The 114,804-nt window shown below is 46.6% G+C and carries 137 protein-coding genes and 7 pseudogenes (2 of these 144 cut by a window edge); 88 read left to right on the top strand and 56 right to left on the bottom strand.

Going from position 1 to position 114,804, the window contains the following annotated elements:
* The 8 genes from RS881_RS48130 to RS881_RS48095 all read right to left on the bottom strand — a co-directional run.
* Window positions 1-243, bottom strand: partial view of a methyltransferase domain-containing protein gene (locus tag RS881_RS48130; RefSeq protein WP_315817338.1) — the 5' portion only. It extends 126 nt beyond the left edge of the window; only the first 243 of its 369 coding nucleotides appear in the window; it begins with the start codon at window positions 241-243; its stop codon lies off the left edge, out of view.
* Window positions 244-361: 118 nt separating this feature from the next.
* Window positions 362-586 (bottom strand): hypothetical protein, encoded by a 225-nt coding sequence (locus tag RS881_RS48125; RefSeq protein WP_315817337.1) that lies wholly within the window; start codon window positions 584-586, stop codon window positions 362-364.
* A 20-nt stretch (window positions 587-606) separates the two neighbouring features.
* Entirely contained in the window at window positions 607-1,692 is a 1,086-nt protein-coding gene (locus RS881_RS48120; protein ID WP_315817336.1) for a B12-binding domain-containing radical SAM protein, read from the bottom strand.
* A 101-nt stretch (window positions 1,693-1,793) separates the two neighbouring features.
* A complete protein-coding gene (locus RS881_RS48115; protein WP_315817335.1) occupies window positions 1,794-2,588 on the bottom strand; it encodes a hypothetical protein in 795 nt (264 codons plus the stop codon).
* Window positions 2,589-3,154: 566 nt separating this feature from the next.
* A complete protein-coding gene (locus RS881_RS48110; RefSeq protein ID WP_315817334.1) occupies window positions 3,155-3,439 on the bottom strand; it encodes a hypothetical protein in 285 nt (94 codons plus the stop codon).
* A 156-nt stretch (window positions 3,440-3,595) separates the two neighbouring features.
* Complete coding sequence (locus RS881_RS48105; RefSeq protein WP_315817333.1) at window positions 3,596-4,546, bottom strand: hypothetical protein; 951 nt, start codon at window positions 4,544-4,546, stop codon at window positions 3,596-3,598.
* Entirely contained in the window at window positions 4,543-4,695 is a 153-nt protein-coding gene (locus tag RS881_RS48100) for a hypothetical protein (protein WP_315817332.1), read from the bottom strand. The genes RS881_RS48105 and RS881_RS48100 overlap by 4 nt, the downstream gene beginning before the upstream one ends.
* Window positions 4,692-5,264: a class I SAM-dependent methyltransferase gene (locus tag RS881_RS48095; RefSeq protein WP_315817331.1), complete on the bottom strand. Its 573-nt coding sequence runs from the start codon at window positions 5,262-5,264 to the stop codon at window positions 4,692-4,694. Before RS881_RS48095 ends, RS881_RS48100 begins: the two co-directional genes overlap by 4 nt.
* 245 nt (window positions 5,265-5,509) lie before the next feature.
* On the opposite strand from RS881_RS48095, the gene RS881_RS48090 reads away from it, so the two are divergent.
* The 4 genes from RS881_RS48090 to RS881_RS48075 are packed head-to-tail and all read left to right on the top strand — an operon-like array spanning window position 5,510 to window position 7,560.
* Window positions 5,510-6,520: a glycosyltransferase family 2 protein gene (locus RS881_RS48090; RefSeq protein WP_315817330.1), complete on the top strand. Its 1,011-nt coding sequence runs from the start codon at window positions 5,510-5,512 to the stop codon at window positions 6,518-6,520.
* Between the two features lie 13 nt (window positions 6,521-6,533).
* Window positions 6,534-6,782, top strand: a complete 249-nt coding sequence (locus RS881_RS48085; RefSeq protein WP_315817329.1) for a hypothetical protein — start codon at window positions 6,534-6,536, stop codon at window positions 6,780-6,782.
* On the top strand, window positions 6,779-7,270 hold the full coding sequence (locus RS881_RS48080; RefSeq protein ID WP_315817328.1) for a hypothetical protein: 492 nt from the start codon (window positions 6,779-6,781) through the stop codon (window positions 7,268-7,270). Before RS881_RS48085 ends, RS881_RS48080 begins: the two co-directional genes overlap by 4 nt.
* Window positions 7,267-7,560, top strand: coding sequence for a hypothetical protein (locus RS881_RS48075; RefSeq protein ID WP_315817327.1), 294 nt, complete (start codon window positions 7,267-7,269; stop codon window positions 7,558-7,560). The genes RS881_RS48080 and RS881_RS48075 overlap by 4 nt, the downstream gene beginning before the upstream one ends.
* Here the strand turns inward: RS881_RS48075 and RS881_RS48070 are convergent.
* The 6 genes from RS881_RS48070 to RS881_RS48045 form a co-directional block, all read right to left on the bottom strand.
* Entirely contained in the window at window positions 7,557-7,925 is a 369-nt protein-coding gene (locus RS881_RS48070) for a hypothetical protein (RefSeq protein ID WP_315817326.1), read from the bottom strand. The two genes, RS881_RS48075 and RS881_RS48070, sit on opposite strands and share 4 nt — an antisense overlap.
* A 150-nt stretch (window positions 7,926-8,075) precedes the next feature.
* The gene (locus tag RS881_RS48065; RefSeq protein ID WP_315817325.1) at window positions 8,076-8,837 is read right to left on the bottom strand and encodes a glycosyltransferase; all 762 of its coding nucleotides are present in this window, start codon (window positions 8,835-8,837) and stop codon (window positions 8,076-8,078) included.
* 170 nt (window positions 8,838-9,007) lie between these two features.
* Entirely contained in the window at window positions 9,008-9,259 is a 252-nt protein-coding gene (locus RS881_RS48060; RefSeq protein WP_315817324.1) for a hypothetical protein, read from the bottom strand.
* Entirely contained in the window at window positions 9,256-10,335 is a 1,080-nt protein-coding gene (locus RS881_RS48055; protein ID WP_315817323.1) for a glycosyltransferase, read from the bottom strand. The genes RS881_RS48060 and RS881_RS48055 overlap by 4 nt, the downstream gene beginning before the upstream one ends.
* A gap of 78 nt (window positions 10,336-10,413) precedes the next feature.
* On the bottom strand, window positions 10,414-11,283 hold the full coding sequence (locus tag RS881_RS48050; RefSeq protein WP_315817322.1) for an ATP-binding cassette domain-containing protein: 870 nt from the start codon (window positions 11,281-11,283) through the stop codon (window positions 10,414-10,416).
* 43 nt (window positions 11,284-11,326) lie between these two features.
* Entirely contained in the window at window positions 11,327-11,989 is a 663-nt protein-coding gene (locus tag RS881_RS48045) for a hypothetical protein (RefSeq protein WP_315817321.1), read from the bottom strand.
* A 294-nt stretch (window positions 11,990-12,283) separates the two neighbouring features.
* Here RS881_RS48045 and RS881_RS48040 point away from each other — a divergent pair, with 294 nt between their 5' ends.
* From RS881_RS48040 to RS881_RS47960, 19 genes and pseudogenes are all read left to right on the top strand, one after another.
* Complete coding sequence (locus RS881_RS48040) at window positions 12,284-12,889, top strand: ROK family protein (RefSeq protein ID WP_315817320.1); 606 nt, start codon at window positions 12,284-12,286, stop codon at window positions 12,887-12,889.
* A gap of 50 nt (window positions 12,890-12,939) precedes the next feature.
* Complete coding sequence (locus tag RS881_RS48035) at window positions 12,940-13,155, top strand: hypothetical protein (RefSeq protein WP_315817319.1); 216 nt, start codon at window positions 12,940-12,942, stop codon at window positions 13,153-13,155.
* 67 nt (window positions 13,156-13,222) lie between these two features.
* Window positions 13,223-13,360, top strand: a pseudogene (locus RS881_RS60960) (hypothetical protein); the annotation flags it as partial.
* Between the two features lie 544 nt (window positions 13,361-13,904).
* A pseudogene (locus RS881_RS60955) lies at window positions 13,905-14,051 on the top strand (hypothetical protein); the annotation flags it as partial.
* 14 nt (window positions 14,052-14,065) lie between these two features.
* Complete coding sequence (locus RS881_RS48025; RefSeq protein WP_350340031.1) at window positions 14,066-14,320, top strand: two-component regulator propeller domain-containing protein; 255 nt, start codon at window positions 14,066-14,068, stop codon at window positions 14,318-14,320.
* 8 nt (window positions 14,321-14,328) lie between these two features.
* Entirely contained in the window at window positions 14,329-14,436 is a 108-nt protein-coding gene (locus RS881_RS60950) for a hypothetical protein (protein ID WP_350340030.1), read from the top strand.
* Window positions 14,420-14,614, top strand: a pseudogene (locus RS881_RS48020) (two-component regulator propeller domain-containing protein); the annotation flags it as partial. The gene RS881_RS60950 and the pseudogene RS881_RS48020, both read left to right, overlap by 17 nt.
* Before the next feature lie 15 nt (window positions 14,615-14,629).
* Entirely contained in the window at window positions 14,630-16,831 is a 2,202-nt protein-coding gene (locus RS881_RS48015; protein WP_315817317.1) for a sensor histidine kinase, read from the top strand.
* On the top strand, window positions 16,786-17,247 hold the full coding sequence (locus tag RS881_RS48010) for a response regulator transcription factor (RefSeq protein ID WP_315824845.1): 462 nt from the start codon (window positions 16,786-16,788) through the stop codon (window positions 17,245-17,247). Before RS881_RS48015 ends, RS881_RS48010 begins: the two co-directional genes overlap by 46 nt.
* The gene (locus tag RS881_RS48005) at window positions 17,178-17,345 is read left to right on the top strand and encodes a helix-turn-helix domain-containing protein (protein WP_315824844.1); all 168 of its coding nucleotides are present in this window, start codon (window positions 17,178-17,180) and stop codon (window positions 17,343-17,345) included. Before RS881_RS48010 ends, RS881_RS48005 begins: the two co-directional genes overlap by 70 nt.
* A gap of 452 nt (window positions 17,346-17,797) precedes the next feature.
* Window positions 17,798-18,184 (top strand): alpha-glucosidase domain-containing protein, encoded by a 387-nt coding sequence (locus RS881_RS48000; RefSeq protein WP_315817316.1) that lies wholly within the window; start codon window positions 17,798-17,800, stop codon window positions 18,182-18,184.
* On the top strand, window positions 18,178-20,664 hold the full coding sequence (locus tag RS881_RS47995) for a TIM-barrel domain-containing protein (RefSeq protein WP_350340332.1): 2,487 nt from the start codon (window positions 18,178-18,180) through the stop codon (window positions 20,662-20,664). The genes RS881_RS48000 and RS881_RS47995 overlap by 7 nt, the downstream gene beginning before the upstream one ends.
* Before the next feature lie 80 nt (window positions 20,665-20,744).
* Entirely contained in the window at window positions 20,745-22,118 is a 1,374-nt protein-coding gene (locus RS881_RS47990) for a TonB-dependent receptor plug domain-containing protein (protein WP_315817314.1), read from the top strand.
* Window positions 22,115-23,914: a SusC/RagA family TonB-linked outer membrane protein gene (locus tag RS881_RS47985; protein WP_315817313.1), complete on the top strand. Its 1,800-nt coding sequence runs from the start codon at window positions 22,115-22,117 to the stop codon at window positions 23,912-23,914. Before RS881_RS47990 ends, RS881_RS47985 begins: the two co-directional genes overlap by 4 nt.
* Window positions 23,915-23,934: 20 nt before the next feature.
* Entirely contained in the window at window positions 23,935-25,554 is a 1,620-nt protein-coding gene (locus RS881_RS47980) for a RagB/SusD family nutrient uptake outer membrane protein (RefSeq protein WP_315817312.1), read from the top strand.
* A 29-nt stretch (window positions 25,555-25,583) separates the two neighbouring features.
* On the top strand, window positions 25,584-26,789 hold the full coding sequence (locus RS881_RS47975) for a glycan-binding surface protein (protein ID WP_315817311.1): 1,206 nt from the start codon (window positions 25,584-25,586) through the stop codon (window positions 26,787-26,789).
* Between the two features lie 20 nt (window positions 26,790-26,809).
* Window positions 26,810-28,465, top strand: coding sequence for an alpha-L-arabinofuranosidase (locus tag RS881_RS47970; RefSeq protein ID WP_315817310.1), 1,656 nt, complete (start codon window positions 26,810-26,812; stop codon window positions 28,463-28,465).
* Between the two features lie 145 nt (window positions 28,466-28,610).
* Entirely contained in the window at window positions 28,611-28,736 is a 126-nt protein-coding gene (locus tag RS881_RS47965; RefSeq protein WP_315817309.1) for a hypothetical protein, read from the top strand.
* 35 nt (window positions 28,737-28,771) lie between these two features.
* Window positions 28,772-30,505, top strand: coding sequence for a glycoside hydrolase family 9 protein (locus RS881_RS47960; RefSeq protein WP_315817308.1), 1,734 nt, complete (start codon window positions 28,772-28,774; stop codon window positions 30,503-30,505).
* 43 nt (window positions 30,506-30,548) lie between these two features.
* Here the strand turns inward: RS881_RS47960 and RS881_RS47955 are convergent, their stop codons facing one another.
* Complete coding sequence (locus tag RS881_RS47955) at window positions 30,549-31,583, bottom strand: LacI family DNA-binding transcriptional regulator (protein ID WP_315817307.1); 1,035 nt, start codon at window positions 31,581-31,583, stop codon at window positions 30,549-30,551.
* Window positions 31,584-31,896: 313 nt separating this feature from the next.
* Here RS881_RS47955 and RS881_RS47950 point away from each other — a divergent pair, with 313 nt between their 5' ends.
* The 15 genes from RS881_RS47950 (at window position 31,897) to RS881_RS47880 (ending at window position 47,637) form a co-directional block, all read left to right on the top strand.
* Complete coding sequence (locus RS881_RS47950) at window positions 31,897-32,784, top strand: carboxypeptidase-like regulatory domain-containing protein (RefSeq protein WP_315817306.1); 888 nt, start codon at window positions 31,897-31,899, stop codon at window positions 32,782-32,784.
* Complete coding sequence (locus RS881_RS47945; protein WP_315817305.1) at window positions 32,733-33,716, top strand: SusC/RagA family TonB-linked outer membrane protein; 984 nt, start codon at window positions 32,733-32,735, stop codon at window positions 33,714-33,716. Before RS881_RS47950 ends, RS881_RS47945 begins: the two co-directional genes overlap by 52 nt.
* A complete protein-coding gene (locus RS881_RS47940; RefSeq protein ID WP_315817304.1) occupies window positions 33,713-35,218 on the top strand; it encodes a SusC/RagA family TonB-linked outer membrane protein in 1,506 nt (501 codons plus the stop codon). Before RS881_RS47945 ends, RS881_RS47940 begins: the two co-directional genes overlap by 4 nt.
* A 16-nt stretch (window positions 35,219-35,234) precedes the next feature.
* Window positions 35,235-36,086, top strand: coding sequence for a RagB/SusD family nutrient uptake outer membrane protein (locus RS881_RS47935; RefSeq protein WP_315817303.1), 852 nt, complete (start codon window positions 35,235-35,237; stop codon window positions 36,084-36,086).
* On the top strand, window positions 36,083-36,598 hold the full coding sequence (locus RS881_RS47930) for a RagB/SusD family nutrient uptake outer membrane protein (protein WP_315817302.1): 516 nt from the start codon (window positions 36,083-36,085) through the stop codon (window positions 36,596-36,598). The genes RS881_RS47935 and RS881_RS47930 overlap by 4 nt, the downstream gene beginning before the upstream one ends.
* Window positions 36,599-36,630: 32 nt before the next feature.
* Window positions 36,631-37,065 (top strand): hypothetical protein, encoded by a 435-nt coding sequence (locus tag RS881_RS47925; protein ID WP_315817301.1) that lies wholly within the window; start codon window positions 36,631-36,633, stop codon window positions 37,063-37,065.
* A gap of 45 nt (window positions 37,066-37,110) precedes the next feature.
* A complete protein-coding gene (locus RS881_RS47920; RefSeq protein WP_315817300.1) occupies window positions 37,111-38,652 on the top strand; it encodes a DUF5123 domain-containing protein in 1,542 nt (513 codons plus the stop codon).
* Between the two features lie 35 nt (window positions 38,653-38,687).
* Window positions 38,688-40,055, top strand: coding sequence for a pectate lyase family protein (locus RS881_RS47915; RefSeq protein ID WP_315817299.1), 1,368 nt, complete (start codon window positions 38,688-38,690; stop codon window positions 40,053-40,055).
* 155 nt (window positions 40,056-40,210) lie between these two features.
* Window positions 40,211-40,825 (top strand): rhamnogalacturonan acetylesterase, encoded by a 615-nt coding sequence (locus RS881_RS47910; RefSeq protein WP_315817298.1) that lies wholly within the window; start codon window positions 40,211-40,213, stop codon window positions 40,823-40,825.
* A 199-nt stretch (window positions 40,826-41,024) separates the two neighbouring features.
* Window positions 41,025-43,835 carry a pectinesterase family protein gene (locus tag RS881_RS47905; protein ID WP_315817297.1) on the top strand — a complete coding sequence of 937 codons (2,811 nt, stop codon included), beginning with the start codon at window positions 41,025-41,027 and terminating at the stop codon, window positions 43,833-43,835.
* Window positions 43,836-43,855: 20 nt separating this feature from the next.
* Window positions 43,856-45,271, top strand: a complete 1,416-nt coding sequence (locus tag RS881_RS47900) for a flagellar hook protein FlgE (protein WP_315817296.1) — start codon at window positions 43,856-43,858, stop codon at window positions 45,269-45,271.
* Window positions 45,262-45,960 (top strand): T9SS type A sorting domain-containing protein, encoded by a 699-nt coding sequence (locus tag RS881_RS47895; protein WP_315817295.1) that lies wholly within the window; start codon window positions 45,262-45,264, stop codon window positions 45,958-45,960. The genes RS881_RS47900 and RS881_RS47895 overlap by 10 nt, the downstream gene beginning before the upstream one ends.
* 32 nt (window positions 45,961-45,992) lie before the next feature.
* Window positions 45,993-47,105, top strand: coding sequence for a glycoside hydrolase 43 family protein (locus RS881_RS47890; RefSeq protein WP_315817294.1), 1,113 nt, complete (start codon window positions 45,993-45,995; stop codon window positions 47,103-47,105).
* On the top strand, window positions 47,009-47,278 hold the full coding sequence (locus RS881_RS47885; protein WP_315824843.1) for a beta-xylosidase family glycoside hydrolase: 270 nt from the start codon (window positions 47,009-47,011) through the stop codon (window positions 47,276-47,278). Before RS881_RS47890 ends, RS881_RS47885 begins: the two co-directional genes overlap by 97 nt.
* A gap of 5 nt (window positions 47,279-47,283) precedes the next feature.
* Window positions 47,284-47,637, top strand: a complete 354-nt coding sequence (locus RS881_RS47880; protein WP_350340029.1) for a beta-xylosidase family glycoside hydrolase — start codon at window positions 47,284-47,286, stop codon at window positions 47,635-47,637.
* Window positions 47,638-47,722: 85 nt separating this feature from the next.
* Here the strand turns inward: RS881_RS47880 and RS881_RS47875 are convergent, their stop codons facing one another.
* The 3 genes from RS881_RS47875 to RS881_RS47865 are packed head-to-tail and all read right to left on the bottom strand — an operon-like array spanning window position 47,723 to window position 50,717.
* Complete coding sequence (locus RS881_RS47875) at window positions 47,723-48,208, bottom strand: LBP/BPI/CETP family protein (protein ID WP_315817292.1); 486 nt, start codon at window positions 48,206-48,208, stop codon at window positions 47,723-47,725.
* Window positions 48,145-49,719 (bottom strand): glycoside hydrolase family 28 protein, encoded by a 1,575-nt coding sequence (locus RS881_RS47870; protein ID WP_315817291.1) that lies wholly within the window; start codon window positions 49,717-49,719, stop codon window positions 48,145-48,147. Before RS881_RS47870 ends, RS881_RS47875 begins: the two co-directional genes overlap by 64 nt.
* Window positions 49,719-50,717: a hypothetical protein gene (locus tag RS881_RS47865; protein WP_315817290.1), complete on the bottom strand. Its 999-nt coding sequence runs from the start codon at window positions 50,715-50,717 to the stop codon at window positions 49,719-49,721. The genes RS881_RS47870 and RS881_RS47865 overlap by 1 nt, the downstream gene beginning before the upstream one ends.
* Before the next feature lie 382 nt (window positions 50,718-51,099).
* Here RS881_RS47865 and RS881_RS47860 point away from each other — a divergent pair, with 382 nt between their 5' ends.
* The 12 genes from RS881_RS47860 (at window position 51,100) to RS881_RS47810 (ending at window position 59,422) form a co-directional block, all read left to right on the top strand.
* Complete coding sequence (locus RS881_RS47860; RefSeq protein WP_315817289.1) at window positions 51,100-51,423, top strand: hypothetical protein; 324 nt, start codon at window positions 51,100-51,102, stop codon at window positions 51,421-51,423.
* Window positions 51,405-51,737, top strand: coding sequence for a hypothetical protein (locus RS881_RS47855; RefSeq protein WP_315817288.1), 333 nt, complete (start codon window positions 51,405-51,407; stop codon window positions 51,735-51,737). Before RS881_RS47860 ends, RS881_RS47855 begins: the two co-directional genes overlap by 19 nt.
* A gap of 26 nt (window positions 51,738-51,763) precedes the next feature.
* Window positions 51,764-52,108 (top strand): SEL1-like repeat protein, encoded by a 345-nt coding sequence (locus RS881_RS47850; protein ID WP_315817287.1) that lies wholly within the window; start codon window positions 51,764-51,766, stop codon window positions 52,106-52,108.
* Between the two features lie 245 nt (window positions 52,109-52,353).
* Window positions 52,354-52,710: a hypothetical protein gene (locus tag RS881_RS47845; protein WP_315817286.1), complete on the top strand. Its 357-nt coding sequence runs from the start codon at window positions 52,354-52,356 to the stop codon at window positions 52,708-52,710.
* A gap of 136 nt (window positions 52,711-52,846) precedes the next feature.
* Window positions 52,847-53,341: a helix-turn-helix domain-containing protein gene (locus RS881_RS47840; protein ID WP_315824842.1), complete on the top strand. Its 495-nt coding sequence runs from the start codon at window positions 52,847-52,849 to the stop codon at window positions 53,339-53,341.
* A 308-nt stretch (window positions 53,342-53,649) separates the two neighbouring features.
* The gene (locus RS881_RS47835) at window positions 53,650-54,519 is read left to right on the top strand and encodes a hypothetical protein (protein WP_315817285.1); all 870 of its coding nucleotides are present in this window, start codon (window positions 53,650-53,652) and stop codon (window positions 54,517-54,519) included.
* 14 nt (window positions 54,520-54,533) lie between these two features.
* Window positions 54,534-55,229: a PepSY-associated TM helix domain-containing protein gene (locus tag RS881_RS47830; protein WP_315817284.1), complete on the top strand. Its 696-nt coding sequence runs from the start codon at window positions 54,534-54,536 to the stop codon at window positions 55,227-55,229.
* Between the two features lie 33 nt (window positions 55,230-55,262).
* Window positions 55,263-55,685 (top strand): PepSY domain-containing protein, encoded by a 423-nt coding sequence (locus RS881_RS47825; protein ID WP_315817283.1) that lies wholly within the window; start codon window positions 55,263-55,265, stop codon window positions 55,683-55,685.
* Between the two features lie 101 nt (window positions 55,686-55,786).
* Window positions 55,787-56,398 carry a carboxypeptidase-like regulatory domain-containing protein gene (locus RS881_RS47820; protein ID WP_315817282.1) on the top strand — a complete coding sequence of 204 codons (612 nt, stop codon included), beginning with the start codon at window positions 55,787-55,789 and terminating at the stop codon, window positions 56,396-56,398.
* Complete coding sequence (locus tag RS881_RS60945) at window positions 56,335-56,538, top strand: hypothetical protein (RefSeq protein ID WP_350340028.1); 204 nt, start codon at window positions 56,335-56,337, stop codon at window positions 56,536-56,538. The genes RS881_RS47820 and RS881_RS60945 overlap by 64 nt, the downstream gene beginning before the upstream one ends.
* The gene (locus RS881_RS47815) at window positions 56,496-58,154 is read left to right on the top strand and encodes a TonB-dependent receptor (RefSeq protein ID WP_315817281.1); all 1,659 of its coding nucleotides are present in this window, start codon (window positions 56,496-56,498) and stop codon (window positions 58,152-58,154) included. The genes RS881_RS60945 and RS881_RS47815 overlap by 43 nt, the downstream gene beginning before the upstream one ends.
* A gap of 35 nt (window positions 58,155-58,189) precedes the next feature.
* Window positions 58,190-59,422 carry a DUF4374 domain-containing protein gene (locus tag RS881_RS47810; protein WP_315817280.1) on the top strand — a complete coding sequence of 411 codons (1,233 nt, stop codon included), beginning with the start codon at window positions 58,190-58,192 and terminating at the stop codon, window positions 59,420-59,422.
* A 202-nt stretch (window positions 59,423-59,624) separates the two neighbouring features.
* On the opposite strand, the gene RS881_RS47805 is transcribed toward RS881_RS47810, so the two are convergent.
* On the bottom strand, window positions 59,625-60,050 hold the full coding sequence (locus tag RS881_RS47805) for an SRPBCC family protein (protein WP_315817279.1): 426 nt from the start codon (window positions 60,048-60,050) through the stop codon (window positions 59,625-59,627).
* Window positions 60,051-60,699: 649 nt separating this feature from the next.
* On the opposite strand from RS881_RS47805, the gene RS881_RS47800 reads away from it, so the two are divergent.
* From RS881_RS47800 to RS881_RS47700, 18 genes and pseudogenes are all read left to right on the top strand, one after another.
* Complete coding sequence (locus tag RS881_RS47800) at window positions 60,700-60,993, top strand: hypothetical protein (RefSeq protein ID WP_315817278.1); 294 nt, start codon at window positions 60,700-60,702, stop codon at window positions 60,991-60,993.
* Window positions 60,945-61,295, top strand: coding sequence for a glycoside hydrolase family protein (locus tag RS881_RS47795; RefSeq protein ID WP_315817277.1), 351 nt, complete (start codon window positions 60,945-60,947; stop codon window positions 61,293-61,295). The genes RS881_RS47800 and RS881_RS47795 overlap by 49 nt, the downstream gene beginning before the upstream one ends.
* Window positions 61,296-61,467: 172 nt before the next feature.
* Window positions 61,468-61,950, top strand: a complete 483-nt coding sequence (locus tag RS881_RS47790) for a glycoside hydrolase family 28 protein (protein ID WP_315817276.1) — start codon at window positions 61,468-61,470, stop codon at window positions 61,948-61,950.
* 11 nt (window positions 61,951-61,961) lie between these two features.
* A complete protein-coding gene (locus RS881_RS47785; protein ID WP_315817275.1) occupies window positions 61,962-62,372 on the top strand; it encodes a hypothetical protein in 411 nt (136 codons plus the stop codon).
* 47 nt (window positions 62,373-62,419) lie between these two features.
* A pseudogene (locus tag RS881_RS60940) lies at window positions 62,420-64,365 on the top strand (glycoside hydrolase family 88/105 protein).
* A gap of 66 nt (window positions 64,366-64,431) precedes the next feature.
* A complete protein-coding gene (locus tag RS881_RS47770) occupies window positions 64,432-65,508 on the top strand; it encodes a pectinesterase family protein (RefSeq protein WP_315817273.1) in 1,077 nt (358 codons plus the stop codon).
* A 33-nt stretch (window positions 65,509-65,541) separates the two neighbouring features.
* Window positions 65,542-65,826, top strand: coding sequence for a hypothetical protein (locus RS881_RS47765; protein ID WP_315817272.1), 285 nt, complete (start codon window positions 65,542-65,544; stop codon window positions 65,824-65,826).
* Complete coding sequence (locus RS881_RS47760) at window positions 65,810-66,286, top strand: hypothetical protein (protein ID WP_315817271.1); 477 nt, start codon at window positions 65,810-65,812, stop codon at window positions 66,284-66,286. Before RS881_RS47765 ends, RS881_RS47760 begins: the two co-directional genes overlap by 17 nt.
* Window positions 66,202-66,984, top strand: a complete 783-nt coding sequence (locus tag RS881_RS47755; protein ID WP_315817270.1) for a mannitol dehydrogenase family protein — start codon at window positions 66,202-66,204, stop codon at window positions 66,982-66,984. Before RS881_RS47760 ends, RS881_RS47755 begins: the two co-directional genes overlap by 85 nt.
* A gap of 236 nt (window positions 66,985-67,220) precedes the next feature.
* The gene (locus RS881_RS47750) at window positions 67,221-67,574 is read left to right on the top strand and encodes a UxaA family hydrolase (protein WP_315817269.1); all 354 of its coding nucleotides are present in this window, start codon (window positions 67,221-67,223) and stop codon (window positions 67,572-67,574) included.
* Window positions 67,555-68,486, top strand: a pseudogene (locus tag RS881_RS47745) (UxaA family hydrolase). Before RS881_RS47750 ends, RS881_RS47745 begins: the two are co-directional and overlap by 20 nt.
* Window positions 68,437-68,868 (top strand): UxaA family hydrolase, encoded by a 432-nt coding sequence (locus tag RS881_RS47735; RefSeq protein ID WP_315817266.1) that lies wholly within the window; start codon window positions 68,437-68,439, stop codon window positions 68,866-68,868. The pseudogene RS881_RS47745 and the gene RS881_RS47735 overlap by 50 nt, the downstream one beginning before the upstream one ends.
* A gap of 59 nt (window positions 68,869-68,927) precedes the next feature.
* A pseudogene (gene uxaC, locus RS881_RS60935) lies at window positions 68,928-70,369 on the top strand (glucuronate isomerase).
* Window positions 70,370-70,464: 95 nt separating this feature from the next.
* Entirely contained in the window at window positions 70,465-71,157 is a 693-nt protein-coding gene (locus tag RS881_RS47720) for an SDR family oxidoreductase (RefSeq protein ID WP_315817265.1), read from the top strand.
* Window positions 71,158-71,230: 73 nt separating this feature from the next.
* Window positions 71,231-72,061: a 5-dehydro-4-deoxy-D-glucuronate isomerase gene (gene kduI / locus RS881_RS47715; RefSeq protein ID WP_315817264.1), complete on the top strand. Its 831-nt coding sequence runs from the start codon at window positions 71,231-71,233 to the stop codon at window positions 72,059-72,061.
* Window positions 72,062-72,136: 75 nt separating this feature from the next.
* Window positions 72,137-73,159, top strand: coding sequence for a PfkB family carbohydrate kinase (locus RS881_RS47710; protein ID WP_315817263.1), 1,023 nt, complete (start codon window positions 72,137-72,139; stop codon window positions 73,157-73,159).
* Window positions 73,160-73,228: 69 nt separating this feature from the next.
* Window positions 73,229-73,813: a bifunctional 4-hydroxy-2-oxoglutarate aldolase/2-dehydro-3-deoxy-phosphogluconate aldolase gene (locus tag RS881_RS47705; RefSeq protein WP_315817262.1), complete on the top strand. Its 585-nt coding sequence runs from the start codon at window positions 73,229-73,231 to the stop codon at window positions 73,811-73,813.
* 96 nt (window positions 73,814-73,909) lie between these two features.
* Entirely contained in the window at window positions 73,910-75,481 is a 1,572-nt protein-coding gene (locus tag RS881_RS47700) for an MFS transporter (protein WP_315817261.1), read from the top strand.
* Between the two features lie 127 nt (window positions 75,482-75,608).
* Here RS881_RS47700 and RS881_RS47695 read toward each other — a convergent pair whose 3' ends face one another.
* The 6 genes from RS881_RS47695 to RS881_RS62040 all read right to left on the bottom strand — a co-directional run bounded on the left by RS881_RS47695 (window position 75,609) and on the right by RS881_RS62040 (window position 78,756).
* Window positions 75,609-75,926, bottom strand: coding sequence for a DMT family transporter (locus RS881_RS47695; RefSeq protein ID WP_315817260.1), 318 nt, complete (start codon window positions 75,924-75,926; stop codon window positions 75,609-75,611).
* Between the two features lie 67 nt (window positions 75,927-75,993).
* A complete protein-coding gene (locus tag RS881_RS47690; protein ID WP_315817259.1) occupies window positions 75,994-76,560 on the bottom strand; it encodes a Crp/Fnr family transcriptional regulator in 567 nt (188 codons plus the stop codon).
* Between the two features lie 90 nt (window positions 76,561-76,650).
* Window positions 76,651-77,130, bottom strand: coding sequence for a hypothetical protein (locus tag RS881_RS47685; protein ID WP_425476326.1), 480 nt, complete (start codon window positions 77,128-77,130; stop codon window positions 76,651-76,653).
* 155 nt (window positions 77,131-77,285) lie between these two features.
* Window positions 77,286-77,951 (bottom strand): Gfo/Idh/MocA family protein, encoded by a 666-nt coding sequence (locus RS881_RS47680; protein ID WP_315817257.1) that lies wholly within the window; start codon window positions 77,949-77,951, stop codon window positions 77,286-77,288.
* 113 nt (window positions 77,952-78,064) lie between these two features.
* Window positions 78,065-78,364: a ThuA domain-containing protein gene (locus tag RS881_RS62045; protein ID WP_425476325.1), complete on the bottom strand. Its 300-nt coding sequence runs from the start codon at window positions 78,362-78,364 to the stop codon at window positions 78,065-78,067.
* On the bottom strand, window positions 78,352-78,756 hold the full coding sequence (locus RS881_RS62040) for a ThuA domain-containing protein (RefSeq protein ID WP_425476407.1): 405 nt from the start codon (window positions 78,754-78,756) through the stop codon (window positions 78,352-78,354). The genes RS881_RS62045 and RS881_RS62040 overlap by 13 nt, the downstream gene beginning before the upstream one ends.
* A 406-nt stretch (window positions 78,757-79,162) precedes the next feature.
* Here RS881_RS62040 and RS881_RS47670 point away from each other — a divergent pair, with 406 nt between their 5' ends.
* The 10 genes from RS881_RS47670 to RS881_RS47625 all read left to right on the top strand — a co-directional run bounded on the left by RS881_RS47670 (window position 79,163) and on the right by RS881_RS47625 (window position 86,653).
* Entirely contained in the window at window positions 79,163-79,942 is a 780-nt protein-coding gene (locus tag RS881_RS47670; protein ID WP_315817256.1) for a hypothetical protein, read from the top strand.
* A gap of 42 nt (window positions 79,943-79,984) precedes the next feature.
* Window positions 79,985-80,626: a hypothetical protein gene (locus RS881_RS47665; RefSeq protein ID WP_315817255.1), complete on the top strand. Its 642-nt coding sequence runs from the start codon at window positions 79,985-79,987 to the stop codon at window positions 80,624-80,626.
* Entirely contained in the window at window positions 80,511-81,077 is a 567-nt protein-coding gene (locus RS881_RS47660) for a hypothetical protein (RefSeq protein ID WP_315817254.1), read from the top strand. The genes RS881_RS47665 and RS881_RS47660 overlap by 116 nt, the downstream gene beginning before the upstream one ends.
* The gene (locus tag RS881_RS47655; protein WP_315817253.1) at window positions 81,071-81,691 is read left to right on the top strand and encodes a hypothetical protein; all 621 of its coding nucleotides are present in this window, start codon (window positions 81,071-81,073) and stop codon (window positions 81,689-81,691) included. Before RS881_RS47660 ends, RS881_RS47655 begins: the two co-directional genes overlap by 7 nt.
* 131 nt (window positions 81,692-81,822) lie before the next feature.
* Complete coding sequence (locus tag RS881_RS47650; RefSeq protein ID WP_315817252.1) at window positions 81,823-83,742, top strand: hypothetical protein; 1,920 nt, start codon at window positions 81,823-81,825, stop codon at window positions 83,740-83,742.
* A 4-nt stretch (window positions 83,743-83,746) separates the two neighbouring features.
* On the top strand, window positions 83,747-84,667 hold the full coding sequence (locus RS881_RS47645; RefSeq protein ID WP_315817251.1) for an aminotransferase class I/II-fold pyridoxal phosphate-dependent enzyme: 921 nt from the start codon (window positions 83,747-83,749) through the stop codon (window positions 84,665-84,667).
* A gap of 153 nt (window positions 84,668-84,820) precedes the next feature.
* Complete coding sequence (locus RS881_RS47640) at window positions 84,821-85,138, top strand: hypothetical protein (protein WP_315817250.1); 318 nt, start codon at window positions 84,821-84,823, stop codon at window positions 85,136-85,138.
* 243 nt (window positions 85,139-85,381) lie between these two features.
* The gene (locus tag RS881_RS47635; RefSeq protein ID WP_315817249.1) at window positions 85,382-85,717 is read left to right on the top strand and encodes a hypothetical protein; all 336 of its coding nucleotides are present in this window, start codon (window positions 85,382-85,384) and stop codon (window positions 85,715-85,717) included.
* A gap of 103 nt (window positions 85,718-85,820) precedes the next feature.
* Window positions 85,821-86,474, top strand: a complete 654-nt coding sequence (locus RS881_RS47630) for an amidohydrolase family protein (protein ID WP_315817248.1) — start codon at window positions 85,821-85,823, stop codon at window positions 86,472-86,474.
* A complete protein-coding gene (locus tag RS881_RS47625; RefSeq protein ID WP_315817247.1) occupies window positions 86,474-86,653 on the top strand; it encodes a hypothetical protein in 180 nt (59 codons plus the stop codon). Before RS881_RS47630 ends, RS881_RS47625 begins: the two co-directional genes overlap by 1 nt.
* A 2-nt stretch (window positions 86,654-86,655) precedes the next feature.
* Here RS881_RS47625 and RS881_RS60930 read toward each other — a convergent pair whose 3' ends face one another.
* The 11 genes and pseudogenes from RS881_RS60930 to RS881_RS47580 form a co-directional block, all read right to left on the bottom strand.
* Window positions 86,656-86,766, bottom strand: coding sequence for a helix-turn-helix domain-containing protein (locus RS881_RS60930; RefSeq protein ID WP_350340331.1), 111 nt, complete (start codon window positions 86,764-86,766; stop codon window positions 86,656-86,658).
* The gene (locus tag RS881_RS62440; protein WP_484557646.1) at window positions 86,730-87,116 is read right to left on the bottom strand and encodes an AAA-type ATPase lid domain-containing protein; all 387 of its coding nucleotides are present in this window, start codon (window positions 87,114-87,116) and stop codon (window positions 86,730-86,732) included. The genes RS881_RS60930 and RS881_RS62440 overlap by 37 nt, the downstream gene beginning before the upstream one ends.
* Window positions 87,117-87,173: 57 nt before the next feature.
* A pseudogene (locus RS881_RS62435) lies at window positions 87,174-87,634 on the bottom strand (sigma-54-dependent transcriptional regulator); the annotation flags it as partial.
* A gap of 969 nt (window positions 87,635-88,603) precedes the next feature.
* Window positions 88,604-89,116 (bottom strand): hypothetical protein, encoded by a 513-nt coding sequence (locus RS881_RS47615; protein WP_315817246.1) that lies wholly within the window; start codon window positions 89,114-89,116, stop codon window positions 88,604-88,606.
* A 2-nt stretch (window positions 89,117-89,118) separates the two neighbouring features.
* Complete coding sequence (locus tag RS881_RS47610; protein ID WP_315817245.1) at window positions 89,119-89,634, bottom strand: dioxygenase family protein; 516 nt, start codon at window positions 89,632-89,634, stop codon at window positions 89,119-89,121.
* 435 nt (window positions 89,635-90,069) lie between these two features.
* A complete protein-coding gene (locus tag RS881_RS47605; protein ID WP_315824839.1) occupies window positions 90,070-90,291 on the bottom strand; it encodes a LytR/AlgR family response regulator transcription factor in 222 nt (73 codons plus the stop codon).
* Entirely contained in the window at window positions 90,255-90,767 is a 513-nt protein-coding gene (locus tag RS881_RS47600; protein WP_315817244.1) for a LytR/AlgR family response regulator transcription factor, read from the bottom strand. The genes RS881_RS47605 and RS881_RS47600 overlap by 37 nt, the downstream gene beginning before the upstream one ends.
* A gap of 12 nt (window positions 90,768-90,779) precedes the next feature.
* The gene (locus RS881_RS47595) at window positions 90,780-91,118 is read right to left on the bottom strand and encodes a LytS family sensor histidine kinase (protein ID WP_315817243.1); all 339 of its coding nucleotides are present in this window, start codon (window positions 91,116-91,118) and stop codon (window positions 90,780-90,782) included.
* Window positions 91,087-91,290, bottom strand: coding sequence for a histidine kinase (locus RS881_RS47590; protein WP_315824838.1), 204 nt, complete (start codon window positions 91,288-91,290; stop codon window positions 91,087-91,089). Before RS881_RS47590 ends, RS881_RS47595 begins: the two co-directional genes overlap by 32 nt.
* Window positions 91,291-91,432: 142 nt before the next feature.
* Window positions 91,433-91,648, bottom strand: a complete 216-nt coding sequence (locus RS881_RS47585) for a hypothetical protein (protein WP_315817242.1) — start codon at window positions 91,646-91,648, stop codon at window positions 91,433-91,435.
* A 41-nt stretch (window positions 91,649-91,689) separates the two neighbouring features.
* Window positions 91,690-91,896 (bottom strand): hypothetical protein, encoded by a 207-nt coding sequence (locus tag RS881_RS47580; protein WP_315817241.1) that lies wholly within the window; start codon window positions 91,894-91,896, stop codon window positions 91,690-91,692.
* 120 nt (window positions 91,897-92,016) lie between these two features.
* Here RS881_RS47580 and RS881_RS47575 point away from each other — a divergent pair, with 120 nt between their 5' ends.
* Window positions 92,017-92,460: a small multi-drug export protein gene (locus tag RS881_RS47575; RefSeq protein ID WP_315817240.1), complete on the top strand. Its 444-nt coding sequence runs from the start codon at window positions 92,017-92,019 to the stop codon at window positions 92,458-92,460.
* Window positions 92,461-92,549: 89 nt separating this feature from the next.
* On the opposite strand, the gene RS881_RS47570 is transcribed toward RS881_RS47575, so the two are convergent.
* The 5 genes from RS881_RS47570 to RS881_RS47550 form a co-directional block, all read right to left on the bottom strand.
* The gene (locus tag RS881_RS47570; protein WP_315817239.1) at window positions 92,550-93,656 is read right to left on the bottom strand and encodes a T9SS type A sorting domain-containing protein; all 1,107 of its coding nucleotides are present in this window, start codon (window positions 93,654-93,656) and stop codon (window positions 92,550-92,552) included.
* Between the two features lie 70 nt (window positions 93,657-93,726).
* Entirely contained in the window at window positions 93,727-94,134 is a 408-nt protein-coding gene (locus RS881_RS47565) for a matrixin family metalloprotease (protein WP_315817238.1), read from the bottom strand.
* A complete protein-coding gene (locus tag RS881_RS47560; RefSeq protein ID WP_315817237.1) occupies window positions 94,104-94,610 on the bottom strand; it encodes an IPT/TIG domain-containing protein in 507 nt (168 codons plus the stop codon). Before RS881_RS47560 ends, RS881_RS47565 begins: the two co-directional genes overlap by 31 nt.
* Before the next feature lie 95 nt (window positions 94,611-94,705).
* Window positions 94,706-95,191, bottom strand: coding sequence for a hypothetical protein (locus tag RS881_RS47555; RefSeq protein ID WP_315817236.1), 486 nt, complete (start codon window positions 95,189-95,191; stop codon window positions 94,706-94,708).
* 230 nt (window positions 95,192-95,421) lie between these two features.
* Window positions 95,422-95,805 carry a DinB family protein gene (locus RS881_RS47550; RefSeq protein WP_315817235.1) on the bottom strand — a complete coding sequence of 128 codons (384 nt, stop codon included), beginning with the start codon at window positions 95,803-95,805 and terminating at the stop codon, window positions 95,422-95,424.
* A gap of 239 nt (window positions 95,806-96,044) precedes the next feature.
* Here RS881_RS47550 and RS881_RS47545 point away from each other — a divergent pair, with 239 nt between their 5' ends.
* The 7 genes from RS881_RS47545 to RS881_RS47515 all read left to right on the top strand — a co-directional run bounded on the left by RS881_RS47545 (window position 96,045) and on the right by RS881_RS47515 (window position 102,330).
* The gene (locus tag RS881_RS47545; RefSeq protein ID WP_315817234.1) at window positions 96,045-96,449 is read left to right on the top strand and encodes a BlaI/MecI/CopY family transcriptional regulator; all 405 of its coding nucleotides are present in this window, start codon (window positions 96,045-96,047) and stop codon (window positions 96,447-96,449) included.
* An 18-nt stretch (window positions 96,450-96,467) separates the two neighbouring features.
* Window positions 96,468-97,895 (top strand): M56 family metallopeptidase, encoded by a 1,428-nt coding sequence (locus RS881_RS47540; RefSeq protein WP_315817233.1) that lies wholly within the window; start codon window positions 96,468-96,470, stop codon window positions 97,893-97,895.
* Window positions 97,892-98,236: a hypothetical protein gene (locus tag RS881_RS47535; RefSeq protein WP_315817232.1), complete on the top strand. Its 345-nt coding sequence runs from the start codon at window positions 97,892-97,894 to the stop codon at window positions 98,234-98,236. The genes RS881_RS47540 and RS881_RS47535 overlap by 4 nt, the downstream gene beginning before the upstream one ends.
* A gap of 47 nt (window positions 98,237-98,283) precedes the next feature.
* On the top strand, window positions 98,284-98,517 hold the full coding sequence (locus RS881_RS47530) for a hypothetical protein (RefSeq protein ID WP_315817231.1): 234 nt from the start codon (window positions 98,284-98,286) through the stop codon (window positions 98,515-98,517).
* A gap of 214 nt (window positions 98,518-98,731) precedes the next feature.
* Window positions 98,732-101,179: an outer membrane beta-barrel protein gene (locus RS881_RS47525; RefSeq protein WP_315817230.1), complete on the top strand. Its 2,448-nt coding sequence runs from the start codon at window positions 98,732-98,734 to the stop codon at window positions 101,177-101,179.
* 112 nt (window positions 101,180-101,291) lie between these two features.
* Window positions 101,292-101,597, top strand: coding sequence for a hypothetical protein (locus RS881_RS47520; protein WP_315817229.1), 306 nt, complete (start codon window positions 101,292-101,294; stop codon window positions 101,595-101,597).
* Window positions 101,527-102,330 carry an NAD(P)-dependent oxidoreductase gene (locus RS881_RS47515; RefSeq protein ID WP_315824837.1) on the top strand — a complete coding sequence of 268 codons (804 nt, stop codon included), beginning with the start codon at window positions 101,527-101,529 and terminating at the stop codon, window positions 102,328-102,330. The genes RS881_RS47520 and RS881_RS47515 overlap by 71 nt, the downstream gene beginning before the upstream one ends.
* On the opposite strand, the gene RS881_RS47510 is transcribed toward RS881_RS47515, so the two are convergent.
* The 11 genes from RS881_RS47510 to RS881_RS47460 form a co-directional block, all read right to left on the bottom strand.
* Window positions 102,270-102,971 (bottom strand): S41 family peptidase, encoded by a 702-nt coding sequence (locus tag RS881_RS47510; RefSeq protein ID WP_315817228.1) that lies wholly within the window; start codon window positions 102,969-102,971, stop codon window positions 102,270-102,272. The two genes, RS881_RS47515 and RS881_RS47510, sit on opposite strands and share 61 nt — an antisense overlap.
* Window positions 102,972-102,976: 5 nt before the next feature.
* Complete coding sequence (locus RS881_RS47505; RefSeq protein ID WP_315817227.1) at window positions 102,977-103,420, bottom strand: PDZ domain-containing protein; 444 nt, start codon at window positions 103,418-103,420, stop codon at window positions 102,977-102,979.
* On the bottom strand, window positions 103,420-103,890 hold the full coding sequence (locus RS881_RS47500) for a hypothetical protein (protein WP_315817226.1): 471 nt from the start codon (window positions 103,888-103,890) through the stop codon (window positions 103,420-103,422). The genes RS881_RS47505 and RS881_RS47500 overlap by 1 nt, the downstream gene beginning before the upstream one ends.
* Before the next feature lie 118 nt (window positions 103,891-104,008).
* Window positions 104,009-104,566, bottom strand: coding sequence for a hypothetical protein (locus tag RS881_RS47495; RefSeq protein WP_315817225.1), 558 nt, complete (start codon window positions 104,564-104,566; stop codon window positions 104,009-104,011).
* A 75-nt stretch (window positions 104,567-104,641) separates the two neighbouring features.
* Window positions 104,642-105,163 carry a gamma-glutamyltransferase gene (locus RS881_RS47490; protein ID WP_315817224.1) on the bottom strand — a complete coding sequence of 174 codons (522 nt, stop codon included), beginning with the start codon at window positions 105,161-105,163 and terminating at the stop codon, window positions 104,642-104,644.
* A gap of 268 nt (window positions 105,164-105,431) precedes the next feature.
* A complete protein-coding gene (locus RS881_RS47485) occupies window positions 105,432-105,911 on the bottom strand; it encodes a gamma-glutamyltransferase (RefSeq protein WP_315817223.1) in 480 nt (159 codons plus the stop codon).
* A complete protein-coding gene (locus tag RS881_RS47480) occupies window positions 105,833-106,612 on the bottom strand; it encodes a gamma-glutamyltransferase (RefSeq protein WP_315817222.1) in 780 nt (259 codons plus the stop codon). Before RS881_RS47480 ends, RS881_RS47485 begins: the two co-directional genes overlap by 79 nt.
* Window positions 106,613-106,812: 200 nt before the next feature.
* Window positions 106,813-107,307 carry a YdcF family protein gene (locus RS881_RS47475; protein ID WP_315817221.1) on the bottom strand — a complete coding sequence of 165 codons (495 nt, stop codon included), beginning with the start codon at window positions 107,305-107,307 and terminating at the stop codon, window positions 106,813-106,815.
* Entirely contained in the window at window positions 107,265-107,456 is a 192-nt protein-coding gene (locus tag RS881_RS47470) for a YdcF family protein (RefSeq protein WP_315817220.1), read from the bottom strand. The genes RS881_RS47475 and RS881_RS47470 overlap by 43 nt, the downstream gene beginning before the upstream one ends.
* 38 nt (window positions 107,457-107,494) lie before the next feature.
* Complete coding sequence (locus tag RS881_RS47465; protein WP_315817219.1) at window positions 107,495-107,716, bottom strand: hypothetical protein; 222 nt, start codon at window positions 107,714-107,716, stop codon at window positions 107,495-107,497.
* Between the two features lie 187 nt (window positions 107,717-107,903).
* Window positions 107,904-108,068, bottom strand: a complete 165-nt coding sequence (locus RS881_RS47460) for a hypothetical protein (protein ID WP_315817218.1) — start codon at window positions 108,066-108,068, stop codon at window positions 107,904-107,906.
* Between the two features lie 1,095 nt (window positions 108,069-109,163).
* Here RS881_RS47460 and RS881_RS47455 point away from each other — a divergent pair.
* Entirely contained in the window at window positions 109,164-109,577 is a 414-nt protein-coding gene (locus RS881_RS47455) for a MauE/DoxX family redox-associated membrane protein (RefSeq protein ID WP_315817217.1), read from the top strand.
* 110 nt (window positions 109,578-109,687) lie between these two features.
* Window positions 109,688-109,972 (top strand): DUF6520 family protein, encoded by a 285-nt coding sequence (locus tag RS881_RS47450; RefSeq protein WP_315817216.1) that lies wholly within the window; start codon window positions 109,688-109,690, stop codon window positions 109,970-109,972.
* A 322-nt stretch (window positions 109,973-110,294) separates the two neighbouring features.
* Here RS881_RS47450 and RS881_RS47445 read toward each other — a convergent pair whose 3' ends face one another.
* The 4 genes from RS881_RS47445 to RS881_RS47430 form a co-directional block, all read right to left on the bottom strand.
* Entirely contained in the window at window positions 110,295-111,557 is a 1,263-nt protein-coding gene (locus RS881_RS47445; protein WP_315824836.1) for a RagB/SusD family nutrient uptake outer membrane protein, read from the bottom strand.
* A 127-nt stretch (window positions 111,558-111,684) separates the two neighbouring features.
* The gene (locus RS881_RS47440; RefSeq protein WP_315817215.1) at window positions 111,685-113,502 is read right to left on the bottom strand and encodes a SusC/RagA family TonB-linked outer membrane protein; all 1,818 of its coding nucleotides are present in this window, start codon (window positions 113,500-113,502) and stop codon (window positions 111,685-111,687) included.
* A 116-nt stretch (window positions 113,503-113,618) separates the two neighbouring features.
* Window positions 113,619-114,128 (bottom strand): hypothetical protein, encoded by a 510-nt coding sequence (locus tag RS881_RS47435; protein ID WP_315817214.1) that lies wholly within the window; start codon window positions 114,126-114,128, stop codon window positions 113,619-113,621.
* A 68-nt stretch (window positions 114,129-114,196) separates the two neighbouring features.
* Window positions 114,197-114,804, bottom strand: partial view of an STN domain-containing protein gene (locus RS881_RS47430; protein ID WP_315817213.1) — the 3' portion only. Its footprint extends 307 nt past the window's final position; 608 of the gene's 915 nt are visible here — the last part of the coding sequence; its start codon lies off the right edge, out of view; the stop codon is at window positions 114,197-114,199.

The following is a 114,804-nucleotide window of genomic DNA, read 5'->3' as shown; positions in this document are numbered from 1 at the left end:
GGCTTCACCGATCATGCGCTCACTTTGATCGGTAGCTATTACCGTATGCCCCAGCGAGGCCAGCCAAAGCGCATCTTCACCGGTGCCGCAATTGATTTCCAATATGCGCAGTGTTCCCTTGCCTGCCAGAAAAGATTGCAGCCATGCCCTGCTTACCATGCGTTGCGCATGGCCCGTAAGGCTATGGCTGAAGCTGGTATCATAATCAGCCGCCAGTACATCGAAGGCGGCTTGCTTACTCATACGATAATTGGTTCAGTTGCAGCCGGCCAATAAGGATTTGCGGAAGGAACAAACAAGCCGCTGCTATCTTTTAACATCAGCCAGTTTCAACGCCAGGGGATTCTTCACCGCTTTTTTACTACCATCCATCCTTGCCGCGTGCGGAACACCTGGTGAACATGCCGGTGCAATTTTTATAGTAGGCCGGCGAATAGGTATTCTTAAACATTAACTGCAGTTCATCCGAATCCGTCCAGTTGGCTTTTCCCAGCAGTTCATTTTTTACCCGTTCATAAAAAGGTGTGCCAGGCAATGGATACGATACCGATATACCCAATTCGGCGGGCATCAGTTCCTTGATCATGCGGATGGTTTTCCGGATATCTACTTTTGTTTCGCCAGGGTAACCAAACTGGATAAAAAAGCAGGGCGTATGCCATATTGTTTCAATAAGCGGGTTGCTGTATGGATCTGTTCAATTGTAGTGCCTTTATCCATAGCGTCCAGTATGGCCTGTGAACCACTTTCTGCCCCCATCCAGGTGTTTTCACAACCTGCCCTGGCCAGTGAGCGGATATAATTTTCCTGCACCAGCAGGTCGGCCCTGGATTGTATCTTAAACTTCAATTGCAGGTTGGCCTGTTCCGTCAGTGTGGCAAATTCCTGTACCCAGCCGTGCTTTAGTCCAAAAATGTCATCACAAAACCAGATATGATCAAAATGATATTGCTCTTTGAGCCATTTGAGTTCCTGTACAACATGCTGTGGTGATCTGGAATTGTAGCGATTGCCGTAGATCGGTTTGGCGCACCAGTTACATTTGAATGGGCAGCCCCGGGTGGTACCCATATTGATCGAAAAATAGCCGGCATGCTGTAGCCACATGGCCCGGTAAGGTTCCATATTTACCAGGTCCCAGGCAGGGAAAGGGAGACTGTCCAGGTCTTTGATCACAGCCCGTTTACCTGTTTTAACAACAGCATCCCCTGTACGGTAAGCTATACCTGGAAGCGTGTGCAGGTCGGTAGATGATTCACCGTGGGCTTTTATAAGCTCATACAGCGTTACTTCGCCCTCTCCCAGCACAATAAAATCGGCTCCTTCCTGCAGGTATTGTTCATAATGATCGGTTGAATCCGAACTGGCCACAATCACCGTGCATCCTCTTGCTTTGGCCAGTTTGGTCATGCGGAAGGCCGCTTCGCGCATATTGGTCAGGCACATCTTGGTGAGGTAGTTGAACCCATCATCATAGATCACAAAATACTGAGGTTCAAAACTGTCCAGGCTGGGAAGCACTTCTTCAGCTCCCTGGGCAAACATGCTGTCAAAAAGGGAAACCGTATAGCCGTTTTCGCGCAGGTAAGCTGCAGCATACAGGGTACCCAGGGGTGCATAGGGCTGGCCTGTATTCCATTGTTTGGGATCAAAACGCAGGAAATAAGAATGCGAAAAGAGGATCTTCTTCATAAACCATTCATTGCTAACCAAAAATCAGGTTGATCAAGCTATCATTTTAATTACGGCTGTATCCCGATTAGGTTGCCTGTGATTGGTAAGAAGCTTATTCTTTATGCCATCGCCAATACCCGGGCGGCCCCGGCATAAGGTGCCTGGTCGATCAGGGTGGCACTGCGCATCATGCCAAAGCGGATACCAATGGAAATTATTATACTGAATTGTTCATCGGGTGGAATGACCGGGTATTTTATTTCGAGGGTAGTAGCCGGTGATCCCTCCAGTGCCGGATACCATGTTGTCATGTTGACTTCCGGCCCATGGTGGCTGTAGTCGGTCCTGGGGGCATACTGGTGGGGTGTATAAAACAGATCGGGGATAATGCCCATAACTATAGTAATGCCATACAAAGGGTGCGTATTGGGTGCATACAGGTTAATGGCCGGCAGCAGTGCAGGAATCTCCACACGGGCCTGCAGGTTGTTCCTGGATACAGTACAGCCAAGATGGGCGCGAACGATTGTATCAAAACCAATCTTCCGGTTGAGCGAAAAGCCTTCCAGGATGGAGGGGTTTTGGGATAAAGCAATGTTACGTTTTCCATATTCGCTGCCATTATCCATTTCCTGGATGGGTTTCATCAGGGCATTGAGTGGCCCGGCAATATTGTGATCCGCCAGGGCTTTTTGTGGCCATAACATGCGCATGATCCATTTACTGGCAGTAGCACGGCCGCCAAATTCGGCATTGATACGCCGCGTAGCTTCAAATCCAGGGTGGGTTTTGATCTTCTGTTTGGAAGCGCCGCCTTTGCTGCGCACGATGGGCTTGTCTACCCCCTTCATTTTGTAAAAGGAGAAATTCCCTACCGAACCGGTCAGGGAAGCGTCAGGATTCATACGTGCCATACTTTGTGTTTTAAGGTAAGCAATAAGTTACGGCCGGTCCTGGTTCGGGGCTGATTCGCGCTTCCTAAATGTATAACTTATATTTAAACTGTAAAAAAGATATATGTAAGCCGTAGATAAGCCGTATTTATATAAGGACAGCTTATCTACGGCTTATATACAGCTTATATACGGGTTATATACGGGTTATTATTATTGAAGAAGCCTATCTGGCAGGAATAAGTCACGAATCCCTGGTGCTTATCCTGAAAAAACAGTAGGGTTGTTCTGACAACGATTTGCCTAAGGCCAGGTATTTGCCAAAAAAAAGCCGGCTCCCTGGCCGGCGTATTAAATTAGTTTATCACAGTACTATTTTATGGAGAAGTAAACATAATTGGACTCAAATCTGATTTCGCCCTCTTTTGCTTCCGGAGGAATTATCATAGGCATTAAGTGAACATTTATGCGGTAATCGCCTTTTTCAAGGGGGCAGCAACTCAATATGTTCAGGTTGAATTGTATTTGTTCTCCTTTGTTTAATCGGATGCAGGTACAGCAGGCATTTAAACATGGGTCTGTAATACTTACTCCGGGCAGACCGCCTGCTTCCGGAAAAAAATCATACACTCCGTTGCTCTTTTATCAATACGTGTAATTAGTGAATGGTTGCTGGCGGCATACTTCTGTAATATGGTTGTATCCTGTACATAATACTTCTGAAATGAATTGTTTTTAATGATCACCTTGAAGGAGGCTTTCCCTGTTGAATCATCAGGACCGTTCATACGAATACGGATGGTTACGGGTTGACTGATCCCTGCATGCGTAAGCAGAAAAAGCAGTATGCTCAATAGTCCACTTGTACGCATGCTCTTACTATTTTTCAGGCAGGCCATAAGTTTTTGTGATATGCTTTCCTGTATGATAATTTTTTAATGTGTTTTTCCTATACAATATATCATATTTCCCCGGAACTATATTGTTTTAGCGGGCAAGTGTGCTGGAGACCTGGGGATTCAGCACACTTACTTTAGTGGATAAACGCCCTGTTTGCTCTTTTGATACAGGTAGTGCAGGAAATGGATGAGGTACAGGTGAGCGGTTGGTGGCTGTAGCACCTGCTCAGGCGAGGGCTCGCCCCATAGCAGCATATGGCTGCCCATATTGATGGTTTTTAGTATCCTGACCTCCCGGTAGCTAAGCGCCCATTCGGGAATGGGAAATCCGTAGTCCTTACTCGGAATGGTTTTGAAAGGCAGGGTATCAAGCGCAGGAGGGCTACTGCTATGGTGTGCGCCCAGCCGGTAGATGGTTTCTTTTTGCTCAAAAGGGGCTTCGGCTACTGCCAGCTTGCCCGTTTCAATAATTTTAGGAAGGGCTATATTGGTATGGCGTAGTCCAAATACATACCGGTTACCGGTACTCATATCTCCCAGCAGGTCCATGGGAAAGATATTGTAGTAGCCACCTTGTTGGAAGGAGATGACCCGTATGCGGCGGGGATAGCTATAAGCAGCTACAAATGATTGAAAGCGGCGGAAGTGGAGGCCATTCTTGCGGTAATACCGGCGGAAAAGAACATAACGTTTGAGGGCATTGAGCTGGTGTAGCTGACTGCTTTCCTGTTTCAGCAGAAACAAGGTGCCTGTAGTTTCCGCCAGATGCTGCACCCTTGTAAAGCGTAGTACAGCCTCGGATGATCCTTGTGCAGGTGTGTGGTGCTCCTTATTGTCGCCATAAAAATACAGCTTACAGGTGGTGGCATGATGAATGGCCGCTTTGTGCGCTTCCTTTTCTGCCCAGATACCGAATATAACCGGCTCAATGCAAAGCAACCAATGTTGTTGTGATACATTGATGAGCTGGCCATTCACTTCCAGGAATACTTTTTCCTGTATGTTGCCGGGAATGGTTACGGTAGCATATTCCCTGATCTCCGCATCGCCTACCAACATTTTTCGTATCAGACTTTTCATTTCTTTACCAGGTGGAGTAAGCGAAAAGAGGTGCTGCTGATCAGTTGCGCATCCTTCATTTCAAAATAAGGTGAAGCGGCCTGTTGTATTTCCCTGGCCGTATGTACATATACTGTTTGCCGGTGGCCCTGGTGCCATACATACATCACAAATGGCTGGCGCAGCAAAAGGGTGCTGATCGTATTACGGCGATGCCATTGCCACATCTTTTGAAGGGACGGTCGAGGATGACCACCAGGCAATGACCTCCGGTAACCAGGATCTGTGAAAATTGCTGAAAGAGTAAGGGAGTATCGGGAATGGCATTGAGTACACCAAAATTGGCCAATATCCCTTGCACTGGTTGAAGAAACGGCGTTGATGGCTGCCACTGCGTAAAATCAGTTTGCGCATCATCCAGGAATTGAATTTTGTTCCCATGCGTTAATTCCCGACTGTATTGGATGGCTTTTTCCCGCATACCGGCCGAAGGTTCACAAAAAGTAACCTGGTATTGGTGGGCTGTTAACCAGCCAAGATCAAACCCTGTGCCGCCGCCAAAATCCAGTACCCTGCCCGGAGCAACGGTTTGCAGCCATTGGGCTTTCACCCGCTCACGCACCAGGATGTTGGCATTTTCCTGCAATAGCAGTTGATCATACTGACCGGCTATTTCATCGTAATAGGAAATATTTTGCTGGTGCACCTGGCTGGTATGGGAAGGCTGGGCTGCTGGCATATTGGCATTTACCGGTTAATGAATCAATTCACTTTACTTAAGAAAAATTTGGCCAGGTACCAAGGTGGGTCGCTCTACAGCGCTGCATCTGCCGGGCGGCAGAGCGGCTCACCTTAAAGAGGCGGGCAAACTCCGTATATACGAAGTATTATTGACCAGGGTTGCTTGTTGAAGGGCTTATTTAATTTATTGTTTTCCATTGTATTGTATTGCATAAGAATTGTATAATATTGTTATGGCTGCTATTGTTTACAGCCTTTATGCCAATGGATATCAGTGTTGTCATTCCCACTTGCAACCGAAAGCAACGGGTATTGCAGTTATTGCAAAACCTGCAGCAATCTATCCATCCATTACGTGAAGTGATCATTGTTGACTCGGGCGAGGATCAATTATCTACAGACGATCTGGCTCCTTTCTCTGGTTTTTCTATCCATTACCTGTTATCAGAAAAGTCGGTTTGTATACAGCGCAATAAAGGTATACAACTGGCAGGTGGAACGTGGATATTTCTTTGTGATGATGATATTGAAATGCCGGCCGATTACCTGCACAAGATAGCGGGGCATGTACTGCAGCATCCGGAAGCGGGCGCTGTGTCGGGATTGGTGATGCAATGGGTGGAGGAAGCATGGAAAGCCAATTATACCATCCAATCGTCGCGCGCGCTGGTTTGGAGTTATATCTTTCAATTGAGTATCTGGGGCGAGATCAGGTGCGCCAGTAATAATTTCCTGGTACGGAAAATAACAGGCTATTATGCGCGTAAAGGCAATCATATCAGCAGGGCAGGTTGGCCGGTGGTGACCAATTTTGGCGGCGATTGGTTCAGTACTCCCATCTATGGGTTGGGCGCTTCGGTAGTTAAAAGGGATTGGCTGTTGCATTCACCTTATGAAGAGGTATTGGACAGGCATGGTATGGGCGATAACTATGGGGTCAACATCGGTTTTCCTGCAATGGGTGTTCATGTACTGAATGATGCTTTTGTATACCATCACCGGGAACCCGAAAACCGTCTTAAAAGGCCCTTGCAGTATTATCGCAGGATGCTGGCGCTGCATTATTTTGTGAAAACAAAAGCCAGCTTAAAGCGAGTACGCAAGTCCTGGTTATTGTGGTCGGTAACCGGCAATATCCTCAGCTTTATCCGTATGCGCGATCGCAATATGCTACGTGCTGCCATCAAAACTTTTTGGCAGATCACCTGGGAAAAAAATCCCTATTACCGGGCTGCCAAAGCCAATAAAAAGTAGTGGAACCACACTTATGAATACCTATTCCTCTTCTACTGTACCAGGTACAAAAACACCTACACAGGAAGTCCTGTTAAGACTATTGCCATCCCTCTGTTTTTGTGGGTACGTATTGCTGGCCATTGCTGCTCTCTTTTACCATGAACCCTGGGGCGATGAGATCCATAGCTGGAATATTGCCAAGGGCAGCGCCAGTTACCTGGACCTTATTCAAAATAGCCGTTATGAAGGGCACCCGCCTGCCTGGTATACGATCCTTTGATTATCTCAAAATGTACGCATCAATTTTCCTGGGTACAATTTGTTCACCTGGGTATTGCTTCCTTAACAGTTTTCCTGGTCCTGTTTTATTCACCCCTGCCACTGGTGGCGAGGTTGCTGATTCCCTTTGGCTATTACTTTTCATTTGAATTCAGTGTACTGGCCCGTAATTATGCCATTGGCGTACTGGCTGCTTTTTGCATCTGCTTAATCATGCGGCGTAGCTTTCGTTTTAAAACGGCCTGCTATTATGGCTTTTTACTGGTATTATCCAATGGCCACCTGTTTGCCTTGATCCTGGCAGGTAGTTTTCATTTGTATTTCCTGATGTCCGATTATGAAAAATATGCGTCGGTAAAACGGTTGGCTGGTCATGCGTTATTGGGCGCTCTTTTTTACTTCCTGCTTTTTATTTTATTTTTCCGCCTTCCACGGGCGCCCTCAATGTACATTTCTGGATGGGACGCTGGGATATTTCCAATGTCATGATCACCATACAGTCGCCCATACGTTCGCTGATGCCCGTACCTGCCTGGTGGAGTGATCATTTCTGGAATACGCAATTCCTGATGGAATGGCAAAGCCAATACCGGTGGATGAAATATGTAACCCCTTTTTTATCGTTGGCAATTGTAGCAGCGATCTATTTTATACTAAGGGCCAGTAAGAAAAGCCTGATCCTGTTCTTCAGTAATTTATTGTTGACTTCTTTTATCAGCATAGCGGTATTTCCGTTGGGCTGCGCCCGGTATGCGGGATTGATCTACATCGGTTTTTAGCGGCCTGGTGGTTGTATTGCTATAAAGTAAGGCCGGTGCGCTGGCATAATAGGGTGGTGAATAGTTTGCTGATTGTCCAGGTCATTGCTGCTGCCGTTGCCATTGGTATTGATAGCAAACAGCCTTTCTCCAATTTCAACCGGGTGGGTGAATTGATCAATAAAATACCTGCTGGTGAAAAAGTAGTGGCCGATTATTGGGGTTTGAATGCGATTGCCGCTTTTGAAGATAAACCCTTCTATTGCCTGGACCTGAAAAAGGAACTGTCCTTTTTGTTGTGGGATAGTGATATGGCCCGGCTGATGAAAAGTGAGTACCGGTATACCGAAGGGGCCGATCACCTGGCAGGGCAGGGGATACAACAATTCTGGATGATCTCTACTGGGGCGCCAGACAACCTGGATAAGGTAGACAAGCATTTTTCAGAGACTACCGGGTGGCGCTCAGGGATAAGCGGGTGGGGGCTATTGAAAAAGGAGGCAACCTGTATTTATACCAGGTCAGTAAGGACAATGTTAGTGCGGGCGCCCGGGTTGATTGATCTTTTGTATCCTGGCCTGGTGCACTTGTTGGTAATGAGTAGCTGCTACGCGGGCAATGGCCTCGAAGGAAAGTTGCTGCTGATAAAAACGGATGCACGCATGGGCTTCCTGCTCCAAAGGTTTTTGCATAGCTGTTATTACTGCCTCGATAAAATGCTGCCGGTTACCTGGCTGCCATAAGGCGCCGAGTTGCCCATCCTTAGTCATGATCTGAAAACTGGGAATATTAGTAATGATGGGTATACAGCCACAGCGCAAGGCTTCACTTAGGGCATAACCACTGCCTTCATAATGACTTCCCAGTACAAAATAATCAGCACTGTGGTAATAAGCTTCCACCTGTTCGTGGGGAATGGCGCCTAGCAAATGGACCCTGTTTTGTAAAATGGCATTGGTATGAATATGCTCCTTTACCTGCGATAATAATTGATCATTGTTATAGATCATGTAGAGCCGGGCCGCAGGATATTTTTCAAAAACAGTTGCAAGGCCAGCCAGGATGGTCAAAGGATCTTTGTTGGCATCGAGACGGCCTACCCACAAAAATACGGGTTGCCCCTGCATCCTTGTTTGAATGCGGGCAGCGGCCCGGTTATGGTACACCTCCTTTCTGCCGGCATCCCTGGTTGCATAATTAAAAAAGTAGCGCCTTCCATAATGGGCAGTACTTTGGGGAAAGGCTTTTTCTTCCTGAACCAATGAGCGCCCTGTGCGCTGGTGGTGAAAAAAAGGCATCGGCCACCCTATTGAATAAATTATGCAAGGCCCTTTTGAATGAGCCGGGTGATTTACCGCCGTGGTGCTGAACAATGATGGCTGTTTTTTGGGCAGCAATAACCGCAGCATACAGGTTTGTAAGGAAAGCGTGAGGCTATGCACGTGGATAATGTCTGCATCCAGTGCTTTTACCTTTTCAGGAATTGCCAGGGTATTTGCCAGGCCCTTAAGCTACCGCCAAGACCATCTTTTACAAAGTAATGCTGGATATTGTTTTTCTGGTATGTGCTGTCTTTCATGAAACGTGTCATGATCATACTTTCAACTCCTTTGGCTTGTAGCGCTTCGGACCAGCCGGTAGTAGTATAATAATAGCTGATGAGCTCCTCCTCACTGGTAACTTGTTCATTGTAATAATAAAATAGGTTGACTACCCTCATGCGTGTATGGTATGGGCTGGGCCGGTGAATAATTGCATGATGGCTTTGGCGCTATCATCCATCGATTGGTACAATACCCGTTCATAGGTAGCCGGAGGATGCTGCAATAATTCGAGCGCCTTTCTTTGCATGGCGGCTGCATTATCTACTACATGCCAGTTGGCCACGGGATGATCGAAGGGATAACAAAAGCTGATCACCTGGGCGCCGGCATACAAGGCTTCCAGGCACACGGTGCTGCATCCTTCATAACGGGAGGTATGAAGGAATACTTTACTGCGCTGCATCAGTGCTAATACTTCGGGATGCGGGCAGCCACCCAGCAACGACAAACAATGCTGCAAACCCAGGGCCTGGATCAGGGATGCTACTTTTTCTTTTTCCCTGCCCAGTCCGCAGTGAATGGCTTTGAGTCCAGGCAAGGATTGACTTACCTGGCTAATGATGGTTGCGTACAGATCGTATTGTTTGAGGGGTTCAAAAGAACCTGCTGCCATGATGTCTATGTCCCGCGTAGCAGGAAGGGTAGGGGGAAACAGTCGCTGGTCGATGGCATTGGGCACCAGGTGCAGGGGCCTGATGGCATGGCTTTGCTGGTATTGATCGCGCAGGAAAGCGCCCATAGCTGCCAGTTGATGACCGTGGGGGCGTATGTAACGTACCCATTTATTATCCCGGGTGGCATCTTGTCCACAGATCCAACTGATATGTTTGAGCGAGAAAACCTTTCCAAAATACTGGCCCAGAAAAGCGCATTCCCCACTCCAGAAACTAAACAAGCCGATGATTGAATATTGACGGCGAATACCTAACATGGCTGTCCATACATTTTTCCAAAGCAACAGACGTTTTCCTTTGCGTTGATGGGTGCCATCAAAAGCCCTTACGGTAATGCCATGCCAGGTATAAGACGCCTGTTGATAGGGATACAGGAGTGCCAGTACCAGGATCTTTACCTGTGGATGGTTTTCCTGCAAAGCTTTTACCATAAGCTGTTGGGAAGGTACCCACCAGGTAGCGGATTCATCTTCGGGAAAAGCAGGTGTTAACACTACCAATGTTTCAGGCTTCTTCATGCAGGGAAACGATTTTGTTGCAAAACGATAAACTGGCCTGGTGGTGGGTGATCAATATTACCATTTTTCCCTGTTGCGTCAGTTGTTTAAAATGCTGCAACAGTTCAAATTCTGATTCGGCATCCAGCTCATTAAAGGTTCATCCAGGATAATGAGGTCGGCATCTTTGTACAAGGCCCGGGCAATGGCTATGCGTTGCCGTTGGCCGCCGCTGATATTACGGCCATTTTCAGTGATCACTTTGCCGGCATAGGCTGTTCCTTCCATCAGGCTGGTAAGGCCGGCAGAAGAAACGGCCCGCTTGAATTTCTTTTCATGGTAATGATGACCATTGAGGGTGATATTGTGCAATACGGTATCATGGACCAGGAAGGGTTGTTGCTTTACATAGGATATAACAGGCCAGTATCGCCGGCGTTCCTCAGTACCTGCCTGTACGTCATTGATGAGGATATGCCCCTCGGCCGGATTAAGAAAGCCCAGTAATAAATTGAGGATGGTGGTTTTACCCCGGCCCGAGTGGCCTGATATGCCCATGAAATCGCCCGGCTGCAACTGCCAGTTTAGGTCTTTGAGTATGATCTTATTGCCAAACCTGAAATGTACATTCCTGAATTGAAGGGATTGAATAGCCGGTAAGGCAGTGGCGGGATGTTTTGCTGGTGCAGGTGGCGGACCTTCGGCCAGCTCTTCCACCGTATAAGAATAGGTTTGTACTTGTCCCGTTGTATTGAGCAGCTTTACAATGCCTGGTATGATCTTATAGGCTGCTGCCATGAAAGCGCCAATGGTTAGGAGGGTATTGTTATCGGCATAACCCTGCCATTGGCTTAAGGCTACCAGGATGAACAGGCCCAGCAAAGCAAATATTTCCATCATACGGGCAGGAATGCCCTGGGCAATGAGGGTATTGGCAAAATGGGTATTGAACTGCTGCTGGCAGGTCATATAGCGTTCAGGAAGGCGCTGTTCTTATCATAGATATTGCTCTCTACAAAACCATGCAGGGCTTCCTGCAGGTGTTGCAATGCTTTTTCACTGCTGCTGCGTGCGTCCAGGCGTACCTGTTTAAGTTTCCTTTTACCAGGTAAAATACCACTACTACAGGAGGCAGCAGTAGCAGGAACAATAAAAGAAATAGCTGGACATTGTACACCAGGATGGCTGTAATGGTAAGTGTGATTAGGACACATTGGGTGATTGCCTGTTGGATGCCGCCCAGCACATGCTGACAAAAATCGATGGGCTGGTAACTGATCTTACGGATATGTACGGATGAATCAATGTTGATGTAATTGGTATATGCCCCTTCGAGGTAATGGAGCAGGCGGTGGCGGGCGATGCGGGTAGCTACCTGCGCTATAAAACGGCATTGGCTGCGGTAAACCAGAAACCCTGCTGCATTCTTGGCGCTGAACAGTGCCAGGAACAATGCAATTGGTACCAGGGAATCCCTGTCTTGCAGCCAATAGGGTAAAAAACCAATGACAGCCGACGTTTCGGGCTGTGTATAGATCCTGATGATGAGCAAGAGCCAGGCAAGGGAGGCTATATCGGCCAGGCTGATCAGCAGATCCATTACCACCAGCATGCCCATTCGTTGACGTTCTTCGGGGCAGAGGATGGCAATACTCTTTTTAATAATATGTTTCAATGCGGCACAATTGCGTTACTGTATTGATGATCAATTCTCCATACGGTTTGAGCAGGCAAGGGGTTGCTTTGGAAGGCCGGGCCTGGAAGCCACTGCTGCCAGATGGAAAGGGGTGTCTGGTATTTTTCCCGGTTTGGGTACGGTCCCGGGCTGTCAGGGCGCTTGATAATTGACTAATAAAAATTAGCTAAAACGGTATAGTTAGCGATTCTGCGAGTATATTTGCGCTGCTCATAAACATAACCTATCATTTGATACCAAAACTATAGGCTAGACCTAAAAATTGATTTCTGCATGAATAACCCGTTGGTGGCTGGCGTTGATATTGGAGGTTCACATATTACTGCTGCACTGGTAGACCTGGAAGTGGGTAGTGTATTGCCAGCTTTTTCTATCCGTAAACAGATCAATTCCCAGGAAGATGCGGCCAGTATCATCCATGATTGGTGTGAAACCATTGGCCAGGTTTTTGAAGCGCGGCCCTATTTGCTAAAGCGGGTGGGTATTGCCATGCCGGGGCCATTTGATTATGAAAAGGGTATTTCCTTCATAAAAGACCAGAACAAATACGAGTCGTTGTATGGGCTCAATGTAAAAGAAATGATGGCGGAACGCCTGGGTATGGCCCCCGACCATATCCGCCTCATGAATGATGCCAGTTGTTTTTTACAGGGAGAGGTGATGGGTGGAGCAGCCCATGGCTTTAAATCTGCCGTTGGAATTACCCTGGGCACCGGCTTGGGTACTGCTACATTTCATGAGGGCATTGCCAAAGATGCCAATCTCTGGTGTGCTCCTTTTCTGGATGGCATTGCCGAAGATTATATTTCGGCCCGCTGGCTCCTCAAAACCTATGAGCAGGTGAGTGGTAACCGGGTTGAACAGGTAAAAACCTGGTAAGTCTTATCGATAGCGACCCCCGTATCAAGGATATCTTCAAACAGTTCGGATTGCACCTCGCTAATTTTCTCTGCCCTTTTATCCGGGATAACAATCCTGAAGTGGTGGTTATTGGCGGTAATATTTCCAAAAGTGCCGATTGGTTCCTGGCGCAAGTGGAAACTGCCCTGGAAGCACAATCCATCAACATTCCCGTTCGCATAGCCCGCCTGGGTGAAAATGCCCATATTGTGGGAGCAGCAGGCTGCTGGATAGAGCAGCCCTAAAGCTCATGGTGTCATACAGACAATTTTTCCTGGTTCGCCCAAAAAGCTTAATTTTTGCGGCCGCATTATGAGAAAGCTTGTCATTATATTGATACTCTTTATTACTGGGGGCGCCCTGTGGGCCCAAATCCCACAATACCAATTCTCCCGGATTGATATCGGCCAGGGCTTATCGCACAACCAGGTCAATGCCATTATCAGAGACAGTAAGGGCTTTATGTGGTTTGGCACCATGTCGGGCCTTAACCGCTATGATGGCTATACTTTCACCGTTTTTCGCCATAACCTGCAGGACTCTTCTACCATTGGCGATGATTTTATTGTACGTATCAATGAAGGTCCCGGAAATGCCCTGTGGGTAGAAAACCGGGGTGGCTTGAATATCTATGATCCCCGTACGGAAAAATTCGACCGCAATGCCTCTGCCTGGCTGGCCAGGTATGCCCTTCCGCCTGCACCCATTACCAATATCATTCATGACAGGCAGGGTAATTACTGGTTTGTGATGCCACAGGCCGGTTTGTACAAATATGATTCGGCCACCGGTAAAACCAGCAGGGTATATCAATCGGGCACTACGGGGGCAACGCTGGCATCAGCAGCGGCAGATGCCCGTGGCGATCTGTGGGTAGTGTTCAATAACGGCCATATTGAAAGGGTGGACAGCCGTACCGGCCTGGTTACGTTCAGCACGGAAGTGATGGGGGCCACCATGCGCCATGAACGCCTTAATTATTCCTTGTACATAGATGCAGAAAATGAGCTGTGGTTATATGTGCCGAGCGATACACGGGGTATTCCGTTACCTGCCTGCCCTGGGCTCCTGGCAGCATATTACCGGCGAAACGGGCGCTTTCCGGCTCAACAACAATATTATATACGGCCTGGTACAGGATAATAAAGGCAATATATGGATAGGGACCGATCATGGTGGTATCAATGTGCTGAACAAAAGAACGGTACCTGCCATTATCTCCTGTCCAATGAGGACGATCCCCGTAGCCTTAGTCAAAATAGTATCATCACCACCTATAAAGACAAAGCAGGTATTATATGGTTGGGTACCTTTAAAAGGGCATCAATTTTTACCGGGAACATGCAGCAGGGTTTCCCCTGTTTTCCCACCTGCCTTCGGATCCCAACAGTTTACCTTATAATGATGTAAACAAATTTGTGGAAGATGAAGCCAGTAATTTGTGGATAGGTACCAATGGGGCGGTCTTATTTATTATGACCGTGCTAAAAAAAAACATACCGGCAGTTCCTGCACAACCCACGTGATCCGAACAGCCTGAGCAACAATGTTATTGTAAGTCTTTGTATTGACCATACGGGGCGTTTATGGATCGGTTCCTATTTTGGTGGACTGGATTATTACGACGGTAAAAAGTTTATCCATTACAAGCATACCAATAACCCCAATAGTCTTTCTGATAACCGGGTATGGGAGATCTATGAGGATTCCAGGAAGGAATTGTGGATTGGTACGCTAAGTGGCGGGCTGGAACGTTTTGACCGGCAAAAGAATATTTTTCACCACAACAGGATGGGGCAGCCCAACTCGGTCAGTGCCGATTATATTGCTGCCTTGCTGGAAGATAAGCAAGGGCGCTTATGGATTGGTACGGCCAATGGTGTGGATGTATTACTGCGTCGTCAAAATATGCCGGATAGTTTTATGCATTATTACAATGATCCTGCAAAAGCTACCACTCTTAGTAACAATAATGTGATCACTATCCTGGAAGATAAAAAGGAACGTACCTGGATCGGTACCCGGGATGGCCTGAACATATATGATGCCCGTACAAACGCCTTCCAGGTTTTCAGGCGGGACGATGGATTACCGGACAATGCGGTGCTGAACCTGCTGGAAGATGAGGAAGGTGGATTGTGGATCAGTACACCCAATGGCCTTTCTCATATTAAACCGCAGTATGACGAACTAAAGAAGCAGTATGTATTGCAATGTCATAATTACAATGAACTGGACGGACTGCAGGGCACGGCATTCAATGAAAATGCCGCTTATAAGACCCGTAAAGGTGAACTGATCTTTGGGGGCGCCAATGGCTTCAATCTTTTCCACCCGGCAGCCATCGTACCCGATAAACAGTCATCGCCCCTCGCATTCACCGATCTGCGCATCTTTAATAAAAGTATTGCCATTGGTGAAAAAATGAATGGCCGGGTCATTTTGGAACAATCCATGGCTCATACAGATCATATCACTTTACAATACAATGAAAATGTACTTTCCATTGAATTTGCTGCGCTGAACTTTTCCAATGCCGAGAAAAATAAATATGCTTATAAGCTGGAAGGGTTCAATGGAGATTGGACGCAAACGGATGGTAAAATGCGGTTGGCTACTTATACCAACCTTGATCCCGGGGATTATGTGTTTAGGGTAAAGGCTGCTACCAACAATGATGTATGGAATAGGGAAGAGCTTTCCTTGCATATTAAAATATTACCGCCTTTCTGGAAAACACCCTGGGCCTATGTATTGTATGTATTAATACTGGGGGCCATTCTTTGGTTCAGCCGTCAGTTGGTGGTTCAACGTGCGCGCATCCGCTTTCAATTGGAACAGCAACGTAAGGAGGCGCAACGGATGCATGAACTGGATATGATGAAGATCAAGTTCTTTACCAACGTAAGCCATGAGTTCAGAACACCCCTTTCATTGATCCTAACGCCGGTGGAAAAGTTGATGCAGCAAGCGGAAGATGATGGGCAACGCAAACAATTCGGGCTTATTCACCGCAATGCCCGGCGCTTATTGAACCTGGTCAACCAGCTACTGGATTTCCGTAAAATGGAGGTTCAGGAATTGCGGCTCCATGCTGTACCCAGTGATATTATCCGGTTTGCCAAAGACATTACGCATTCCTTTACCGATATAGCTGAAAAAAAGAATATCCGGTTTAATTTCTATACAGCGGTAGATCACCTCTGTACCAGTTTTGACCAGGATAAACTGGAACGTATCCTGTTTAACCTGGTATCCAATGCTTTTAAATTCACCCCCGAGCATGGCAGCATTACTGTAGCCTTGCATACGGAAGAAAAGGAACCGGGCAGCCATTGGCTGGCCATCCAGGTTAAAGATACCGGCATAGGTATACCCAAAGAAAAGCAGGAACAGATCTTTGAACGCTTTTTTCAGCATGATACACCCGGTAGTATTGTAAACCAGGGCAGCGGTATTGGCCTGGCCATTACCAAAGAATTTGTAAAACTTCACCAGGGATCGATCACCGTAGCCAGTGAACCGGAAAAGGGTAGCTGCTTTACCGTATGGCTGCCGGTGCAAACAGTTCCGGCTACAACACCGCTGGCAATCATGAATGAGCCGGTTGTTAATGAAACCCAGGTACTATCCGAAGCGCCTCAGGCCGAACCTATACCGGCAGCGACCTATGATGGTCGCAAAAAAATGCTGTTGTTGGTAGAAGACAATGAAGATTTCCGTTTTTACCTCAAGGATAATTTGAGGCAGCAGTTTACCATCCTGGAAGCGGCCAATGGAAAAGAGGGGTGGCAAAAGGCATTGGCGCATCACCCCGACCTGGTAGTAAGTGATATCAGCATGCCGGAAATGGATGGGACGGAACTTTGTAAAAGATCAAGAAGGACCAGCGTACTTCTCATATACCGGTTATCCTGCTGACGGCCCTGGCCGGAGAGGAGCAACAGTTAAAAGGATTGGAAACCGGGGCCAACGATTACCTTACCAAGCCTTTTAACTTTGAGATACTGGTTTCGCGCATCCGCAACCTCCTGTCGCAACAAGCCCTGGCCCGTAAAACTTTTGAAAAGCGCATCGATGTACGACCTGCGAATATAGCGGTGGCATCGCCGGATGAACAGTTCCTGCACCAGGTAATGGAACTGATCGAAAAGAATATGGCCAATCCCGGCTTTTCGGTAGAGGAGTTGAGTAAAGGGGTTTTCATGAGCCGGGTGGCGCTGTATAAAAAGTACTGGCACTTACCGGTAAAACACCCCTTGAGTTTATCCGCTCCGTCAGGCTCAAAAGGGCGGCCCAGTTACTGGAAAAGTCTCAACTCACGGTGGCCGAAATAGCCTATGAAGTAGGTTTCAATAATCCCAAATACTTTTCCAAATACTTCAAGCTGGAATACCATGTGCTGCCCAGTCAGTGGGGGCTACAGGGAACGTAGAAAATAACCAGTTAAGGAAGTGATCCATAAAATATACTCTTTAATTCATTTGCTTATAAGGTGTTTAAAATCAATTAGATATTCCTCTGCCTCTCTTAAATGCTCTCTTAAACTCTCTTAAACCAAACAGGCTTTGCAAAGGACCCTCGGTTTTCTATAACTCCTTTGCTTCTTAATGAAGTGATCAAATTGCCGACTTTGTTTTTCTTTTGCTTATCTGAGAGTGCTGTTGAGAGCTTGTCCAGGATCAAATCTTCGATGTCTCTCCTTGCTGGATAATAAATATATTGAAAATCAATTCATTATTCCCAATGGTTAACATTTGAATACCCATTCATAAACATCTGCCTACCCTCCCTTAGCAAGGCCCTTTCTACATTTATGCCGTTGGTTCCGGTAGGTGAAATTTTACTTGCCGGCACCCGATCCTGAATCAAAACGAAACGATTGCTATGCGGAAGATCCTGACAACTTTGTCCTGTTTTGTGGTATGCTTATTATCCGTAACCACCCTCCCTGCCCATCATATTCCTCCCGGTGATTACTCCAAATTGGAAGATGGTATCCTGGTACATGTAAAACGTAAACTAACCAATGGGGTTTGCCTGGTAAGGCTACAGGCCATTACCGATCACATTATACGGGTTACTGCCAGTCCGGTTGATTCCATTTCCAATACGCCCAGCCTGGTAGTGGTAGTAAAGAAAAGAATACCGGTAAAATGGACGGTAAAAGAAGAAAAAGACCAGGTTACATTGATTACACCTGCCCTACAGGCAGTCATATCCCTGGTTACAGGTGAGCTGCATTTACTGATGCTGCTGGTAAACCGCTGCTGACCGAGCCTAAAGAAGGCGGTAAATACTTTACTCCCTTTGTAGAGGAGGGTCAGCCTGCCTGGAAACCTCATCAATCATTTTCCAGCGCACCCGATGAAGCATTCTATGGCCTTGGTCAGCATCAGAATGGACTCATGGACCAAAAGGGATACCAGGTGGAACTGGCCCAGAACAATACCGAAATAGCCATTCCTTTTATGGTGTCCACCAAAAACTATGGTATTCTGTGGGATAACTACTCGATTACCAAGGTGGGCGATACCAGGGATTATGCACCACTTTCGTCCCTCAAACTATATGCGGCGGATGGTAATGAAGGATGGCTTACTGCCACCTATGCGCAACAATCGATGCCCCCACAGGTCATCGTACAAAGACCGGAATCGAGCCTGGCCTATGATTACCTGGTTTCACAGAAAGACTTTCCGGCAGGTGTAGAACTAGGTCAATCTATGGTGACCTGGGAGGGAGCCATTGAATCGGCTTTTACAGGTGTACATCATTTCCTGTTTCGTTATGGCGGCTATGGTAAGCTATGGATAGATGGCAAGCTACTGGCCGATCGTTGGCGTCAACCCTGGATGCCGGGTACCGCCATACTGCCAGTGACGATGGAAAAAGGAAAGAAATACAGTTTCCGTATTGAATGGCGTCCTGATGGTGATGTCTCTTATATATCCTGCAGATGGTTAAGCCCGCTGCAGGGTGATCTTCAACACCAGTTTGGTTTTAGTGCCGAATCAGGCAACCAACTGGATTACTATTTCATCCAGGGTAAAAGCCTGGATGAAGTCATTGGCGGCTACCGGGACATTACGGGCCCAAGCAGCATTCTGCCCAAATGGGCCATGGGGTTATGGCAAAGCCGGGAACGGTATAAAACGCAGGAAGAAATATTGCATACTGTCAGCGAATTCAGGAAGCGAAAGATACCATTGGATAATATCGTGCTCGACTGGTCGTACTGGAAAGAGAATGACTGGGGCAGCCAGGAGTTCGACAGTAGCCGTTTCTCCGATCCGGCAGGAATGATCAAAACCCTGCATGAGCAATACAATACACGCTTTATGATCTCTGTATGGCCCAAATTCTATGAAGGGCTACCGGTATATGAAACCTTTAATAAAAATGGCTGGCTATTTAAACGCAATATTGCCGAAAAGCGGCGGGATTGGATTGGAAAAGGGTATACCTCCACTTTTTATGACGCCTTTAATCCACAGGCACGGACGGCTTTCTGGAACCTGCTCAATGAAAAGCTATACCATAAAGGTATTGATGCCTGGTGGCTGGACGCTACAGAGCCAGATATACATTCCAATATGTCGGTGGAAGAAAGAAAGCAAACGATGAACCCCACGGCCCTGGGAGCTGCCAACCGTTATTTCAATGCCTTTCCATTATTGAATACTCAGGGTGTGTATGAAGGGCAACGCCGCACGAAACCCAATGAGCGGGTATTCATTCTTACCCGTTCGGCATTTGCCGGTCAACAGCGTTATGCTGCCGCTTCCTGGAGTGGGGATATTGCTGCCCGTTGGCACGATCTCAAAGACCAGGTAGCAGCCGGTCTTAATTTCTCTCTGTCGGGCCTTCCTAACTGGACAGTTGATATTGGTGGCTTTGCAGTAGAAAAACGTTTCGTAGAGGCCCAGGGGGAAAACCTGGAAGAATGGCGGGAGTTAATGACCCGCTGGTATCAATTTGGCGCTTTTTGCCCTTTGTTCCGTGTGCATGGCCAATATCCTTTTCGTGAAATATTCAATGTGGCTCCCGAAACCCACCCGGCTTATCAAAGCATGTTGTACTACGATAAGCTGCGGTACCGCCTAATGCCTTATATCTATTCACTGGCTGGCAAAACTTATCACGATCATTATACGATGATGCGGGGCCTGGCCATGGATTTTCCCAATGATCCACAGGTTAATAATATTGGCGACCAATTTATGTTTGGTCCCTCCCTGCTGGTAAACCCGGTATACACTTACCAGGCGATCAATAGAAAGGTATACCTACCCGCGGGTACAGGCTGGTATGAATACCATACGGGTAATTATAACTCCGGCGGTCAGGAAATACTGGCAGCGGCACCCTTGCAAAGCATACCCCTGTATATAAAAGAAGGTTCCATATTGACAACCGGTCCCGAAATACAATACACGGCCGAGAAGCCTGCCGACCCCATTACCCTATTGGTGTATACAGGTAAGGATGCACAGTTTACCCTCTATGAAGATGAGGGCACCAATTATAATTATGAAAAGGGCGCTTTTGCCAATATACCCTTCCGCTATGAGGAAGCCACCAAAACGTTGACCATTGAAAACAGGGAAGGCGCCTTCGCTGGCATGTTGCAACAAAGAATATTCCGGATAATATGGATCAGTAAAACCCATCCCAAACCTTTTGATGCGGATGGTAAGGCAGATCATATTATTAAATACACCGGCAAGAAAGTAACGGTGAAGATGAAATAAGACACAGCTTTTAACCCGGTTCGTGCCTGCACGAACACTGTATATCTATAATGATTCTTGCAAACAGTAAACGATTACGTATGAAAAAAACCAAAACTGCCAGAAAGCCAGTTGTCTTTTTATGGACGCTGGTATGGTGCATACTAGCCATTGCACAGGGCTATGCACAAGATGCAACTGCGAAGAGAAAGATCACCGGTAAAGTAACCGGTAAACTGGGGGAAGAACCCGTAGTAGCTGCCTCTGTTAGTATTAAAGGTACCGCTAACTCAGTTTCTACTACTGCTACCGGCGAATTTACGATTGATGCAAAGACCGGCGATGTACTGGTCATAACTTCCGTAGGCTATGCGGCCAAAGAAGTGAAAGTTGGTACCCGATCGGACCTCGACGTCAGGCTGGAAAAAGATTATAACGACTTGCAGGATGTTGTGGTAGTAGGTTATGGGCGAATGAAGAAAACCGACCTCAGCAGCTCACAGGTTACCGTATCGGCCAGCGATATGTCGCGCAGCATCAATACCACTTTGGAGCAGGGCTTGCAGGGACGTGCTGCTAACGTATATGTTACGTCCAATAGCGGTCAGCCTGGCGCTGCCCCATCAGTAATGATACGGGGTATTACTTCCCTCAATTTTTCCAGTCAGCCTTTGTATGTCATTGATGGAGTACAGATCAGGCCCAGCAATCCGTCGGGCGGTAGTGGTACTTCGGCCAATATCCTTTCGGGCATCAATCCCGACGATATTGAATCCATGAGTGTATTGCAGGGGCCTTCTGCTACGGGCATCTATGGTGCGGCGGGTGGTAATGGGGTGATCATGATCACTACCAAAAGAGGCAGATCGGGCGATACAAAAGTGTCTTTCAACAGCCTGGCTACAATTCAGGATATGCCCGATAAAGTACCTGTAATGGATCTACGTGAGTATGCTACTTACCGCAACGAATTTGCCAAAGCAGGAGGCGCCCAATTTGAGCCCGCTTTTGCCGATCCTTCAGTGTTGGGTACGGGCACCGATTGGCAGAAGGCGCTCTTCCGGAGGACCTTATTACAGAAATACGGATTAGGTTTAAGTGGTGGTAACGAACGTACTACTTTTTATACCGGTGTAGAATACTTTAAACAGGAGGGTGTGGTAAAAGGATCGGGCTTTGAGCGCTATTCAGTACGCCTTAACCTGGATAATCAAACACGCCGTTGGTTAAAACTGGGTGTTAACCTCAATGTAAGCCAAACAAAAGAAGTGGTGAATACCAGCAATGGCGACCTGCTCAATATTGCTATTGGACAAAATCCCGGTGTACCGGTTACCAATCCGGATGGTAGCTGGGGTGGGCCTGTGAACACCCAATACCAATATACCAACCCGGTAGCCCTGGCAGCCATCAACGACAACCGTAATAAATCCATGGCCTTTATTGGGGGCTGTATTCCGATATCAGTATCTTGAAAGGATTGGTATGGCATAATGAAGCAAATGGCTATTACCAATACAGGAATGGATATATTTTCAGGCCTTCCTATAAATTCAATGGCTATGAGAATACGACTACCGAATCGAGCAGAACCAGCAATAATGACTATTGGTGGGGCTTGCAATCCAGGCTTCAATACGATGCGAAGATCAGGAATCACAGTATTACTGTTATGGCAGGTCATGAGGCATCTGAAAATGGCGGGGAAGGATTGAGTGGCTTGCGCCGGAATTTCATTACCAATGCGGTACAAGAACTACCGGGCGGCGATGCACTGACTGCTACCAATAGCAGCAGTAAATCGTCCAGCTCCCGTGAATCCTGGTTTGGCCGGTTGAACTACGTATACAACGATAAGTACATCCTTCAGTTTACCATGCGGGCCGATGGTTCTTCCAATTTTGGCCCGGAAAACAGGTGGGGATATTTCCCTGCTTTTTCAGCAGCCTGGCGGGTATCGCAGGAAAAATTCCTTCAGCATGTGGAAGCCATTACCGATCTTAAATTACGCGTAGAATATGGCGCCAGTGGCAACTCGGCAGCGGTTGGATATTATGCAGCGTTGTATAGTGTGCCCACGGCCAATGGTACCGGCTACCTTTCAGCCAATTTCTCCAATCCCTTTCTACAGTGGGAAAATTCAATCACCTCCAATATCGGTTTCGACCTGCGGTTATTCCACAACAGGGTAGAAGTGATTGGTGATTTCTATATCAAGAAGGTGACCAAGCTACTTACCACCAATGATTTTCCCTTTTATTCCGGTGGTGATATGTCTTATTCATCGGGCTATATCCGGTTCCCCACTTCTAATGTAGGTGCGATGGATAATCATGGTTTTGGTCTAACCATCAATACGGTGAATATTGAAAAACCTTTCATGTGGCGTACTGGTTTAAACATATCGGTTGATCGTAATAAGGTATCCGAACTGTACAACAATACGCCCATCAACAGTACCTATGGTACCAGTTCACTTATCAGTTCTTCCCGGGTGAATGAATCCGCCGCTCTCTTTACAGGATACATTGCTGATGGTATCTTCCAGAGCATTGATGAAATAAAAAAACATGCTATTCAAACCTCCAGTGGTGTAAGGCTGGTAGATCCCGCCCAAGGCACCTGGGTAGGTGATATCAAGTTCCGTGATGTGAGTGGCCCCGATGGGAAACCCGATGGAAAGATCGATCAGAATGACCGCGTAGTAATTGGTAATCCCTGGCCCAAGGTTACTTTTGGATTTACCAACTCATTCTCCTATAAGAATTTCGACCTCAGTGTATTGGTCATTGGGGTACAGGGTAATGATGTATACAATTACACCCGTTACCGCAATGAAAATCCGCGGGGAACGGCTGTATACAGTAACTACTTTAAATCGGTGGCCAATTTTGCCAGGCCCAGTAGCATTGATGCCAATGACCAGGGCACTACTTTAACCAATCCTGGTTACCAGATTGCCCGGATAACTACCAATACCGCCAATGGCAATGACCGGGCTACGCAGTGGTATGTGGAAGATGGGTCATACATCCGTATCAAGAATGTAACCTTGTCTTACTTTTTGCCCACCAAATGGGCTGCTAAAGTGGCCATGCGCAACCTCAAAGTATCGGCTGGCGTACAAAACCTGGCAACCTTTACAAAGTACAAAGGTTACGATCCGGAAATTGGCATGTCGCCCAACTATGGTTCCATGACTGTAGGCGTGGATGATGGGCGCTATCCTTCTACCAGGATGTATTCCTTTAGCCTTACGGCCGATTTTTAACCATTCTAAAATTGCTGTATATGAATAAGCAAATAACCATATTGATGATGCTGGTGCTGGTCATGGCCCAGGCATGCAACAAAGAATTTCTCAACAGGCCGCCCGAAGACCAGTTGATCGCTGATATATTTTACAAAACAACGGATGAAGTAAGAGCTGGTACGGCGCCTCTCTATAATATAGTGTGGTTTGATTACAACGATAAAGCCGCTTTGTCATTTGGCGATGCCCGCGGTGGCAATATGATCTCCAATGACAGGGATGCCTTTTATCGCTTTGCGGTAGCAGCTACCGATGTAAATACCCTGTTGCCTGCCTACAAATCGTTTTACAAGATCATAGCACAGAGTAATCAAACGATGTTCAATATCCGTAACAATGCAACCACTGTTCCGGATGAGGTAAGGCGTTCGGCCATTGCCGAATGCCGCTTTATGCGTTCATTAGGATATTATTACCTGGTGAGCAATTGGGGAGCTGTGCCCATCATTTATGACAACGTAAAGCAGATGGGAGATCCCAATGTGGCACGCAATACCGTGGAAAGCATTTGGGAGCTGATCATTAAAGATTTAAGCTATGCGGCGAAAAACCTGCCCACGGCCTCATTTGGCGAAGGGCGCATTACCAAATATGCTGCCGAAGGAATGCTGGCCCGGATGTACCTCACCCGGGCAGGTGTAGGCAGCGCCGGCACCCGCAGGAAAGCCGACCTGGACAGTGCCAAATATTATGCAGCTGATGTGGTGCACAATAGTCCCTTTGTACTCGAGCCAAATTATTATAACCTGTTTCGTGGTGAAAACCATAACAGCTCCAAAAACAACAAAGAAAGCCTATTCTCTATTCAATGGATGCCCATTAAGGATCCCTGGGGGATCAATAATTCTTTCCAGGCCTATATGGCGCGTAATGGAGATATTACGGGAAGCTGGGACGGATGGGGTGCTGCGCATGGCGCTTCGGCCAACCTGGTGAAATATTACCTCGATAATCCTGCCGATTCCATCCGGCGTAAGGCCACGTTTATGTTTCAGGGTGATATTTATCCCGAGATCCGAAAAGACCTCAATGGCTATGCCTTCACTGCTACTGATATAGCCAACACCAAGAAATATATTATTGGTTCAGTCAAAGACAATGGTGGCAAGGGCAGTGAAATGTGTGCGTACATCAATACCTATATGTTGCGCCTGGCCGAGGTATACCTCATCTATGCAGAGTCAATTTTGGGTGATGCTGCCAGTACTGCTGATGCTGAGGCATTGAAATATTATAATGCGGTACGCAAGCGTGCGGGGATGCCTGAAAAATCCTCCATCACCTTTGATGATCTATTCCTGGAAAAAAGGATAGAAACTGTATTTGAAGGTATTTATTGGTATGAGCTGATGCGTTTGTATTACTTCAATCCCACCAAGGCCATGGGGATTATCAATGCCCAGGATAAAGGCGCTTATACGCTCACTTATAATGTGGGGTCCAGTACTCCGCGTACCTGGACAGCAGTGTACAATACCGTTAAATATCCGGTCAGTGAAGCAACGATGTACCTGCCTTTACCGGAAGCCGAACTGGTGAAAGCGCCCAACCTGGCCAAACCACCCGTAGCTTTTGATTTCAGTGTTTTACCCGATTAATACATTCCTAACTCCTAATATTCGCTACCATGCGTACATATAATTGCTTTGTTATTGTGCTCCTGGCCCTGGTCACTGGCTTTACCGCCTGTGAAAAAGACAAGGACGCTAAACCAGTCATCACCAGGTTGCGGGCTATTAGTCCTTCGCCCAACGACTCTACCCTTACCCTGGCTGGTCCAGGTCAAACGGTGGTGATACAGGGGCGGGGTTTGGCCACTACCACTCAGATCTTCTTCAATGGTTATCCCACTCCTTTTAATTCGGCTTTACTGGCCGATGACAATATTGTAGTGACCATCCCGGCCGATATGCCCTTTGCCAGTCTTGATCCCGCCCAGTTAAATACGGTAAAAGTGATAACCCGGAATGGAGAAGCAGTGCTCGGTTTTCCAGTGGTTCCACCGCCTGCTGTATTGTTATCAGCTTCCAATGAAAATGGATTGGCGGGTGAACGCATTACCATCAGGGGTAATAACTTCTTCTTTGTGGAAAAAGTGATCTTTCCAGGTGGTATAGCAGCTACTGCCAATCTGGCTACCGTGGCTTCAGGAACTACCATAGAGGTAACTGTACCGGCTGGTATTGCTCAGGCAGGCCCTTTGCAGGTGGTTACAAAATCCGGAACAGGCAGCTCTGTTTTTCTTTTCAACGATTATGCTACAGGAATGATCTCCAACTTTGATAATATCAATACTTTCTCCTGGGGTTGTACTATCAAGGATGATGCAAGTTTGTTTCCAGGCAACCATGGTAAGTATGCCCATTTACAGCAAGATGGCATTACAGGTAATAACTGGGATTGGTGGAATGGCAAAAGAGGGATGATGACCAACGCCAAAGACTGGCTGCCGGCTTCTGAATTGGGCAATCCGGCAGGCAATTACGCTATGAAATTTGATATTTATGTAAAGGAACCCTGGACTACCGGTGTATTGTTTATTGGTCCGCCGCCCAATGATACCTGGGTATATATGTACCGGTATGAGCCCTGGAAAACACAGCCAGGGTTTAAAACCAATGGCTGGATAACTGTTACCGTACCCCTAAGTGAATTCAGGAAAAAGTCAGCCAGCGGAACCGATGGGGCAGGAGACCAGGCTGCAAAAGTAAGTGACGTGATTGGGGGTATCGATGAGATCGCAAAATTCATGTTTGTAAACGATACGGGAACGCCCATTGCTAAATTGGATATGGCCATAGACAACGTTCGCGTATATAAGATCGTAAAATAATAGGGTATCACATAAAACTATTGAGTGAAAAGAATAATCCTTTTTTGTTGTTGACAGGCATGTGCCGGGTCCTGGGATATGCCCAGGACCCAGGCTTTTTCCTCGATGACTGGCAACCTATCACTATCACTGCCCCTGCTTTCAATAATGTGGCTAAACCTACTGGTACACCGGCAGTAACAATAGCGGTAGATGTTAATAATTTGGTCAACAAAGTATCGCGCCATCTTTTTGGCAACAATGCCAATCCTTATATGACTCAGATTGTAACAGAACCGGTATTGATGGATCATATTAAAAACCTGGCGCCCCATATTATCCGTATGCCGGGAGGAAATATCAGCAGCGTTTATTTCTGGAATGCTTTGCCCAATACGCCTCCGGCGGATGTGCCAGATTCCCTATATGATTCGGATGGGAAAAAAGTAGTGGCTGGTTATTGGTATGGCAAGAATGCGGCTGCCTGGACGCTTTCGCTGGATAATTATTATGCTATGTTGCAGCAAACTGGCAATACCGGAATTATTACCGTCAATTACAGTTATGCCCGCTATGGCACCAGCGCCGATCCTGTAAAACAGGCAGCCCACCTGGCAGCCGATTGGGTGCGCTATGATAATGGGCGTACGAAGTATTGGGAAATAGGGAATGAAGATGCAGGCCCCTGGCAGGCTGGTTATAAAATTGATATAACAAAAAACAAAGACGGTCAACCCGGAATTATCAGTGGCGAACTATATGGACAGCATATTAAGGTATTTATCGATTCCATGAAAAAGGCTGCTACGGAAAAAGGAGTTACCATTTATATCGGTGCGCAACTGATCCAATATGATGCCATCAATTCCTGGAACCCGGTCGACAGGACCTGGAATAGTGGGTATTTCAGTAAGGCTGGCAATGCGGCCGATTTTTATATCGTTCATTCTTACTATACTCCCTTCAATGAGAATTCTTCGGCCAGTGTAATACTCAATACTGCAGCCACAGAAACCCAGGGTATGATGAACTGGATGAAAACTACCACACAGCAAGCTGGGGTAACACTAAAACCAATTGCGCTGACGGAGTGGAATATTTTTGCTGTCGGATCAAAACAAATGGTATCCCATATCAATGGTCTCCATGCTACCCTGACCCTGGGAGAATTAATTAAAAACAAATACGGTCAGGCTTCCCGCTGGGACCTGGCCAATGGCTGGGACAATGGCAACGATCATGGTACTTTTAGTCAGGGCGGTGAGCCAGGTGCTGCTGCCTGGGAGCCAAGGCCCTCTTTTTATCATCAATATTATTTCAGGAAATATTTTGGTGATCAAATGGTTGCTTCTATTGTAACTGGCAACAATGATGTGGTGAGCTATGCTTCTACTTTTAGTTCGGGACAGGCGGGCATAGTACTCGTTAACAAAGGAACGGGAACTCAACTGGTCAAGCTGAACTTTCAAAACTTTTTGCCTGGTAATCGGTATTACTGGTATACACTGACAGGTGATACAGACAATGGCGAGTTCTCACGTAAAGTAATAGTAAATGGTATGGGCCCTACAGGTGTGGCCGGAGGGCCTTCCAATTATGTAGACCTGAAAGCCAATTCGGCACTTTGTGAAAATGATATTAGGCTTAGCATTCCTCCCCGTTCGGCTACTTTTGTATTGGTAGAAAAAGCAGTGTAACGGGTGTTACCGATATTGACCCGGCAAATAGGCTGGTACAGGTATTTCCCAATCCATCGGATGACGGAAATTTTACAGTACGATTGAATGGTTTTTCTCCTGCTGAACAATTAACCTTACGGGTATTGAATAAAGGGGGCAGCTTTTGTATGAAACACAGGTACGAGGCTTGCAAACCTATTCCCTACGCCGTTTTCTGCAGGCGGGCGCTTATCACCTACAGGTAATTATTCCCAAAGGAAATACAACGAAAAAGATCATAGTACAATAAATTTCTACATCATGTACCTTATTCAACCAGTTCTGTTGAGTACCTGCTTACTTTCCGGAAGCCTGGTGCAAGCGCAAACTACTCCCAATGCCATCCGAATTAACCAGGAAGGATATTATACAAGGGCCCCAAAACTGGCTGCCATTACAGGTGCAATAAAGGCTACTGATTTTTATATTGTTGATGCCGGGCAGCGCGATACCCTGTACAAGGGTGTATTGAGTGACTTGCTATCCTCTTCCAACTCATCCCTGCAAACGCGGGTGGCGGATTTCAGTGCTTTCCGGCAAACAGGCAAATTCAGGTTGGCGGTACCTGGCATGCCGTCCTCTTATGTATTTTCTATTGCGAGCCATGCACATCACACAAGTAGTGTAGCCTTATTAAAAGGTTTTTATTACCAGCGGGTATCTATGATCCTGCAAGATAAATATGCCGGTAAATGGCATCGACCGGCGGGTCATCCAGACACGGCTGTAGCCATCCATCCGTCTGCTGTATCTGCGAAACGGCCTGCTGGTATGTTGATATCTTCACCTGGCGGCTGGTACGATGCCGGTGATTATAACAAATACATCGTGAACAGTGGTATCACCATGGGGACTTTATTATCGGCGTATGAAGATTTTACTACCTATTTCGATACCCTGAAAACAAATATCCCGGAAAGTACTAACCGGATTCCTGACCTGCTGGATGAAGTATTGTATAACCTGCGTTGGATGTTGACCATGCAGGATCCGGTGGATGGAGGTGTATATAATAAATGTACCAATGCAGCTTTCGATGGCATGGTAATGCCGGGTGTAACGAAGGCGCCGCGTTATGTAGTGCAGAAAGGAACTGCAGCTACCCTTGATTTTGCGGCCGTAATGGCACAGGCGGCACGTATTTGTAAGCCGTTTAATAAGCAGTTGCCAGGTTTGTCAGACTCTTGTCTGAATGCTGCTAAACGTGCCTGGCAATGGGCGGTACAATATCCGGCAATAGTGTATGACCAGGACAAAATAAATAAGGAATTTACACCAGTGATCAGCACCGGCGGATATGGCGATAGGAGTTTTACGGATGAATGGTGCTGGGCTGCTGCTGAATTATGGGTAAGCACGAGCGATACCTCCTATTATGGCGTTGTTTCCAAAGAGTTAGGTGCGGCGCTTTCTATTCCTTCCTGGGCCAATGTACGTATGTTGGGTTATTATACACTCCTAAGGAGCGGTAAGAATTGGCCGGCTAACCGCGCGGTTATTATGGCCGCACTCAAAGAAAGGCTGCTGCAGTTTGCCGATGGATATATTACCCCGGTGAATGGAAATGCGTTTCGTACCGTAATGGGAAGGTATAGGCAGGATTTTGTATGGGGTAGCAGTTCTGTAGCTGCCAACCAGGGTATCCTGCTCATCAATGCTTACCTGCTTACGAAAGATAAAAAATACCTGGATTATGCCTTGTCGAACCTTGATTACTTGTTAGGGCGTAATGCTACCGGATATTCTTTTGTAACAGGCATCGGTACTTACCCGGTAATGCATCCCCACCACCGCCCTTCGGTGGCGGATGGCATCACCGATCCTGTGCCGGGGTTATTGTCTGGGGGCCCCAATCCCGGCAGGCAGGATCGTTGTAAATATGAGTATACTGAACCTGAAACCGCTTTTACTGATCAGGATTGTTCCTATGCCAGCAATGAGATCGCCATTAACTGGAATGCACCTGCTGTATACCTCGCAGCAGCTATGGAGGCATTGAGTAAAAAGGCCGGTTATTAACCAGGGCCAGTAAATCGGTGAAATATACCTATGAGGTTGTAGCCTATTTCTTCGGGAGTGAAGATTCTCTTATTTGTAATTCGGGGGTAAGCGTTCTTTTCTCAAATTGTTTCACCGGGCGTTTGCTTTCAATCAACTGTAGCAACAATTCAGTGGCATCTCTGCCTATTTCATATGCTGGTTGCCGTATTACCGTCAATGGAGGGCTAATCAATTCGGCTATATCTGAATTGGAGAAACCTACCAGGGCAATATCATCGGGTACCCGCAGGCCGCGCCTTTTGAGTGTTTTAAGACAGCCACTGGTGAGCTTATCACTCATGGTTACAATGGCGTCTGGTTTTTGCTTAAGCGTAAATAGCTTGTTAACAGCCTCTTCTATTTCGGAAAAGATCATGCCTCCATAGAAACAATGTTTAATATAACCTTCATCGGGCTTCAGGCCATTGGACAGTAGGGCTTCGCGGTATCCGGACAGTCTTTCGGAGGTAATCGACAGGAATTCGGAGTTGGCAATGGCTGCAATGCGCTTATAACCATTCTGTACCAGGTGCTCGGTAGCTTCATAGGCCCCTTTAAAATTGTCAACAATAACACTATGTGTATTGATCTCTTCTGTAATACGGTCGAAGAAAACGATGGGTAAGCCCTTTTCGTGCAGGGCTTTCAGGTGGCTGATATCATTGGTTTCTGTAGAAACGGAGATCAGCAGCCCGTCTACCGACCGGGATGCCAGGTAGCGCAGGTCCATCACTTCCCGTTCATAAGATTCATGACTTTGGGAGATAATTACATTATACCCACGGTCGTATGAGATGGATTCAATACCATTAATGATCTGCGAAAAGAAGTTATTGGCTATTTCACATACGACTACCCCGATAGAACGGCTGCGCTTTTCCTTTAAGCTAAGAGCAATGGGATTGGGACGGTAATTCAGTTTTTCGGCACAATCCAGTACTAACTGTTTGGTTTCCGGGCTGATCTCATAACTATCACGCAAGGCCCTTGAAACAGTGGAAGTAGATATTCCTAGCGCTTTGGCAATATCTTTTATGGTAACTGCTTCAAATTTCATATGCCTGCCGTTGGTTTATTTTGATGCCTTTGATAGAAGGTCACTAAGATACACTTTTTTTCCTGTAGAGCCTTGTAAAACACTAACTTGTCATTTTGACACTACGCCATCGTTGCCGGGAACGTTTGCGTAAATAAAAGGTTTCAAAGTCTTCGGCATTCCTGAAAATCTGTATAGCATTGTTGTGCTATTAACTAACGATAAAATTGCTTGCTATGCCCATTGTGATCCTTTCCCAAAAAGCATACTTACCTGTATGCTTGCGCACCCGGCCTGAAAATATTAATTATCAATTTGACATTTATCAACGTGAATGAGGCCCTTTCCGGGCCTATACCTAACTTATTTTATCCCTAACCGATCCGACTTCTCACTTAAAAAACTGCTGTATGAAAAGATTGTTGATGCTATTGCTGCTATTTGTTGCATCAAAAGCCTGTTTGCACAGGCACAAGCCGTTAAAGGAACCATATTGGACGATAGTACTGGTTTACCCTTACCGGGCGTAACCATTCTCCTGGCGGGTTCTGCTACTGGCACTCAAACCGATGCCCAGGGGCGCTTTACGGTGAACCTTCCTGCCTCCGACAAAAAACGCCAGCTAACCGTCAGCTACCTCGGTTATGCCTCACAAGCGATCCAGGTTAGTAACAATGGTCAGGCAATCACTGTGCGCCTGAAAAAGAGCCAGAGTACCCTCGATGATGTGGTAGTGATTGGGTATGGTACTTCCCGTAGAAAAGACCTTACCGGGGCTGTTGGTTCTTTATCGGGCAAGGAGCTGGAAAAGATACCAGTGGCCAGTGCTGCGGAAGCACTCACCGGGCGTATTCCGGGTGTACAGGTAACCACTACGGATGGGCAGCCTGGTGCCGAGATCGTAATTCGTGTACGGGGTGGCGGCTCTGTAACACAGGACAATTCACCACTCTTTATTGTAGATGGTTTTCCCGTAGATAATATCAACGATATAGCTACTACTGATATCGAGAGCTTTGATGTATTGAAAGATGCTTCTTCATCGGCCATTTATGGCGCACGTGGCGCCAATGGGGTAGTGATCGTTACTACCAAAAAAGCAAAAGCGGGTAAAACTGCTATTTCTTATAATGGATTTGGACAAAAGAGGGCCTTCCCCGCAAACTGGATGTGCTGTCGCCCTATGAATTTGTTCTGGCACAATACGAATACGCCCGCTTAAGAAGCCAGTCTGAAGTAGAAGGATTCCAGAAGTTATTTGGTGTATATGAAGACCTTGAATTGTACAAGGCGCAGAAAGGAACCGACTGGCAGGAAGAACTATTTGGCAAGCCACCCACTTCCACCCAGCACAATATCAGTATTTCCGGCGGTACGGATAAGACGAAAATGAATTTAAGCTTTACGAACAATAAAGATGAAGGGTTGATGACCGGTTCTTCTTATGAAAGAAATTACCTGAGCTTTAAACTCAACCATGAAGTATCAAAAGCATTAAAACTGGATGTGGGCGCCCGTTACAGCAAGGCTACTACGTTGGGTGCCGGTACGGCTGGTGGTTCCAGTGTACGGGTTTCGGATGCCGTTACCACCCGCCCTGTAAATGGGCTGGCCGATCAGATCGTGCCGGATGAAATATCCAACGACCAGGATGATTATGAGCAGTTCCTCAAAAGCCTGGTAAGTCCTCCCAAACTCACCGAACAGGATTACCGCCGAAGAGTCAACCACACGCTTAATTTAAGCGCTGCCCTTACCTGGAATATCATGAAAGGACTTTCCTTCCGGTCTGATTTCAACATCGACCGGGTGCAGGAAGAAGTACGTCGCTATTATGGCCCCCTTACTGGCGAATCACGTAATGTTGGAGGCAACTTACCCTTGGGCGAGATCAGCGATCTTTCGAGGAATGGATATCGCTGGTCCAATACCCTCACTTATAATTTCAAAGCCTGGAAAGACCACAATTTTACCGTGATGGCTGGTCACGAGATGATGGATGCCGGTGGCACTACTAAGTTCATGCGGGCCAAGTATTTTGCTGCCAGCCTTTCGCCCGATAAGTTATTTTCCAATATGGCGCTGGGAACCATCGACAGGATGTCGACCAACGACCTGATGGGCTCCTCCCTGATGTCGTTTTTGGCCGGGTGAATTACGCCTATAAAGGCAAGTACCTGGCAGCCCTTACCTTCCGTGCTGATGGATCGAGCTTGTTTGCCGAGCAGAATCAATGGGGTTATTTCCCCTCTGTTTCTGTGGCCTGGCGTGTTTCGGAAGAGGATTTCATGCAATCCCTTGGATTTATCGACGACCTGAAGATACGTGCCAGCTATGGTGAAGCGGGTAACAACCGTATAGATCTCGACCGCTGGAAGACAACCTATATGATCTCTGACGTGCGCACCATTGGTTTTGCCGATGTGGCCAATCCGTATTATGTTTTTGCTTCCAGTGAATTACCCAACCCCTCTCTCAAATGGGAAACAACGATTACCCGCAATATGGGGCTTGATTTTTCCTTGTTTGCCAACAGGGTAACAGGTAGCCTGGATGTTTACTGGAATACCACCAAGGGGTTATTGGTAAAGGAACCCATACCCCAATTAACCGGGTATACCTCCCAAATGATCAATATTGGACAAACCTCCAACAAGGGTATTGAACTGGGGTTGAATGCAAATCTGATAACCAAGAAAGACTTCACGTTGAGTGCGGTACTTAATTTCGGCACCAATACTTCCCGGATCGATGCACTGGGAGCGGCCAATATGTTGACGTTGAATTCCAACTGGGCCAGCACCGACCTGAAGGCGCAGGATGATTACCGTGTTATTGTAGGGCAAACGGTTGGGTTGATGTATGGCTTTGTAACGGATGGTTTTTATACTTCCGATGATTTTCAATCCTACAATCCTGCCACCAATACATATACCCTGAAAGATAAAGTGGCCAATGTGGGCGCTTTGATGGGAGGTCTTAGCCTTCGGCCAGGGTTATTAAGACTGAAAGACCTGAATGGAGATGGCGTTATTACCGCCGATAAGGACCGCCAGGTGATAGGTAATGCCATGCCTAAATTTAGCGGCGGTTTTGGCTTGAATGCCACCTTCAAAGGCATTGATGCCTCGGTATTCTTCAATTACGTATACGGCAATGATGTATATAATACCGGTAAGATCAGCTTGAACATGTTGTACAGGAACTCTTATGGCAATATGCTCAATACCATGAACTCCAACGACCGCTATAAATACATCAATGCCAACGGTGCATTGGTAACCGATCTGCAGCAATTGGCTGAGTTGAATAAGGATGCAAAGATCTGGTCGCCATTCTCTATGGGTACTGCTTCTCCCGTATTCCATTCCTGGGCTGTGGAAGATGGTTCATTCCTGCGCCTGAACAATATCACCGTAGGATATTCACTCCCCAAACAATTGATCTCTAAGATTGGCATGCAGCGCTTCCGAGTATATGCTACTGTTTACAATGCTTTCTTATGGACAAAATATACGGGGTATGATCCTGAAGTAAGCGCTACGCGCAACTCAGGGGTACCAGGCGCTTACACCCGGTGTAGATTTTTCGGGATATCCCAAGAGCCGGACTTATACCGTGGGTGTAAACGTTACTTTTTAACTGCCTTTGTCTAAACTGAAAATTAATAGTATGAAACGATTCGTCCTATATAGCCTTGCCATACTGCCCCTGGTAGCAGGTTCCTGCAAGAAATTCCTGAACAAGGAATATGAATCATCTTTTACCCAGGAATATATTTACAGCAACGAAGCGGATGCCAAAAAAGCGGTGAATGCTGTTTATGCATTGTTTAACCAGGATGCTTTTACTTCCCGGGTATCCAACAACTTTACCGGCAATTCTGATATAGAGGTAGGCAGTGTAGGCGCCTCACCCGATAATTCCCGCCGTGATATATGGTCATTTGAAGCTACAGATGCCAATAACGATCTATTAACGGTATGGAACAATGCCTATAGCGCCATCAACAGGGCCAATGACTGTGTGGAAGGGATATCCAGCAGTGCTTTGTTCAAAGCCGGCAATCCGGTTATGAAACAGTTATTGGGCGAAGCAGCCACCCTGCGTGCTTTCTGGTATTACTTGTTAATGAACCATTGGGGCGATGTACCTTTTAAAACAACTCCTACCAGGGCGGGTGATAATTTTTACCTGCCCCGTACCGGCCGTGATACCATTCTTAATTTCCTCATCGACGACCTGCGCAAGGTAGAGCCTGGTATGCAATGGGCCAGTGAGCTGGATTTTGGTATTGAGCGCATCAACCGCGAATTTGTAATAGGCATGATCGCTCGTCTATCCTTAATGCGTGGTGGGTATTGGTTGTATCCTGATATGCAAATGAGAAGAAAGCAGGATTTCCTGGATTACTATAAGATCGCCAACGATTATTGTAAGAAGCTCATGGAGTTAAAGCCCCATACGCTTAACCCCGATTTCAAAAAGATATTCTACAATGAGTGCCAGGGTGTAACCCCTTGAATGATGATGTGCTGTATGAAGTGGCTTTCCATCCCGGTTTTGGTGATGTGGGTTGGTGCAATGGCGTACGGGTGGATGCAGGCAGTCATGCCTATGGATCGGGTTCTAATTACTTAAGCCTGCCTCCCAGCTATTACTATTCCTTCGATACACTGGATAAACGCCTGGAAATAACCTGCTCTATCAACTATTACGATGCTGCTTTACAGGAATTGCCCGTAGCAACGGGTTCTATTGCCCCGGGCAAATGGAATCGCTTGTGGTTGAAAAGCGCTCCTGGCCCCGCCTCTGCAAAAGGTACAGGCATTAACTGGCCCTTGATGCGCTATAGTGATGTGTTGCTAATGCTGGCAGAAACAGAGAATGAGATCAATAATGGTCCAACCCCTGCTGCAAAAGATGCCCTGGCTAAAGTGCGCAAGCGGGCATTTGATGCCCAATACTGGGGTGAGAAAGTCGACAACTATATTGCTGCGCAAAGCGGGAAGAATGCTTTTTTGAAGCGATCGTAGATGAAAGGGCCTGGGAGTTTGGCGGAGAATGCTTGCGTAAATATGACCTGGCACGCTGGAATAATTTCGGTCAAAAGGTGGCAAAAGCGAAAACCATCCTCACCGATATGGGCGCCGATGCTTATGCTGCTGGTACCGGCACCTACGCCAACCTGCCCGATTACCTCTATTATAAGAAGGCAGATAATAAGGCTGTTTATTTTAATAAATACAGGAAACCGCTGGTTGAACCTCCTGTAGTCGATGTTCCGGCCAAAGGTGATAATCCCAATGGTTTTATTCGCGTAGCCTGGTTGCGTTCCATGCGCAATACCACTACCAATGGACCTGCTGATTTTATCGTAAGAACCTGGAGAGGGTATAAGGATGATGCAGGCGTTGCTGCAGTACGGTATATTCTTCCCCTCCATTCATCAGTAATCACCAATAGCCAGGGTGCTTTGAAAAATGACGGATATGGCTACTAAAAAAACAACCACCATGCAAACTAACTTTTTCTATATACGGTTCATTTGCGCCTGCTTATTGGCAATGGCCTTCCTCCCTGCCTGCAAAAAGATAAGCTGGACGAAGAGGTACGTCTTTTCAGGCCTGTACTAAAGGGCGCCCTGGTATCGGAAGGCAATTGGGTTGAGGTGAGCTGGCAGGCTATTAAGGGCGCCGAATCTTATTCCATCGCCATCAGCAAGGATACGTTTAAGACCATTTTACAAACCCTGCAGGTAGATACCACGGCCCATCTGTTTGAACAGTTGGAATGGGAAAAGTCCTATCAATTCCAGGTACGCGCCAACGCAAAAGATACGGTGTACAATTCAAAGTGGTCCATCCTGGGTATTATTAAAACACCCAAATTTCCTACCATTCTTAATACCCCCGGTATCAATGATGTTTCTGATGAAGCAGTGAGAGTAAGCTGGACAACCAGTGGTGCAGCTGTCACTTCCATTAAAATATTAAAGTGGGCCGATAGCTCATTGGTGAAGGAAGTGCCATTAACCAATGATGATGTGACCAAGGGTTTCAAGATCATTCCAGCCCTGGCGGCCAATACCCAACACATTATTTTCCTCTACAGTGGTGCAGCTGTTCGCGGGTGGGCCAACTTTACCACCAAACAGCCATTTGCTGGTACAGTCATTGACCTGCGCAATATTACAGCTACGAGTATTTTAAGAGATACCTTGCCCGATATTCCATCAGGAAGTATTGTATTGTTGCAACGGGGTATGACTTATCTTGTTGATCAACAAGTGAACCTGGCTAAAACGGTAACCCTGCTCAGTGGAGACGACCTCACTATTGCTCTCCGGGCTACCATTGCTTTTACCAGCAATTTTAATTTTGAAACAGGTTCCAATATTGATTCTCTCGTATTCCGCAATGTGATCATAAAGGGTGGCGCTGCCAATAGTTATGCCAACCACTATTTAGTGAATGCTACTAATGTTGCCAATGTGGGCAAGATCAATATTGAAAATTGCCAGGTTGAAATGCTCAGGGGCATTTTACGGATCAGGAATGGCAGCACCATTGGCGATATCAATATCTCGGATTGTATCATTGACAGCATTTCAGGTTATTCTGTAGTGGCCCTGGAAAACGCCACTACTGCTCAAAATATCGCCATCAGGCGAAGTACCATCTATAAGGCAGAGAAGATCATTGCCAGTGCTGCGGGTGGCAAAACGGCCCTCATTGAAGATTGTACCATTAATGAAGCTCCTTTTGGTGGTAACTATGTAATTGACTATGCTTCCACCAACCTCACTGCGGGTATTACCATGCGCAATTGCATTATTGGTATTGGTAAAAGCAATGCCGGCAATACCACGGGCCGTGGTATCAGGGCAGGCGCTGCTACTACCATTGATGCCTCTAACAATTACAGCACATTTGATTATGCTGCCGCATCCAATCCAATACCGAACCTGACGGCCTATAGTAAAACGGCGCTCCAGTTGTGGAACGATCCAATAAATGGTGATTTTACTTTTAAAGACAATACCTTCCCTGGAAGAGCCACCACAGGCGATCCCAGGTGGAGGAAATAACATTCATTCTTTACAAACATTTTAAAGCTACCCATTTGATTTCATCAACCCGTACCATCACTGTTATTGCAATGCTATTGGTGTACAATTGTACCATGGCTCAATCAATTGCTTTTCCCGGAGCTGAAGGTTTTGGCCGGTATGCAACAGGCGGCAGAGAAGGAAAAGTATTTATCGTGAGCAACCTGGAAGATGCCGGCCCTGGTAGTTTGCGGGAGGCGGTTACGGCCAAGATGCCCCGTATCATTGTATTTGCCGTATCGGGCACCATTCACCTGAACAGTCGCCTCAATATCGCGCCCAATGTTACTATTGCTGGCCAGTCGGCGCCTGGTGATGGTATTTGCCTGGCCGACTACCCGGTGTTACTGGCAGGTGACAATATTATCATCCGTTACCTGCGTTTTCGCATGGGCGATAAAAACCAGCGTGGCGGCATGGTGGATGGGAATGGGGCCGACGATGCTTTGGGTGGTACACGCCGTAAACACATCATCATCGATCATTGCAGCCTGAGCTGGAGTACCGATGAAGTGTTGTCGGTGTATGCGGGCGACAGTTCTACCTTGCAGTGGAACCTTATTGCAGAGCCCCTCAACTACAGTTATCACTTTGAAACAGGTGATAAAGATTATGAACACCATGGCTATGGTGGTATATGGGGCGGCCGGCATCTGTCGGCACACCACAACCTCCTGGCTCATTGTAATAGCCGTACACCCCGCTTTGATGGCATACGCAATGCCCCGGAAGAAAATGTTGACTACCGCAATAATGTGATCTATAACTGGGGGCATAACAATACCCATGCTGGCGAAGGCGGCCGGTACAATATTGTAAACAACTATTACAAATACGGTCCTTCTACCGGAAGCAAAGTGAAATTCCAGCTACTAAATCCTTTCAAGGGAAAGGAGATACCCTTTGGTAAGTTTTATGTAGCGGGCAATTATGTAGATGGCGCGGCCGACATAACTGCCAATAACTGGCTGGGTGTGAAGGTAGGTGATGGAAAAGAGGATATAGCTATTGCAAGGTTAGATGCTCCGTTTGATCATGTGGCCATCAATCAGCAGTCGGCCGAAGAAGCCTATAAAAGCGTACTACAAAAAGCAGGGGCCAACTTGCCCGTAAGGGACACCATGGATCAGCGTATTATCAAAAGTGTTAAAGACCGAACCGGCGCTTTTGTAGACGTGCAAGGTGGTTTTCCACATGGTACGGCCTATGAGCTGACTACAGGCGCATGGCCTGTATTAAAAACAACCACAGCACCCCAGGATACAGACAAAGATGGTATGCCTGATGCCTGGGAAAAATACATGGTCTTAATGCTGTTGATGGCAAGGATGCTAATCTGTTTACCCTGCACAAACAATACACTAACCTGGAAGTTTACCTAAATGAACTGGCACAATAAAATAGATAGTAGGCTGTTGATCGTTTATGCGGTGATGCTCCTGGCTTTTGCCTACCCTGCTAAAAAGAAGATCAGGGTTTACCTCATTGGCGATTCAACCATGTCTGTCAAGCAGGTGAAGGCCTATCCTGAAACAGGGTGGGGAATGCCCTTTGTTTATTTTTTGACTCTTCTGTTACCGTAGATAACCGCGCACAGAATGGCAGGAGCACCCGCACCTTCATGTCCGAGAATCGGTGGCAGCCTGTAGTGAATGATCTGCAGGAAGGTGATTACGTGTTCATCCAGTTTGGACACAACGATGAAGTAAACACCAAGGCTAGCTATACCACAGAAGCTGAATTTAAGAACAACCTCTTGAAATATGTGGCTGATACCAAAAGCAAAAATGCTTTGCCGGTATTGCTGACACCGGTGGCCCGCCGGAAATTCAATGCCATCGACCAAATAGAGGGCACCCATGAAGTGTATGCGGAAATTGTGCGCACCACCGCCAGGGAACTAGGTGTTCCCCTCATAGATCTTGACCGTAAAAGCCAGGCATTGCTACAATCCTTTGGTCCTGAAAATTCCAAACTCCTGTTTCTTCAATTGAAACCTGGAGAACATCCCAATTATCCTGAAGGAAAAGACGATAACACGCATTTCAATGAACTGGGCGCCCGTTTGGTGGCTGAAATAGTGTTGGCTGAAGTAAAAACCTTGAAACTGGAACTGGCAGAAAGAATAGTACAACCCGCAACTAAAAAATAATATACATACCGGATGAAATCCTGCTTTAACTGATCCACCGGTCAGCACTATAAACTATTGCCCTCATATGAACACAACATTACTTTCCTCCATTTCCTTTTCAACCCTTCAACCCGAAAACCGTTCAACCTGCTTGCGGACTTTTTGGTCAACACCATTAAAAAAATATTTTCAGACAGGAATAACTGCCTCCTTGTGTTTGGCTCTTCTACTGGTGGCTACCCTGTCTGCCACTGCGCAAATCATTGCTTTTCCGGGTGCCGAAGGAGCAGGCAGGTTTACAACCGGTGGCCGGGGCACACCAGCCCAGCCTACTGCCGTTTTTGAAGTAACCAACCTCAATGATGACAACAATCCCGGTAGTTTACGCCATGCCTTACAAGCCTCCCAAACTACCTACCCTCATCGTACCATTGTATTCAGGGTGGCAGGCACGATACACCTCAATGCTAAACTCAATATTCGTAGCAATACTACTATCGCCGGACAGACGGCTCCGGGTGGTGGTATCTGCATTGCTGACCATCCGGTAGTCATCAGCGGCGATAATGTAATCCTGCGTTATCTAAGAATACGTATGGGCGATAAGAACCAGGACAAGGGAAAGGTTGATGGAAGTGGAGGTGATGATGTATTGGGTAACCTGGGAGGGAAAAACATTATCATCGACCATTGCTCCGTGAGCTGGAGTTCCGATGAATGCCTAACTATTTACCGGGGCGATAGCTTAACCATACAATGGAGCATTGTATCTGAACCACTCAATTACTCCTACCATTTTGAGGCCGGGGGCACGGATTATCAGGAACATGGTTATGGTGGTATCTGGGGTGCTAAGCGCGGTTCATTCCACCACAACCTCATTGCGCATGTAAAGGGCCGCGCGCCCCGGTTTGCCGGCAGTAGTACCTATACGCCTGCCACTGCAGGAACCGAGAATGCCGATTTCCGTAACAATGTCATCTATAATTGGATCTCTTACAGTACCAATGGCGGCGATGGTGGTAATTATAATGTAGTCAGCAATTATTATAAATCCGGACCTTCCACCAATTCAAGCACTACCAGCGGTGTTGCCAACCGCTATATGATCATGAATCCTTCCAAATCGGCCCTGCCTTATCCCAAAGTATATGTCAATGGCAATTACGTGGATGGGTCGACTGAGATTACGGCCAATAACTGGAAAGGCATCGCCATGGCTGGCGGCACATTGGCTGATACCAATTTGTCGAAGGTGGATCAGCCTTTTGATATTGCTCCGCTTGCTACTCATTCGGCTACAGAAGCCTATCAACTGGTATTACAGAAGGCAGGCGCCTTATTGCCCCAAAGGGATACGCTGGACCAACGCATCATTAACGATGTAAAGAACAGAACGGGCAGGGTGATCGATGTACAGGGCGGCTATCCACATGGCACGCCTTATGATCAAACCGTTACAGCCTGGCCCACGCTGGCTGCAGGCACCCCACCAGCTGATGATGACCATGATGGGATGCCCAATGCGTGGGAAACCACGAATGGTTTGAATCCCAATGACGCCAACGACCGGGGTACCATTGCAGTCAATGGCTACACCAACCTGGAGAATTACCTCAATTCGCTCGTTGCAGGTACTGACCCATTGACAGGCATTGTTGCCAACCTCATCGTAGCCAAGGACGGAACGGGTCAGTATACCAGCCTGCAAGCGGCCATTGATGCGGCGCCAACCGGCAGAACGGCTCCTTTCATTATTTATATCAAAAATGGCAAGTACAAGGAAAAGATCAATATTCCTTCCAATAAGCCCTTCATTCACCTGGTAGGCGAAAGTGCTGCCAATACGATCATAACCTGGGATGATTACAGCGGTAAAGTAGTCAACGGCACTCCTATTGGCACCAGCACTTCTGCTACCATTACCATCAGTGCTGCCGACTGTATGGCCATGAACATTACTTTTGAAAATTCCACCGGCTATTCCGGCGATGGTCCACAAGCCGTAGCCATTAATATAAGTGGTGATCGATGTGCTTTCAAAGGTTGCCGTTTCATTGGCGGACAGGATACGGTACTGGCCAATGGCAATGGAAAAAGACAATACTTTAAACATTGCTATATTGATGGCAATACCGACTTCATTTTCGGCTCATCCATTGCCGTGTTTGATTCCTGTGTTATTTATCCGCGCGATCGGGTAGATGGTTCAGGCGGTGGATATATAACGGCTGCCAATACCCCGCAAGGACAGGCTTATGGGTATGTGTTCCTGGGTTGTCGCATTACTAAAAACAGGGGTATTACCAATTATACCCTGGCCCGTCCCTGGCAAAATGGAAATGATAATAATGATGCCAATAGAGCCCATAACAAAACGGTATTTATCAATGCTGTAATGGGCTCCTCCATCAAACCTGAAGGTTGGAGTGCCTGGGATCCCGGCACCAATACCAGTGTGATCTCCTATGCCGAATACAAGACAAAGCAATGGGATGGCGCCCTGGTCAACACCAGTAATCGCGTTGCCTGGTCAAAACAGCTAACAGATGCCGAAGCGGCCGCCTATACCTTGCCGGCCATTTTGGGAAACTGGGATCCCTGTACTTTGTCAACTTTCCTTTGCGGAAGCTCATCTACTGAACTGGCCATCTCGAATTTGCGGGTACAGCGTGGCGCCAATCAATCGAATATCAGCTGGAACCTGAGCTGGCCTTATGCCGGCGTAAAATATGAATTGTACAGGAGTACGGACAGCATCAACTTCAGCAAGATCAATGAGGTTATGGGTGGTCCTGATTCTGTTGTAGCTTTTAGTATCCATGATGCTTTGCCTGCAGCAGGAACTACCTATTTCTATTATGTAAAGGCATCCCGTACCGGCCTGAACCCACACGATAGCTATATTGCCTCCGTTAATACCCTTACGCCGCTGGATGGCGATTTCCGTTCTGTGGCTTCAGGTTTTTGGACCAATGCCAGCAGTGGTAATGGCGCCAATGCCAATTCGATCTGGGAAAATATGTAGCTTCCTCCTCCAGCTGGGTAGTGCAAAATAAGGGTATAGCCCCCAATTCAGTAGATGTTACCATTCGTGCAGGTCATACGGTAATCCTGGATGGGTTAAAGAACGTTCATAACCTTACCATTGAACAAGGCGGTATATTAAAGAGCAATGGCGGTTACGGCACCCCTGGATCCCAAACTTTACGGGTAGGTGCTGGCGCTGCTGCATCCGTGGTGATCAAGAACAATGGGCTGCTGGGAGGCGATGCCAATCCGGATGATTTTATTACCCTGGAGTTTACGGCCAATTGCGCCTCCGTACTGATCACCGGAACCGGCCTTACCAAGATTACCCGCCTGCGTCCCCTATATCCCAACCCCAATCCGTTAACCGTTACCTTCAACCAGGATATCAGTATCTCCTACAATAGTGGTGGCTTCACAGCCTATTACAACAATGCAGCCAATACCAATGCCGAAATAGTTACTTATATCATCAATGCAGGTAAGACGGTTAAACTGACCCATCCTGCAGGTTCATTCAATGCTACTCCCAACCCCACACCCAATCCCGGTGGAAAATATACCTACCTCATCAATGGCACGTTGGATTTGAGCGCTACCACCGCTACTTCCCATGCGGTACCTTTTTCCAATAATGCCGCTTCGGTAGTAGCAATCCAGGTGGGCAATGCGGGAATTTTAAAATTAGGTTCTGGCTTTAATACCGTAAATAGTACGCCAGGGGCTGCAAATGGAAAAGTAGTGCTCACCATTGCCAATGGTGGATTGGTAGATGCTACCAAAACAAGCAACCTCAACCTGGGCGCCAACTATTTTATTACTGAAGGAGCAGGCGCCTTAAAACGCGCCGTAAGTGCTACTCCTGTTTTGTTTCCAGTAGGGACCTCCGATATCAGTTATAATCCTGTTGTCATTACCAATACGGGTAGTGTTGATAATTTTTCGGTCGGCGTTAAAACCAATTTTGATCATACACCCGCTGCTCCTTTGCAGGCAGTGAACAGGCAATGGTCTATTGCAGAAGAAATACCTGGTGAAAGTGTGGTTGACATTTCGCTAGGCTGGTTAACCCCAGCGCAAGCCACTGCTTTCGATGCTTCCAAACCCATTAGCCTGATGCGGTATACCGGCGCCACGTGGGAAAACACCCATGCATCCCTTACCGGTACAGGTACACTTACCGATCCTTACCTGGCAACCGCTTCAGGGTTCACTGTTTTTGCGGATTTGGGTGTAACCAACAATATCACCTCCCTGACTACTAATTCGGTATTAACTCCTTTTTCCCAAACAAAGGGCAATCCTTCAGCATCGCAAACCTTCACAGTGAAAGGTTCAAACCTGACAGATGTGATAACGGTAACACCCCGGAAGCCTATGAGGTATCCATTAATAATACAAATTGGTATCCCGCTGCAACCCCCTTGGTTGTAACACCTGCCAATGGTACTATTGATATCACCATCATGGTGCGCCTGAATGCAGCGACGGCTGGTAATTACAGTGGCAATATTATTCACACAACGGCCGGAGCTACTGCTGTTCAGATGCCGTTGTCGGGTACCACTGTTAATCCGCCTGCCATTTCAGTGAACGATGCCTTACGCCATTTTTCACAAACATTGGGTACGCCATCTGCCATACAATTACTTCCTGTATCAGGCCAGTACCTTACCGGCAACCTTACTATTAAAGCCGCTGATCCATTTGAGCTTTCCATGGATGGCATTACCTGGTTTGGCAGTAATAGTACCCTGGTCTTTACACCGGTAACGGGAGTCGTGGCTACCAGGAATGTGCAGGTACGATTGAACGCAGCAAGCATAGGCACGCATACCGGCGCCCTCACCATTACTACCAGCGGATTGGCCAATATGTCCATACCAGTAGCAGGCACTACCCGTCCGGGTTTTACCATCTACCCCAATCCTGCCCATAACTTCCTGGTAGTATACCATCCAAAACGATATACAATTGGTAAGTTATATGTGTACAATATAAAAGGTACCACAGTAGCTACCCATTATACCCGGACTTCGGAAAACAGCACCAGCGTTGATATCAGTGCATTGCCTGCCGGTGTATATTTTGTAGAATACCGTTTGTTGAATGAAAAGTCTTAATGAAATTTGTGAAGCAATTATAAAATATAACTATGCGCGTATTGTTAGCCCTTTGTCTCACTGCTGTTTTGTTGAGTATCGGCCATACCGGTTTCTCCCAAACCACCTTCCCGCTTTCAAAAGTGTGGGTAGCTGATAATGGAAATGGCACTTATAAGAATCCCGTTATTAATGCTGATTATTCTGACCCCGATGCCATACGCGTGGGTGATGATTATTACCTCATTGCTTCAAGTTTTGATGCCGTACCTGGGCTACCTATTTTGCATTCCAAAGACCTGGTAAACTGGAGGATCATTGGCCATGCTTTAAAGCGGCAACCTCCTTTTGATCATTTTTCCAAAACTCAACATGGCAATGGTGTTTGGGCGCCGGCCATCCGATACCACAAAGGAGAATTCTATATCTATTATCCCGATCCTGATTTTGGCATTTATGTTACCAGGGCAAAAAGCATCCAGGGACCCTGGACCGATCCGGTATTGGTAGAAGCGGGAAAGGGATTGATCGACCCCTGTCCCCTATGGGATGAGGGTGGTAAGGTATACCTGGCCCATGCTTATGCGGGTAGTCGCGCCGGCATTAAGAGTCTCCTGGTGATCAAGGAGATGGAGGCCACCGGTACCAAGGTTATCAACGAAGGCGTATTGGTATATGATGGGCATGAACTGGATGCTACCATTGAAGGGCCCAAGCTGTATAAGCACAATGGCTACTATTATATTTTTGCCCCTGCAGGTGGCGTATCTACCGGCTGGCAACTGGTACTCCGGTCTAAGAATATTTATGGTCCTTATGAACGGAAGATAGTGATGGAGCAGGGCGCCACACCCATTAATGGACCTCATCAGGGTGCTTGGGTGCAAACGCCTGCCGGAGAAGATTGGTTCCTGCATTTCCAGGATAAGGAAGCTTATGGAAGAGTGGTGCATCTGCAGCCGATGAAATGGATCAACAACTGGCCAGTGATCGGTGTGGACAAAGAGGGGATGGCAAAGGAGAACCGGTATTGGTATATAAGAAACCAGCTGTTGGCAAAACCTATCCCCTGGCTACTCCTGCCGAAAGCGATGAATTCAATACCCGAAGCCTGGGTTTACAATGGCAATGGCAGGCCAATCCCAAAGCTACCTGGTGGTTTATGAACACAGCCAAAGGCAGCCTGCGCCTTTATTCTGATAAGATGCCCGACTCGGCCAAAAACCTTTGGGATGCTCCCAATATATTATTGCAAAAATGGCCGGCCGAAGAATTTGTAGCAACAACCAAACTTTCATTTACACCCAACTCCAAATTGGAGAACGAAAAGCCGGTCTGATCGTAATGGGGCAGAGCTACGCCAACATTGCTTTAAAAAGCAAGAAAGATGGTATCTGGCTGGTAGCTGGCACTTGCCGCGATGCGCAGAAGGGAAATCCTGAAATTGAAAAAGTAATTACAAAACTGGGTGATTCAACCGCCACCGTTTATATCCGTTTACAGGTAAGAGCTGGCGCTCATTACCGTTTTGCCTATAGCCTGGATGGTAATACCTATACTACTATCGAAGCCGATTTCCAGGCTGTACCCGGACGCTGGATTGGTGCCAAAACAGGATTGTTTTGTACCCGCACCACTCAGATCAATGATGCCGGCTTTGTCGATATTGATTGGTTCCGGGTAGATAAATTGGAATAGTGAGTATTCTCGATAGCTATCGGGATTATCCAGACCAGCAGGAAAAGGCTCCGGCCTGGGCCAGCTACCTTACTCTTGGCTGTCCTTATTGGCCCTTGGCCGGGAAGCTAATGGCGTTACTGCCCGTTGTATGAGTGATACGGGGCATATCTATAGGTGTATTGCCCCATGATGTAGGGTAATAAGTTGCTCCTTCCACACTTATGTCAGTCGATCCTTTAAGTTTGATCAACGTCTCATTGTCCTTGCCACGCATCATCTTTATAGTTGACAATTGTGCACCTAATACATCTTCGAGGTATACCGCATAACGCCCATCCGGTTGTTCATAATTAAAAGAACTATTTATTACTGAAAGCGCCTTTACATGCCGCGCCCACAGCCCATAAGATGGTTGTATTTTCAGGTTGGATACATTGTATTGCCCCACACCCAGTTCGGGACTTACCTGTGCTGTATCCGACAAAGGGTGACCGCCTTTTACCAATATTTGCACATCGTTGAATACTACATGGTTGATGTACCCGGTATGCTGACCATTGGGTAAGGTAAAGTCCAGCTTGGTTTCCATATCCGCTGCGCCGGGCAGTTTATAACCCGCAATAATGGGACTGGCTTTTTCTGGCTGCCATCATAAGCCTTCCAGCGTTTGCCGCTATACGAACTGCCACTGTATACTTCAAAAATATCAATGCCGTTCAGGATGATATTTTCAACCTGCCCAATGTTTACATTTTTTACCAGTAACTCATTGTGCTTTTCACCATTTTCAGTAAAAGCATATTTTCCTACCGTAGCTCCCAAAATGCGGCCCCTGTTGGAAATAGAGATAAAGAAAGGGGTAGTAGCCCGGTACATTTTAGAACGCGAATGAATAGGCCCTGTATGGCCACAGTTGAGGTGTATATCCTTGATATGTGCCCCATCGTTGGTAGAAATAGAAAACCCTGCTTTATTGGCACCCAATATATAAATATTGTCTACATGCACATCCATGATATCATCAGCCGTTTCCGATCCTATCTGGAACAGGTTGCAATTGGTATCTCCAATAATATTGCGTACCATATAATGACTGGCCGGGCGCGTAAAGCCCAGTGAACAGTCCGATCCCGGCTTTATAATGTCATCCGAACTTACTTTACAATAAATATTAATGGCTGTTACATTATTGCAGCCCATGAAGTCGTATATATCCCGTACACTTCTCTGGTGGGCTTTGGAGAAATAACTATTGTGTACGTAAATGCCATCTGTGCCTGTGGCCAGCAGTACAAAATGCCCTGCCCGGTCTATCTGCAGCATATTGCCCGTATCAAAGTCCTTACTGCCGTCTTTTTTAATATAGTAAGGCTCATCTTTACCTTCATCATACCAAAGGTCTTCTGAACGCTGTAGTCCGCCTATTTCAATATTTGTACACAACTTGAATACAAACATCTTATCTACCCGGTTATCAGGTGCATTATTCATCACCTTATCGCTCGTTACCAAATTGCCATCGCCCGTAATGAGGCCATTGCCAACGATCTTGATATTGTCTTCCCTTTCGGCAAAGAACATTCCGTTCCTGAAATAATGGTGTCCTACATCCTGCTTCGTCATATAATTCTCTGGATCGGCATAGGGCCCCGGATCAGTAGGAGAGAGGCCCGAACGGTATTTCCGGTCACTGAACCAGGTGCTTTCCGGTGCGTCGCCTCCTTTGATCGCTTTCAAAGTCGCTTCCTTATCTATATATAACCATACATTGCTTTTCAGGTGTACCGTGCGTATGGAATAAATGCCTTTACTGAATAACAAAATACCACCACCAAGACGGTATAAGGAATCAATGGCTTTATTGATGCCGGCTGTTTGGTCTTGACTGCTATCGCCGCTTACACCAAATTGCCGGATGTCCATTTTACCCGTATAATAAGCGGCGATATTGGAGTACCCCTTGTGCGCACCTTCTTTTACTTGTAAGCGGAAATGATAAAATTGGTTGGGTTGCAAACCTGTAATACCAGCCTTTCCCTTGCGGGCGTCAATAGTGGCTTGGGCAGGCTTCCAGCTTTTTCCCTGGTCAGTGGATTGCATCAGTTGAACCGGGAAGTGGGAGCCAGGCTTGTGGTCCAGGTAAATTGTAACGAGGTAATGGCTGCAGCGGCTTCCTGGTAAGATTGCTTTTTATCAGCGATCCTGGCAAAATCAGTAATAAGGTTACTGGTATTTAGGAAAGCTGTTTCAGTTACTCCACCCACGCTGGTAAGTACTTCCGGACTGGAAGTCGTATAGGTGCCTTGGAAACGATATGCGCCTGCTTTGGATACCAATACATCATTGATCCTCAACTCAAGGTCGGAGCCATTGGCTGGGCGAAGGTCCAGGTGGCTAAATTGGATGGCTGTACTGCCGTTGGCCAACCTGGTAAGGGCTACAGCGCCAACTTTGGAATATGAATAATTTGAGCCTACACGGCCAATAGATTGGGTGGCCAGGTCTTTTAGTAAAACATGACCACGGCCAATTACATTCACAGTGGTATTTTCCATCGTTACCTCAATACCTGCAGGTACTGTAATACTTACACTAACATCAGGACTACGTTGTCCGGCTGTATAGCGCAATACCAGCCTGGTAGGGCTATTTAAGGTTATACTACTTCGTTCCAGGTCAAGGCGACCATTTAGCGCCCCGGTTTGCAGCCTTAGGTAATATTTTTGGGGTTGCTTGCCATCCTCTGTAGCCACCACCAGGCGATCGCCTGACACTATGGGTCCCCCTGTTTTTATTGTCCCGTTGCGGTCTGTTATACTATATTGTTGTGTATGCCCATTCTTAGACCTTATTTCCCGCAAAAGCGTTACTATACCCGGATTGGTAGATACCAGTCCCTGATCTTCCGGTGTATCAACTGTAAAAGAATAAGTACTGCCAGTGATTACTACAACCGTATCACTGTTTATACGAGCAATATGCGTAGCTCCCGGCGTTGCAATGATGCCTGATTTATCGGCCAATGGGTTTTGTTGTGCCATATTAACAGCAGGTAAACCGGTCAATAAAAAACTTGTCAGTGCTATATAGATATTCATAATAAATAGTCCTAACCTGAAAGATACAGGGGATAAAGGGAGTACTTTTCAGCTTAATTGTCTTATTGATCAGTATTATTGTCCGGCTCATACAACCCTGCCTGCGCCCGGCAATTGACGGGCAGCCTTCGCCCTGTCTGAAAAGTACAATTTTTAAGTCCTTTGTCTGCTTCCTTTGTAGAGATACTAACAATAAGCCTCCGGAAATGTAAAACCTGATAAAGACCTCCTGGTGAAAACATTTCTAAAAACGGGCGATAAAACATTCCTTCCCACAGCCAAAATATCCTGGGTAAAGCAGACTAAAAATAATGCTGCCAAAAAGTAATAAAAGAGGGTTTTTACCATAAGGCTGCTATATTTAACTTCTATACAACGCTTTATGGTAGATCAGGCCAAAATGAAGGAAATTATTGCAGCCATCCTGTCGGGTGAGACGGTCTCAATAGACGATGGTATAGATGTATGGACCTTCGACACTACCCAGCCCCACGAAAACGGAGTAATGGGCCAACAATTTGTATCCCTGGCTTCCAATGTGCACCAGCAATACCTGTACCGCCGGGCCGCGGATACAGTTTCTATCCAAACGCCAGTCTATTTGATTGATGAAAGGGGCACGGCTTTGAATAATGTTTCCTTAAGCGAACTCTTCAATAAAAAGAGATCTATAAGATCACCTCCAAAATGCGGGAGGGAAAAATAAAAGAATACCAATCCCTTATTGATCAGTATGCCGATTGCCCTGGCAGCCTTTATTGGATTGCCCTTGAACTGGCCCTGGCTGTGTATGATGAGCGTGGTTCTGAAGAGATGGATACCGTCAGCCAGCAACTCTTTAAAACCCTGGCCGAAAAGGGCGATGCCAGGGCTTGCCATGAGTTGGCAAACCATTATTATTTTAATACCACCGAAAAGGACGAAGTCATAAAATGGCGCACCCTTGCTATTCAGGGAGGGGAAACAGCTGATCTGAAAGAGCTGGCCGATTTCATTATTGATGAGTACCCGGAAAAATAACCCTGGCGCTGGATACCCTGCACCAGATGCAACAGTACAACCTCAATGCAGCCTGGGCTTACTGGAAAGAAGGATCCATTTATAAGCAAGGCCTGGACCAATTACAAGCCGATCCTACCCGTGGCTGTATGCTGCTCCAAAAAGCCAGTGAAGCAGGACATACCGTTGCCAAGAGTGATCTCGCTTTATGTTATTATGAGGGCCTGGGCGTAAACAAAGACCTAAAGAAAGCCTTGCAATTACTGACAGAAGCCAATGAGGCTTCCAGACTCGTCAATAGCCAGTACCTTGATGAAGATGATCCCGATGCCGAGGCGGAGGGCGACTATGAAGAGCAACTGGCCCAGATAAAGCAGGAATTAAATAAATAAACCTTGAATTGGCATTTTTCCTTATTTGAAGTATTGGTGCTGGTTGGCATTGTTCAGGGATTTATTATTGCAGTATTGATATGGCTGGGCAAAACAAAAACCTCAGCAGGCTCCTTTTATCCGGTTTGGTCATCGTCTTTAATGCCCTTTGTATTAAGATACTGATACATACAATTGGCCTTTGGCAAAAACCCCATCATACGTTATTTCCCTTTAGCATTCGACCTGGCCATACAACCCCTGATATGGTTGTATACCTTATCCCTTACCCATCCTGGACTGAAACTGCAAAAAAACATGCCCTGCACTTTCTTCCTTTTGCCTTATCAATGGCCTATTCCGTATTTGTGTACCTGGCCGTATTACCTCAAAAGAACCTGGCTCTTAAAGATGCTATCGCCAATAGCTATTATTTCAATCCGGTGAAAGAAGCGGAAGACTTACTGTCCATTATTAGCGGCCTCTTGTATTGGATACTTTCATTACGGCTGGTGATCCAGTACAGGCGATGGCTCAACGATAATATTTCCAATACCGACTATCCCACTTATACCTGGCTAAGGAATATCACTTTTTATTGGGTATCCTCTTTGGTGTATTGACGGTAAGCATCCTGCTGGATTATTTTTCCAGTATGGCAGCCGTTATTTTATTCACTGGCAGCTATTCTTTGGTTACCTGGCCATCATCATCTATTACCTGGGTTTTAAGGGGTACCACCTGCCTGTTAAATCTGTGATGGTGGCAGAACAGCCAGCCTCCGGAGTCATTATTCCCTCTGAAGCACAGGCCGTCGAAACACCTGTGATCGGGCTTCCTCCATCTAACCTAGATGAATTAAATAAGAGTAGTAGCAAAGGATTGACACTAACGGCCGAAAAGATCCAGCAGGTAGCCCAACTTATCATAGAAGCCCTTGAAACCAGGAAACTTTTCCTGGATCCAGAACTGAGTTTACAAAAGCTGGCAAAAGAGATCAAGACACCCACCGCCATTGTTTCGGCGGTGATCAATAAGTCATTTCAGAAGTCTTTCAGGAACCTCATTAATGAATACCGGATAGCAGCAGTCAAAGCAAGATTCCACGATCCCCGGTCCAATCAATTCTCCATCCTGGGTATTGCCTATGATTGCGGCTTTAATTCCGAAGCCAGTTTTTACAGGATCTTCAAGACCAGTGTAGGCCTTTCCCCCAAAGAATACCTTGATCAGCAAACGGGAATGAATAATTAGTACCCTCAAAATGTGTTTTGAGAATAAGCATACTGCTGTAAGCTGTTATTTTGATAGCAACGGTTCTAGCATGTTGTCTCACTGTTACTCAGCCCGGGTTATTTATATTTCTTGGGTGTTTGGGCAGCTGTTACATGTTACATCTGGCAGGCGATTTGAATAAACGTGGATCAAATAGCCTCCTGGAAAACGGGTGCCTTTTACAAGGCGCCCTTCCTTGTTTAAATTCCTTTTATAGTAAACTGGTTTTCCTGAATAGGAAAGTATACTACCTGAACAAGGTTTTCCTTTGCGCAAAATTACTGCAAATGAAAATCAGAGATGGCATTCTTGTAATGCTCCTTATTGTTATGGCGCAAAGTGCTTTCGCACATGCATTATGGATTGAGACAGCAGCCAATGGTAAAAAAGGGCAATCACATACCATTAAAATATTCTATGGAGAATATGCCGACCAGGAACGTGATTCAGTAGCCAGGTGGTATTCCAATATAAGAGAGCTTCATTGCTGGCTTATAACCCCCGATGGCAACCGCAAAGAGCTTAATTACACAAAAGATATTGATTTCCTCCAGGCACAGTTTATTCCTGAGCAGGAAGGCAGTTATATCATTAGTATTACACACGATGCCAAAGATTTCCCCGGCGAAACACGCTATCAGTTCAACACCAGCGCCGCTATCAGGATAGGTAAAACCGAAGCGGCCTCTTTTGCTGGCAATGATATGCATGTAGCTGCTATCCCCTCCACGAATGCTAAATCGGCCATCCAAATAAAAGCATATATCAAAGGAAAGCCTGCGGCAAAAATGCAGGTGGAAGTAGTGTCGGCCGATGGCTGGAAAAGTCCTTCACCACCAATGAAAATGGTGAGTGCACTTTTACACCCTCCTGGAAAGGACGCTATGTTATTGAGATTGCCCAAACCGAAAAAACACCCGGCAATTTTGAGGGCAAGAATTTCGTCGCCATCTGGCGATGTGCTACCACCAGCTTCGATTGGAATAAAACCATCCTGTAAACTTTATAGAAAGGTGCGGGCCGATGCCTTCCTGTTCCGTTGCCTTATAACATACAGACTATGCCTGAAAACAAAAAACTGCCCCCAAAGAAAAAGGCACCTTCGCGTAGCCTCTTTTATCGAATTTCGGCCTGGCTACATCTATGGTTGGGATTGATATCCGGGTTGATCATGCTCGTGGTTTGCCTAACAGCCTGTATCTGGGTTTTTCAGGACGAGATCACCGGTTTACTGGAGCCCGAAACAAAAGTTGAGCGGCGGCAACAATCGGTGATTACACCATCCCGCCTAATGCACCTGGCCGATTCTTTGGTACCTGGTAAAAAGCCCAACTATGCTACTTACCAGCAGGGCAAGGCCATCTATCTGTCCTTGGGCGAAGGTCGTTCCGGTAATACCATTTTACGTGTTAACCCTTACTCCGGACAAGTGATCAGCTTGAAGGAGCAAAAGAAAGGAGAAACCGATTTCTTCCGCTTCATACTCAATGGTCACCGGTTTCTGTGGCTGCCTTATAAAATAGGGAGGCCCATCGTAAATTACGGTACCCTCATCTTTGTTATCATACTGATCACCGGTCTCGTACTCTGGTGGCCTAAAAAGTGGACCAAAGCTACCCGTCAACAAAGCTTTTCAGTAAAATGGAAGGCTACTTTCAAAAGGGTGAACTATGATCTCCACAATGTATTTGGGTTCTATTCCTTGCTTTTCCTTACTGCCATTGCCCTTACCGGAATGGTATATGGTATCCAATGGTATAGTCGTGGTTTATACTGGGTCACCTCGGGTGGGCAAACCCTGCCGGAATTTGAACGGCCAGTTTCCGATTCATTGCAGAAAGGGAAGCTGTACACCCCCAACAGGTAATGGACCTTAGCTGGCAAAAAGTAATATCCCAACATGCCGAAGCTGAAGGTTTCTATTACGCTTTTTCCGGATACCGCAAAAGCGGCTTCCGCCATTGCGATCACCATTTACCCAACGGCGGGAAAATATTATGATACCAGGAGCTTTTCGTTTGATCAACATACAGGCCAGCTTTTAAAAGGCAATAAATTGTATGCGGAAGGATATGAAGCGGCAGGCTTTGGCGCCAAGTTAAGGCGATTGAATTACGATATCCATGTGGGGTCCATCCTTGGCTTCCCGGGTAAGGTAATTGCCTTCTTTGCAGCGCTCACAGGCGCCAGCCTGCCCATTACAGGTTTCCTGGTATGGCGGGGTAAAAGGAAAAAGAAAACCAAAAAAACAACTATACACCAAACACAAAAAAGCAATCATGCGTCACTACGACCAGTAGCTCCGGCTGCCAAAACTATTTAAGAAATAAAAGAGCCGCACAGCGCCAACTGTACGGCTCATCCACCCGAAGGTGGATGCTTTTAAAATCGTTCAATTTATCAAGCTGTGCAATATAAAAAATATTGTTAACGGGGCTGTATTGCCTCCTCCTTTCAGCGGTATTCCCGCAAAATCCACCAGCTACTGCTACCTTAACCGGTAGGATCAGTACCTCATCAGGAAGCCCCGTAGCTGGCGCTTCCATTCAATGCAAAGAAAATGAACAGGGCGTTTCTGCCGATCAGGAAGGTAAGTTTCAACTCAATAACCTGAAGCCAGGCCTCATTACCCTGGAGATCACGGCCATTGGATTTAAAAAACTGTTCAAGAAACTGCGCCTGGCACCTGAAGCAATTACACATCTGGACTTTGTGCTTGAATCAAAAGATGAGCAACTGGAAGATGTTTCCGTTATCGGGCGTACTACCACCCGCCAGGTGGGCAGGCAGGCCTACAATGTAACGGCTATTGACGCCAAAAAATTACACAATTCAACCTTGGATCTTTCTCATGCCCTCGACCGCGTTTCGGGTATCAGGGTACGTGAATCGGGCGGCGTTGGCTCTAACTTCAATTTCTCCCTGAATGGTTTTTCCGGTAATCAGGTCCGGTTTTCCTCGATGGTATACCCATGGATAATTTTGGTTCCTCTTTCCAGATCAACAATATTCCTATCAATTTTGCCGAAAGGGTAGAAGTGTACAAGGGAGTAGTGCCTGTATGGCTTGGCTCTGATGCATTGGGGGCGCCGTTAATATTGTTACCGGCAACAAGCAGCGTAACTACCTCGATGTGTCTTACGCATTCGGCTCCTTCAACACCCATCGCAGTGTGATCAATGCCGCCATTACTTCAAAGTCTGGATACACCTTGCAGGTAAGCGCTTTTCAGAACTATTCCGATAACAATTACAAAGTAACCCTCGATGTATCCGACATCAATACCGGCAAGTATTATCCCAATACTACGGTCAAGCGTTTTCATGACAACTACCACAATGAAACGGTAGTGGTAAATGCCGGTGTACTGGATAAAACATGGGCCGATAAGTTGCTGATAGGTATTACCCTGGGGCAAAACTATAAGGAGATACAAACGGGCGCCCGCATGACGTCTGTTTTTGGCGCCTGGCATAGGAAAGGAAATATGATCATGCCGACCCTTAAATACCAGAAGAAGAACTTCTTTATTAAAGGGCTTGATCTTACTGTTAACGCCAACATTAACCTGGGTAAGGAGCAGAATATCGATACAGCTTTTAGGAGATATGATTGGTTGGGCAATTACAAGCAATATGCAGGTACCGGCGCCGAACGCTCCCGCACCATGTATAAATACAGTAATAATACAGGGCTGGTAACCACCACCTTTTCCTGGGCCATCAATGAAAAACACTCGCTGGCGCTCAATAATGTGTTTACCCGCTTTGACAGAAAAGGGGAAGACGAATTGTATCCGGCCGACAATAAATACAGGCAGCCACAGAAAACCAATAAGAATATCCTGGGCCTCGGGTATAAATATGATTACAATACCAAGTGGAGTACAACCCTGTTTGGAAAATACCTGTTGCAAACAGCCACTACCTCCACTACTTATAACCCCACTGGGAATTGGGGCGATATAGCCTATAAAAAGCAAAAAAATACAGTAAACAATATGGGCTATGGCATTGCTACTGCTTACTTCATAAGACCACAATTTCAGGTAAAGGCGTCCTATGAAAAGAGTAACCGCATGCCCGAAAATGAAGAAATGTTTGGCGATCTGGTAACCCAGGAAAGTAATTTTAATTTAAAACCCGAAACCAGTGATAATCTTAACCTGGGCCTTACCTATTCCTTCAATCTGAATAAAGTACATCGATTCTCTATAGCAGGCAGCGCCATTTACCGCTATTCTACCGATTTTATTTATTACAGGTTGAACAATAACCAAACCATGTTGATTGCCGATAACCTCGATGGTGTTTCCAATTTGGGCGGGGAGGGAGAGATCAGGTATTCTTATAAAAATTTCCTGACTGCAGGTGCCAATTTTACCTACCAGAATATCCGCAACCAACGCAAATATGAGCCCGGTTATACCGGAGTCAGTCCGGTATACAAAGACCGTATGCCCAACCTTCCCTTTATGTTTGGCAATGCTGATCTGTCCTTTTTCTTCAGGGACTTTGGTCATACGGGCAATCATCTGAGCATTGGCTACAATCTTTTATATGTACATGCTTTTTACCTGTATTGGCCCAGCAGGGGAACCAGCCAGGGAAAATATGATGTTCCCGCACAACTAGCTCATGATGCCAATATTGTGTATTCACTAAAGGATGGCAGGTACAATATTGCGGTTGAATGCAAGAACATTACCAACGATCAGCTTTACGACAATTTCAGTCTTCAAAAACCCGGCAGGGCTTTTAATGTCAAGCTCAGGTATTTCCTGGGCAGATAGTACCTCGATTTAATATTAACTAAACAATACGCGAAATGAAAAAGTACAGTACCTGTTATGCGGGCCTGATGGTCCTTGCCCTTGCCTTAAGCGCTTGTAGTAAAGACAGCAAGCAGGAGGGAGGTGATGGTGGAAATGCCCAGGGCAAATATGTAATTGCGGTTAGCCCTGTGGCCAGTACAGGCGTGGCTGATTATCTCCTCACGGCCGCCGACCTGGATGCCGGCACCATTACCACCGCTGGCAATGGTATTGAGCAGGATGGCACCTACCGCTATTATGTTACCCACAACAATAAGTTCTTCAGCATGCTGTATGGCCAGGGCAATCCAGGTGCCGTAACAGCTTATGAATTGAACAAGGAAGGTAAACTGGCCAAGCTCACCAATTTCCAAACCGAAACCGTACAGGCATTTGCCCCGGTGGACAAGGATATCCTTATGTTTAAAATACCACGCAGTGGCGGTGCAAATGCCTTGTGGTACAGGGTCAACAGCGATCAACTATTGATAACAGCCGAAGGACAATCCAATGTGGTGGAACTCGCAGGGAATGGCGAGCGGGCACATTTTACCTGGATCAAACAAGTAGGTAATAAAGTATTTGCCCCCTATATGAGTATCAAGGGCTGTTGCAGTGACAATTTTGGTACTGCTTATCCCGACAGTGCCTGGATAGCCGTTTATAATTACCCTTCCATGACCCTCGAAAAAGTGATCAGGGATAACCGGACCAGCTTCATCGGTCGCTACTTTGTGGATGGACTGGCTGTAGTAGAAAATGATGATGTATATGGATTTTCTTCTTCAGTGGCCACTAATAGTGGTGCCTACACTTCTACCAAACCTTCTGCCGTTGTTCGTATCAAAAGCGGAACCACCGAATTTGACAAATCCTATTTCTTCGACCTGAAAGCCGCTTCCAATGGATTTTATATGACCAACCAGGTTTATGTGGGCAATGGCAATTTTATATTGTTGATGGAGAAGGACAAAGGCGCCTATGCTACTGGTAGATATTTTGCAGCAGTGAATGTGAATACCAAAACCTTTAATTGGATCACCAATACCCCCGATCCGGCTACCATTTCCAGCGTCACCTCCAACAACTTTTCACCCCGCGATGGTAAAACAGCTTACATAGGCATCACATTTACCAATGGAGGCAGTTTTGTTTACAAATTCGATGCGGTAGCGAATACGGTAAGTCAAGGTCTTAAAGTAGAAGGAGGAAAGATTACGGCAATAAGCCGCCTCAGCTCAAAATAGAATAAACAACAACCAATCCCCTTATCCTGAGATCCATTCCTTTAAAGCCAATAAAACCTTATCTCTCTGAAGCCCCGGATAAGCCGGGATGTACGGTTAACAGGTTAAATAAAAGGGGCGCTCCATTTTTGAGGCGCCCCTTTCACATATAATTCCGTATACCAACCAACTGAAAAATTGGTTATACTTTTTGCTGATCTGGTTAGTTAGCTTCAGTATATTTCTTGAAGTTGTTGAGGATAGCCTGCCAGCCTCCTTGTTGCATTTCGATGGAGTGCGTATCTTCTGCTTCAAAGGTTTCTATCACTTTCGTTTCATTGCCCTGGCTGGTGAAGGTGATGGTTACTTTACGATCGTCACCCAAGGTATAAGCAATAAATTTATGCTCTACGATCTCGGTATAAATGCCCCAGAATTCAAAGCTGAAACTACCGTCCTTGGCTGCCATGGTGGTGGTGAGCTTTCCGCCAACCTGTAAGTCATTGCTGGCAGCGGGTGCATGCCAGTCATCAGATGCATGAGCCCAGTTCACGATATGTTCGGGAGCGTTAAAATACTGCCATACTTTTTCTATGGGCGCTTTCACTGTTACTTCTACTGTGATGGCTGTTTTTGTCTTCGTTTCCATGTTACTACTTTTTAATATTGAGTGTTTGTTTTTTTGTTTGACAATGCAAACATACGTGAGCTTATAATATTGCGATATGGGCAAAAACGACAAAAGAGAGGTGTATTGCGACCCACTTCAAAACAACTGATTTTTACTCCGAATTACTGCAATTAAGAGTCTTCCTATAGAAGCGACTGATTATATGCAGGAATATTACTACCCTACCATAATAGAGAGCTAATAGAGATGTTATAGAGACCTTATAGAGACTTTATAGAGACTAGGGCCTTAGTCTCCCCGGTACCTGGCCCATACCAGCTTAATAGTAGCTTGTAGCCTGGTGGGGCCAGGCCTCCCGGTTTTTACCGGGTTTCCTGACCGTTCTGGTCTCCCGGGAATATCCAGGTTACTAATACGCTATTGTGGCTGTTCCGGGCCTGCCCGGCTATGCGAAATTTGAACCAAATCAATCACTTAGCCCTACAAGGCCCTAAATGCTGCATCCTGCGCGCGGAATCATCAATGCGAAAACGCTTTCGGCAACGTTTGCGTAAAAAACAGTGGAAATGAGTTCGTTAATACTGAATATCTGTTTACAATTGTTGTTGAAAACAGGGCATCAACAACATGTCCGGAGCATTTCCGTGGCTGTTCAAAAAACTTATTGATGAATATCAAGCGTGCGATTGATTTGTCCAACATGAAAAGAAATACCCTGCAAACAGCAATGTCAGTAATATTGGCTGCTGCCAATTTGCAGGGAACAGCCCAGGTGTTGCCCAAAATAACCACTCCTTCCTTCAGGAAAGACACATGTAACATTATTGCATATGGTGCCCTGGCCGATGGTATTACCCTCAATACAGTGCCTATCAACAAAGCCATTGAAACCTGCAGCAAAAAAGGGGTGGTGTGGTGGTTGTGCCCGCCGGATTGTGGAATACAGGTCCCCTGGTACTGAAAAGTGGCGTGAACCTGCACCTCCAAAAAGGAGCCGTCATTCAGTTTACCGACGATTTTGACCAATACCCCCTTGTTAAAGGCAATTGGGAAGGCTTGCCACAAATGCGCAACCAATCACCCATTTCGGCCGAGGGCCAACAAAATATTGGCATCACAGGAGCCGGTATTATTGATGGCAATGGCGATGCCTGGCGAATGGTGAAGAAAGATAAACTGACCGAAAGCCAGTGGAAAAACTGGTGGCTTCTGGTGGTATCAGCACCGATGGACGTACCTGGTATCCTTCGGCCAAAGCCCTGAAAGGCTCCCAACTCAAAAATCCAGGCCTTATTGAAGTTGGTAAATCCCCCGCTTTTTACGATTCAGTCAAAGATTTCCTCCGTCCCAACTTACTCGTACTTACCAAGTGTAAAAATATATTGCTGGAAGGCGTTATCATCCAGAACTCCCCGCCTGGTGTTTGCATCCCCTGATGAGCGAACAGCTCACTGTGCGGAATGTGACCGTTAAAAACCCCTGGTATGCACAGAATGGCGATGGTATAGATGTGGAGAGCTGTAAAAATGTGCTGATCGAAAATTCCACATTTGATGTAGGCGATGATGCCTTGTGCATGAAAAGCGGACGCGACGAAGCCGGCCGTCAAAGAGGCATGCCGACCGAAAATGTCATTATCCGCAACTGCATTGTATACCATGCGCATGGTGGTTTTGTGATAGGTAGTGAAATGAGTGGTGGAGCTCGCAATATCCATGTAACCAATTGCACCTTTATAGGCACCGATATTGGCTTACGGTTTAAAACTACCCGTGGTCGTGGTGGTGTAGTGGAAAACATTTTTATCAAGGATATCTATATGAAAGATATTCCCGGCGAAGCCATACTCTTTGATATGTATTATATGGCCAAAGATCCTGTGCCACTTACCGGCGAAAAAGGGAGGCTCCCAAAGTAGAAATGCTGCCGGTGACCGATGGTACTCCCGTATTTAAGGATATCTATGTGAGCAATGTAGTTTGTAACGGAGCCGGGAAAGGCATTTTTATCCGTGGTCTGCCCGAAATGCACATCAGGAATATCCGGCTCGAGAACATGGTATTACAAGCCAACAAAGGCATTGATTGTAGTGAAGCAACTGGAATTACCTTTAACAATATCCGGCTTATTACCAAAGAATCAAATCCGGTGGTGGATGTGCTGAACAGTGATAACCTGTCCTTTAATAAGATATTTTATAGAGAAGGGGCGGACTTGTTATTTCGCATCGGTGGCGACCGTTCGGGCAAAATTGCCATCACCAATACCGATGCTACTAAAGCCAAACAAAAGATACAATATGAATTCGGCGCTTCAGCAAACAGCGTCACGTTAAAATAATCTATTCACGATTCATCCTGCTAAGGAGCGGGAACGATTCACGAAACATGAAACATATTTGCTGTACCATATTCACCCTTGCCATACTGATCAATTCTTCATTGGCCCAAACCAGTACAAAGTTGCCCAGCACCCCGTCCACTAAATGGTCGCAGGAAATGGCTGCTACTGCTATGAAAATTTGGAGCGATTCTTTTGCGCTGACACCTGATCGCCCCGCCCGTTGGAGCTACGACCAGGGCGTGATACTAAAGGGCATAGAAGGTACCTGGAATGCCACTTCCAATGTACATTACTTCGATTATATCCAACGCAGTATGGACTTCTTTGTACAGGATGATGGTTCCATCAAAGGTTACCGCCCCGATGAATACAATATTGATCATATCAATAATGGCAAACTGATCCTTTTCCTGTATCGCGTAACCGGTAAGGAAAAATATAGAAAGGCGGCTGATCTCCTGCGTAACCAATTGCGTCAGCATCCACGTACCTCTGAAGGTGGTTTCTGGCACAAGAATATCTATCCTTCCCAAATGTGGCTCGATGGTCTCTATATGGGCCAGCCTTTTTATGCCGAATATGCAAAGATCTTTCATGAGGATACGGCTTTCAACGACATCACCCGTCAGTTTGTATTGATGGAGCGGCATGCCCGCGATAGCAAAACCGGTTTATTGTACCATGGTTGGGACGAATCCCATCAGCAAAAATGGGCCAATAAAACGACCGGCCTTTCTCCCCATTTTTGGGGCCGCGCTTTAGGCTGGTACGGAATGGCCATGGTAGATGCCCTGGATCATTTCCCTGCCAACCATCCCGGCCGTGATTCCATCATTGCTATCCTCAACCGCTTTGCAAAAGCAGTTGTAAAAGTGCAGGATCCCAAATCCGGCGCCTGGTATGATATTGTAGATATGCCCAATGAAAAAGGCAATTACCTCGAAGCGTCGGGTTCTTCCATGATCGTTTATACACTGGCCAAAGGCATGCGCAATGGTTATTTGCCGGCTAGCTACTTGCCGGCCGTGCAAAAGGGTATGCCGGTATTACCAAAGCATTTATAGAAACCGATGCCAATGGTCAAACCAACCTGAAGGGAACCGTAAAAGTATCCGGCCTTGGTGGCAACCCATATCGTGATGGTAGCTTTGCTTATTACATGAGTGAGCCTGTTATTGTAAATGACCCCAAGGGTGTTGGCGCCTTCATTCAATGTGCTGTGGAAGCCGAAATGTTGCCCACCCTGCCCCTGGGTAAGGGCAAAACCGTATTGCTGGATTACTGGTTTAACAATGAATGGAAAAAGGATGCTACCGGTACCCAGGCCCGCTTCCATTATACCTGGGATGATAAGACCTATGGCGGTTTTGCCATGCTGGGTGATATTTTCCGCATTCAGGGTATGAAAACGGCTGCGCTTGAAACCGCCCCTACTGCACAAAGCCTGCAAAATGCTTCTATCTACGTGATCGTTGATCCTGATACCAAAAAGGAATCACCCGATCCCCATTTTATACAACCACAGGATGTAAAAGCCATTAGCGATTGGGTAAAGGCCGGTGGCGTGCTGCTCTTAATGGGCAATGATTCGGGCAATGCCGAATTTGAGCATTGGAATCAATTGGGTGCTGCTTTTGGCATCCACTTCAATGAAAACAGCCTCAATCGTGTACAGGGCAACCAATACGAGCAAGGCGCCTTTTACATAACCCCACAGGATGCCATCTTTAAAACAGCCAAGAAAATTTACATCAAGGAATACAGCAGCCTTGAACTGAAACAACCCGCTACCGCTGTATTTAAAGATGCAGGAGGAAAGAACATTGTTATGGCAGTTACTAAATACGGCAAAGGGACTGTTTTTGCGGTGGGTGATCCCTGGTTTTACAATGAATACGTGGATGGCCGAAAGCTGCCAGCTGATTTTGAAAACTATAAAGCAGCTACTGATCTGGTGAAATGGCTAATTGGAAATACAAATAAGAAGTGAGAAGAGAGGAGTCAGCATATAGAATACAGAAGATGTGTAAAAGTAATTACGAAGTAAATAGTGCAGATGAAAAAGGGTGAAGTTATACGTAGTTTGAAAAGGAAGAGCACCGGTACCCCGTCCCCTGCGGGATACCTTTTGTGGTGTAACTTGTTTATCTTCCTGCTGCTGATCATTTCACCGGCTCTTTCGGCACAGCTGCAGCAAAGGATCATTGTATCTCCCGATGGCAAAGGCCATTTTAAATCCATACAGGCTGCTATTAATTCCTTGCCTCCCAATTCGGCAACTCCCCGCACCATTTATATCAAAAAAGGGGTGTACAAGGAAAAGCTCTATATCGAAGGTCATAATATCATCCTGGAAGGCGAGGGGATGGGTACTACCATTATTACAGCTGCTATAGCCCGCGATGCCTGGCGTTGTGTGCACAATGATGATTGGGGTGTAGCTACCCTCAACATCGATGGCAATGATATTACCCTCAAAAAACTCACCGTTACCAATAGTTATGGCTTCGACTGGAAACAGGATACCATCATCGACTGTCCACTCGATACCATGCACCGCCAAAAGAAAATAGGGAAGGGCGGTCACCAAATGGCTGTGCGTACCATGCGGGGCACCCGTTTCAGCGCTATTGCCTGCCATTTCAAAGCCTGGGCAGGCGATACTATGAGCCCCTGGAATGTAGAGAATGGGTTATTCTATTTTAAAGACTGCGTAATGGAAGGAGGTGTGGATTTTTATTGCCCCCGTGGTTGGGCCTATGCCGAAAACTGCCGTTTTATAGCTCATACAGGTGACGCGGCTATATGGCATGATGGTTCACGCGTACAAGATTCCAAAACCGTATTGAATAATTGCTCCTTTGAGGGGTATGATGGTTTCAAATTGGGGCGGTATCACCGGGATGCCCAATTCTATTTGATCAACTGTTCCTTTGCACAGAATATGGCTGATAAGCCGATTTCCCGGGTGCCTACCAATAACCTCGTGCAGTGGGGCGAAAGGGTCTATTATTTCAATTGTCACCGGCAGGGTGGAAATGATTTTGCCTGGTATGCCAATAATTTGCCAGTAGGTTTAAAAGCAGCAAACATCAATTCCAACTGGGTATTTGGTGATCGCTGGAAATTATAAAAATATAAGTAAAGTAATAAATAAGAAAGAACAATGAATCTGTCGAAACAAACCCTTGCTAGCATTAAAACACCGGGTATCAATCTGCCAGGTGCCTCTTATTTTGAACTACCTGAAAAAGTATTGCAATTTGGCACAGGTGTGCTCTTGCGTGGACTGCCAGATTATTTTATAGACAAAGCCAATAAACAGGGAATTTTCAATGGCCGCGTGGTGATAGTGAAATCAACCGGCAATGGTGCTACCGATGCTTTTGCCGAGCAGGACGGTTTATATACCCAATGTGTGCAGGGTATTGAGGATGGTAAAAAAAAGTAGAAGAAAAATACTGAATGCATCGATCAGCCGCGTACTGGCTGCCAAAAATGATTGGGACGAAATTCTTAAGTGTGCCGCCAATCCCGATATGCAGATCATTATTTCCAATACTACCGAGGTGGGGATTACCTTAATAAAAGACAATGTACATGCTTCACCGCCGGAATCCTTTCCCGGCAAACTCCTGGCTTTCCTCTACCAGCGTTTCAAGGTTTTCCAGGGCGATAGCTCCAAAGGCATGGTCATTATACCTACCGAGTTAATACCTGATAATGGTAAAAACTGGAAGCCATCGTATTGGAACTCGCTCACCAGAATGGATTGGAAACAGCCTTCCTCGACTGGCTGGAAACACACAACTATTTTTGCAATTCATTGGTCGATCGTATTGTACCTGGTAAACTCCCGGCTGTACAACACCAGCAAATGGAGGCTGATAATGGCTACCGTGATGAATTGATGATCATGTCCGAAGTATATCGTCTCTGGGCCATAGAATCAGATAACGACCGGGTACGGAATATCCTGTCTTTCAGCAAGGCCGATACAGGTGTTGTCATTGCTCCGGACATCAATATTTTCAGGGAGTTAAAATTGCGATTACTCAACGGTTCTCATACCTTTAGTTGTGGACTGGCTCACCTGGCAGGCTTTCCCACTGTGAAAACTGCCATGGACGATGCTACCTTCACAGCCTATATAGGTACCCTGATGTTACAGGAAATGGTGCCTGCCGTTGCCAATGAAAATATTTCCATACCCACCGCCAAAGACTTTGCTTTTAAAGTATTGGATAGGTACCGTAACCCTTATATTGAACACCTGTGGTTAAGTATCACCGTTCAATATTCCTCTAAAATGAAAATGCGCAATATCCCCTTGCTGCTGAAGCACTACGAGCGTACAGGCAGTATTCCGGAATACATGGCGCTGGGCTTTGCCGGACACCTTTTGTTCATGAAGTCTACCCTGGCCGCGGATGGTAAATATTATGGTGAATTAAATGGTAAGCAATACCTGGTCAATGATGATCATGCTGCCTGGTATGCTGCTAAATGGGCCAATACCGAAGCCCCTGCCCTGGTACAGAAGGTATTGAGTGATACCGATTTCTGGGGGCTAACCTGGCCAAAATGCCAGGCTTTGCCGAGGCAGTAACCAATAAACTCGATACCATCATCCGGAAAGGCGCTGCGGCTGCCATGAAAAGCCTGCAATCAGATGGAGTAACAGCCTGATACGAACTATATTAGAAAGGAAGTTGTTTTAAAGGAAAGGAGTTTATTACAGTCATCCCGCCTGAAGCGGGATGATCAGTATTTGTTAGCGCAGTCGCCAGCCTCTGGCTGGTGACGGTTATTTGTTAGCCTCCGGCTAACACTCAAAATTAAGATATGAAACAGATCGTATTAAAAGTGCATCCGAAAGACAATGTGTTGGTGGCCTTACAAGACCTGGCCAAAGGGCAAATCATTCCTTATAATGGTAACGAGTATACCCTGGTAGAAGATATTCCCGCCAAACATAAATTTACAACCGAATCACTGCCCATAGGTGGAGCAGTAACGATGTATGGTGTGCTGATCGGAAAAGCCAAAGAGGATATTCCTGTGGGCACCCGCATCTCTACCTCCAATCTGAAACATGCGGCCGAAGAATACCAACTGTCTGATCAACGCCGTACCAGCTGGCATATTCCTGATGTGAGCCGCTGGCAGCAAAAACTTTATGGGATTTCACCGGGCTGATGGTAGTGTGGGTACAGCTAATTATTGGTTGGTAGTGCCCCTGGTATTTTGTGAAAACCGTAATGTAGAAGTACTCAAAGAAGCCTTGCTGGAAGAATTGGGCTATGCCCGGCCAAAAAAGTATAATGATTTGACAAAACAACTGATAGCCGCCTATCAGAAAGGGATTAATATTGACACTGTGGAGTTTAGCGAGCCTGCGTCTGATGACGTACAGGCAGGGCGGCATTTGTTTAAGAATATCGACGGTATTAAATTCCTGTCTCATGAAGGCGGTTGTGGCGGTATCCGGCAGGATGCACAAACCCTTTGTGGTTTGCTGGCTGGTTATATCACCCATCCCAATGTGGCAGGCGCCACCGTGCTTAGCCTCGGTTGCCAGAATGCCCAGGTATCTATGCTGCAGGAGGAGATCGCCAAACGATCACCCCAATTCAGCAAACCCTTGTATATCCTGGAGCAACAGAAAGAAGGGTTGGAAACCGACTTACTGGCCAAGGCGGTTAAACAAACCTTTACCGGCCTGGTAGCTGCCGATCAGTTTACCCGCCAACCTGCGCCACTTAGCAAAATTACTATTGGCCTGGAATGCGGTGGATCAGACGGCTTTTCCGGTATCTCGGCCAACCCGGCGGTAGGGTATACCTCCGACCTGCTGGTAGCCTTGGGCGGATCGGTTATCCTCTCCGAATTTCCGGAACTCTGTGGTGTGGAGCAGGAGATCAGCGATCGTTGTACCACCCAGGATACCGCTAAAAGTTCATTGACCTCATGCGTTCCTACAATGCCCGCGCACAGGCAGTAGGATCGGGATTTGATATGAATCCCTCACCCGGTAATATCAAAGACGGTCTCATTACGGATGCCATCAAATCGGCAGGCGCCGCTAAAAAGGAGGCACCTCTCCCGTAGCGGATGTATTGATTATCCCGAGCAGGTTTCCAAACCTGGCCTTAACCTTCTTTGTACACCCGGCAACGATGTAGAGTCTACCACCGCCGAAGTAGGTTCAGGCGCTACCGTGGTACTCTTTACTACAGGGCTTGGTACCCCTACCGGCAATCCAATTGCCCCTGTGGTGAAGATAGCCAGCAATACTGTGTTGTATAATAAAATGCGCGATATCATTGACCTCAATGCAGGAACTATCATTGAAGGCGATGAAACCATTGAACAATGTGGCGAGCGCATACTGGATTATATTATCAAAGTGGCTAGTGGCGAAACCATCGTTCATGCAGTAAGACACGGACAGGATGATTTTATCCCCTGGAAGCGTGGCGTATCATTGTAAAACTGTATTTGCCTGCAGCTCGCGGCACGTAGCTCGCAGCTTGTATTTAAAAAAGATATATGAAGAATTTCTTAGACGAACATTTTCTCTTGCATAGCAAAACAGCACAAAAGCTGTATCATGAGTATGCCAAGAACATGCCCATTATTGATTATCACTGCCACCTGCCCCAACAACAGATTGCAGAAGACAAGCAATTTGAAAACTTGACCCAGATCTGGTTATATGGCGATCATTACAAGTGGCGTGCTATGCGTACCAATGGTGCCGATGAACGTTATTGCACTGGTAATGCCAGCGATTGGGAGAAGTTTGAAAAATGGGCCGAAACTGTTCCTTATACCTTACGCAATCCTTTGTATCATTGGACACACCTGGAGCTACAACGGTACTTTGATGTACATAAAGTATTGAGCCCGGCTACTGCCAAAGAAATATATGACGAGTGTACTGCCAAGCTACAAACACCCGAATACGGTGTGCGTAACTTGCTGCGCAAAATGGATGTAAGGCTGGTATGTACTACCGATGATCCCGTTGATAACCTGGAATTCCATGCCCAACTACAGGCCGAACGCTTTGAGATACCCATTTTGCCTGCTTTCCGGCCCGATGCAGCAATGAATGTAGACAACCCGGTTAATTTTAATAACTATGTAAGCAGGGTAGAGAAAGCGGCCAACACATCAGTGGCCTCTTACAGCGATTACCTCACCGCTTTGAAAAACGCCATGATTTCTTTGCCGCCCACGGTTGTAGCGTTTCCGACCATGGCCTGGAAGAGATCTATGCAGAAGACTATACGGAAGCAGAGATCAAAACCATCTTTGATAAAGTACGCAGCGGAAAAGAGCTTGACCTCACCGAACGCAAAAAGTTCAAATCGGCCATGTTGGTCACATTTGCAGAGTGGGACTGGGAGCGTGGTTGGGTACAACAATACCACCTCGGCGCATTGCGTAACAACAATAGCCGTATGCTCAACCAACTGGGACCCGACACAGGTTGGGATTCCATTGGCGATTTCTCCCAGGCAAGGTCACTGGCTAAATTCCTCAACCGCCTGGATAGTGATGATAAGCTTACTAAAACCATCTTGTATAACCTCAATCCAGCTGACAATGAACTGATGGCTACCATGGTAGGCAATTTCAACGATGGCTCGTCTGCGGGTAAGATACAATGGGGCTCCGGCTGGTGGTTCCTCGACCAGAAAGATGGCATGACCAAACAAATGAACACTTTATCAAATATGGGTCTGCTAAGCAGGTTTGTAGGCATGTTGACCGACTCAAGAAGTTTTCTGTCATATCCCCGTCATGAATATTTCCGTCGTATCTTGTGCAACCTGTTTGGTGAGGAGATAGAAAATGGTGAATTGCCCAATGATATTCCCTGGGTAGGAAAAGTAATACAGGATATCTGTTTCCACAATGCCAAGAACTATTTCAATTGGCAGTACATCGAGAAACAGTCACACATCACAGAAAAAATCTTTTAAAAGCGGTATTGATTCATCATGGCTATAATGGACTTCTTTAGTTTAAAAGGAAAAACAGCACTTGTAACAGGTTGTAATAAAGGCATTGAAAAGGCATGGCGTTTGGCCTGGCCGAAGCGGGCGCTGATATCATTGGCGTATCCGGTTCACTGGAACTTAGTGGCAGCGATATTGAAAAGCAGGTGACTGCCCTTGGCCGGAAATTCAAAGCCTACCAGGCCGATCTTTCTGACAGGGCAAGCCTTTATTCGTTTGTAGAAAAGGCAAAAGCCGACAACCCCGTCATTGATATCCTGGTAAACAATGCCGGTACCATTATGCGTAAACCCGCAGCCGAACATCCGGATGAATACTGGGATAAAGTAATGTCCATTAACCTCGACGCTCCTTTTATCCTGGCCAGAGAGTTTGGCAAAGACATGGTAGCAAGGGGTAGCGGTAAGATCATTTTTACCTGCTCTTTACTTACTTTTCAGGGAGGTATCAATGTCCCTGGCTATGCTTCCAGCAAAGGAGCCTTGGGTAGCCTGATCAAGGCGTTGGCCAATGAATGGGCAGGTAGGGGCGTGAATGTAAATGGCATAGCACCCGGGTATATTGCTACCGATAATACCGAAGCATTGCGCAATGACCCTGTTCGCAGTAAGTCGATCCTGGACCGTATACCTGCAGGTCGCTGGGGCGAGCCTGAAGACTTTAAAGGTGCAGCGGTATTCCTGGCATCGGCGGCCGCCCAATATGTGAATGGCACCATCATTACGGTTGATGGTGGATGGATGGGACGGTAATTAGATCATTTGATAATGGGGGCGTTGACCACCAGTGAGAACCACAAACGAAAACAAGAAACTATAAACACTAATGGAGATCCGTTTTCAGAATAGTCCGAAAGAAACCAGCCGCATGAACACCAAGGAGCTGCGGGAAAATTTTCATATTCCTGCCTTAATGCAGGATGACCGCGTACAGTTGGTATACTCTCATTATGACCGGGTGATCGTTGGTGGGGTAAAGCCCTTTAGCAAGGCGGTAGAGTTGCCCAACCATACAGAACTGAGGGCTGAATATTTCCTTGAGCGTCGTGAGCTGGGGATCATTAATGTGGGCGGCAATGGCGCTGTAGAAGCAGATGGGGTGAAGTACGAACTCAGCAAACTGGATTGCCTGTACCTGGGCAAAGGAGTAAAGCAAGTATCCTTTGCCAGCGATGATAAGCATGCGCCTGCTGTATTTTACCTGCTGTCATCACCGGCACATGCCAGCTATCCTACCCGTAAATTGACCAAAGAAGAAGCATCACCTACAGAGATGGGCGATCAAACAACCGCCAATCGACGTACGATCTATAAATACATCCATGCAGATGGTATTAAAAGCTGTCAGCTGGTAATGGGACTTACTGTGTTGGCCAGTGGCAGTGTATGGAATACCATGCCGGCACACGTTCATACCCGTCGTATGGAAGCCTATTTTTATTTTGATATACCCGAACAACACCGTGTATTCCATTTTATGGGTGAACCTACGGAAACAAGGCATTTGCTTATCGCCAATCATGAAGCAATCGTGTCTCCTCCCTGGTCAATCCATTCTGGTTGTGGTACATCCAATTATTCCTTTATTTGGGGAATGGCTGGCGAAAATTATGTATATACTGATATGGATGCTGTAGCGATTGCCGATATCAGGTAAGGTATTTACTTCTTTCGATTGAAAATCTAAGCAGAGGCTTCAAAAGAGCCTCTGCCATCAATATTAGTTGCATATATGAAAGGAACCGTATTTTGTTTTGGCGAACTCCTGTTGCGCATGTCGCCTGTACTCAATCGGGCATGGATACAGGATCATTCCATGCCCGTATATGTTGGCGGGGCCGAACTGAATGTAGCCACGGCTTTGGCCCGTTGGGGCCTCCCCGCCAGGTATAGTACCGCCTTGCCCGATAATTATTTGTCCAAGGAGATCTGCGAAGAAATACAAAGCAAAAACATTGATACTTCTGCCATTCATTTTTCCGGTAGCCGGGTAGGTTTGTATTACCTGCCACAGGGAGCCGATATGAAAAATGCTGGCGTTATTTATGATCGTTCACATTCTTCCTTTGCCGCTCTGCAACCTGGAATGATCGATTGGGACAAGGTACTGCAAGATGTTTCCTGGTTTCATTTCAGCGCCATCAGCCCTGCCCTCAATGAAAATGTGGTAGCTGTTTGTAAGGAAGGGGCTGCCGCAGCTGCTGCAAAAGGAATTACCGTTTCGGTAGACCTGAACTACCGCGCCAAATTATGGCAATACGGTAAACAACCGGTGGCCATTATGCCCGACCTGGTCCAGTATTGCGATGTGATCATGGGCAATATCTGGGCAGCCAATAACCTGCTGGGTATCCCTGTTGATCCAAACATACACCTCAATGGCCGGAAAGAAGATTTCCTGCAACATGCCGTTAAAACATCCGAAGCTATTCAACAACAATATCCCAAATGCAAAGCGGTAGCCAATACCTTCCGTTTTGACCATGGCGATGGCGGCATTCTTTACTATGCAGCTTTATTTACCGGAGGCGCTTTATACAATACTGCCGAACTGATTGCCAATAAGATCATTGACAAAGTGGGCAGTGGCGATTGCTTTATGGCTGGCCTCATCCATGGGCTCTACCATCAGCATGTCCCACAAAAGGTAATTGATGTAGCTGCCAGGGCAGCATTTGGAAAGCTGATGGAAAAAGGGGATGCTACCAACCAGGATATGGAAACCATTATTGCACAACTTAGCAAGCACAGTTGACATGAACGGAATTATTAAAAGATCGCTGAACAAGGGGTATTACCGCTGTATTATCATCCAGACCCAACCGTGAGTGTAGCGGTACTCAAAGCCTTGTATGCCGCTGGTATCAGGGCAGTAGAATATACCAACCGCGGCGAAGCGGCGCTGGACAATTTCAAACTACTAAAAGAAACCCGCGACCAGGAACTACCCGAATTACTATTGGGTATTGGTACCATCAAAAGAAAGAAAGAAGCCAAAGCCTACATCAAAGCCGGCGCGGATTTTATTATTGCGCCTGGTATTATTGAAGAAGTGGCAGAAACCGTACACAAAGAAGAAATGCTGTGGATACCTGGCTGTATGACCACTACCGAGATTATCAAAGCTGAGGATGCTGGCGCCAAGCTGATAAAATTATTCCCGGGGAATCTCCTGGGGCCTTCTTTTGTAAGCGCCATCAAAGAACTTTTTCCCGACCTGCTGTTTATGCCAACGGGTGGTGTGGAAGTAAACAAGGACAACTTAACAGGTTGGTTTAAATCGGGTGTGGTAGCCGTAGGCATGGGCAGTAAGCTAATCACCAAAGAAATACTGGAGAAGAAAGATTACGAACAACTGATCAGCAAAACCAAAGAAGCAATAGCATTGGTAAACGAAGTACGAGGATAAAAATATCCGGGATCCTGTATTATGCTGGATTCTGGCTTCTGTATTCTAAATTCTTGTTTTCCATAACCCCAGACCAACCATAAAACCCAAACGATCATGCAGCAAGCCATAGGCAAATACAGGTGGACCATTTGTGCGCTCCTTTTCTTTGCAACCACAGTTAACTACCTCGACAGGCAGGTATTGAGCTTATTAAAAGGAGAACTGGAAAATATCTACAGTTGGTCAGAAAGCGATTATGCGAATATTACTGCCATGTTCCAGTTCACCTATGCCATTTTTATGTTATTTGCCGGCCGCATCATTGATAGGCTGGGTACTAAAAAAGGATATGCCTGGGCCATTGTGATCTGGTCAATTGGTGCCATCATACATTCACAGGCCGAGCCCATCGGACAGGCAGTAGGAGCCATCGTTGGTGCTGCTGGTGCTTTTTCTGTAATAGGTTTTATGATTTGCCGGGCCGTATTGGCCCTTGGTGAGGCGGGTAACTTCCCTGCTGCCATCAAAGCAACTGCCGAATATTTCCCCAAGAAAGAACGTTCTTTTGCAACCGGTATCTTTAACTCAGGCGCCAATGTGGGAGCCATCCTGGCACCGCTCACTGTGCCCTGGATCAGTAAGAACTGGGGGTGGGGCACTGCATTTGAGATCATTGGTGCTGTTGGATTTCTTTGGCTCATCTTCTGGTGGATCTTCTATGAAAAGCCCGAAAAGCAAAAAAGATTATCCCCTGCTGAACTTGCCTATATCCAAGCGAGTGAAGAAACACTAGTCCCCGCACAAGCTGCTGCACCAGATAATGGCAAAGTATCCTGGTTTAAATTGCTTACCTATCGCCAAACCTGGGCTTTTACCGTTGGTAAATTTTGTACTGATGGTATTTGGTGGTTCTTCCTCTTTTGGTTGCCTGCTTACCTCAAAGCCCAATATGGAATGGTAGGTGAATCCGTACAGTTTCCACTGGCCATCTGTTATACATTTGCCATGATCGGTAGTATTTCGGGCGGTTGGTTCCCCATGTATTTCATCCGAAAGGGATACCAGGCTTATGATGGACGTATGCGTGCCATGTTGCTCATTGCCATATTCCCGTTGGTGGTACTGATGGCCCAACCCTTGGGTTATATCAGTTTCTGGGTACCTGTATTCTTTATTGGAATAGGAACTGCAGCTCACCAGGCATGGAGTGCCAATATCTTCACCACCGTATCTGATATGTTCCCCAAAAAAGCCATAGGCTCTGTTGTAGGTATTGGTGGCATGGCGGGCGGTATTGGTGGCGTATTGGTTACAAAAATTGGAGGTTGGCTGTTTGATGGATATACTGCTGCCGGAGTAGCTAAATCCTGGACTGAAGCCAAAGCGGCCGGTTTAGGAACTTTCGTCGATAAAGTGCTGGCCATGGACCTGGTTACCAAACATGGCGATAAAGTTGATTTAAACCTTAAAGCCGTGAACAATATTTCAAAGGATGTTATTGAACAAATAAAGATCGTTGATCCTATTGCATTTGATAAATTACTTCAAATACAGAAACCATTGGTGCAATCTGAAATGGCTACTGCTTACACCATCATGTTTACCATTTGCGCATTGGCTTACCTCTTAGCCTGGATCATCATGAAAACATTGGTGCCTAAATACAAACCAATCACTGACCTGTAGTCCAACACTATAAACAAAAAGGGTGAGTACTCATAAAGTGCTCACCCTTTTACTTATTACTTACTCCTCATTGTTTTACCCCACGCACAACTGACTACCGAAAGCTTTCGGGACCACTCGCTTTTCCTTATTTCGACACTACCTTTAGTCCCACGATGGAGCCAATGAGCAGGAAGATGAAGAACATGCGCCAGAAATCAGCTGGCTCTTTGTACAGTGTAATGCCCATGATCACTGTACCCACCGCACCAATACCCGTCCACACTGCATAGGCAGTTCCAATTGGAATACTTTGAATGGCTTTATTGAGTAAAAGGAAACTCAGCACAATACAGACAAAAAAAGCGGCAGACCATTTCCAGTTCGTAAAGTTGTTTGATAATTTCAGACAGGTAGTAAATCCCACCTCAAACAAACCCGCGATAATTAAGATAATCCATGACATAACCTTGCATTTAGGGAGGCAAAGTTCAACTATATGGAGCAGGCATTTTTAACATAGGTTAAAAATATTACCGTATTTCGGCCCTGATGCGGCTCAAGGTGACCTGGGTTACGCCGAGGTACGACGCAATATGCCCAAGCTGAACCCTTTGTATCAGTTCCGGGTTACTTTCCAGCAGGTTCCGGTACCGCTCCGTAGCAGGGGTAAATTGCAGGCCTATAAAGCAGGATTCTGTTTTGATCAGTTCATACTCGGCCAACTTACGCCCCCAGTTGGCCAGTTCAATATGGGTGTCGAATAAATGACGTATGTCTTTATAAGATATGCTGTATAAAATGGCATCTTCCAGCAGCTCAACCGTTTCATAGCCTGGCTTATCCGCTACATAGCCATTATAGGAAAATACCACATCCCCTTCTGCTCCAAACCAAAAAGTGATCTCCTTTTCTTCGCGGTAGCAGTAAGCCCTGGCTATCCCTTGTTCAATAAAGTACATTTTATGCTCTACCCTGCCTTCGCGAAACAAGACATGGTTTTTGGGATAAGTTTCCTGTGTTAGCATAACAGTTAACTCTTCCAGTACCTGCGGGGGTAGCGGATAGATCTGCTGGATATGCTCAATTACTTTTTGCAAAAGGCTTTTCTGGTGAATTTGCTGCAAGGTAGCAAATCAACCTATTCACAAGACATGATTGCGGACTGCCGATTATCGGTTTCCGAAGTTTTACCGCAGCTTCCAGCCGTGTTCCATAACAGCATCTGCCAGGTTGTTCGCCTCTGCATCGCCAATAAAACGTTCCCGCCTGGGATTCCATTTCAAAGGACGATTAAGCCAGTAGGCAATATTGGCAATACAGCAAAGGGAGCTCGTGCGGTGACCTGTTTCTGCATCACAGATGGGAGGTTTGCCACTTTTAATGGCATCCAGCCAGTCCTGGTGATGGTTCTCACTGTTGTACAAGTGTGTTTCATTAGGCTGGATCACAGCCGTTGCGATATTTCCTGGCTTACTGTCTATGAATGAGCGGCTGATATCCAGGCTGCCCTTGCTGCCAATAAACCGCACTCCAAAGCCCCTGCCAAAATCTTCATGTTTTACGATTACTCCATTGTCATAGACCATGGTGAGCGTTTTGTAGTTCTTTCCATCAGGAGGATAGAAAGCCACCGGGCCGCTTTTGTCTTTATCCAGTGCCCACTGCACAATATCAAACATGTGGGCTCCCAATCACTCAGGATACCCCTCCAAATTCTTTATAGTTACGCCAGTTGGGAAAAATATCCTGTTCAACGGGAGGAGCTAATACAGCATTGAAAGGCCTTAGTGCTGCTGGCCCTACCCATTGTACCCAGTTTAGTTCAGCCGGTATAGGCTGTTCGGGTAGGACAGACAATACCGGGTTTACCTACGTTGACCAGTACCTCGCTGATCTCACCCAGGTAACCATTGCGCACCAGTTCACAGGCATGCCTGAAATTCTTATTAGAGCGCTGCATACTGCCCGTTTGCAGAATAACATCATTACGTTTCATAGCTTTCACCATTGCCCTGCCTTCTTCGATAGAATGCGCCAGCGGTTTTTCACAATACACATGCTTCCCGGCATTGGCAGCCATGATGGATTGCACCGCATGCCAATGATCGGGAGTAGCTATCATTACGGCGTCAATATCCTTGCGGCTCAGTAATTCCTGAAAATCTTGATAAGCTATAAAGCCCTTATACTGCGTTTGATCCTTGGCATCTGCATACAACTTTTCCGTGATCTGCTGAAACAGTGCCAGCTTCTTACCGTCTACGTCGGCACCGGCCAGTACCTGGGCCCGGGATGCAAATCCCTTTACCAGGCCACGTGATTGCTTACCCGTACCAATAAATCCCAGGGTGATCTTATCACTGGGGGCCGTATATCCCTTGCCCCCCATTACAAACCGTGGTATGATCATAATGCCCACCGAGGCGGTAAGCGTATTCCTTACAAAACTTCTTCTGCTAAGTTGATTGGGTTGTTTAGGATTGTTCATATTAAAGTCATTAGAATGATGCTATTGGATAGCTGTTAAGTTTTGCGGGAACCATATAGATCCCGACCATTTACCGTTCAGGAGCGAATAATCAGTAATCAATAATCAACTGTTTACTTCTTAATGGCATACTGTATACCACCCAGTAAATGCTGCAGGTATAAAGTATCTGTTGTAAAGGATTCTTTGGTATGCCCCAGTTCTGTGTAGAAAGCGCGGCCTCCATCAAATTCATGGTACCAACTCATAGGATGCGTAGTACCCATGCGTTCGCCTGTATAAGAAGTCTCATCGATCGTGATCAAGACATGTAAATCATCTGCCATCCACTTGTAATTGTACCATTCGTCTTTCCGCGTCCAGCGTTTGGGCAAATGTTTCGTGGCTATATGTTTACTATCTACAATATCCAATGTTGCTTCCTGGGTGGGGGATGACTTTTGAACCAGGCTCCGACCAGTTTGCCATACCAGGGCCAGTCATATTCTGTGTCCGTAGCAGCATGTACACCTACAAATCCGCCACCGGAACGAATATATTGTTCAAAGGCTGCCTGTTGTTCTTCATTCAGTACATTCCCTGTAGTGCTTAGGAATACCACTGCTTTGTATTGCTTTAAATTGTCTTTGTTAAATACGGTAGCATCTGAACTCGTATCTACCCCAAACTTGTTTTCCTGTCCCAGTTTAATGATAGCGAGTTTTCCATCAGGGATCGACTGGTGATAATACCCTGCTGTTTTGCAAAATACCAGGATCTTATTCTTTTGGGCTTTAGCAGCAAAGGACAACAATAAAATTATCATCAAAAAGGCCGGTACTTTGGTTTGATTGATCATATGGGTTGTCATTGAGTGGGAATTAAGTTATACCGTGAAGCTAATGCAAATCACTAATTACCGGTATCCTTACTCGTATTAAATTTATTAAACCCATCACGGGAACATTCCCATTCCGAGTCTTCTCCATGTCCTATGACCGTTCATCACTTACCACCCACTCCCCAAAGCCTTCGGGGCCGCTTCCAGGCGAATTTTTTTCCTGCCTGCATGCCTGTGTCAAGTCGCAGCGAATTTTTTTCATGCCTGCTATTCATTCAACTGCTTGACAAACAATCTGTTTGCTGACTGGTACTGCCTTTGAATGTTACATTGACGTAACACATGGTTACAAGTTCTAATAATCATTTTCTTCATTTTAAAACATTTTATTATGCACAACATTGATCGAACCACCAACGAGTATGAATTCAATAATGAATTCGAATATGAAGGCGAAGGCGAATTTGAGTTTGAATTTGAAGGAGAAGGCGAAGGTGAATTTGAGTTTGAAGGCGAACTGGAAGGCGAAGCGCTGGAATTGGAATTGGCAACTCAGTTATTGGAAGTTACCAATGAGTATGAACTGGAGCAGTTCCTCGGTAATGTATTTAAGAAAATAGGCCGGGGTGTTTCCAATTTTGCCAAATCATCAGTGGGCAAAGGGCTGCTGGGCGGTTTGAAATCCATTGCCAAAAAAGCGTTGCCCATCGCCGGTGGTGCACTTGGTAACCTGGTGGCGCCTGGCATAGGCGGTGTGATCGGCAGTAAGCTGGGCGGATTTGCCTCCTCTATGTTTGAACTGGAATTGGAAGGCCTCAGTAATGAAGACCGTGAATTTGAAGTGGCACGCCGCTTTGTTCGCTTTGCTTCCGATGCTACCCGTCGCGCCTCTTCAGCAGCCGCAGCCGGTGCTTCTCCCAAAGCTGCTGTAGGTAACGCCCTAAAACAGGCTGCTTATAACCATGCGCCCGGTTTGCTGCGCAAACGTCGTGGTGGTGGTAGGTATGGCAGGCCAGGTGGCAGGGCAGGAATTGGAGCAGGAACTGGAGCTGGTGCAAGCGCAAGTGCTTATGCCGGTGGAGCCGGATATGATAGCGGCAATGGAGCCGATGCAGGTACTTCGGGCACCTGGGTAAAGGATGGCAATAACATCATCGTTTACGGAGCCTGATAACCGTAATAACCATTTTTCAATACCTTAAAATTTACTTACATGAGTAGCTTATATGAATACGAGTTCAACACTGAATTTGAATTCGAAGGTGAAGGGGAACTCGTCCACGAACTGTTATCCGTTAGCAATGAATATGAATTTGAGAACTTCCTTGGCAATGTATGGAATGCTGCCAAGCGGCTGTACAACTCACCCCAAGGCCAGGCAGTTAAGAAAGACTTTGTAGCTGGTGCCAAAAGTTTCGGTAAGAAAATGTTGCCCAGTGTAGGCCGTAACCTTGGTTCCTACCTGGGAGGAAGCACAGGCGCCAACATAGGAGGGCAATTGGCCAATGCAGCCAGCAACTGGCTCTTTAATGAAGTAGGTGAAGCAGAAGCGGTCGACTACCTGCGGGTAGTGCGCAAGGCTGCCAAATACCTCAATAAAGCCCTCAGTGAAGGTGCTGGAGGCCCTCCAAGAACACTGGTTACACAGGCAATCAACCAGGCTGCACGGCCAGTATTGGCCCAACGCCGCTTACAATCTCCTTCGGGTAATATGGCCCCCTCATCAAAAAACAGGGAAGATGGTTCAGACAAGGCAATCAACTGGTACTACAGGGCGCGATCTGAAATACCGTCGGTTCCTCATCAACGAGGCGCAGGGATTGCTGACACGCTTATCGCAGATGCAGCCCTTTGAAACGTCGATGCCCATGGTCATAGCAGCAGCTCTACCTTATGTAGCGCAGAAGAACATTTATGAGCTGATGCGTACGGGTAAAGAATTGCTGGCTGCTAAAGTCAGGCAATTTGTTGACAGGATGAAGGAGCCGCACCGGATGCATACGGAAAAATGTCAGGCCGCTTACGCAGTGCTGAAACTGCAATTCAATGCACTGCTGGATCAGTTCGACATCTTTGGCGATGTGGTGAGCCAGCGGGGCGAAAATGAAACTGGTATCTGGGTGGCTGGCCTTGATGTATTCGCCAAAGATGCACTCAAGATGAACCGCTTTTTACTGGAAGCACCGCCACTGATCTGTTATCTTGATCGGGGACATGGTGCCGCTATCCGTAGAGCCCGCACCCGGTTGCCGGGCGGTGATGAAAATCCGGTAGCGGTGATCAAAATCCCCGCGAAAGAATGGTAGCCAGCGGCATCGGGTCCTCATTGGTTCATGAAGTGGGGCACCAGGGTTCGGCATTACTGGACCTGATACCGTCACTGAAACCAGTACTCAATGATCTGTCACGGCGAGATACTGCCCGCAGTGAATCCTGGAAACTGCTGAACCGGTGGATATCCGAAATACTGTCTGACTTTTGGTCGGTATCCTTTCTAGGCATTAGCGCCACCACCGGCCTAATGAGTGTAGTAAGCCTGCCAAAATACTTTGTATTCAGAGCCGTAGATAATGATCCCCATCCTTTTCCCTGGATACGCGTAAAGATCAGCCTTGCCTTTGGCAAACTTGTCTATCCGGAAGATCAGTGGTATCGCCTGGAGCGTTTGTGGGAATCCATGTATCCAAAGGCAGGATTAAAACCAGCCTCCCTGGCATTGATCAACAACCTGGAAGCCACCCTGCCAGCATTTGCAAAACTGGTGTCAGAACACAAGCCATTAAAATTGAAGGGTAAAATGATAGGCGACATATTCCCTTACCAGGAACGACAACCGGAACAACTAAGGGCTTATTACCGCCAATGGAAAAATGACAAGGATGTCATGAAAAACAACGTCCCTCGCTGGTGTTTGCAGTGATAGGGCAGGCCAGGGCCGATGATGTGATTACGCCCTTTACTGAAAACAGGGTATTGACCAATATGCTTCGTCATTGGGCACTGGTGAATATCTGATGCAAATAACATTTATGAAAATAAAAATTATTCAACATGGCTACTGTAAACTTTGTCAACCCGGTCTTTAACAGGTCGGGTAACCACTCCTTTGACTTCAGCTCGATTTCCGAGACGCCGGTCATCGATGTGGGTAAAGTGCTCAATAATCCCAAAGACAGGCTGGTAAAGGTGGGTGATATCATCTACCTCACAATTAGCTTCCGGGCAGAAAATGTAAGTAAGTCCACCAACGGGCAGCATTTTCCTCCCTTCTTTGTTTTCTATTCTCCGGCGGATGACCAGGAATTAAAAGTGAAATACATTTTCGATGCAGCCAGCCCCATCCTTATTCCTTCCGGCGATAGTGCCGATATTGTGCTGGAATGCCTGCTGGATCTATCAGATCTCGCATCGGGCGAAAAAGTGATCCAGCTCAAAGGCTTTGATAAGGAAACCGGTAAAATAAGAGAGGTGTTACTGGCAGAGTCTGATGCATTTTATGTGCAGCAATCTTTGAATGAATTCATGCAGCCCAATATTGCCAATCAGGGTATTTCGGATGAGACCGGCCTCAATCGTGACCGCATCAACAATCCGTCTTACTTCCCGGTAGGCTTGCAACCTGTAAACCCCTTATTTACAAAAGATGTAAAGCTTTGGGAAGCCATCAGGGATGCCACAGAAGCCCTTTCTTTCAGGAACTATTATGATTTCATGAATGTTATCTTCTGCGGAGAAGATATTCCCATCGATCATGAAAGCCTGTTCCAGAAAGAATTGAAGCGCCTCAAAAAGCGCCGGAAACTCCCTTTCAATGATACAGACGCGTATCGATCCATCAAAATAGCCACCGAAGCATTTGTGATGGTGAACCTGGCCAACAGTACCGGTGATCTCTCCGGTTACCTGCAAACGGTATCCGATTCTAACGGCGAAGTATTGCAGATCATTCCTTACCTCGCCATCATCCGCAACAAGCTAAGTGATATTGATTTCAAATCCACCAGCTTTGAAGATGCTCTCAGCAATTTCATCGATACCAGTAATGGCCGCGTGGCTGATACCTGCTTTGGCATTATCTCCGAACGTATTCAGCAGCCCATTTACCTGGAGCTTATCTGGAGCTATTGGCACGAAGAAAGTATGATGGTCCAAGGGGTGAACACCATTGCGCGTCGGTTCCAGAACATCAAGGGTGAAGGAGCAGTAGACCCCCTCGCCAATCTGGAAGTAGGTCCTTTACGTCCGTTAAGTAACCTGATGTGGGGATATATACAGGACGAACAGCACCGCCTCACCGTACGTCGCCGCGCTTATGAGTATGATCACCATTATGGCATTACTCTCCAGGGAAAAGCTGTCAGCAATATGCGTACGGCCGATAGCCGCAGCAAATTCATCGAAGCTTTTCACATGCTGATGAACCTTTGTATGAAATTCTACCGGCAGTATGACGACACTACGGTTGTGGCCGATGGCTTCCCCATCATGAATGCGCTGAAGGAAGTACACATGATCCTGAGTGAGGGTGCCCATAACCAGTATGGTGATCTTCCCTCCACTGCCCGTATTGAAATGTTGATGCAGCAATACCTGCTGGCCCGTCCGGAATTCCGGGAATTTTTGCCTACCCGTCAGATGGTGCCTTATCCCGAAGCATGGATGGACAGGGCTGCTGTATTGAACCAGTTACATGGCTGGACAAAAACCAGTGTGCTTCATTTCCGTGACCTCGGTGTATTTGGCGAACAGATCCTCCTGTCGATCAGGTTTGGCGCCTGGAGCACTGTATTCAACCGTGATCAGGCGGCCAACTGGGCTATCTTCTGGCGGCCGCAGATCCAGAACTATATGCATGCTTATCGTGCCGTAACAGGGGTTGATCTTACCCGTGAAGATGGTGCGGTGATCGATGCGCAACAACCTTCTACTCATTTATTACGCAGACTCAAAGAACAAAAAACAGCAAGATGAAGTTATGATGGATTTTACATCGTCGCTGTACCTTGGAATGAAACATAGCAGTAATGAATTGAAAGGATGGCAACAGTTGACCACCGGAGTACCTGCCGTGCTGGGAGAATCGGATCTTGCTGTAGGTGTAGGCAATTATGTGGCAGGTATGCAGGGGCTGGAGAAAGGATTGACGGCGCCTTCCACCCTGCACCTTTACTGGGACCTGTTCGATTTCCTGCGCCACCGGCCGGTACACCTGTTCATCGATGAAAAAGTGTACCCCGTTTCGAGGTATGGCATAGAAAAGTTGTTACTCAGCAATATCCCCGTTCACCCATTCCGGCATTTTGATGCAGCACATGTCTCGGACCTGATAAGAAGGAATAGCGCACCGTCAAAGATCCCTGTGATTGTTAGCGACGGTTGGTGTCCTGCCTGCGGTACCGCTGCTCCGCTGCAACAATATGCTGCAACCGTAAAGCCGCTGAATGGATGTGTTATTGTAGATGATACCCAGGCATTCGGGGTACTGGGCGCCGGAAAACAGGTCCGGAGGCCTCTTGGTAAAGGAGGAGGTGGATTGCTGCGCTGGCAGTCCAACAGCACCAATACCATCATCACCATCGTTTCCCTGGCCAAAGGATTTGGCGTACCGATGTCTGTTATCAGCAGCACGCAGGCTTTTATTGAATCCTTTGCCAGGCACAGTGAAACCAGGGTAAACTCAAGTCCGGTAAGCCAAGCTCATCTACAGGCTGCCATGAATGCCTTCCGGATCAACCGGCAGGAAGGTGATGAAAGAAGGGCCGTACTCTGGAGAAATATTAACCTGTTAAGGACCCTTTTGCAACAAGCCGGGATCAAAGTACAGGGGGTATATTTCCGGTACAATCCATCCGGTGCCAGTCCCGGCATCAAACCATCAGGCTGTGGGAAGAATTGAAAACGAGCCATATCAAAACGGTATTGGTCACTCCCCATGGAGAACAACAGCCAGCTCTTTCTTTGGTACTCCATAGCGATCACACATCGGGAGAAATTCAGGCCCTGGCTGATGCTATTAAAAAGAACCATTCATTAATTAAACAATTAGATCATGTCAACGCTATTACAGGAAATACTAACCGAACAGGAAATGCTCAAGCTTACACCGGACGGCGCACCGGCACATAAAGACAGCTGTTCCTGCCTGCAATGTGCACATGGAATGGCCGCTCCTGCGCATAAGAACTGGCGCCAGCGAAGAAATTCACGGTATTTCAGACCTGCACATGATTGTAGATCTGCTCAACAAAAAGAGTTTGAGGAGGAACAATTCCTTGGGTCTGTATTGGGCACCGCCGTAAAGATCGGATCGGGGCTTGCCAATGCTGCCAGCAAAAAGGCGCACCGCCGGCCAATTTATCTTCTGTAGCAGGGCAGGTACCGAAGTCTACTATTATCAGTATCGGCAATCGCCAACGTACTGATCTATTGCAGCACTGGAACGACAAACTAAAAAGGGCCAGAAGTGCGGCGGTAAAAGCCAGGTACCAAAAGTACATTGACACCATTAATAAAGGCAACGCCCATCATGGCACCAGTCTGAAAAAGACCTGCAACTGTTTTTCAAGAAGCTGGGCATGCCGGGGCAAAAACTTTTCTTGGCAGTCAGCCAGTGGGATGGATCAAAGGAGCGCAGGGGAGGCCGGTACCACCGCGCAACAGTGTTATTCCTGATATCAATCCGGCAGATGCCATGATCGAAGTAAAGAACTACAATATTCAAAACCAGGATGCCCTTATCCGTAACCTGCAGCAACAAATAGGTCGCCGTATGCAACAGGGGCCGCGGGATGCAGCCGGCAACCCACTGGATCAGAAGGTGATCCTTGACATGCGTGGCCAGCAAGCCACCTTCGATCAGCTCAACCAATTAGCCCAACGGGTAGCCTCCGGAACAGGGCTTGCCCCGGAAAACGTACAGGTAGTTACCTGGGAGATCATTGTATAATTATTCATTATTAATTACTGATTATTACCTTGATTCTTTTAGCGGACCCACAATATTTATCAGCGATCTATTGCCGATTCTCGATTCACAACAATTCCTACCAATGTTAATCATAGACGCACACTGCCATGCCGGGAAAGGCGACGGACTTACTGGTCCCTGGGATACCAGTGCACCACTGAAGAATTTTCTACGGTGGTCGGAAGAAGCAGGCATACAAAGGACCAACCTGTTTGCCGCATTTCATTCCGACTATGCCAAAGCCAATGCGGCGGTTGCTGTTATTGTCAACAAGCAGCCGCGGCGGTTTTATGGATTTGCTTTTGTACATGCTGTGAATGACCGGGGGCGTGTATTTGACCTGGTGAGCAAAGCTGTGACCCAATATGGGTTCTGCGGCATTAAAGTGCACCGGCATGATGCCCGCATTTCGAGAGAAATATGTGAAGCGGCTAAATACTATGCTGTACCGGTATTGTATGATGTAGTAGGAGAGGTATCCATGATTGAATTACTGGCTACTGAATACCCGGAAGTTAATTTTATCATACCTCATCTGTCCAGTTTTTCCGACGACTGGCGGGCACAGATTGCGCTCATACCCATGATGGAAAGGCACCCCAATATATTTACAGATACTTCCGGCATACGGCGCTTTGACCTGTTGGAAATGGCATTCAAACGGGCAGGCCCCGGTAAGATACTCTTTGGAACGGATGGCCCCTGGCTTCATCCGGCTGTTGAGCTAAAAAGGTAATGGTGCTTACCCGCAACAAAACCGACTTGCAACGTATGTTGGCCGGTAACTTCCTGCACCTTACAGAGAACGTGCGCAATGGTGAATACAAAACAGCAGGCCGCTCCAAACCCAACTTCTCTAAAACAGACGAACCACTCACTTACGAATATCGTGATCCGTGGCTGATTAATACTTAACCTTACCCAACCTCATTTCTCTTTCTGATATACTGCAAGGTCCTCACCTCCACATTCAGTTTGCGTGCTGCCAGCTTCAGGTTGCCGCCACAATCTTCGAGGGCGATCTCCATAGCCAGCATGGCAATATCATTTTTATCTTTAGCAGATCCTTACCACTGGCAATGGCCAGCCGGATAGATTGTTGCATGCTCTGGTGTTGCTGATTCCAGGCTTGTTTGAGATGTTGGCAATCTGGCAATTCATCTTCTGGTATATCACCAATACTAATAAAGCCTTCCCCTGTATACCGCATCGCAATCCTGGCCATTAGCTGCTTTAACTCCCTTATATTCCCCGGATAATCACGACTCACCAAGTAATTCATGACCGTATTGTCTATGTCGGGTGCAGCCACCAGTTTAAGTTCCTGCCGCAGGAAGTACCGCGCCAGTTCGGGAATGTCTTCCCGCCGCTCACGCAAGGGAGGAAGCGTTAGTACGGCAGAAGCTACCCTGAAGTAAAGGTCCTCCCGGAAATTGCCTTTTGTAATCTCTTCCTTTAGATTCCTGTTGGTAGCGCAAACCAGCCGAAAGTGTGTTTTGTTCCAGGTATTGCTACCCACCCGTTTATAAGTCCCCTCCTGTATTACACGCAGCAAACCGGCTTGTAATGTCAATGGCAGTTCACCCAATTCATCCAGGAATAGAGAACCTTTATCAGCCAGGGCAAAAGCACCTTCGCGGGTATATATCGCATTGGTGAATGCTCCTTCTCATGCCCATAGAACTCACTGCCTGATAATTCTGGTACGATGGTGGTACAATCCAGCAGTACCAGTCCTCCCTTCTCTTTGCGCTGGTCCAGCGCGTGTATCAATCCTGCTGTCATTTCTTTTCCCGTGCCTGATTCTCCCATGAGTAGAATATGATGGTTGGTGAACCAGGCAGCCTCAATCACTTTGCCTAGGAAGTTCTTCCAGGTTTTACTTTCCCCGATCATGGTGCGCTGTACAATATCCGATTGGATCTGGTCATTGATCAGCTTCCATCTTTTGATGCGGGAGAGCAGGAGCCCGGTTACAGCTTCATCTTTCTTCCAGGTCATCACATCACTGGCACCGGCTTGTACCAACTGCCATTTCAATATATCTGCAATAGTATGGTTAATTGAAAGCACCATTACTTTGCAATCAGTACTGCATAACTGCTGTAGTTGAACTGTTACTGCTTCAAAAGCTGCCTTTTCCTGCCAGCACAAAATGACCACCTTATTGTCGGCGCCAATCTGCTTGCAACAAACAATGCCCTTCATCTGTAAGGCGGCTGTGATAGCCTCCGATTCCGGATGATCAGCTTTCCCTGTATGTAGCACACATACCGATAGGTTTTCCATAACGAAGCCGTTGATACGCCGTTAATAAATTCATTACACCAGGTAGGAGATAGAATCATTGATCGGCTTTGTAAGTATGACAACGGCGGGATGTAGATGAAGACACCAGTAACAGGACAAGCCAATAGCGTCTCCTGTTGCCGGTTCATCAACAATGAACCCGGTTGCAAACTTTCAAAACTCCTTTCAGGTAAACGGCGGCAGGGAAAGAGTAGGTAATGTTCTGCCCGGTGCCTTAGCAGATAGAATGTAAACCCGGGAAGATCAAAACCAAACGGTGATAGTAGGCGGCAGGAAGAATTCGGAATACAATTACAATGCTCTCGTTCGGACTTTGTTTTCTGTACGCATAATAGTTGGTTTTTTTAAGGTGGCTGCTTATAAAGATAATGGCTAAAACAGCCCAAAGCAATACCACATTGTGGTAGTTTTAATCCCTTATTAATTCGGAACGGCGTAATTACTGCGTAGAATAAGCGATGTAGTAAGGAAATGAGACAATTTATGGAAACCAGCATACTAAATTGTGTTAGACCGTTGCAATCTTAATCCAATCCTCATCATTTATTTCCCGTATTACAAGTTGCAATAGCCCGAGATTGACAATCCTGGTTGCAGAGGTAGGTGAAAGGTATTCATCCATGTTCCAGGTGCAGCCTTTGCTGGTTCATCAAAACTTAAGATCATTTGATCACCCACATTGCCTAAATAAACGAGGGCATTGGTCGTATAAGTTATCGCTACCACATGCTCCCGTTTATCAATAAAATGAGAGTCTACTATCTCAAATTGATGCGTTGAAAAGGGAATGGCTATTAGTTGCTGAACATCCCACAAGTCGGGTATCAGGCCATTTAACTCCTGTATATACAGACCAATAGCAAAGCCTACTTTATAATGCAGCGAATTGGCCTTGGGGTCATGCGCTGTGATTGCCTGGAAACTGGTAAGCTGGTTGTCTTTATTGTAGCGTTGTGCCTGTAGCTGCAGCTCGCTGTAACTATCTTCAAACACCTTTTGGGCAAAATCTCCCGTAGTATGGTGATTAATGAGTTGTCGGTAACTGAGCTTTATGAGTGCAGGCCACATAATTATGCTTTTACGTAAATGGTATGCGTACAATCATAACCTCCTGTAGAACTGTTGGCGGCAACCGTTGCCAGTTCATTGTCCAGGGAGTCCATGATAATATTGTCGGAGGCGTTGGTGATGGTGTTTTGTCCATGTGCTGTATACAGCGATGTTTTGTATACAGCGGTATTAATAGCATCCGGAAAGGCGATCTGGGTGGTGAGCTTTAGAGAACTACCTACATATACCTGTGCGTGAATATGTGTTACACGGCCAGTATACCAACCAGGGTAAATGGTTTTAAACTTTACCTGACCATTGCTGTCCGTATATTGCAATCCCCGGCAAAATACCAGCGCCGAATTGTTTTGTGTACCCAGGTAACCCGAATTGGAATAACCGGAATAGTACCCATCCTTATCACAATGCCATACGTCCACCCGGGCATTGGCTAATAAATTACAATTGTCGTTTACATTACGGATGGTAATGGTCATATCCAATGGTAGCCCCGTTTTACCGTCTGTAATATCCACCCGTTGGATAGAGGATCCGCGGCTGTTGTAAAGCGGATAAGGGCCATCAGTTTCCGTATCTGTTACCGAACAACTACCAGTTCCGGAACCCGTACCCGTTCCATCATCGCTATCGCTGTTGTTCTCTTTTTTGCAGGCTTGTATGATGAGCGGAATAGAACTACTTCCTACGAACAGGTGCCTGAGGAATTTTTTTTCTTGATTGCTCCATAGCCATAAATTTTTAATGTGCTAAAATGGTTACCGAAACAAATCTGATAAATAAAAGGTGGTTCTAAAATTCCGCTGGATGATTACCCTTTTGTATCGGTGAATCCACCCCAGTATCGTTGAATTGAGCTGCCATAGACATTTTGTTGGGAATCCTTTAACAAATGAGGGCCATTGTAAGGAAGTACGACCACGAGTATAGTGCAGGTAATTCACCCCGAAACATCAGGTTTTTTTCCATTCGTTGATAAAAGAAAGATAACTGTCGCTGATGGGCAGTTCTGTAGAGGAGGCCAGTGTTACCTTCCGGTTTAATATGGACCGTACTTTATCAACTGCTACGATATAACTCCGGTGTATGCGCTTGAATTTGTGGGAGGGCAACTTTTCCAGCACACCTTTAAGCGTCATTAAAGTAAGTATCGGCTTATCATTGGTGCGGTGTATCTTGATATAATCTTCCAGGCTTTCGATATACTCGATATCCTGCAGGTTAATTTTATCATGCGGTATTCAGCATAGATAAACAAGCTTTCCTCTGCTTCATACCGCGGCTTGGTTTTATATGCGTGGTACTCAATGGCTTTATGCACCGCCCTGGAAAAACGTTCAAAGCTGATGGGTTTGAGCAGGTAATCAATGGCATCCAGTTCAAAGCCCTCATGTGCAAACTTTTTGTAAGCTGTTGTAAAGATCACCAGTGGTTTCTCCTGTAATGAGCGAACCAGGTCAAGGCCTGTAATATCGGGCATGTTGATATCAATAAATAACAGGTCCACAGGTTGCTGACGCAGGTATTCAGCGCCACTGATGGCATCGTCAAATGTTTGTACCAACTGAAGATCGGGAAATCGCAACAGGTATTCCCTGATTAGTGCCAGCGCAGGCGGTTCATCATCTATGGCAATACATTTTAAAGACATTTGGTTATCATTTCAATAGTAAGATTGTAGTCTCAATACTACCGTATAAGTATTGTTTTCTGTGGCAATGTTTAATTTATATTGATCTCCATACAAATGTTCCAGTCTTTGCCGCGTGTTGTCAATACCAATACCTGGTCTTTCGGCCGGCTTGCGCGGCAATAAAGTATTGCTGCACCTGAACTCAATCCGGCCGTTGCTGGCTTGTAAGTCAATAAAGATGGAAGAGGCCTGGTGATTGCTGATGCCATGTTTAAAAGCATTTTCCACAAAGGTCATCAATACCAGCGGCGGGATGGACAGGGGGCTGGGTTGCCCTTCAGGGTGAACGCGACGGTGGTCTTTTGCCAAGCCTTAATTGTTGCAGGTCAATATAATCCTGTACACAATCGATCTCCTGTTGAAGGGGCACGAAATCTTGCTTCACTTCATCCGTTAAATACCGCAGAATATTGGAGAGCTTCATGATGCTGGCTGCTGTATGTTTGCTGTGTGTAATGGCCAGGGAGTAAATATTGTTCAGCGTATTAAATAAGAAATGCGGATTGATCTGTGCTTTAAGGAATGCCAGCTCGGCCTGTGCTTTTTCTGCTTCAGCTTGTAAAGCTCTTTTTCTGTCATGCGCCAGCGCCAGGTAGTTTGTAAGGCAATGCTCAAAGACATGGTTAGTAAGAACAGGAAAATACTGACAAAGTCAAAATGCTGTCGCCCAGGCGGCCTGCCTGGTTGCCGGTCTTGTGGCTGGGCACCCGGAGGTGGCGGCCTGTGAAAGCCGTCTTCATGTGGTGGGGACCCGGGTCTTCCATCATCATTCCCCTGGCTGGTTTAACCAATTGCGTAAACAGCCGGTCAAAAGGGCGCATGACGTATATGCCAGTCAATAGCAACAGTATAATGCTAAAATATAAAACGAGTTTCTTTTTCAGGTAAAGCTCCGGGAACAGCAGGTAGGTATGCAGGTAAAAACAACGATAAAGGTGCCAAATAATAGCCAGTACCAGTAGGTAGCAATGGTTGCCAATGCCTGTTCCTTACCCGATTGCCCGGCAATGAAAAGTAAGGGCAGGCTTAGGAATATAAGCCAGCCTGTAACATGTGTCACAATGGCCGATGTTTTAACGCGGTACATACACAAAGAAAGGATTTTAAAAATACGTATAATTCAGTGTACCGCTGTATGGGGTATATGTATAGGTAAAACTGCCGTAGACCTTTCCACTGGTATTGGCTGGAAAATGCCTTACATTCGTTGCTCAACCCCGTAGAAACCATGGTTTATAAAATACTCACCGTTGCCGGCCTTGCTACTTTTGAGATATATGCAGCTATACCGGCTGGTTTTGCCTTCCAGTTGTCTCCCTGGGTGATATTTTTGGCCAGTTTGGTAGGCGGCCTGGTAGGTGTATATGTGGCTGCTTTCCTGGGCGATAGAATCAGGGCTTTCTTTTCCCGCAATAAGCCGCCGAAGGAGGAAAAACCTAAAACAGGGATTATTTACCGTATATGGGATAAATATGGCGTTATTGGATTGGGTTTTCTCGGCACCATGACTGTAGGTGCTCCTGTGAGCATAGCTGTTGGAGTTGGTTTTCAGGTGCCTTTGAAAAGATTGCTCACCTGGTGTTGTATTGGCGTTTTTACCCGCTGTGCTATTTTCACTACTATTGGTCACTTTGGCCTAAAACTTTTCTAACCTCCTGGTCGTAAACATAAAAGGTGACACTTTTTCTCCCAAGTTGTAAGGGAAAAGGTGTCACCTTTTATATCATTTAATAATTGCCTCTATTGCTGTCTCATCACTTTAATGACCCGCTTTTCTGTGATCGTTGCCAGGGATAGTACATACGTACCCGCTCCTGCTTTTTGTACACCAGGTACATCGATGATGGAATTACCATTGGGCAGTATCACCGTTCTTTGCCCAATTAGCCGGCCACTCATATCGGCTAAGGTGATCACACATTCCTGTAACTGGGGTGAGTGAATATCAACCTGTAGTTGTTGGCGGAAGGGGTTTTGCAATACCTTAACCTGGAATTCCTGGTTATTCCGTTTCAACCGAACAATATTACTATATGTAAATTGGGTATTGTTATCAACTATCCTAAGGCGGTAATAATATACCGGCTGACTGTGGTTGCTCACATCATCCGTATAGGCGTAGTGATTGTTGGCTGTGGGGGTGCTGGTTGCTGCTACCTGGGTCAGGGTAGTGAAGTTGATGCCATCTATGCTACGTTGCACCTCGAAGAAGGCTGTTGCTTGTTCCATGGTGGTAGTCCATTGCAATAGATTGCCACCAACTTTCGGGCTGGCGCTGAATTGCAATAGCCGTAATGGAAGGGCTGCAGAACCGGTATGTACAAAGAATCCGCTAAAGCCGTTTACGGCAAAACTTACTTCCCACCTGGAGGCAATAGCATTCCAAACAATACTGGCATCTGCCGGATCAATTACTTGTGTAGTACCTGAATACGTACCGGGCAAGCCAGTGCCACTGGTACCATGGTATTGTGTAATGCGCAGGTTGGCAATACCAGCACCATCTCCGGGGCCTGTTGGCAGGTCGGGGAAAACGCCATTGGCTGCATTGAAAGCAGTAAACTCTGCCTGGGTATAATAGAGCGTTACCGTGGCGGTGGCAGTAGCCGGGCTCACAGCCGGTACAATATCATAATGCCGTTCCAGGTAAGGCTGACTATTAAAACTAGGAACACCCGATTCATATTTAGTACATACATTGATGGATCCGGATACCGGTGATCCACCTGAGGGCACTATCCGGGCAATCATATTACAGTTGGCATCGGCATAATCCGTACCACCTCCGGCCACTACCCCAGCCACACAAACGGCGGCCCCGCCAGCTGTTCCCGCTGGTTGACCCAAGGCCGTTGGGTTGCCTGGTGTCATGGGAGGTGCACAACCAAAATTAAGGAAGCCACGAGCCGTAACTACATTACCCCCCCGTAATATCACCTGCTCCCAATACGCGTGCTTTGGTACCTCCACCGATCGAAAAGTGCATTACGGCGCCTGGGCTGATGATATGATTGAGTTGCTGACCGTGCCCCAGTTCATGAACTGCTACTGATTCAAAATCCACTTGTGCAACAGTAGGGTCGGCCGGTCCGAATTGCCAGTTAGTTGCATCGTTAAATACCACATCTATTTCTCCTACTACCCATATTGATGGATCGGATCCACAACCGCCATACCAACTGGTACACCTGCCCAAAACACCGGCTGGTAATTCACTGCCCACGTCAAACCTTACTATATTAATAGTATCCGGTGCTACTATATTTATTGCGGTCACTGCTCCTACCGTCCAATTCATGCGGGTATTGCAGGCCCAGGTATGCATTGCGCGGATAAATGCATTTTTAGCTGCTGTATTAGCGTTGAAGCTGGTTTCCATTTGAAAGGTATACCCCCTGCACCATTGAGGTTCATATGGGTAGGAATTTCTGAAGTAGGATCTGGCCCTATGACATCGGGCACATTGCTATAAGCATAAGGGATTGTCAATACATCTACACTGATGGCCGTTGCCGGATCACTATTGGTTACCCGCACGGTGCCCGTACCTGCACCCGGCCCCGTAATCGTTGTAGAAGGCACCTTGACTTTGATCTCTGTATCTGTCCAGGATACATAATCAGAAAGTAAGGGTTGTACCAGGTTGGCAGGGTTTGAACTGTTGGCATTCCTGAACTCTACAAATCCCGTTCCCTTCAGGCTTCCAAAATTGCTGCCGGTAATGGTAAGTACCGCATCTGTTCCAGAGGGGAGGGTGGTGGGTGAAATACCCGTAATGGTAGGAGTAGCCAAGGTTCCCAAGGTAGTTGTCTCTTTATGTGTAGGTGGCGGGAGTGCTTCTTTTTCACTAACCCGTCTTTCTACGCCCGTAAGATTTTTTACGGCCCGGGTGGCCGCTATAATATCAGGATATATTGTAAAGGGTCGGCTGCGGTATAATTGTTTTTATCGTAAGCAATAAATCCTTGTAAGCTGCTGTATACCATAAACGTATTGCCATTCAAAGCCCGGCGGCCTGTAATACCCCTGGCAGGCGGCATACAAAAAAATACGCCCGTTTCGCCAATCGACAGGGTGAGTGTGGAGGAATGCACTTGTTTTAATAGGCCAACCGTCCCTCCTTCCGTAATGATCTCTATTTGTTCACCTTTCAACTCCCCTTTAAACGTCCGGTACACCTGGACAAGGTTGGAAGTATAGATATTCCCTTTGGGGGTTTCCTGGAAGCTGTATTGGGAAATTACCTTCCCTTCAGCGATGAGGGTTGATTGGTTTACCCTTTGTGTCAATGATACGGGATATAATTCATTCGCTTGTAAGATGGGTGTCAGAGAAAAGAAAAGCAGACATAGTAATGGTAAATAGCGTAAATGATTCTTCATAAACGAGGGTTAAAGATGCTGGATATTGGTACAAACGTAAAAAATGTATTTATAGTTTGCCTGCTAATTGGGATTCCGGTACGTTTTTCCTGGCTTTTGGAAGGGCTAAAGGTCGAAGTATTCAATAAACCTCAATGCCTCAATGAGATAATAAAAAAGCTGAAGGCGCCATCTGTCCAGACAGTACCTTCAGCATAGTAAAAACATGTAAAAATTAAACGGCTAATACCTTAGAAGTCCATTTCATCCGCACTAGGGCCATAACTTCCCGGAATAGGAACATTCAGCAGGCGGAGGTACACACCCAACTGCGCCCGGTGGTGAACTGTTTGGCAATACGACATGCGCAGTACCTCGGCCTTGCTGTTTACGCTATACACCTGGTCCCCATTGCGCAGCGTCCAATCCCCTTCCAGGTCTTTGTCGGTCGCTTTTTCCAGGTGGCTACGGCCGTCTTCCAGGCTCTGTTCATAAAAAGCCAATAGGTCCTTGGTATTATTAATAGTAGGTACAGAATAAGGGTTTTGGGCAAAGTCCAGTTCACTGGTGGTAAGTGTCATACTTACCCAGGATGGCAATTCGGCTATATGTGTGGCCAGCCGGCGAATGGTCATGCTTTTTCATGCGGTTGCCAGTCATATTTATCATCGGGCACACGGGCCAGCATTTTGCGGGTGGTTTCGGCTTCCTGGTTCAATTCCTTCAGTAATGATTGGATGTGTGACATAGTTTGTTGTTTTAATACCACAAAGAAAATAGCATGTAATGACAGCCCTATGTCAGGAGGCTGGCATGAGTTTAAAAAAGTACAGGTATTCCTTGGTTCGTACGAAATAATTCCTACATTTAGTTCATGAAAGCAGAACAATCTCCTCATAAGCCTTCCGAGCCTACTAAATCCGAATTGGAAATATTGCAGGTTTTGTGGCAGCATGGACCTTCTACTGTGCGTTTTGTCAATGACCACCTGAATGAACAAAAGCGTGCCGTACAATATACTTCTACTTTAAAGCTCATGCAGATCATGGTAGAGAAGGAGATGCTGAACCGGGATGAAAGCAGCATGAAACATATTTACAGCCCTGCTTTGGAAGAACAGAAAACCAAGAGTGTTCTGCTCGACCGCTTTGTAGAATCCATCTACAATGGCTCTGCTTCCAACCTCATGATGCAATTGTTGGGCAATAAGAAAACCTCCGCCAAGGAGCTCCAGGCCATTAAAGACCTGCTGAATAAGATGGATGGCGATAAAAAATAACCTACCAAATTTATTGATATGCACCTGTTATTCATGAATCAATGGCTTTCCGACAATATTACCAAGGCCATCTGCTGGACCCTCATCCATTCTCTTTGGCAGGGATTGATACTGGCAGCGCTGGCAGGGTTGCTGGTATTATTAACCAGAAAACAAACTGCCGCCTTCCGGTATAATCTATTGGCGGCCCTTTTCTTTGTATTCATGGGGGTGGCGGCAACAACATTTGTGTACCAACTTAATTTGCCTGTCAGTGCCAAAACCCTGGTGCAATTGACTTCTCAACAGGGCCAACAACCTGTTGTTGATCAGCTGGCTATTCCTGGAGCTACTCCGGTACTTACACAGGAGGAGCAGGGATACATAACCCGGTTTACCGGTTATTTCAATCAACATGCCTCTCTGCTGGTGGCCATCTGGTTCCTGATATTCCTGGCCAAAACAGTGAAGTTAATGAGCGGCCTGGTATATATTCAACGTATTAAACACCATAAGGTCCAAACGCCGGCCGAACAATGGAGCAACCGGCTGAAAGAGTTGGCAGCAATTGTAGGTGTACGCGTACCTGTGCGTCTGTTGGAGTCAGCCCTGGTGCAAGTGCCTCTGGTAACAGGTATTCTTAAACCAATAATATTGGTACCGATTGGATTGCTGGCTAATCTTCCTGTCGATCAGGTAGAAGCTATCCTGCTGCATGAATTAGCCCATATCCGCCGTAGGGACTTCCTGGTAAACCTGGCTCAAAGTTTTGCTGAAATCTTATTCTTCTTCAATCCAGCTGTATTGTGGATTACGGCCTTGCTGCGTGAAGAACGGGAGCATTGCTGTGATGATATGGCCATCGCAGTTACCCAAAGTAAAACCGGCTACATCACTGCCCTGGTATCCTTCCAGGAATACCAGATAGAAAAGGAGGCAGGGTATGCCATGGCATTCCCAGGTAAAAAGAACCAACTGCTTAATCGCGTAAAACGCATCATCGACAACAGCAACAAATCACTGAATAGGGCCGAGAAATCCTTCCTCATCTTTTGTGTAAGCCTGATAGCCATACTCACCATGGTATTTGCCCAGCCTGCTCCTGTAAAGATGCAGACGAATTCAGCAGCCTTATCCAGTCTGCAACCAACAGCAGGTAGTTTACACAATACAGGCGATCACAGCACGGATAAAAGCCAGGCGGCTGGCATTCCGGAAACCGAGCCTATTAGTGCCGATAAAAGTCGTAATGAAAGTGGCAGTGGAACCAGTGATCAAAGCACGGATCAATCGGGATTGCCAGGTAGTACTGATGGCAGTATCGGCGATGATCATGATACGGCCATCCGCAACAAGCCCTACGATGCAACTTATAAGCCCTATACTTCAACATATCAACCTTACCAGGCGCAGCAATCGGTTATTAAAGATACTATGCCCGTATTGGTAAAGGTAATTCCGTCATGACTGGCACCATTACGCACGACATGGGCGGCAAGCAGTACAAGATCACCATTGATAAAAACGTAGCTACCGGCTTAATGATCGATGGTGTAAAAGTGCCCAAAGGAAAACTGCCAGGATACAGGGACGTTATCAATACCCTTTTCCGTCAGATGCAGGCGGATGCAGCGGTTGCCAATGGCGCGCGTACCAAAGAAGCGAATGACAAAGCGCAGTTGGCAATTGACCAGGCAAACTTGCAAAAAGACCAGCTTCAATTACAAGGACAGCTTTCGCCCTTAAGAGAAGATAAGCTCTCCCTTAAACCAATCACGCTGGAACCAAAAATAACTTACAGCTCTTAAAAGAACCTTATGTTCTAAAATCCGATTCATCCGGAAAGAAACCTGTAATGAAGGATATCGTTGATGAGATCATTGATGACCTTCTGCGTTATGGGATAATTACACAAACCAATCCCCTGTCATTCCGGATCAATCAACATGAGTTTGTAGTGAATAATGCCCGGCAGTCTGAAGCCCTGCAACGCCAGTTTCAAGGTAAGTATGTAAAAACACCTGGCGATATTTATTTATATAGCAAGAAAGGCGGGCATACCAGTAGTACTGTCGTCAGAGAACGATAAGAATGTGATCAACGGAAATTGAAATTTACCAGCATAACTTATTTTGCAACCGACACATCCCTCAACAGGTTATAGCACCCGTATGATTTGGAACGTCGCTCGGGCAAGTTAGATCCGGGGGATGATTCGGTTGCCCTCATCAGTTCTCCACCCTCATAATATTATAGCACCTCAAGGTGGGCGGTATTGCCTGCCAGGTACAAAATGCATATACATGAAAAAATGTTATGACCTCCTGCTATTATGCAGCATGATCTTATTGCCCTATTGCCTGTTGGCCCAAACGAAAGCTACCATTAGTGGAATGGTACAGGACGGTAACAAAAAACCGGTTGTTGCTGCTACCATCAACCTGGTGAAATCGACCGATACTGTTCTTGTAAAAGTAGCGGTGACCATGGATAATGGCGCCTTTATTTTTAAAAACCTGCAAGCGGGCGCTTACCGGGTTACCATTACCGCTTTTGGCTTTGCTGCCTATACCAGTGCGCCCATTACCATTGTTGCTGGCAATGAAGCAAAACAATTGCCGCTGATAGAACTTACTGTTGCGAATGCCGGCCAACTCAATGCAGTGACTGTTACGGCCCGTAAACCTTTTGTAGAACGAAAAATAGACCGGACGGTGGTGAATGTAGATGCCCTGATCTCCAATGCCGGAACCAGCGCTTTGGATGTATTGGACAAATCACCGGGTATATTGGTAGACCAGGATGGCAATATCAGTATGAATGGTAAATCGGGTGTTGTCATTTTTATTGATGATAAACCCACCTATTTATCCGGAACTGATCTCGCTGCCTATTTACGTTCCCTGCCTTCCGGTACCTTGGAGTCGATCGAGATCATGACCAATCCGCCGGCTAAATACGATGCTGCCGGTAGTGCCGGAGTGATCAATATTAAAACAAAGAAACTGAAACAAAAAGGCTTTAATGGCAATATAGCGCCTGGTTATATGCAAGGGGTTTATCCGAAAAGCTTCAATAGTCTTAACCTCAATTTCCGCAACAATACCTTTAATTATTATGCCAATATGGGCTTTAATTACAACGAAGGGTTTAGTGACCTGCTTATTCAACGTCGTTACGTCAACAATGATGGACGTCCTCATTCTGTATTCTCCCAAAACTCCTGGATAAAACGGCAGGATCGCTCGGGATCGCTGCGGCTGGGTGCTGATTATACGATAGATAAGAACAACTCGATCGGCCTGGTACTGAATGGTACCACCCGCAAAGGGGTAAGTACAGTAGATAATAAGAGCTACCTGTACAATGGAGCCAATGAACTGGATTCTTTGATCACGGCCGATAATAATGATAAGCGTACTTTTAGCAGGGGTAGTGCAGGGCTCAACTATCGTCATAAGTACAAGCAAACAGGCAGGGAATTGGGCGTTGACCTCGATTATATTTACAATGAATCGGATGCCAGCCAATTGTATAAAAATGCCAGTTACCTGGCTGATAATACTGTGAAGGGAAGAGATATCCTTACCGGTCAATTGCCTTCTTACATCAACATTTATTCCTTTAAGGCCGATTATACGCATCCGCTGGCCAATGGCTTCAAAGCTGAAGCAGGCGTCAAAGGCAGCCTGATCGAAACCAACAATATTGCTACTTACTTTATCACGGTAGGTGGCAATACCCAGGCTGATTATGATAAGACCAATCATTTTACTTACCGGGAAAACATCAATGCAGCTTATGTAAACTTCAGCAGAGAATGGAGTCGTGTGGCTGTACAGTTTGGCCTCCGGGGCGAAAATACCATTATGCGCGGGCACCAGTTGGGCAATGTGCAAAAGCCTGACTCTTCTTTTAAACGCGATTATTTTAACCTGTTCCCTACCTTTTACCTGTCCTATAAATTAGATTCCGTGGCGAGGAACCAGTTGGTGTTCTCGTATGGCAAGCGTATCCAGCGGCCTAATTTTGGCAACCTCAATCCTTTTATTTCACCGCTGGATAAATTTACTTTTTATGTAGGCAATCCTTTCCTGCAACCCACCATTGCCCATGCCTTAGAGCTCTCTCATATTTATAAGAATAAGATCACGACCAAATTGAGCTATGAATATTATGATGGCGATATCAATGAAACCATTGAATTGCAAGGGCACCAGTATTATAGCCGGCCGGCCAATGTAGGAAAAAGCCAGTACCTGGGCCTTTCTGTCAATACCACGATTGATCCTGCTCCCTGGGTTACCATCAATTGGTTTGGGATAGCCCAGTATGCCAGTTTTAAAGCCGATCTGTACAATAATAAGCTGGATACCAGTCGAATCAATTATATTACCAATTTCAATACGCAATTCAGGCTGGGCAATGGATGGACAGCCGAACTATTGGGCTTGTTCCGTAGCGATTTCCTGACTACCCAATTCGTGTTGGGCGACTTCTGGACATTGGGCGGTGGTATACAGAAGAAGATACTGAAAGGAAAGGGCACGGTAAAGCTCACCATACAGGATTTATTCTATACGCGCCTCAATTACGGACAAATCAATAACCTGCAGAATGCCAAAGGCAATTACCGCAACCAGGGCGATACCCGTGTACTGGGCATTAATTTCACCTGGAACTTTGGTAAAACATTCGAGACCCGTAAGCGAAGCACTGGCAGTGCCGAATCGGAAACACAAAGGATATAAGGAGTAAGGTATTAGTATCGGATAATGTCATAGTTCGAAGGGGATGGGCTATCTTGTGCTGGCACATTTATTGAACCTGTAGATCAGAATTGACATTAAAACCGATGCAAGCATGATAGCATTTGTATTCAGGGTATTGAATGACCATGCCAATCAATACCTGGCATCACAACTTCCCGAAGGGATAGAGCCTGTATTCCGGACCGATCTGAATCCCGGCGAATGGTACAATGCCTTCACCCAAGCCGATTTTATACTGGGTAATCCCCGCGTGATTGGTTTACCAGGTTTCCAGGCAAACTTCAGTTCTGGCAGCTTTCTTCAGCCGGTTTTAGTGAATATGAAGGATTGGAAGTGCCGGTTCCAACTGCCAATATGGGCGATTTCTTTGCCCGGCCCTGTGCCGAAACCATTGTAGGTGGTGTATTGGCCTTTACCGGGGAATTCATGCGCTTACCCGGCTGCAATTAAAGAAGGATTGGCAAGGCGAAAAACTAAGACCTTCCCTGCGCTTACTGGGCGATCAACAGGCCGTGGTATTGGGTGCCGGAGCTATCGGTCAATATGTGAAGGCAATGCTACTGGGCTTTGGTTGTAAGGTGCTAATGACAGCACGTACCAATCCTGCCGCCGATCTGCATTCACCCGAAGAACTGATGCAGGTGCTTCCGCAAACAACCCTGGTGATCAATACCCTGCCCGGCAGTGCCGAAAAATATGTTACCGCACCAATGCTGGAAGCCTTGCCTGCACAAGCCGTATATGCCAGTGTGGGCAGGGGCGAAACAACCGATGAAGCGGCTCTTATAGCAGCCCTTCAATCGGGTAAATTGGCAGGTGCGGTATTGGATGTAACAGAAGAAGAACCCTTACCTACTTATAGTCCCCTGTGGGACATGGAGCAAGTCATCCTTACCCAACATACCGGTGGCGGCAAATCCGATGAGCTTACAGGTATTGCCAACCAATTTATTAGCAATTTGGACCACTTCCTAAAAAGAACCCCTCGAAAACCCGGTAAAGCTTTCAAGGGGCTATTAAGTAAGGTGAGTCATCCCGCAGTAGTGTGGGAGCGCACCTTTGTTGCTAACTACTTTCCTGTTTTTAAATACAATACCGCTCTTTCCAGCACTTCATCTTTTCCTGCCTGAATGCCTTTGATGGTAGGCTTGATGGTAACATCGGGTATCAGTCCTTTCCGTTGCATGGTTTGCCCATTCGGATAACTTACATTTTGGCCACTGAATGTCAGGTTGGTAAAACCGGGAATGTTGAAATTGGTTACATCACCATTGGCGCCCGCAGTTTGACTGCCAATAAAAGCGGTACCATTGGCCGCCTTAAAGAACAAACCACTGTGTTCGGCCTGACTTTGGGTGGTCTCATTCATCAGCATCACTGTTTTGCCTGTATAGCGCCAATCGGTAGTGGTGGGCAATTTTTGCATGAAGGTAACGGTGGTGGTGGTTGAGCTGATCTCATTACCATCTGCTGATATATCCGGCGCCGCAGGCTGTATACGGGTAAACAGCGAACCATCCAGTACGTTGGTATTACTTAGCCTGGGTGCCAGGGTCCAGGCCGTGCCCTTAGGATAACCCCGCATATCCATGATAAAACCTTTGGTGTTTTTAAAGGTGGTGAGCATGGAATCTACCATGGGGCTTTCCAGCCTTTGCATATCTACATAGCCAATTTCGGGGCTTAGCAGTTTAAAGATGGGACCAGCATTTTGTTTTCGCTTCTTTTCCCAGAAGGGTTTATTGAAAGCCCGTTTCCGGGTAATTGTCACCTCTTTTACCTTTTATTTTTATCCATTACTTTCAGTACGGATTGTGAATTGTCATTCCCGCAAAGTAAAAATTCAGTGATGTAGCCGGTTTGTGTAACATAATTACTGGCGGCCTGGTAGGGGCGCCGTTCATCAATGAGCTTTAACAGGTCTTTGCCGTCCATACTGAGTATTATATCTCCCTCGGCCAGCCCCTCTTGGCGCGCTGCGCTATCCGATATAATAGCCGTAATAACAAACTTATTCTCTATTACCCTGCCATATACAGAAGGGCTTACTCCCTGGCCATAAAATTTACTGAACGTATTTACCTGTGTACTGATGAAACCATGGCCATCCTGAATATGGGCATACATTTCGGCAACTGTCATAGCATATTCCATCGAATCTTTGGCGGCCACAAATCGAGGCAGGTATTGCTGGTAAATTTCGTCCCAATTCCTATCCATCAATTTTTGTTGACAAAGAAATAGTTGATCACGGAATAGATCTTGGCGGCTGCCAGTACCCGGTTGCCTAGCGTAGGATAACGTTTGTCATTGGGAAAGCCTGCTGGCTTGGAAACGCTGTTAATGGGAAGGCTTTCTTTGGACACTGTTGCGGGCGGAATACCTGCCTTTAACAAAGTCACTGTTTTATCGAGGTTTATTTGCAGATCGTTCTGTTGGTTCAGTACGGCATCGGGTACAACAGTGGGTTTTCCATTTTCTCTTACCAGTTCACCGGTACGCAGGGCAATGGTAATACTATCGGAAATAGTATACTGGACAGTAAGGCTGGCATTATTGAGGTTCAGCGGCCCTTCGCTAACGATGATGGCTTTACCTGCATCCTGTAAGGCAATGGCGATGGTGGGCAATACTATATTTTCATTCACCAGGAAGGCAATGGGTATATTCTTTTTCTGCGTACTGGTCATTGTTTTGGTTTGCAGGACCTTGAAAAAGAAGTATAGCCACCCGAAGTTCCGCCCCGTTCAGGTACAAAACCATCGTGTACAATTGAACGGAAGGCCGGTTTGGTGAAGGTGCCATTGGTTAAGCCTGTCTCCACATTCCCGTAATCCAACAATAAACCAAGGTCGGCCCAGGCATAGGGCTGAGCTGGCCGCAGGTCAAAGACAAGGTATTGTGCTTGTGCCAGCTCGCTCGAAGTTTTTGTAAGGTAGCAAGCGCTTGTTGCCAGTTGTCCAGGTCCTTCAGGTTACGAATAGTAACATATAGTATACTGTCTTTTACAGCGAGCGTAGGAGAAGAGTTTTCTTTGCTAAAGCTAATACCACCCGTAGTAGTGGGTTGTATCCGGGTCAATGGATCTTGCAACACATTGAGGCATTGTTGCAGGGCGGCTGCATAGCTGGTTTTATCCGTAGCATTGATAATATCAGGCACTGCGGCTGCAAAAGCCGAATCCCAGGGAATATTTTTGTATTGCAGGTAGGGATGAAAGTATTTGATATGCCCCCACAGTTTGCCGGCATCGGCCAGGCGTTTCGTTTGCTGCGTATTGAGCTGTGGTGTTTGAGCACGGGAAAAAGCGGGTAAAAGAAGGCACAGGGATAAGGTGTAACCAATCTTCTTGACAGTAAAATTCATGCATTGAACTATTTGGGTGATTATTGGGAGTTAAATTAATGCCTTGGCACTATTATGCAAGCCCGTTCATCCCGTTTAACAATCTAAATCCGAACTTACCCATTTACCCTCACCAGCCAATCCCATAGTCCTCACCGTGATTGCTGCTGCCTCCCAGAAACTGCCATGCTTCCAGTCGAAGAAGATCAGGTTGATGGGGCCGCTCGTACGGTCATCAAAGCTAAGCGTATAACCCATTTTCTGAAGGGCCGTACGAACGGCTTCGGGTGTGGAGTCGTGTAATAAGAGGTGGCCGGGTTTGGGTTGGCGATCTCCTATTTGGGCGCCACCCAGGGATAGCCATAGTTGATTGCTGTTGATATTGGCGGCTTCTGCAGCTTGCTGGGCCGTCATGCCAAACTCTACTACGTTGAGTAAACATTGCAGCAGGTTTTGATCCTGTGTATCCCCTCCTTGTACGGCAAATGATAAAAAGGGTTTACCTTCTTTGAGTGCCAATGAAGGCGTGAGGGTAACCCTGGGCCTTTGTCCCGGTTGTACTACATTGAAAGGGTTGAGCTCGGCGTCCAATACAAAACTTTGCATACGCTGGCTCATACCCACGCCAGTTCGGCCAGCAATACAAGCAGGCAGCCAGCCTCCGCTGGGGTGATGGATACAACCCAGCCTTGTTCATCGGCTGCTTCTACCGAGGTAGTGCCCCGCCACAGCCGGTCGAGGTAAGCAGTATCTATAGATGCTGGTTGAGTGGCGGCTATATCTCCTGCTAATGAAGCAGCAGGCAGGTTGCTACCTGTTCTTACGTCATGAGCGGGTAGAAAATTACGTTGTTGACTGCCCGAATCCGGCAGGAAACCTCTTTGCTTTAATAAAGCTGTAAAGGGATTTGTTTTTCCTTCAAAGGGTAGGGGTCGCCAGGGCCTGTTTTGCCATCATTCTTCATGGGGTTGATCAGCCTGGCCCTTTCTTTTGCGTAGGCTTTACTTAGTAATCCTTTGATCGGTTCTTCCGGCGCTTTATAAGGGTCGCCATAATAGAAGTCCCGGTCTGCAAACGCCAGGTTCATGGTTTGATAAAGGGTATGGATGTATTGCGTACTGTTGTACCCCATGCTCTTCAGGTCAAAGTTCTCCAGTATGTTCAGGCTTTGCAGTAACATGGGGCCCTGTGTCCATTGCTGTAATTTGTAAACATCAATGCCTTTATAATTGGTTTGCAGCGGTTCTTCCCATAACGGTTTCCATTGCGCCAGGTCTTCCAGCGTGATCAGTCCTCCTTGTTCCTGGCTGCCCCGCACAAATTCTTTGGCAATATCTCCCCGGTAAAAACGGTCATAGGCTGCCATGATGGCCTCCTTCCGGCTTTTCTTTTGTTGAAGCGCCTTTTGCTCTGCTTCCACCATTTTTGCAGTGTGGCCAGCAGGTCCTTTTGTACAAAGATCTCTCCGGCCTCCGGGGCTTCTCTTTTCTCGCCGGCATGCGTTAAGAGAATGGCTTTACTATAAGGCCATTCATTGATCCGGGCTTTATGCTTTTCAATACTATTGGCTGTTTGTGCTTCGATCGGATAACCGGCTGCCAGTTGCATGGCCGGTGCCAGTACTTGCTTCAGGCTCATGGTGCCATATTCGGCCAGCATATAACAAAGGCCGCCGGGTGTACCGGGAGTGGTAGCTGCCAGTGGGCCATATTCCGGTGGAAAATGGTACCCCTTACTTTTGAAGAAGGCCGCCGTGGCGCCGGTAGGTGCTACACCCAGGGCATTGAGACCAATTACTTTCTTTGTTTTGGGGTTATAGATCAGCGCCTGCGTTTCGCCGCCCCAGCTTAGCACATCCCACATGGTACAGGTGGCCGCCAGCATGGCGCAGGCCGCATCTACTGCATTACCGCCTTGTTGGAAGATCATACTACCTGCTGTGGCTGCCAGGGGCTTGCCGGTAATGGCCATCCAGTGCTTACCATGCAGCGGCGGCTTTTGCGTTTCCTGGGCAGGTGCATACAAACAAATAACAAGCAAAACGAAGGGAAAGCACAGGTATCTCATGTGAATGGTGTTGGGTTCCTAAAGATAAGGAATGCCCAAGGGATAAAGTACCACGTCATTGATTTAAGAAGGTACTTAACGGCTGTCAGCCTGAGCCCCGTCGAAGGCGGCTTAAAGGTGAGTCACCCTGCAGCCAGGCATAGCAGCGCGGTTCTGCAGTAGTGCCGGAACCCACCTTACAGCCAGTTCCTGACATCTTCTTATTGTGCCAGGTGGTTATCAAACCCCAGGGCTACCAGCCGCTCATAGGCCTGCCAGATGGCATCGGGTATTTCCTGGTAGATCTGGAACCCTTTGGCCGGGTAGATCTTGATGCGTTGCAGATCGCCTACCATGACATGGATCACCCTTTCCAGGGAAATTTCATCGGTAGGGTAGTTGGCAAAGCTTATTTGGGGGAGGTGACCAGCAGTTTTTATCGGGCCAATGCTTTTGAAAGTGGCATAGCTCCGGCGTTCCATATAGGGCTTTTGTACCACAATGAAGGATTGTGGGTCCAATCCCTTTTCCTTTAAGAGCTGTTGGGTAAATAAGATGTTTTCGCCTGTATTGGTCGATTCATTTTCTACGAGGATGGCGCTGGCGGGTACACCCATGCTGATGGCGATGGCGGCAAACTGATCTGCCTCCGATTCCGTCCAGATGTCCCTGGTCAGGTTGCCCAGGCCGCCGGAAAAATGAGCAGCGGCGCCCACCCCTGCAGGTACAATTCGGCTCCCCGGGTGGCTACCCGTTTGTCGTGACTGCCCAATACAAAAATGCAATCCGATCTTTCAGGAACATGGTGCAGGTGGTGGTAGTCCCATAAGGTTTGTGCCAGCGCTAAAGCTTCATCGGTGATCATACGAGTAGGAGTTGGGTGGGTGTGGCTGTATTACTGTGTTAAATACTTATATACGCTCTTTTATAGGCCTCCAGGTCTTCCAGGGTAGACAGTGTATCAAACCTGTCTACCTGCCCGTCACGCTGCTGTCTTACCAACCCCACGAGGCCTCCACCCACCATATTCCTTTTGGCACGCTGGAAAATGCTATCCAGTGCTGCAATGTCATTGATCATTTGCAGGTCTTCGATCTGGCCAACATTGATAATATAATCTTCCATAACAGGTTGCCAGGATCAGGCCCTTAACTTGGTGGCTGTTTGCCGGGAGCTGGGGGTTGTTGTTTTCTTTTTGAAACCTGCTTTTTGGTAACAGTTTTACCGTTTTTGCTTTTTCAGGCTTTCTTTTTAGCATCCTCATCAACCTTCAGGTTGTGCCTGATCACCTGCCAGTATTCGGGGCCATAGCCTACCAGGATCTCTCCACGGGCTGGTATGTCCTTTTAGCTTCAATGAATACCCGGGTGCCTTCTGTAACATAGTGGCTGTTGTTGATGATGCCTTTTACACGTCCAATTCCTTTCGCATCATTGGCATAGCGCGCCAGGGCAGATTTATCATGCTGTGCATCCAATACAAAATTGCGGTTTACATAATAAATGTAACCGTTGTTGCCGCCATCATGATCTACCTCTTTCCAGGTGGAGGATTTGCCTCTGTACTCAATAATACGTGTTCCCTTGGGTATTGGTTTTGAGTAAACAATCCTTTGCCTGCTCCGGGAATAGTGGATTTCTTAACTGTCAATTGCTTTTCAAGTAGTGCCATTCAATAATCGCTTATATGTGATCTTTAATAAGGCGGCGAAGATAATTATTATTACCTGTTACTACACAAGGTTGTACGAAAACCTTCTGGCTAAATTAACACCTTGCCTGGGCCAGGCCATCGGCAGGGAGATTGGGGAGGGATTGTATAAAGGAAGTTAATAGAATGGTCATATGGCTAAGTGGGTTTAGCAAGGCATTGGCCATGCCGGCAAGTGCCATGCTTAGGATGAACCCAAACAGGTTCCTGATAGGTTGCAGCTGCCTGGTGAAGTGGGCAGACGCTCCAGCTGATCATGCCTTTGTTCTTGTTGGCGGATTGAGATAGTATAGTACCTCATTCAGTGAAGGATCGTTGATCCATATGCCACCGGCAGGGGGCAAAAAGAGGCTTGCAAAATCGATTCTTTACTGGGTGAATTGCAAAATCGTTGCATACAAAAATTTGGTTTTCACGATCCTGTACATTACCTTTAATAATCATTGAATCTTCATCGCTACAGCTCCTTCCATTATAGAAACAAGATCGGCTACGTTGATTCCCCACACTTCCCACATCCCCCAACCTCACCTTTTTGCACTCCCACTCATACTGCGTTCCTCTTCTCTTCCCGTTCCATCCCAATTCTGCGCCCAGTTATGCGCTAACAGCCGTAAGCACTTGATAATAGTCATTTATTGTCTAAAATGATTATGAATACTTTACACTATTCTGATGCCTTTTTATTTACATTTGTTTCAAGGCATTCCATTTCTTACAAGTTTTTATTCCCACCATTTACCTTATCGATCTGACGACGATTGAAGTAGAATCACACAAATGATTTTTGCTGTTTTATTATCTAATATCCTGGACGGTTTACGTCCATCGGATAGGCATTGTTATTTATCCTCTAATCAATATGAAACGAAAGATTGTAATTGAGATCCTATCATCTTTATTGATCCTGCTTTTTGTGTATACGAGTGTGAGCAAGTGGCTTGATTTTAAAACCTTCACCGGGCAAATGAACAACCAACCCTTTCCCAATTGGTTAACGCCCGCCCTGGTATGGACCCTCCCTGCTGCAGAAATTATTATTTCGGGTTTGTTGATGTTCGACAAAACACAACTCCTCGGTTTCCGGGCTTCGTTGATATTAATGTTATTGTTTACGTTGTATACACTGCTTGTTTTATTAAAAGTATTTGGCAGGATGCCTTGCTCCTGCGGCGGTGTTATTGAGAACCTAAGCTGGAGCCAGCATTTAGTGTTCAACCTTTTCTATGTTGGTGTAGCCCTGGCTGGTATGATCCTCAAGAAAAAGAGAAGCTGAGCATTTCATAATCATCTACCAATTGCTGTTTTGAGCGACGAACGACTTCAGGGAAGCCGAAAACCTGTACAATAGAGTAGGCAACATTTTATGTATTCAAAAAACCAGTTATGAAGAAAAGTAGATTTTCGCTCATGGCCCTGGCTGCCGTTGCAGCCCTTTCCAGCGCTTTTGCCAGCAAACCAGATTGTTTATCATGCCAGGAGACCCCTCAGTTCCATCTTAATGGTACCGTGTATGAGGCTTTGGGGCAATTTGGAATTGATTATGATTGCGATTACATGATTGATAAGACCTGTACCTATTATAGGCCCAACCCCGGCCAGCAACCCAATGTGTATGCCGGCTGCAGGTTAGGCATTTGGATTGACCTGGGCGCCCGTGCGCAGAAATAAAGGTTCATATAACAATTATTACACTGTAATCATCTTATTGGAAACAAAGGGACTTCCTGTGCAAATGGACCAAATCAGCAATTTTGGCGCATTTTGATCATCCCCCCCGAAAAACGGTTTAGCAACTAACGAAATGTTAATCAACGGATAATGTGTATTGTAAACAGTTGTTAGCCAAATTGTTGATACCAAAATTTTCCCCTTATCAAAAAAAAGTTCTACATTCATGTTTTCATAGGATAAGGTTTAATGGTTAATGGTATTTGATTAGTGCGGTCCCGCCTCTGGCGGGACCTTTTATGGGCGGTAGCCGTATTGACTATTAACGGGGATTTTGTGTCATGCCACTTAGGTTAATTACATCCGGCGGCAGCAATAATGTATAACGCGGATCGCCTGGAGTAAGCTGGTAGGGTTGATCCAGTTGACGCCTTAAGATAATGTTGGCGCCCGATTTGTTCAACCGGCGCAGGTCGGTCCACCGCAGGCCGCGAAAAGGCAGTTCCTTTCTTCTTTCTATTAATATGACCCGCAAAGCATCTTCCGCATTAGCGGCGGTTAAAGGTTTAAAGCTATTAGCCCGCCACCGGTTTACCAGCAGGGTATTCAGGTCGGTCATGGCTTCCTGCACCTGGCCCATGCGTGCCAGGCATTCGGCCCTGATGAGGTACACCTCGTCCGTAGCGAGGCCGGTAAACAATTGGTTGGTGCCATTGTAACTGGCCTTGGGGTTTATATTGCCATTACCGGGGTTGGGCTGGAAAAAGATAATGCTGCGCAGATCATTGGGTGCATACGAACGGTACAAATTACTGTCTACAATACAATTGCTTACGGTTCTTGCCCGCAAAACATTCGTGGTAATAAACCTGCTTTGGTAAATGGTTTCTGCATTGAGGCTGTTGAAGGGATTGCTTAGCTGGGTATTGAGGGTATCGTATTTGATCAGGGTATTGTACAGTTTCAAACAACTGTCCGCATAAGTTTTGGCCAGGGAATAATTGTCCATGCTCAGGCAGGTGCGGGCCAATAAAGCAAAAGCTGCCGGCCTGGACGAGCGGTTACGGTTTTTGGCCGGGATGGCTGCTGGTAATAAGGAACTGGCTTCCTGCAGGTCACCAACAATCTGGGCATAGGTTTGCTGCAGGGTTGACCGCACCGATTTTTCATCCACACCAGGTACTAAGCGTAAAGGGATGCCCCATTTATCATCGTTGGCATTGGTGCTGTATATGGGCGCAAATACCTGCGCCACCTGGTAAAAGGCATGCGAACGGGCAAAAAGGGCGGCGCCTTTAATGGCCTTCCAATTGCTTTCGTTGTTGGCGGTAACCGGTATTTTGGACAGGCTTTCCAGGATCACATTGGCATAAAATACCTGTTTATAAGGACTGTTCCAGTCGCCAATATCACCTGTCAATCCATCAAAGGTTTCCGCCAGCCAGATATAGGCATTCCTTTCTTTGATAATCAGGTTACGCCAAAATGGGTAGGGCATGTAAAAATTATCGGCCGATAGTTCGCCCAGCACGGGTGTTTCATTCATCACGGTTTCATTGTCCAGCAGGGCTTGGCATTCTTCCAGGGTAGAAGGAACAAATAGATCACTATCCGGCTTGGCATCCAGGAACTTCTTTTATCGCAGCTGCTCACCCCGGCCAGGGCAAGGGCCAAGAGAAATATGTATAACTTTTGTACGGTATTCATATCCCTTATTTGAAATCAATTTTAAGTCCTGCTGCAATGGTGCGTGGCGCCGGGTACCCGCTGATATAGTCCGGATCAATACCCGCGTTATTGGCCTTCCACAGGATGCCGATATTATTGGCATATACATAGAATTGTACCGCCTGGATGGGCCCTTTTTTAAGTACCTCCTGGTTGAGATCATAACTGAGGCGGATATCCTGTAGCCGTACATGATCGCCTTTTTCTACCAGGATGCTGGAATACTGGTAAAACAGGTCCCTGGAGTTGTTAGCAGGATATAACATGGAGGGTACATTGGTGTTTGTTTCATCGCCCGGTTTTTGCCAGCGCTGGCCATAGTCTGCATGCCCCTGGCCGTTAAATCTGAACAAGTCATAATAACTCATAGAGGATCTCCTGAAATAATAACCGGCTTTCCAGGTGATATTGAAAGCCAACTGCCATTGCTTCCAGGCAATCGTATTACGCACACTGCCAAACAGGGTTGGGTTGGCTGGTCCATTGTACAGCAGGTTGTTGAGATCGGTAGAGTTGCGGATAGCGCCATAGTCTTTGCTGATCTGGTTGGTCAACCAACCCTGCGGATCGCCGTTTACCGGGTCAAGGCCCATCCAGCGCAAACTGTAAATGGAATAGACAGGGTTTCCTTTCAGTGGATTGATAAAATCTTTATTTATGTAAACGCCAATGCCATTTTGCTGCACTTTGTATTCGGTTATTTCATCTTTCGTATAACTAAAGAGTATGGTACTGTACCATTTCCAATCCTTCTTATTGATGTTTTGGGTATGCAATGTAATATCTATACCGCGACCCTTCATATTGGCGGTATTGCCCCGGAAATTAGCAACGCCGGTAGTAGGATCAAGCGGACTATTGCCAATCAGGTCTTCGGCCTTGCGTTGGTAGTATTCAAGACTGCCGCTGATGATATCCTTTTGCGATCTAAAATCGATCCCGATATTGCTCATGCGCACTTTTTCCCAGCGCAGGGCTGGGTTGGGCGGATTCTCAATACTGGCGCTGGTTGCTCCATAACTGTTTTGTCCCTGGATGATGGCAGAGGTAAAAGCCGAAACCGTGCGGTCTACATTGCCATTGTACCCATGGGTAAGGCGTAATCGCAGGTAGGGCAGCCAATCGGCATTTTTGAAAAAGCGTTCTTTGTTGATCTCCCAGCTCAGGCCAGCGCTCCAAAGCGGTACTCCCTTCTGGTTGGTCTTCACCCCAAAAATATTCGACTCATCTTTGCGGGCGCTGGCCGAAAAAATATAACGCTGATGAAAGGTGTAAGCAGCATTCACAAAATAGGAAAGATACCGGTCAATCTTGGTACGGTTTTTATCAAAATAGGGGATCTTTAGTTCAAGCGATGGATTATAATATATCTTGTAAGGGATGTTATAATTCACCGGTGTACTTATTTGCCGGTCGGGGTCATACCCATATTGACGGGCAAAAATTTCTTCCGTAGTTAAACTCCTAAGCTCAGCACCGCCAAAGGCATTGAAGCGATGCCGGTTATTCCAGCTATGCGTATAGTCGGCCTGCGCCCGGATATTATGGGCCTGGTAAGTGGTATTTACCCGGTCCAGTATGCCGCCATAAGGGATGGGTGTGGTGAGGGTAGACCCATTGATCTGTGTGTACTGGTTAATCAGGTCACGTGTAAAGAATGTTTCCATGCTTTGGAGGTTCCGCCGTTCTGCATACCCCTTATTGTATTGGTACAAGAGGTTGGCGCTAAACCCTGGAACAATATGGTATTTCAATCCGCCATTGATGCGGTAGTCGGTAATATTGGTTTTATTGTTCGACAAGCGCAGTTCATCCAGGGGCCGGTAATTCCAGTCCAGCAGCCGACCACCGCCGGCTGTATCAATATAAGATTGACGGAGGGTTAAGTACTGTGCTGCTGGCTGTCCGTTGGCATCTTTTAGTTGAGTGTAGGGATTGTTGATGGCAAAGGCATTGCTGGGGCTGCGTACCTGGCTGGCTGAAAAATAATGCCTGTCGTGAGTTCCAACTTCTTTTGCAACAAAGCATAGGTATTGTTGGCATTGAGTGTAATGCGGTTGTATTGGTTGCCCTCCTGGCTGGGCAGGTTCCTGTCGTAACCGGCCGAAAAATAATATTGATTATGTGTACCGCCGCCACTGGCGCTCAGGGAATATTGCTGGTTAATGCCGGTACGGTACAAATATTTCTCCTGATCCTTGCGTACATCCTGCTGCCGCAGGGTATTGAGCAGGGCGGTAGCCTTGGCCGAAGATATCAGGCCATCCCTTTCCTGTATCATGATCTCTACCGCAGGTGATAAGGCTGGATGCAGTGGATTGGTTTCCCGATCAGCGAAAAACTCATTGTTAAAGAGGAAGCGCTCTACATCAATATAATCACTGGAGCTCATGATGGGATCATAATACAGGTCGGGCTTAGTAGTCACCGTTACATTGGCATTGACAGAAAGTTTAATGGCCTGGTTATACTTACCACTTTTGGTGGTAATAACAATTACCCCATTGGCGGCATAGGCCCCCAGATCGAAGCGGCGGCGGCATCCTTTAATATGGTAATACTTTCTATATCGTTGGGGTTGATATTGTTTACATCGCCCGTGTATGGAAAATGATCCAGGATGATCAGTGGATCGGGATAGGCGAAAATGGTACTGCGGCCGCGTATATTGATGCTGGATTGATTGACGCCTTCCTGCTTGTTTTTAATGAACAATACACTGGGTGTAACACCCTCCAGCCGGTCCAGTACATTGGTCCCCACTTTATAGTTCAATAACTTATTGTCGATCTTGGAAAAAGAACCCGTTAGCTGTTCGATGGGCGCCTTCTGATATCCGGAAGCAACCACCACTTTTGATAATTCCCTGGCCACCAGCTGAAGTTCGATCAATAGGTCCTGGTTTCCCTTTAGGTTAATAAACCGTGTTTCATAACCTACACTACTCACAATAAGGCTGTCTTTGAGCAGCATATTATTCAAAGTGAAGTCACCATTCTCGCCGGTGGTTATTTGTTGTTTGCTGCGCAAGGCTATAACGGTGGCACTGGGTATGGGATCGCCTGTTTTGTTAACGATCCTTCCCTTGATGGAAGTTCTGGGTG

This window comes from Paraflavitalea speifideaquila, assembly GCF_032395985.1.
Lineage (GTDB): Bacteria > Bacteroidota > Bacteroidia > Chitinophagales > Chitinophagaceae > Paraflavitalea > Paraflavitalea speifideaquila.
This window is presented reverse-complemented; position numbering and strand designations above follow the sequence as displayed.

Excerpts from the sequence above, each read along its gene's own strand:
- RS881_RS48125 (WP_315817337.1), bottom strand. The coding sequence starts at position 586 with ATGATCAAGGAACTGATGCCCGCCGAATTGGGTATATCGGTATCGTAT.
- RS881_RS48120 (WP_315817336.1), bottom strand. The coding sequence starts at position 1,692 with ATGAAGAAGATCCTCTTTTCGCATTCTTATTTCCTGCGTTTTGATCCC.
- RS881_RS48115 (WP_315817335.1), bottom strand. The coding sequence starts at position 2,588 with ATGGCACGTATGAATCCTGACGCTTCCCTGACCGGTTCGGTAGGGAAT.
- RS881_RS48110 (WP_315817334.1), bottom strand. The coding sequence starts at position 3,439 with ATGCGTACAAGTGGACTATTGAGCATACTGCTTTTTCTGCTTACGCAT.
- RS881_RS48105 (WP_315817333.1), bottom strand. The coding sequence starts at position 4,546 with ATGAAAAGTCTGATACGAAAAATGTTGGTAGGCGATGCGGAGATCAGG.
- RS881_RS48095 (WP_315817331.1), bottom strand. The coding sequence starts at position 5,264 with ATGCCAGCAGCCCAGCCTTCCCATACCAGCCAGGTGCACCAGCAAAAT.
- RS881_RS48085 (WP_315817329.1), top strand. The coding sequence starts at position 6,534 with ATGAATACCTATTCCTCTTCTACTGTACCAGGTACAAAAACACCTACA.
- RS881_RS48075 (WP_315817327.1), top strand. The coding sequence starts at position 7,267 with ATGATCACCATACAGTCGCCCATACGTTCGCTGATGCCCGTACCTGCC.
- RS881_RS48065 (WP_315817325.1), bottom strand. The coding sequence starts at position 8,837 with ATGCCTTTTTTTCACCACCAGCGCACAGGGCGCTCATTGGTTCAGGAA.
- RS881_RS48060 (WP_315817324.1), bottom strand. The coding sequence starts at position 9,259 with ATGAGGGTAGTCAACCTATTTTATTATTACAATGAACAAGTTACCAGT.
- RS881_RS48055 (WP_315817323.1), bottom strand. The coding sequence starts at position 10,335 with ATGAAGAAGCCTGAAACATTGGTAGTGTTAACACCTGCTTTTCCCGAA.
- RS881_RS48050 (WP_315817322.1), bottom strand. The coding sequence starts at position 11,283 with ATGACCTGCCAGCAGCAGTTCAATACCCATTTTGCCAATACCCTCATT.
- RS881_RS48040 (WP_315817320.1), top strand. The coding sequence starts at position 12,284 with ATGAATAACCCGTTGGTGGCTGGCGTTGATATTGGAGGTTCACATATT.
- RS881_RS48025 (WP_350340031.1), top strand. The coding sequence starts at position 14,066 with ATGGATAGGGACCGATCATGGTGGTATCAATGTGCTGAACAAAAGAAC.
- RS881_RS48000 (WP_315817316.1), top strand. The coding sequence starts at position 17,798 with ATGCGGAAGATCCTGACAACTTTGTCCTGTTTTGTGGTATGCTTATTA.
- RS881_RS47990 (WP_315817314.1), top strand. The coding sequence starts at position 20,745 with ATGAAAAAAACCAAAACTGCCAGAAAGCCAGTTGTCTTTTTATGGACG.
- RS881_RS47980 (WP_315817312.1), top strand. The coding sequence starts at position 23,935 with ATGAATAAGCAAATAACCATATTGATGATGCTGGTGCTGGTCATGGCC.
- RS881_RS47975 (WP_315817311.1), top strand. The coding sequence starts at position 25,584 with ATGCGTACATATAATTGCTTTGTTATTGTGCTCCTGGCCCTGGTCACT.
- RS881_RS47955 (WP_315817307.1), bottom strand. The coding sequence starts at position 31,583 with ATGAAATTTGAAGCAGTTACCATAAAAGATATTGCCAAAGCGCTAGGA.
- RS881_RS47950 (WP_315817306.1), top strand. The coding sequence starts at position 31,897 with ATGAGGCCCTTTCCGGGCCTATACCTAACTTATTTTATCCCTAACCGA.
- RS881_RS47935 (WP_315817303.1), top strand. The coding sequence starts at position 35,235 with ATGAAACGATTCGTCCTATATAGCCTTGCCATACTGCCCCTGGTAGCA.
- RS881_RS47890 (WP_315817294.1), top strand. The coding sequence starts at position 45,993 with ATGCGCGTATTGTTAGCCCTTTGTCTCACTGCTGTTTTGTTGAGTATC.
- RS881_RS47880 (WP_350340029.1), top strand. The coding sequence starts at position 47,284 with ATGGGGCAGAGCTACGCCAACATTGCTTTAAAAAGCAAGAAAGATGGT.
- RS881_RS47875 (WP_315817292.1), bottom strand. The coding sequence starts at position 48,208 with ATGGAAACCAAGCTGGACTTTACCTTACCCAATGGTCAGCATACCGGG.
- RS881_RS47870 (WP_315817291.1), bottom strand. The coding sequence starts at position 49,719 with ATGCAATCCACTGACCAGGGAAAAAGCTGGAAGCCTGCCCAAGCCACT.
- RS881_RS47865 (WP_315817290.1), bottom strand. The coding sequence starts at position 50,717 with ATGAATATCTATATAGCACTGACAAGTTTTTTATTGACCGGTTTACCT.
- RS881_RS47860 (WP_315817289.1), top strand. The coding sequence starts at position 51,100 with ATGGTAGATCAGGCCAAAATGAAGGAAATTATTGCAGCCATCCTGTCG.
- RS881_RS47855 (WP_315817288.1), top strand. The coding sequence starts at position 51,405 with ATGCGGGAGGGAAAAATAAAAGAATACCAATCCCTTATTGATCAGTAT.
- RS881_RS47850 (WP_315817287.1), top strand. The coding sequence starts at position 51,764 with ATGCAACAGTACAACCTCAATGCAGCCTGGGCTTACTGGAAAGAAGGA.
- RS881_RS47845 (WP_315817286.1), top strand. The coding sequence starts at position 52,354 with ATGGTTGTATACCTTATCCCTTACCCATCCTGGACTGAAACTGCAAAA.
- RS881_RS47840 (WP_315824842.1), top strand. The coding sequence starts at position 52,847 with ATGGTGGCAGAACAGCCAGCCTCCGGAGTCATTATTCCCTCTGAAGCA.
- RS881_RS47835 (WP_315817285.1), top strand. The coding sequence starts at position 53,650 with ATGAAAATCAGAGATGGCATTCTTGTAATGCTCCTTATTGTTATGGCG.
- RS881_RS47830 (WP_315817284.1), top strand. The coding sequence starts at position 54,534 with ATGCTCGTGGTTTGCCTAACAGCCTGTATCTGGGTTTTTCAGGACGAG.
- RS881_RS47825 (WP_315817283.1), top strand. The coding sequence starts at position 55,263 with ATGCCGAAGCTGAAGGTTTCTATTACGCTTTTTCCGGATACCGCAAAA.
- RS881_RS60945 (WP_350340028.1), top strand. The coding sequence starts at position 56,335 with ATGGATAATTTTGGTTCCTCTTTCCAGATCAACAATATTCCTATCAAT.
- RS881_RS47810 (WP_315817280.1), top strand. The coding sequence starts at position 58,190 with ATGAAAAAGTACAGTACCTGTTATGCGGGCCTGATGGTCCTTGCCCTT.
- RS881_RS47805 (WP_315817279.1), bottom strand. The coding sequence starts at position 60,050 with ATGGAAACGAAGACAAAAACAGCCATCACAGTAGAAGTAACAGTGAAA.
- RS881_RS47800 (WP_315817278.1), top strand. The coding sequence starts at position 60,700 with ATGAATATCAAGCGTGCGATTGATTTGTCCAACATGAAAAGAAATACC.
- RS881_RS47790 (WP_315817276.1), top strand. The coding sequence starts at position 61,468 with ATGAGCGAACAGCTCACTGTGCGGAATGTGACCGTTAAAAACCCCTGG.
- RS881_RS47770 (WP_315817273.1), top strand. The coding sequence starts at position 64,432 with ATGAAAAAGGGTGAAGTTATACGTAGTTTGAAAAGGAAGAGCACCGGT.
- RS881_RS47765 (WP_315817272.1), top strand. The coding sequence starts at position 65,542 with ATGAATCTGTCGAAACAAACCCTTGCTAGCATTAAAACACCGGGTATC.
- RS881_RS47760 (WP_315817271.1), top strand. The coding sequence starts at position 65,810 with ATGGTAAAAAAAAGTAGAAGAAAAATACTGAATGCATCGATCAGCCGC.
- RS881_RS47750 (WP_315817269.1), top strand. The coding sequence starts at position 67,221 with ATGAAACAGATCGTATTAAAAGTGCATCCGAAAGACAATGTGTTGGTG.
- RS881_RS47735 (WP_315817266.1), top strand. The coding sequence starts at position 68,437 with ATGCCATCAAATCGGCAGGCGCCGCTAAAAAGGAGGCACCTCTCCCGT.
- RS881_RS47720 (WP_315817265.1), top strand. The coding sequence starts at position 70,465 with ATGGCGTTTGGCCTGGCCGAAGCGGGCGCTGATATCATTGGCGTATCC.
- kduI (WP_315817264.1), top strand. The coding sequence starts at position 71,231 with ATGGAGATCCGTTTTCAGAATAGTCCGAAAGAAACCAGCCGCATGAAC.
- RS881_RS47710 (WP_315817263.1), top strand. The coding sequence starts at position 72,137 with ATGAAAGGAACCGTATTTTGTTTTGGCGAACTCCTGTTGCGCATGTCG.
- RS881_RS47700 (WP_315817261.1), top strand. The coding sequence starts at position 73,910 with ATGCAGCAAGCCATAGGCAAATACAGGTGGACCATTTGTGCGCTCCTT.
- RS881_RS47695 (WP_315817260.1), bottom strand. The coding sequence starts at position 75,926 with ATGTCATGGATTATCTTAATTATCGCGGGTTTGTTTGAGGTGGGATTT.
- RS881_RS47680 (WP_315817257.1), bottom strand. The coding sequence starts at position 77,951 with ATGAACAATCCTAAACAACCCAATCAACTTAGCAGAAGAAGTTTTGTA.
- RS881_RS62040 (WP_425476407.1), bottom strand. The coding sequence starts at position 78,756 with ATGATAATTTTATTGTTGTCCTTTGCTGCTAAAGCCCAAAAGAATAAG.
- RS881_RS47670 (WP_315817256.1), top strand. The coding sequence starts at position 79,163 with ATGCACAACATTGATCGAACCACCAACGAGTATGAATTCAATAATGAA.
- RS881_RS47665 (WP_315817255.1), top strand. The coding sequence starts at position 79,985 with ATGAGTAGCTTATATGAATACGAGTTCAACACTGAATTTGAATTCGAA.
- RS881_RS47660 (WP_315817254.1), top strand. The coding sequence starts at position 80,511 with ATGGTTCAGACAAGGCAATCAACTGGTACTACAGGGCGCGATCTGAAA.
- RS881_RS47655 (WP_315817253.1), top strand. The coding sequence starts at position 81,071 with ATGGTAGCCAGCGGCATCGGGTCCTCATTGGTTCATGAAGTGGGGCAC.
- RS881_RS47650 (WP_315817252.1), top strand. The coding sequence starts at position 81,823 with ATGGCTACTGTAAACTTTGTCAACCCGGTCTTTAACAGGTCGGGTAAC.
- RS881_RS47645 (WP_315817251.1), top strand. The coding sequence starts at position 83,747 with ATGATGGATTTTACATCGTCGCTGTACCTTGGAATGAAACATAGCAGT.
- RS881_RS47640 (WP_315817250.1), top strand. The coding sequence starts at position 84,821 with ATGTCAACGCTATTACAGGAAATACTAACCGAACAGGAAATGCTCAAG.
- RS881_RS47630 (WP_315817248.1), top strand. The coding sequence starts at position 85,821 with ATGTTAATCATAGACGCACACTGCCATGCCGGGAAAGGCGACGGACTT.
- RS881_RS47625 (WP_315817247.1), top strand. The coding sequence starts at position 86,474 with ATGGTGCTTACCCGCAACAAAACCGACTTGCAACGTATGTTGGCCGGT.
- RS881_RS60930 (WP_350340331.1), bottom strand. The coding sequence starts at position 86,766 with ATGGAGATCGCCCTCGAAGATTGTGGCGGCAACCTGAAGCTGGCAGCA.
- RS881_RS47615 (WP_315817246.1), bottom strand. The coding sequence starts at position 89,116 with ATGTGGCCTGCACTCATAAAGCTCAGTTACCGACAACTCATTAATCAC.
- RS881_RS47600 (WP_315817244.1), bottom strand. The coding sequence starts at position 90,767 with ATGTCTTTAAAATGTATTGCCATAGATGATGAACCGCCTGCGCTGGCA.
- RS881_RS47580 (WP_315817241.1), bottom strand. The coding sequence starts at position 91,896 with ATGTACCGCGTTAAAACATCGGCCATTGTGACACATGTTACAGGCTGG.
- RS881_RS47565 (WP_315817238.1), bottom strand. The coding sequence starts at position 94,134 with ATGCATACCTGGGCCTGCAATACCCGCATGAATTGGACGGTAGGAGCA.
- RS881_RS47555 (WP_315817236.1), bottom strand. The coding sequence starts at position 95,191 with ATGAAGAATCATTTACGCTATTTACCATTACTATGTCTGCTTTTCTTT.
- RS881_RS47550 (WP_315817235.1), bottom strand. The coding sequence starts at position 95,805 with ATGACCATTCGCCGGCTGGCCACACATATAGCCGAATTGCCATCCTGG.
- RS881_RS47545 (WP_315817234.1), top strand. The coding sequence starts at position 96,045 with ATGAAAGCAGAACAATCTCCTCATAAGCCTTCCGAGCCTACTAAATCC.
- RS881_RS47540 (WP_315817233.1), top strand. The coding sequence starts at position 96,468 with ATGCACCTGTTATTCATGAATCAATGGCTTTCCGACAATATTACCAAG.
- RS881_RS47535 (WP_315817232.1), top strand. The coding sequence starts at position 97,892 with ATGACTGGCACCATTACGCACGACATGGGCGGCAAGCAGTACAAGATC.
- RS881_RS47530 (WP_315817231.1), top strand. The coding sequence starts at position 98,284 with ATGAAGGATATCGTTGATGAGATCATTGATGACCTTCTGCGTTATGGG.
- RS881_RS47525 (WP_315817230.1), top strand. The coding sequence starts at position 98,732 with ATGAAAAAATGTTATGACCTCCTGCTATTATGCAGCATGATCTTATTG.
- RS881_RS47520 (WP_315817229.1), top strand. The coding sequence starts at position 101,292 with ATGATAGCATTTGTATTCAGGGTATTGAATGACCATGCCAATCAATAC.
- RS881_RS47505 (WP_315817227.1), bottom strand. The coding sequence starts at position 103,420 with ATGGATAGGAATTGGGACGAAATTTACCAGCAATACCTGCCTCGATTT.
- RS881_RS47500 (WP_315817226.1), bottom strand. The coding sequence starts at position 103,890 with ATGACCAGTACGCAGAAAAAGAATATACCCATTGCCTTCCTGGTGAAT.
- RS881_RS47495 (WP_315817225.1), bottom strand. The coding sequence starts at position 104,566 with ATGAATTTTACTGTCAAGAAGATTGGTTACACCTTATCCCTGTGCCTT.
- RS881_RS47490 (WP_315817224.1), bottom strand. The coding sequence starts at position 105,163 with ATGAGCCAGCGTATGCAAAGTTTTGTATTGGACGCCGAGCTCAACCCT.
- RS881_RS47485 (WP_315817223.1), bottom strand. The coding sequence starts at position 105,911 with ATGGCAGCCTATGACCGTTTTTACCGGGGAGATATTGCCAAAGAATTT.
- RS881_RS47480 (WP_315817222.1), bottom strand. The coding sequence starts at position 106,612 with ATGAGATACCTGTGCTTTCCCTTCGTTTTGCTTGTTATTTGTTTGTAT.
- RS881_RS47470 (WP_315817220.1), bottom strand. The coding sequence starts at position 107,456 with ATGATCACCGATGAAGCTTTAGCGCTGGCACAAACCTTATGGGACTAC.
- RS881_RS47465 (WP_315817219.1), bottom strand. The coding sequence starts at position 107,716 with ATGGAAGATTATATTATCAATGTTGGCCAGATCGAAGACCTGCAAATG.
- RS881_RS47455 (WP_315817217.1), top strand. The coding sequence starts at position 109,164 with ATGAAACGAAAGATTGTAATTGAGATCCTATCATCTTTATTGATCCTG.
- RS881_RS47450 (WP_315817216.1), top strand. The coding sequence starts at position 109,688 with ATGAAGAAAAGTAGATTTTCGCTCATGGCCCTGGCTGCCGTTGCAGCC.